Source organism: Clostridium sp. 19966 (assembly GCF_032335695.1).
GTDB lineage: Bacteria > Bacillota > Clostridia > Clostridiales > Clostridiaceae > JACTOJ01.
In genome coordinates this window covers 115,343-209,327 of record NZ_JACTOJ010000008.1, presented here as the reverse complement: position 1 = coordinate 209,327, position 93,985 = coordinate 115,343, and the positions used below count along the sequence as shown (strand labels likewise).

Annotated in this window: 88 protein-coding genes, 4 pseudogenes and 1 other annotated feature (1 of these 93 only partly in view); of the genes and pseudogenes, 76 read left to right on the top strand and 16 right to left on the bottom strand. The window is 32.8% G+C overall.

The genetic code is table 11. The annotated features are described in order from the left end of the window. Positions 1-755: 755 nt before the first annotated feature. Positions 756-2,348, bottom strand: a complete 1,593-nt coding sequence (locus tag IAI10_RS10855; protein ID WP_396334369.1) for a xylulokinase — start codon at positions 2,346-2,348, stop codon at positions 756-758. Between the two features lie 338 nt (positions 2,349-2,686). Here IAI10_RS10855 and IAI10_RS10850 point away from each other — a divergent pair, with 338 nt between their 5' ends. Then, a complete protein-coding gene (locus IAI10_RS10850; protein ID WP_315673275.1) occupies positions 2,687-3,187 on the top strand; it encodes a hypothetical protein in 501 nt (166 codons plus the stop codon). A gap of 42 nt (positions 3,188-3,229) precedes the next feature. Here IAI10_RS10850 and IAI10_RS10845 read toward each other — a convergent pair whose 3' ends face one another. From IAI10_RS10845 to IAI10_RS10835, 3 genes are all read right to left on the bottom strand, one after another. Then, a complete protein-coding gene (locus tag IAI10_RS10845) occupies positions 3,230-3,937 on the bottom strand; it encodes an MBL fold metallo-hydrolase (RefSeq protein ID WP_315673274.1) in 708 nt (235 codons plus the stop codon). A 386-nt stretch (positions 3,938-4,323) separates the two neighbouring features. Continuing rightward, a complete protein-coding gene (locus IAI10_RS10840; RefSeq protein WP_315673273.1) occupies positions 4,324-4,923 on the bottom strand; it encodes a TetR/AcrR family transcriptional regulator in 600 nt (199 codons plus the stop codon). 225 nt (positions 4,924-5,148) lie between these two features. Continuing rightward, the gene (locus IAI10_RS10835) at positions 5,149-5,631 is read right to left on the bottom strand and encodes a DUF2127 domain-containing protein (RefSeq protein WP_315673272.1); all 483 of its coding nucleotides are present in this window, start codon (positions 5,629-5,631) and stop codon (positions 5,149-5,151) included. Between the two features lie 423 nt (positions 5,632-6,054). Between IAI10_RS10835 and murC the strand changes: the two genes are divergently transcribed. From murC to IAI10_RS10755, 16 genes and pseudogenes are all read left to right on the top strand, one after another. Beyond that, complete coding sequence (gene murC / locus IAI10_RS10830; protein ID WP_315673271.1) at positions 6,055-7,473, top strand: UDP-N-acetylmuramate--L-alanine ligase; 1,419 nt, start codon at positions 6,055-6,057, stop codon at positions 7,471-7,473. A gap of 217 nt (positions 7,474-7,690) precedes the next feature. Then, positions 7,691-8,236 carry a GNAT family N-acetyltransferase gene (locus tag IAI10_RS10825; RefSeq protein ID WP_315673270.1) on the top strand — a complete coding sequence of 182 codons (546 nt, stop codon included), beginning with the start codon at positions 7,691-7,693 and terminating at the stop codon, positions 8,234-8,236. A 57-nt stretch (positions 8,237-8,293) separates the two neighbouring features. Further along, a complete protein-coding gene (locus tag IAI10_RS10820) occupies positions 8,294-8,689 on the top strand; it encodes a hypothetical protein (RefSeq protein WP_315673269.1) in 396 nt (131 codons plus the stop codon). Positions 8,690-8,738: 49 nt separating this feature from the next. Next, on the top strand, positions 8,739-8,927 hold the full coding sequence (locus IAI10_RS10815) for a hypothetical protein (RefSeq protein ID WP_315673268.1): 189 nt from the start codon (positions 8,739-8,741) through the stop codon (positions 8,925-8,927). A 38-nt stretch (positions 8,928-8,965) separates the two neighbouring features. Then, on the top strand, positions 8,966-10,006 hold the full coding sequence (locus tag IAI10_RS10810; RefSeq protein ID WP_315673267.1) for a DUF5700 domain-containing putative Zn-dependent protease: 1,041 nt from the start codon (positions 8,966-8,968) through the stop codon (positions 10,004-10,006). 167 nt (positions 10,007-10,173) lie between these two features. Further along, complete coding sequence (gene ftsH / locus IAI10_RS10805; protein ID WP_315673266.1) at positions 10,174-11,994, top strand: ATP-dependent zinc metalloprotease FtsH; 1,821 nt, start codon at positions 10,174-10,176, stop codon at positions 11,992-11,994. Between the two features lie 215 nt (positions 11,995-12,209). Then, positions 12,210-12,506: a transposase zinc-binding domain-containing protein gene (locus tag IAI10_RS10800; protein ID WP_315673265.1), complete on the top strand. Its 297-nt coding sequence runs from the start codon at positions 12,210-12,212 to the stop codon at positions 12,504-12,506. Next, entirely contained in the window at positions 12,485-13,465 is a 981-nt protein-coding gene (locus tag IAI10_RS10795) for a transposase (protein WP_315673281.1), read from the top strand. The genes IAI10_RS10800 and IAI10_RS10795 overlap by 22 nt, the downstream gene beginning before the upstream one ends. Then, positions 13,440-13,727 (top strand): hypothetical protein, encoded by a 288-nt coding sequence (locus IAI10_RS10790; RefSeq protein ID WP_315673264.1) that lies wholly within the window; start codon positions 13,440-13,442, stop codon positions 13,725-13,727. The genes IAI10_RS10795 and IAI10_RS10790 overlap by 26 nt, the downstream gene beginning before the upstream one ends. A 350-nt stretch (positions 13,728-14,077) precedes the next feature. Continuing rightward, positions 14,078-14,628, top strand: a pseudogene (locus IAI10_RS10785) (sialate O-acetylesterase); the annotation flags it as partial. A gap of 51 nt (positions 14,629-14,679) precedes the next feature. Continuing rightward, on the top strand, positions 14,680-15,210 hold the full coding sequence (locus tag IAI10_RS10780) for a helix-turn-helix transcriptional regulator (RefSeq protein ID WP_315673263.1): 531 nt from the start codon (positions 14,680-14,682) through the stop codon (positions 15,208-15,210). A gap of 188 nt (positions 15,211-15,398) precedes the next feature. Further along, positions 15,399-15,575 (top strand): hypothetical protein, encoded by a 177-nt coding sequence (locus tag IAI10_RS10775; protein ID WP_315673262.1) that lies wholly within the window; start codon positions 15,399-15,401, stop codon positions 15,573-15,575. Then, positions 15,544-16,227: a response regulator transcription factor gene (locus IAI10_RS10770; protein ID WP_315673261.1), complete on the top strand. Its 684-nt coding sequence runs from the start codon at positions 15,544-15,546 to the stop codon at positions 16,225-16,227. Before IAI10_RS10775 ends, IAI10_RS10770 begins: the two co-directional genes overlap by 32 nt. A gap of 4 nt (positions 16,228-16,231) precedes the next feature. Next, positions 16,232-17,680, top strand: coding sequence for a HAMP domain-containing sensor histidine kinase (locus IAI10_RS10765; RefSeq protein WP_315673260.1), 1,449 nt, complete (start codon positions 16,232-16,234; stop codon positions 17,678-17,680). A 61-nt stretch (positions 17,681-17,741) separates the two neighbouring features. Next, on the top strand, positions 17,742-18,785 hold the full coding sequence (locus IAI10_RS10760) for an Ig-like domain-containing protein (protein ID WP_315673259.1): 1,044 nt from the start codon (positions 17,742-17,744) through the stop codon (positions 18,783-18,785). Positions 18,786-18,885: 100 nt separating this feature from the next. Then, entirely contained in the window at positions 18,886-19,536 is a 651-nt protein-coding gene (locus IAI10_RS10755) for a hypothetical protein (protein WP_315673258.1), read from the top strand. 140 nt (positions 19,537-19,676) lie between these two features. Here IAI10_RS10755 and IAI10_RS10750 read toward each other — a convergent pair whose 3' ends face one another. Next, the gene (locus tag IAI10_RS10750; protein WP_396334365.1) at positions 19,677-20,012 is read right to left on the bottom strand and encodes a helix-turn-helix domain-containing protein; all 336 of its coding nucleotides are present in this window, start codon (positions 20,010-20,012) and stop codon (positions 19,677-19,679) included. Positions 20,013-20,482: 470 nt separating this feature from the next. On the opposite strand from IAI10_RS10750, the gene IAI10_RS10745 reads away from it, so the two are divergent. The 10 genes from IAI10_RS10745 to IAI10_RS10700 all read left to right on the top strand — a co-directional run bounded on the left by IAI10_RS10745 (position 20,483) and on the right by IAI10_RS10700 (position 31,597). Continuing rightward, entirely contained in the window at positions 20,483-22,240 is a 1,758-nt protein-coding gene (locus IAI10_RS10745; RefSeq protein ID WP_315673257.1) for an ABC transporter ATP-binding protein, read from the top strand. Continuing rightward, a complete protein-coding gene (locus IAI10_RS10740; protein ID WP_315673256.1) occupies positions 22,230-23,942 on the top strand; it encodes an ABC transporter ATP-binding protein in 1,713 nt (570 codons plus the stop codon). The genes IAI10_RS10745 and IAI10_RS10740 overlap by 11 nt, the downstream gene beginning before the upstream one ends. A gap of 53 nt (positions 23,943-23,995) precedes the next feature. Then, positions 23,996-24,628: a hypothetical protein gene (locus tag IAI10_RS10735; RefSeq protein WP_315673255.1), complete on the top strand. Its 633-nt coding sequence runs from the start codon at positions 23,996-23,998 to the stop codon at positions 24,626-24,628. A gap of 40 nt (positions 24,629-24,668) precedes the next feature. Further along, on the top strand, positions 24,669-25,223 hold the full coding sequence (locus tag IAI10_RS10730; protein ID WP_315673254.1) for a DUF1697 domain-containing protein: 555 nt from the start codon (positions 24,669-24,671) through the stop codon (positions 25,221-25,223). A gap of 88 nt (positions 25,224-25,311) precedes the next feature. Next, complete coding sequence (locus tag IAI10_RS10725) at positions 25,312-26,076, top strand: hypothetical protein (protein WP_315673253.1); 765 nt, start codon at positions 25,312-25,314, stop codon at positions 26,074-26,076. A 66-nt stretch (positions 26,077-26,142) separates the two neighbouring features. Further along, positions 26,143-26,718, top strand: coding sequence for an HD domain-containing protein (locus IAI10_RS10720; protein WP_315673252.1), 576 nt, complete (start codon positions 26,143-26,145; stop codon positions 26,716-26,718). 341 nt (positions 26,719-27,059) lie between these two features. Further along, the gene (locus tag IAI10_RS10715) at positions 27,060-28,205 is read left to right on the top strand and encodes an alanine--glyoxylate aminotransferase family protein (RefSeq protein WP_315673251.1); all 1,146 of its coding nucleotides are present in this window, start codon (positions 27,060-27,062) and stop codon (positions 28,203-28,205) included. A gap of 31 nt (positions 28,206-28,236) precedes the next feature. Then, positions 28,237-28,770, top strand: coding sequence for an ECF transporter S component (locus tag IAI10_RS10710; RefSeq protein ID WP_315673250.1), 534 nt, complete (start codon positions 28,237-28,239; stop codon positions 28,768-28,770). A gap of 227 nt (positions 28,771-28,997) precedes the next feature. Continuing rightward, positions 28,998-30,632, top strand: coding sequence for an NAD-dependent malic enzyme (locus IAI10_RS10705; RefSeq protein WP_315673249.1), 1,635 nt, complete (start codon positions 28,998-29,000; stop codon positions 30,630-30,632). 200 nt (positions 30,633-30,832) lie between these two features. Beyond that, positions 30,833-31,597, top strand: a complete 765-nt coding sequence (locus IAI10_RS10700) for a class III extradiol ring-cleavage dioxygenase (RefSeq protein WP_315673248.1) — start codon at positions 30,833-30,835, stop codon at positions 31,595-31,597. 63 nt (positions 31,598-31,660) lie between these two features. On the opposite strand, the gene IAI10_RS10695 is transcribed toward IAI10_RS10700, so the two are convergent. Beyond that, positions 31,661-32,116 (bottom strand): DUF3788 family protein, encoded by a 456-nt coding sequence (locus IAI10_RS10695; RefSeq protein WP_315673247.1) that lies wholly within the window; start codon positions 32,114-32,116, stop codon positions 31,661-31,663. A gap of 239 nt (positions 32,117-32,355) precedes the next feature. Between IAI10_RS10695 and IAI10_RS10690 the strand changes: the two genes are divergently transcribed. The 3 genes from IAI10_RS10690 to IAI10_RS10680 all read left to right on the top strand — a co-directional run bounded on the left by IAI10_RS10690 (position 32,356) and on the right by IAI10_RS10680 (position 33,935). Next, the gene (locus IAI10_RS10690; RefSeq protein WP_315673246.1) at positions 32,356-32,664 is read left to right on the top strand and encodes a 5-fold beta-flower protein; all 309 of its coding nucleotides are present in this window, start codon (positions 32,356-32,358) and stop codon (positions 32,662-32,664) included. Positions 32,665-32,879: 215 nt separating this feature from the next. Then, complete coding sequence (locus IAI10_RS10685) at positions 32,880-33,641, top strand: DUF2087 domain-containing protein (protein WP_315673245.1); 762 nt, start codon at positions 32,880-32,882, stop codon at positions 33,639-33,641. Between the two features lie 12 nt (positions 33,642-33,653). Further along, positions 33,654-33,935: a DUF2087 domain-containing protein gene (locus IAI10_RS10680; protein ID WP_315673244.1), complete on the top strand. Its 282-nt coding sequence runs from the start codon at positions 33,654-33,656 to the stop codon at positions 33,933-33,935. A 52-nt stretch (positions 33,936-33,987) separates the two neighbouring features. On the opposite strand, the gene IAI10_RS10675 is transcribed toward IAI10_RS10680, so the two are convergent. After that, positions 33,988-34,428 (bottom strand): ferritin family protein, encoded by a 441-nt coding sequence (locus IAI10_RS10675; RefSeq protein WP_315673243.1) that lies wholly within the window; start codon positions 34,426-34,428, stop codon positions 33,988-33,990. Positions 34,429-34,578: 150 nt separating this feature from the next. Here IAI10_RS10675 and fucO point away from each other — a divergent pair, with 150 nt between their 5' ends. Beyond that, positions 34,579-35,727, top strand: coding sequence for a lactaldehyde reductase (fucO, locus tag IAI10_RS10670; protein WP_315673242.1), 1,149 nt, complete (start codon positions 34,579-34,581; stop codon positions 35,725-35,727). A gap of 80 nt (positions 35,728-35,807) precedes the next feature. Here the strand turns inward: fucO and IAI10_RS10665 are convergent, their stop codons facing one another. Beyond that, positions 35,808-36,719 carry an AraC family transcriptional regulator gene (locus IAI10_RS10665; protein WP_315673241.1) on the bottom strand — a complete coding sequence of 304 codons (912 nt, stop codon included), beginning with the start codon at positions 36,717-36,719 and terminating at the stop codon, positions 35,808-35,810. A gap of 75 nt (positions 36,720-36,794) precedes the next feature. Here IAI10_RS10665 and IAI10_RS10660 point away from each other — a divergent pair. The 9 genes and pseudogenes from IAI10_RS10660 to IAI10_RS10625 form a co-directional block, all read left to right on the top strand. Beyond that, positions 36,795-39,191 (top strand): annotated as a pseudogene (locus IAI10_RS10660) (glycoside hydrolase family 3 protein); the annotation flags it as partial. 212 nt (positions 39,192-39,403) lie between these two features. After that, the gene (locus IAI10_RS24670) at positions 39,404-39,493 is read left to right on the top strand and encodes a hypothetical protein (protein WP_396334368.1); all 90 of its coding nucleotides are present in this window, start codon (positions 39,404-39,406) and stop codon (positions 39,491-39,493) included. Between the two features lie 203 nt (positions 39,494-39,696). Next, positions 39,697-40,467: a DUF4886 domain-containing protein gene (locus IAI10_RS10655; RefSeq protein WP_315673239.1), complete on the top strand. Its 771-nt coding sequence runs from the start codon at positions 39,697-39,699 to the stop codon at positions 40,465-40,467. A gap of 144 nt (positions 40,468-40,611) precedes the next feature. Continuing rightward, complete coding sequence (gene hcp / locus IAI10_RS10650; RefSeq protein ID WP_315673238.1) at positions 40,612-42,252, top strand: hydroxylamine reductase; 1,641 nt, start codon at positions 40,612-40,614, stop codon at positions 42,250-42,252. 134 nt (positions 42,253-42,386) lie between these two features. Further along, positions 42,387-42,995, top strand: a complete 609-nt coding sequence (locus tag IAI10_RS10645) for a hypothetical protein (protein ID WP_315673237.1) — start codon at positions 42,387-42,389, stop codon at positions 42,993-42,995. A 4-nt stretch (positions 42,996-42,999) separates the two neighbouring features. Then, positions 43,000-43,557, top strand: coding sequence for a hemerythrin domain-containing protein (locus IAI10_RS10640; protein WP_315673236.1), 558 nt, complete (start codon positions 43,000-43,002; stop codon positions 43,555-43,557). Between the two features lie 154 nt (positions 43,558-43,711). Further along, positions 43,712-43,963: a hypothetical protein gene (locus IAI10_RS10635; protein WP_315673235.1), complete on the top strand. Its 252-nt coding sequence runs from the start codon at positions 43,712-43,714 to the stop codon at positions 43,961-43,963. A 197-nt stretch (positions 43,964-44,160) separates the two neighbouring features. Then, complete coding sequence (locus tag IAI10_RS10630; RefSeq protein ID WP_315673234.1) at positions 44,161-44,331, top strand: hypothetical protein; 171 nt, start codon at positions 44,161-44,163, stop codon at positions 44,329-44,331. A gap of 53 nt (positions 44,332-44,384) precedes the next feature. After that, entirely contained in the window at positions 44,385-44,540 is a 156-nt protein-coding gene (locus IAI10_RS10625) for a hypothetical protein (protein WP_315673233.1), read from the top strand. A 255-nt stretch (positions 44,541-44,795) separates the two neighbouring features. On the opposite strand, the gene IAI10_RS10620 is transcribed toward IAI10_RS10625, so the two are convergent. Both IAI10_RS10620 and IAI10_RS10615 read right to left on the bottom strand, forming a co-directional pair. Next, the gene (locus tag IAI10_RS10620; RefSeq protein ID WP_315673232.1) at positions 44,796-45,077 is read right to left on the bottom strand and encodes a hypothetical protein; all 282 of its coding nucleotides are present in this window, start codon (positions 45,075-45,077) and stop codon (positions 44,796-44,798) included. A 72-nt stretch (positions 45,078-45,149) separates the two neighbouring features. Continuing rightward, entirely contained in the window at positions 45,150-45,419 is a 270-nt protein-coding gene (locus IAI10_RS10615) for a hypothetical protein (RefSeq protein WP_315673231.1), read from the bottom strand. A gap of 196 nt (positions 45,420-45,615) precedes the next feature. Here IAI10_RS10615 and IAI10_RS10610 point away from each other — a divergent pair, with 196 nt between their 5' ends. The 7 genes and pseudogenes from IAI10_RS10610 (at position 45,616) to IAI10_RS10580 (ending at position 50,849) form a co-directional block, all read left to right on the top strand. Then, a complete protein-coding gene (locus IAI10_RS10610; RefSeq protein WP_315673230.1) occupies positions 45,616-46,302 on the top strand; it encodes a DUF421 domain-containing protein in 687 nt (228 codons plus the stop codon). 223 nt (positions 46,303-46,525) lie between these two features. Further along, entirely contained in the window at positions 46,526-46,684 is a 159-nt protein-coding gene (locus IAI10_RS10605; RefSeq protein WP_315673229.1) for a hypothetical protein, read from the top strand. Between the two features lie 57 nt (positions 46,685-46,741). Continuing rightward, positions 46,742-46,894: a hypothetical protein gene (locus tag IAI10_RS10600; protein WP_315673228.1), complete on the top strand. Its 153-nt coding sequence runs from the start codon at positions 46,742-46,744 to the stop codon at positions 46,892-46,894. 70 nt (positions 46,895-46,964) lie between these two features. Continuing rightward, positions 46,965-47,369: a 4-fold beta flower protein gene (locus IAI10_RS10595; RefSeq protein WP_315673227.1), complete on the top strand. Its 405-nt coding sequence runs from the start codon at positions 46,965-46,967 to the stop codon at positions 47,367-47,369. Between the two features lie 195 nt (positions 47,370-47,564). Beyond that, positions 47,565-47,735 (top strand): annotated as a pseudogene (locus tag IAI10_RS10590) (zinc ribbon domain-containing protein); the annotation flags it as partial. Positions 47,736-47,915: 180 nt separating this feature from the next. Beyond that, positions 47,916-49,450 (top strand): annotated as a pseudogene (locus tag IAI10_RS10585) (glycine betaine ABC transporter substrate-binding protein). A 331-nt stretch (positions 49,451-49,781) separates the two neighbouring features. Next, a complete protein-coding gene (locus IAI10_RS10580; protein ID WP_315673226.1) occupies positions 49,782-50,849 on the top strand; it encodes a PTS sugar transporter subunit IIC in 1,068 nt (355 codons plus the stop codon). Positions 50,850-50,961: 112 nt separating this feature from the next. On the opposite strand, the gene IAI10_RS10575 is transcribed toward IAI10_RS10580, so the two are convergent. Then, positions 50,962-51,543: a hypothetical protein gene (locus IAI10_RS10575; RefSeq protein ID WP_315673225.1), complete on the bottom strand. Its 582-nt coding sequence runs from the start codon at positions 51,541-51,543 to the stop codon at positions 50,962-50,964. A 241-nt stretch (positions 51,544-51,784) separates the two neighbouring features. Beyond that, positions 51,785-52,083 (top strand) — a binding site (T-box leader). 68 nt (positions 52,084-52,151) lie between these two features. Here IAI10_RS10575 and trpE point away from each other — a divergent pair. The 13 genes from trpE (at position 52,152) to IAI10_RS10510 (ending at position 66,078) form a co-directional block, all read left to right on the top strand. After that, positions 52,152-53,579 carry an anthranilate synthase component I gene (gene trpE / locus IAI10_RS10570; RefSeq protein ID WP_315673224.1) on the top strand — a complete coding sequence of 476 codons (1,428 nt, stop codon included), beginning with the start codon at positions 52,152-52,154 and terminating at the stop codon, positions 53,577-53,579. Next, the gene (locus IAI10_RS10565) at positions 53,580-54,152 is read left to right on the top strand and encodes an aminodeoxychorismate/anthranilate synthase component II (protein ID WP_315673223.1); all 573 of its coding nucleotides are present in this window, start codon (positions 53,580-53,582) and stop codon (positions 54,150-54,152) included. Further along, positions 54,145-55,161, top strand: coding sequence for an anthranilate phosphoribosyltransferase (trpD, locus tag IAI10_RS10560; protein WP_315673222.1), 1,017 nt, complete (start codon positions 54,145-54,147; stop codon positions 55,159-55,161). Before IAI10_RS10565 ends, trpD begins: the two co-directional genes overlap by 8 nt. Continuing rightward, positions 55,158-55,937: an indole-3-glycerol phosphate synthase TrpC gene (gene trpC, locus IAI10_RS10555; protein ID WP_315673221.1), complete on the top strand. Its 780-nt coding sequence runs from the start codon at positions 55,158-55,160 to the stop codon at positions 55,935-55,937. Before trpD ends, trpC begins: the two co-directional genes overlap by 4 nt. Before the next feature lie 9 nt (positions 55,938-55,946). Beyond that, positions 55,947-56,555, top strand: a complete 609-nt coding sequence (locus tag IAI10_RS10550) for a phosphoribosylanthranilate isomerase (RefSeq protein ID WP_315673220.1) — start codon at positions 55,947-55,949, stop codon at positions 56,553-56,555. After that, positions 56,552-57,727, top strand: a complete 1,176-nt coding sequence (gene trpB / locus IAI10_RS10545) for a tryptophan synthase subunit beta (RefSeq protein ID WP_315673219.1) — start codon at positions 56,552-56,554, stop codon at positions 57,725-57,727. Before IAI10_RS10550 ends, trpB begins: the two co-directional genes overlap by 4 nt. Next, entirely contained in the window at positions 57,727-58,512 is a 786-nt protein-coding gene (gene trpA, locus IAI10_RS10540; RefSeq protein ID WP_315673218.1) for a tryptophan synthase subunit alpha, read from the top strand. Before trpB ends, trpA begins: the two co-directional genes overlap by 1 nt. A 207-nt stretch (positions 58,513-58,719) precedes the next feature. Continuing rightward, positions 58,720-59,268, top strand: a complete 549-nt coding sequence (locus tag IAI10_RS10535) for a TetR/AcrR family transcriptional regulator (RefSeq protein ID WP_315673217.1) — start codon at positions 58,720-58,722, stop codon at positions 59,266-59,268. A 61-nt stretch (positions 59,269-59,329) separates the two neighbouring features. Then, entirely contained in the window at positions 59,330-60,976 is a 1,647-nt protein-coding gene (locus IAI10_RS10530; RefSeq protein ID WP_396334364.1) for an MFS transporter, read from the top strand. Between the two features lie 233 nt (positions 60,977-61,209). Next, positions 61,210-62,427 carry a maltose ABC transporter substrate-binding protein gene (locus IAI10_RS10525; protein WP_315673215.1) on the top strand — a complete coding sequence of 406 codons (1,218 nt, stop codon included), beginning with the start codon at positions 61,210-61,212 and terminating at the stop codon, positions 62,425-62,427. 66 nt (positions 62,428-62,493) lie between these two features. After that, entirely contained in the window at positions 62,494-63,426 is a 933-nt protein-coding gene (locus IAI10_RS10520; protein WP_315673214.1) for a sugar ABC transporter permease, read from the top strand. A 55-nt stretch (positions 63,427-63,481) separates the two neighbouring features. Beyond that, positions 63,482-64,333 carry a sugar ABC transporter permease gene (locus IAI10_RS10515; protein ID WP_396334367.1) on the top strand — a complete coding sequence of 284 codons (852 nt, stop codon included), beginning with the start codon at positions 63,482-63,484 and terminating at the stop codon, positions 64,331-64,333. Between the two features lie 11 nt (positions 64,334-64,344). After that, the gene (locus IAI10_RS10510) at positions 64,345-66,078 is read left to right on the top strand and encodes a glycoside hydrolase family 13 protein (RefSeq protein ID WP_315673212.1); all 1,734 of its coding nucleotides are present in this window, start codon (positions 64,345-64,347) and stop codon (positions 66,076-66,078) included. Positions 66,079-66,197: 119 nt separating this feature from the next. Here the strand turns inward: IAI10_RS10510 and IAI10_RS10505 are convergent, their stop codons facing one another. Then, positions 66,198-67,724 (bottom strand): alpha-amylase family glycosyl hydrolase, encoded by a 1,527-nt coding sequence (locus IAI10_RS10505; RefSeq protein WP_315673211.1) that lies wholly within the window; start codon positions 67,722-67,724, stop codon positions 66,198-66,200. 53 nt (positions 67,725-67,777) lie between these two features. Then, on the bottom strand, positions 67,778-68,419 hold the full coding sequence (gene pgmB / locus IAI10_RS10500) for a beta-phosphoglucomutase (RefSeq protein WP_315673210.1): 642 nt from the start codon (positions 68,417-68,419) through the stop codon (positions 67,778-67,780). Between the two features lie 186 nt (positions 68,420-68,605). On the opposite strand from pgmB, the gene IAI10_RS10495 reads away from it, so the two are divergent. Next, the gene (locus tag IAI10_RS10495) at positions 68,606-69,616 is read left to right on the top strand and encodes a LacI family DNA-binding transcriptional regulator (protein ID WP_315673209.1); all 1,011 of its coding nucleotides are present in this window, start codon (positions 68,606-68,608) and stop codon (positions 69,614-69,616) included. Between the two features lie 112 nt (positions 69,617-69,728). Here the strand turns inward: IAI10_RS10495 and glgP are convergent, their stop codons facing one another. Then, complete coding sequence (glgP, locus tag IAI10_RS10490) at positions 69,729-71,366, bottom strand: alpha-glucan family phosphorylase (RefSeq protein WP_315673208.1); 1,638 nt, start codon at positions 71,364-71,366, stop codon at positions 69,729-69,731. A gap of 17 nt (positions 71,367-71,383) precedes the next feature. Further along, the gene (locus IAI10_RS10485) at positions 71,384-73,690 is read right to left on the bottom strand and encodes a family 65 glycosyl hydrolase domain-containing protein (protein ID WP_315673207.1); all 2,307 of its coding nucleotides are present in this window, start codon (positions 73,688-73,690) and stop codon (positions 71,384-71,386) included. Positions 73,691-74,157: 467 nt separating this feature from the next. Between IAI10_RS10485 and IAI10_RS10480 the strand changes: the two genes are divergently transcribed. From IAI10_RS10480 to rlmD, 3 genes are all read left to right on the top strand, one after another. Beyond that, a complete protein-coding gene (locus IAI10_RS10480) occupies positions 74,158-74,850 on the top strand; it encodes an MgtC/SapB family protein (protein WP_315673206.1) in 693 nt (230 codons plus the stop codon). Positions 74,851-74,996: 146 nt separating this feature from the next. Then, entirely contained in the window at positions 74,997-75,818 is an 822-nt protein-coding gene (locus tag IAI10_RS10475) for a methyl-accepting chemotaxis protein (RefSeq protein WP_315673205.1), read from the top strand. 691 nt (positions 75,819-76,509) lie between these two features. Then, positions 76,510-77,874 carry a 23S rRNA (uracil(1939)-C(5))-methyltransferase RlmD gene (gene rlmD, locus IAI10_RS10470; protein ID WP_315673204.1) on the top strand — a complete coding sequence of 455 codons (1,365 nt, stop codon included), beginning with the start codon at positions 76,510-76,512 and terminating at the stop codon, positions 77,872-77,874. 223 nt (positions 77,875-78,097) lie between these two features. Here rlmD and IAI10_RS10465 read toward each other — a convergent pair whose 3' ends face one another. Beyond that, on the bottom strand, positions 78,098-78,313 hold the full coding sequence (locus tag IAI10_RS10465; protein WP_315673203.1) for a helix-turn-helix transcriptional regulator: 216 nt from the start codon (positions 78,311-78,313) through the stop codon (positions 78,098-78,100). A gap of 181 nt (positions 78,314-78,494) precedes the next feature. On the opposite strand from IAI10_RS10465, the gene IAI10_RS10460 reads away from it, so the two are divergent. From IAI10_RS10460 to IAI10_RS10410, 12 genes are all read left to right on the top strand, one after another. Then, the gene (locus tag IAI10_RS10460) at positions 78,495-79,280 is read left to right on the top strand and encodes an AAA family ATPase (protein WP_315673202.1); all 786 of its coding nucleotides are present in this window, start codon (positions 78,495-78,497) and stop codon (positions 79,278-79,280) included. Next, on the top strand, positions 79,277-80,266 hold the full coding sequence (locus tag IAI10_RS10455) for a ParB N-terminal domain-containing protein (RefSeq protein WP_315673201.1): 990 nt from the start codon (positions 79,277-79,279) through the stop codon (positions 80,264-80,266). Before IAI10_RS10460 ends, IAI10_RS10455 begins: the two co-directional genes overlap by 4 nt. 752 nt (positions 80,267-81,018) lie before the next feature. Continuing rightward, entirely contained in the window at positions 81,019-81,387 is a 369-nt protein-coding gene (locus IAI10_RS24665) for a TnpV protein (RefSeq protein ID WP_396334363.1), read from the top strand. Between the two features lie 44 nt (positions 81,388-81,431). After that, on the top strand, positions 81,432-86,411 hold the full coding sequence (locus IAI10_RS10450) for a helicase-related protein (RefSeq protein ID WP_396334362.1): 4,980 nt from the start codon (positions 81,432-81,434) through the stop codon (positions 86,409-86,411). Between the two features lie 31 nt (positions 86,412-86,442). Next, positions 86,443-86,673: a hypothetical protein gene (locus IAI10_RS10445; RefSeq protein ID WP_315673199.1), complete on the top strand. Its 231-nt coding sequence runs from the start codon at positions 86,443-86,445 to the stop codon at positions 86,671-86,673. After that, positions 86,674-87,390: a JAB domain-containing protein gene (locus IAI10_RS10440; protein ID WP_315673198.1), complete on the top strand. Its 717-nt coding sequence runs from the start codon at positions 86,674-86,676 to the stop codon at positions 87,388-87,390. 24 nt (positions 87,391-87,414) lie between these two features. Continuing rightward, positions 87,415-88,401: a DUF3991 domain-containing protein gene (locus IAI10_RS10435; RefSeq protein WP_315673197.1), complete on the top strand. Its 987-nt coding sequence runs from the start codon at positions 87,415-87,417 to the stop codon at positions 88,399-88,401. A 21-nt stretch (positions 88,402-88,422) separates the two neighbouring features. Next, positions 88,423-88,839 carry a DUF6075 family protein gene (locus IAI10_RS10430; RefSeq protein WP_315673196.1) on the top strand — a complete coding sequence of 139 codons (417 nt, stop codon included), beginning with the start codon at positions 88,423-88,425 and terminating at the stop codon, positions 88,837-88,839. A gap of 147 nt (positions 88,840-88,986) precedes the next feature. Further along, positions 88,987-89,298, top strand: a complete 312-nt coding sequence (locus IAI10_RS10425; protein ID WP_156736240.1) for a plasmid mobilization protein — start codon at positions 88,987-88,989, stop codon at positions 89,296-89,298. Between the two features lie 9 nt (positions 89,299-89,307). After that, on the top strand, positions 89,308-90,258 hold the full coding sequence (locus IAI10_RS10420) for a relaxase/mobilization nuclease domain-containing protein (RefSeq protein ID WP_156736241.1): 951 nt from the start codon (positions 89,308-89,310) through the stop codon (positions 90,256-90,258). Positions 90,259-90,423: 165 nt separating this feature from the next. Beyond that, positions 90,424-92,751 (top strand): hypothetical protein, encoded by a 2,328-nt coding sequence (locus IAI10_RS10415; RefSeq protein ID WP_156736243.1) that lies wholly within the window; start codon positions 90,424-90,426, stop codon positions 92,749-92,751. 85 nt (positions 92,752-92,836) lie between these two features. Then, positions 92,837-93,985: the 5' portion of a VirD4-like conjugal transfer protein, CD1115 family gene (locus IAI10_RS10410; protein ID WP_156736244.1), read on the top strand. 1,011 nt of this gene lie beyond the right edge of the window; 1,149 of the gene's 2,160 nt are visible here — the first part of the coding sequence; the start codon lies at positions 92,837-92,839; the stop codon falls past the right edge of the window.

The window sequence follows — 93,985 nt, the reverse complement described above, 5'->3', positions numbered from 1 at the left end:
GCTCCTAACATAGCTATAAGTTTTAAACACTATAGAAAAAGGGAAGAGCACGAAATATTTTACTAAATCGTGAAATGCTTCGTGCTCTATTTAGCATTTAGCTAAATTCTTCATGAAAAAGCGAAGCTTTTTCAGTGGCCTCAGTTCGGGAGGCTATGTTTTAAAATGTTGATATTATCGTTTGAGTTCTAGGAACTCTTAGGGATTGCGACTTATAATTGGCGTAATTTTCCCAAGGACGGGCAAAGCAATTTTAGCGCCATGGACGGCGCATCAAAATTGGTAGCCAATTATAACAAAGTAGCCCTTAGAGTTCATTTGCGAAAAACGCCTTTATCAACATCCTTTTAAAACATAGCCTAAACTAAAATTTCTTTGTCCAGCACAGCTTGGGGTAAAGTAGTTAATGCTTCCTTGAGAAGAGAGGTTTTAACGCCTTTAGCTGGTGTTGAAATCAATCTTTTCCACTGAGAGCTTCCTGTGCTAAATCTCCTTAATGTTTTATATTGAATAAAAGCTATGAATTAACCATAGTTTATGTTTTATGCAATATTATGTTTCTAATGATATCTGTACTCAATTAACAATCATTATATATTAGAATCATCCATTGAACAATAGATAACTGTTTATAAATTTGCTGACGTTTACTTATAATAGAGAAATTGTGTGGTATGCAAATTATTTGGGAAGAGGATATATAGAACCCCTGCCAAAAGTTAAAAGCTATGGCAGGGGTTGATTTGTTTTCTTATCTATTTTAGTTTATCTACAGCAGCCCTTTCAATGGCAAGTCCATCGGTGTAACGCTTCATGAATTCGTCAAAGCCTGCTACATCTTTAGCATCTGGAGCTATCTTTGTACCAGCTTTTCCTGCAAATATATTCTTGGCTAAATAATCTTCCAAGGAATCATCACCCTTGTTAAGCATATAAGATGCAAGTATAGCAATTCCCCAAGCTCCCCCTTCAGCAGCTGTTTCCATAACTGAAACAGGAGCATCTATAGCTGCAGCCATAATCTGTTGACCTACGCCTTTTGTTTTAAATAAGCCGCCATGACCTAACATTTCATCCACTTTAACATCTTCCTCTTTAAGAAGAATATCCAAACCGGTTTTTAGTGCACCTAAGGATGTAAATAAATGTACACGCATAAAATTAGCTAGATTAAACCTACTTTCTGGAGTACGAACAAATAATGGACGTCCTTCTTCAAAACCAGTTATATGTTCACCTGAGAAATAATTATAAGCCAATAATCCGCCGCAATCTGGATCACCTTCAAGTGCCTTATTGTATAAAGTGGCAAATAGTTTATCCATGTTAACTTCCATACCCATTGCTTCAGAGAATTCTTTAAATAAGCCTACCCAAGCATTAAGATCAGAAGTGCAGTTATTGCAGTGAACCATAGCCACTAGATTTCCAGTAGGGGTTGTAACTAGGTCTATTTCTTCATGTACCTTTGATAATTCCTTTTCCAAAACAATCATTGCAAAGACTGAAGTTCCAGCGGAAACATTTCCTGTACGCTTTGCAATACTATTAGTTGCAACCATACCAGTTCCTGCATCACCTTCTGGAGGACAAAGAGGAATACCAGGTTTAAGCTGTCCACTGATATCTAAAAGTCTTGCTCCCTCTGCTGTAAGAACACCAGCATTTTCACCAGCTAGTAAAATCTTAGGGAAAATATTTTCAAGCTTCCAAGAGAAATTTTTGGAAGCAATTAGTTCGTCAAACTGATTAATCATTTTTTCATTATAGTTCTTAGTATTTATATCAATAGGGAACATTCCAGAAGCCTCCCCAATACCTATAACTCTTTCTCCTGTGAGCTTCCAATGCACATAACCTTCCAAGGTTGTCTGGAAGCTAATGTCGGACACATGAGCTTCATCATTTAAAATAGCTTGGTAAAGGTGAGCGATGCTCCATCTTTGAGGAATATGATAGTTGAAAAGCTTAGTTAATTCTTCTGAAGCTTTTTCAGTAATAGTGTTACGCCAAGTACGGAAGGGTACTAAAAGTTCTCCCTCTTTGTTGAAAGCCATGTAACCATGCATCATGGCACTTAAGCCTATGGCACCAATGGTTTCAATATTTACTCCATATTTCTCTTTTACATTCTTAGCCATGTGCTGATAGCTTTGCTGGATACCTGTCCAAATATCTTCTAGACTATATGTCCAAATATTGTTTATATAACTGTTTTCCCAGTCATGGCTTCCAGAGGCGATAGGGGTATTATCTTCGTCAATAAGCACCGCCTTAATTCTGGTGGAACCAAGCTCAATACCAAGCACTGTTTTTCCATTAATAATAGAATTTTTGATATCATTCATTTCGATACTCAATTTTTATTCCTCCATATAATATAAATTGATAACGTTTTAGAGTAACTGTAAAATTTTTTGAATATATATTTTAAATTTTATGAACAATGTACGTACAAATTACTAAAGAATCATTATGACAAGACTTAATTTATAAGCATTAAAGTTTCTGCAAAACCATTGTTTGTCCGATAATAAAACAACATTCATACAAAATAGAAGAGATATACGTACAACTTATAATTTTATTGTATTATTAAAATAAAATTTAATCAATATAGTTTTGCTTTAAAATTAAAAATTATATTTATGAATAAGTTGATTTTTTCCTTTAAATGAAATTATTCTTGCAAACAAGAATTTACTTTTTCATTTTAGGTTCTAATCTATTTGTTTCTCCAATGGAGGAAAATCCAGGAATTCCACTTGATTATTTTGATATTGTTTATTCTGTTTATGCACTCGGATGGACTGTGGATATAGGAAAGACTATAAATTTAATTTCAACTTATTTGAAAAGTGGAGGTATATTTGTTTTTAGTTGGGATCATCCTCTGATGCAATGTGTTTCACCAGAAGATGAGCAGATAACTTTCAAAAGGTCATACCATGATGAAGAGTTTTTACATATGAAAGTACGTAAAAAACAGCCTATGGTTTTACGTAACTGGAAGATGTCTTCCTATATAAATGCATTAGCAGCTTGCGGAATGAAAATAGAGTGTTTATGCGAAGATGTAAAGATTGATCCTAGTGAAAACAGTGAAGAATTTACTGATAAATATTATTCAGCTTATAAGGGAAGTCTAATGCCGATTTCATTTATAATAAAGGCAGTTAAACTATAAAGTTAGTATTTTTTTATAAACATTTCTGCTGAAGAACCATCATCAAATAAATTCCTTCATTTCAAAAGGTGTACCATGCCCTGGATATACAGTGTTTATATCAATAGTTCTTAATTTATCTACACTCTTAGCAAGCGCTTTGAAATCAGTTGCATTTGGTGCAGGTGCAGGCTTTTTTACATTGGTTAGTGTGTCACCTATGATGATGTCATTATTTGCAGTTAATATACCAATTGATCCAGAAGTATGTCCAGGTAGATGCAGAACCTTAGCAGAAAAACCGTATTCTGATAAACTGTAATTTTCATCAATGGTTATATCAGGTTTAAATGATTCAAAATCTTCAAGTGTTTTTTGTGAGAGTTTCTTTATTTGGTTTTTAATTAATTTAAATATAATTTTATAGATGAGACTGTTATAATGACAATTTCCAAGTATTTTTTCTAATGATGGATTATCAACTAACTCTACATCGGATAAATGCATTGCTATTTTAGTATTGTACTTATTTCTGAGAAAAGCAGCATTTGCGACATGGTCATTGTCACCATGTGTTAATACGATAAGGTTTAGGTTTCCAGCATGGCAGCCATAGTTTTCAAGCTCTTTTTCAAGCAGTTCTCGTCTATTTGAGAAATTTTTGTCCACAAACAAATGTCCTCCAGTGTCAAATAAAATGAAGTTAGCTCCTTCTTTTCCAAGATAGCAATTTACTCCATTTAAATCAATTCTAATGATTTCTTGTTTCATAATACACCTCTTACAAATTATTTGTTTTTACATTAAAAATTAATAGCTAAATAATAATTTTAAAACTTCATTCAGTTCGATGGGGCTATGTTTTAAAATGTTGATATTATCGTTTGAGTTTTAGGAACTCTTAGGGATTGCGACTTATAATTGGCGTAATTTTGCCCAGGACGGGCAAAGCAATTTTAGCGCCATGGAGGGCGCATTAAAATTGGTAGCCAATTATAATAAAGCGACCCTTAGAGTTACTTACATGGGTTCTGAAAGAAACCATGCTAGACGAAAAACGCCTTTATCAACATTCTTTTAAAACATAGCCATTTTAAAAAACGAATGGTGCAATTTTTAGCATAAGAAAATCTTGTTGATAAATTTTTTAAAAAGTATTACTTATGATTCTTGTGATAGGCTCCATGAGTTTCTTCGTATACCTTTAAGTATAATTTATCAAATTGGTTTTTATCTATACTGAAATACTTTGTCCAAGACTCGTAAAAACAAATGTATGCATAATTAGGAATAAAGCTTGTAAAAAACTCTGCAATTCTTCTTTCTTGCACATCATATTCTAACTCTGTATTTGCAGTTTTTTCAGCTTCTTTGTTAATTAGAGCCTCTACCATTTTAAAAATTATAGGTTGTTCTTTTGTTTTTTTTAAAGATTCTATAAAGATTATTCTCACTAAGTCTTCATTTCTTTTTCCGAATTCGTAATATACGTCTTTCATACGAGAAGGAAGTTGCTGGGATTTTTCTTCATGAGTTTCTTTTTCGTTGATAGAGGTAATGTTTGTATATTCATTGATAAAATTTTCTGTTAGAACTTCTAAAATCTCATCTTTGTTCTTGAAATGATAATAAATAAGGGATTTAGGTACATTAGCTTCTCTGGCAATTTCTTCAATACGTGATCCCTCAAAGCTTTTTTCAGCAAATATTTTAACTGCTGCTTTTAAAATTCTTTCACGTGCGTTTGGAAGATTCATTTGTTTTCTCCTCTGATTTAGTACTGAATGTTCAGTCTTAATTTTAGCATATTAGATATTATTGTCAATAATTTTTGTAATTATAATGGATAAATAGATAAATATTTCAAATTCTAATTTAATTGCCATAATCAATTAGCCAGAAAAACTAAAAACGCCGCAGAATTCATTGATGAATATCGCAGCGTTTGCTATTTTCTATTGATAAAGAATAAAATCATGTTTCTAACTAAGACTATATTTTATTCTTTTATATTCTACAAAAGTTAATATTATCATTAAAATATCGAAAATTGTTAATATTATTAAACCACTTGAAGGATAAAGTGTATATCTATAAATCTGATAAATTATAAATAGAATCAAGGATATTATAGTAAGTGGATAAGCCCAAGGCTTTCTTTTCCATAGAAAAACTATAAGAATTACTTTAACTATTCCATGAGAAATAAGATAAAATACTCCAAAATATTGTGTGCTTATAGTGAATTTGGAACTCAAGTTTATCATAAAGTTTGCAATGACATCTCTTGGATCTTCTGACAGTTCATGCTGCGTTAACAAAACAACTAGACTGCTTAATCTATTTGGATTTAAAAAAATTAATAAAATTCCACCTATAATTTCTAAAATTCCATCAATAGCTTTTATTAATATTCCAATTTCAAAACTTTTATGAAATATACTGCTTTTCTTAAAGTTTGACATAATATACACCAACTTTCACTATCGTTTAAATAAATGGCTATGTTTTAAAAGAATAAGGAAGTTTTAAATAAGTGTAAAAATCAACTATTTAAAACAGAGCCAAATGAATAAAATATTAACTATAGATGTTTAAATACCTGCTCCAAGGTACAAAAGTTGAGCCATAGTTATTTGCAAATAGGCTACTAAAGGTATAATGCTAAGAATAGCACAATACGAATTATATTACAACAAACGCCGCGGGATTTATTGTTGAATATAACTGAGCTTATGTGCATTTTAGTATTTATGTTTTGAATGCTTTTCTAAGGAAATCTTTTATTGTGTCAGTAACTCTCAATTAGACAGTATTCGTAACAACTCTCATATAATGTGGTATAATAACAGTAGGCAATAGATTATAAATTCTAAAGGAGTAAGAGCATGGATAGAAAGTTGCATGTACATTTTATGGGTATAGGCGGAAGCGGAATGGCGCCTATTGCAGTAATAGCAAAAAAATCAGGATTTGAAGTTTCTGGATGTGATTGTAATGAAGCAAGTTATTATAGTGAGGCATTAAGAGAAAGTGGAATTGAAATAAAAAAAGGACATAGTAGTGATCATCTTGAGGGAGTAGACATTCTAGCAGTTACGCCTGCTGTTTTCGATATCAATCCTAACCATCCTGAAATCATGGAGGCAAGAAAGAGAAATATATTAATGACCTGGCAGGAATTTATGGGTAAATACCTGCATAAGGATAAGTTTCTTGTGGCAGTGGCAGGCACTCATGGAAAATCTACCACTACTGTATTAGCAGGGTTGACCTTAGAGGCAGGTGGCTTAGATCCTATAGTAGAGGCAGGAACTATATATAAACCTTGGGGAGGCGGCTTTAGGATAGCTGATTCTAAGTATTTTGTCTGTGAAGCAGATGAATTTAATTGTAATTTTTTAAATTATTCACCATCCTTAATTATCCTTAATAATATTGAGATGGATCATCCGGAATTTTTTAAGGATTTTACAGAATTTAAGGCTGCCTTCAAGAACTTTATTATAAATATTAAGCATCCAGGTACTCTTGTAGTAAATGAAGAAAGCCAAGGAGTAAGGGATGTATTGCTGGATATGAAAAATTGGCTTCAAGAGAATAAGGTTAAAGTTATTGGATATTACTTGAAGGACAAATTTGATTTTCCTTTTAGCGATGAATATAAAGGGGAAATCTTAAGTTTCGCTGAAGACGGCGTAAGCTTTGATGTTCAGGGAACAAATTTTAAGGATAGCTTTAAGCTTGGTCTTTTAGGAGCTCATAATGTTTCAAATTCCTTAGGAGTACTTAGTGCTGCTATTGAATTAGGAGTAAATTTAGAAGCTGTCAAAGATGCCTTTGAAAAATACAAGGGTATTGGAAGAAGAACTGAACTTGCTGGTGAAGAAAAAGGTATAAAGGTATTCGATGATTATGGTCATCATCCTACTGCAATAGCTGCAGTTTTGGATACATTTAAAACTACTTATCCAAACCAAAAAATATATGCTATAGTTGAACCACATCAAATATCAAGACTTAAATTATTTCCAAATGAATTTGTGGGAGCTTTGAATAAAGCTGATGAAGCTATAGTAACAAAAACCTATGTGGGCAGAGAAATAAATAAAAATCTAGAGCCTGTTGATATGAATTCTATTATAAGCAAAGTTGATGACGGTAAGGCAGCTTACATTGAAGAATTTGATAAGGTTGCGGATAGGATTTCTTTGAAAGCCAAACAGGGTGATATAATAATAGTTTTTGGAGCTGGAAATTCCTATAAGCTTACCAAGCTAATAATTGAACGTTTAAAGAATAGATAAAAATATTGGCTATGTTTTAAAAGAATGTTGATAAATGCTTTAATCTTGAATTTATTGAGATTAAGGCTTTTATTTTTTTACTTTTAAGTTTTTTATTAAGCATTTGAAGTAAGCATATTGTAAAGGTATATACATAAAGTTTCACTTAATGCTATAATTAAGGGGTATAAAGCTTTTTAATACATATTTGTCATAAAATAACTTGGAGGCTGAAGCCATGGAAGAGGAGCTTAAAAAAGAATTTGAAGAATTAAAAATTGATACAAAACGTTTAATGATACGTCGCATTAAAGAGAAAGATAAATTAGATTTATTTGAAATAATGAGTGATAAAGAAACTGCTTATGATGATGGATTTACTCCATATGCTGAAATGAATGAGAAATACGAAACTGACTTTCTATATTTGCTATTGGATGAGATGCACTATGCCATTGAATTGAGAGAGTGCCATAAAGCCATAGGAATAATGCATTTAACTGAAAAAGTAGAAAAAGATGTACTTTGCTATGAAATCGGGTATGATGTTAATCCTGCATATAGAAGGAAAGGTTATGCTTCAGAGGCAATTGAAGCAATTATTGATTATTGCTTTAATGTTGTAAACGCTGAGGTATTGACAGCCTGTGTATATGACTGGAATGCAAAATCATCAAATCTGTTAAAAAAACTTGGATTTAAAAAATATGGAAATAGCAATGAAACAGGAAAACATGTACAACTTGGAAAGGTCAATATATTGAACTTTTATAAAGAAAGATAATTGGAGTATAAAAGTATTTCTATATTTATAATTATTTCGATGATGAGGAGAGAGAAAATGAGACTAATAATTACTACATTATTATTTGGACTTTTGGGAACATATGGTGGTTTAGCTTTGGGAGGATCGCAATTAGGTATTTTAATGGGTTTATTAGGTATAGTTAGTCCAGCCCTATTTGTATTAGACAAGCTATATAAAAACAGCAATGACAAAACTGAAATTGATTTGTTATTATCTCTTGATAACTTAAAGGCTAGCGAGATATTAACTGATGAGGAATATGATAATTTCTATAGTACATTAATCAAAAAGAAGGAAGCTAAAGATAATAAAAGCAAATATGATGTAGGCGTTGATGTTCTTTATGAATTGGCACAAGCAAATGCTATTTCTGAAGAGGAATATAGAAAGAAAATACAAGCGTTAAAAACCTTATATAATCATAATTAATTTATTTTCTTAAGCTGCTATAGTGAAACTTTTATATAGGAGGAGAAATGTGAGAAAACGCCCTATACCTTATTTAATAGTAATCTTAGGTGTTATAGCTGCACTTATCTTTATAAAAATTTATAAAGATAACTATATGAATGTTGAAAGTACCGATTTGAGTATGGAAAATGTTAATGGTATTTCGCTAATGGAGAAGTATAGTAACGGAAAACTTTCAAGCATTGGGCATTGCTAAGTATTAGCGTATATGTAATATAAAGGAGCTGCTGATTCATGAAAATAAATAAAAGTACTATTTCAAAAATGTTAGATATTATGGATAGATTTAATACTGGCGAGGACATTCGAAAAGATTTATGTGAAATCTTAGATCACGAGGATTATAAGGTACAGTTTGAGTTCTTTCAAAAGCATGAAGCAAATATCGGTTTCACCAAGGAAGAATATATAGATTTTTTTATAAATATAAGAAATATAGATCCAAGCAAGATAGCTTCAAAAGCATTAAGATATAGAATCAATGATTTACTTCATATATTGGACAACATAGATTATTATAGAACAATTTTAAAAAAGCTTGATAAGATTAATGATGCCGCTATTTCTGATGCAATTAATAAGGCTAAATATGGACTTCCAAGTAATATAGATTTGGGTGATGTTAAATTAATTTTTGCGATAGGAGTAGGAGTAACAGGAGGTTTTAGCTATAAAAACTATACATATTACGATCTTAAGGTCACCGTTGCAGACAAAACAATTCAAGGTATAATAAATACAATAGCACATGAACTTCATCATAGAGGCTATAAAATTATGTTTAATAATCTTGAAAATAGAGAATTAGCAAAAATGATGGATTCTGCACTGGTCTATTTTCTGAGTGGAGAAGGCTGCGCAGTTAAGTATGGTAATAATGTAGAAGGTATATTAACTAAAAAGATATATGAAAAACAGGAAATGACCATTAATCGAGAATCATATGAATATTATATTTCAAATTTTAATATGATTTATGATGTTTTCAAATCTGATATAAAGAAAATAAGAGACGGTGAAATTAAAAATATAGAAGAATTAGAAAAATTGTATATGGACAATTACTATTATAGAGATGTAATAATTAACGGTAAAATGCATAAGTTTTATTTGAAAAACCCAATAGCCTATTATTTTGGAGCGGATATATGGGGATTGATACATGATGTTTATGGTAGAGAAACAGTTTTTGAACTGCTAAAACATCCTAAGCATTTCTTTGAATACTATAATAAAGCACTTATTAGTAAAAATAGAAAAGATTTGTGTATTTAAAGAGTAAAAGTATAATAAGTAAACTGTTTGATGGTGAAGGTATAGAAAGCAATTTCTTATTAGCTGTGATTATATTGACCCAAAGGAAGCATTGTGCTAAAATGTATCAAATGAGAATAATTATTGGTATATAGGGTATCAAGTAATTAAAATTGAGGAGGTTAATTATGATACGAAAGAATAAGATGTTAGCAAGTTACATTGTGGTTACGTTGATTATTACTTTAATAATAAATGTAGCTGTAACTTTGATTTCAAAATCTAAATCTCAGGAAATTGATTATAGTAATTTTCTTACAATGATTCAAAATAAACAGGTAGAATCAGTAAAAATTGAAAGTGACAGAATTTTAATAACTCCAAAGGATAATAACAAATCTTCTGATAGCGATAAGAAGCTTTACTATACGGGAACATTAAATGATTCTGAATTGGTAGATAGGCTGCATAATGCAGGAGTAAAATTTTCAACACCAGTTAAAGATGTACAGTCACCTATTTTAACTTTTATACTTTCTTGGATATTACCTTTTGCTATGTTCTATTTTCTAGGGGCTTTTATTATGCAGTCTGTAGGAAAGAAGATGGGCGGAGGGGCTATGGCTTTTGGAAAAAGCAATGCCAAGGTATATATTGAGAAAAAAACTGGTGTTACCTTTAATGATGTGGCTGGACAGGAAGAGGCCAAGGAATCACTTAATGAAATAGTTGATTTTCTTCATAAACCAGAAAAATATACACAGATTGGGGCAAAACTTCCTAAGGGAGCATTGCTAGTAGGACCTCCAGGTACAGGTAAAACTTTACTTGCTAAAGCAGTAGCAGGAGAAGCAAATGTACCTTTCTTTTCTTTATCCGGTTCCAATTTTGTGGAGATGTTTGTAGGTGTAGGTGCTTCTAGAGTCAGAGATTTATTTCAGCAGGCAGAAAAGAGTGCACCTTGCATAGTTTTCATAGATGAAATCGACGCAATAGGAAAAAGTCGAGATAGTCAGATGGGTGGAAATGATGAGCGTGAGCAGACCTTGAATCAGCTTCTGGCAGAAATGGATGGCTTTGATTCTTCCAAGGGAGTAGTGATACTTGCAGCAACCAACAGACCAGAAATATTGGACAAGGCCCTTTTACGACCTGGAAGATTTGATAGAAGAGTTATTGTGGATAAGCCTGATCTTAAGGGCAGAGAAGATATACTTAAGGTTCATGGAAAAAATGTTAAACTTGACAGCAGAGTTAACCTAGGAGAAATAGCATTAGCTACTGCAGGTGCTGTGGGAGCTGACCTTGCTAATATGGTAAATGAAGCAGCCTTAAGAGCTGTAAGGCTGGGAAGAGATACCGTTAGGCAGGATGATTTATTTGAAGCTGTAGAAACTGTCATAGCAGGTAAGGAAAAAAAGGACAGAATCATGACAGAGGAAGAAAAAAGGTTAGTTGCTTTTCATGAAGTAGGACATGCTCTTGCAGCTGCACTTCAAAAGCAAACTCAGCCAGTGCATAAGATTACTATTATTCCAAGAACCATGGGAGCACTAGGCTATACAATGCAAATGCCAGAGAAAGAAAAATTTCTTATATCTAAGGATGAATTAGTGGAACAAATAATAGTTCTATTAGCTGGTAGAGCAGCAGAAGAAGTTATCTTTCAAAAAGCAACTACGGGAGCTTCAAATGACATAGAAAGAGCTACTGAAATTGCAAGACAGATGGTAACCATATATGGTATGTCGGATAAATTTGGCATGATGGGTCTAGAATCGATACAAAACCGATATTTAGATGGACGTCCAGTTCAGACTTGTTCTACTGAAACTTCTGCAGAAGTGGACAGGCAGGTTCTTGAAATTATAAATAACTGTTATGAAGAAGCCTTGAAGCTTTTGAAGGATAATGAGGAAGCTCTTTGCAAAATTGCAGCTCAGCTTCTTCAGAAGGAAACTATAATGGGTGATGAGTTTATGGAAATACTAAATTCAGTTAGCCAATAAGTTTATCTTTAGTACCTATTAAAAATAGAAACTATTGTGATTTTATGAATTAGCTTCAATTTGTGTATGTGAGAAAATAAAAATTTTAATTGAGAAGAGCAGTTATAGATATAATATAAAAAGTCTATAGCTGCTTTTTTTAAAGTATAGGAAAGTACATCGATGAGGAGCCCGGGATGGCTCTTTTTTCCTAGGTTTAAGAGCGGTGTCAAATAATGTTAGTGATTAAAATTAAGAGCTATATTATAATATTTGATTGGGTGTTGAAAGTGAAAAGTGGAATAATAAAGAAAATATTTAAAGAGAACTGGTATGACTTTATTAAGTTGTATGGACATCAAATAAGAGATGTAGTATTTAAAGAAGTTAATAAAATGATGTATTGCGGCGACATAAGCAGAGGCTACATAGAATTTGAATGCCCTAACTGTAAAGAAAGCATAAAAAAGGTTTTACCTGCAAAAGCAGATTTTGTACTTCCTGCGGAAAAATATATGTTGATAATAGAGTAGAGGAATTACTAGTTAAGCTTATAAAAACAAAGCATAGACACATGGTGTTTACAATACCAGAGCAACTAAGAGTATACTTTAGAAAAGATAGAAAACTATTATCAATACTTCCAGAGTGTGGAGCAAAGGCAATAAAATCATGGATGGAAAGCTTAAATAAAAGCGAGAGCTTTACTCCAGGAATAATAGCAGTGATTCATACCTTTGGTAGAGATCTTAAATGGAATCCACATGTACATATTTTAGTTACAGAAGGAGGAGCAGGAAAAAACACTAAATGGAGACCAATAAATTATTTTCATTATGAAGCTTTAAGAAAAAGATGGCAAAAGCTTATATTAGACGAGATAAAAACTAAAGTAAAAGAAAATAAAAATGTGCTAAAAAATCTTATAGACAATATATATAGAACTTATAATAATGGCTTTTATGTTTATGCAAAAGGAGAAGTTACAACGCAAAAAGCCATAGCAAAATATGTAGCTAGATATACAGGAAGACCAGCGATAGCGGAATCAAAAATTCTAGATTATGATGGAGAAACCGTAACCCTTTGTTATATAAGGCATGGAGATAATAAGAAAGTAATAGAAAAAGTAAGCGTCTATGAATTTATAAAAAATTTAATAATACACATACCTGAAAAACAATTTAAGATGGTAAGATATTATGGTATATATTCTAGAAGAAATAGACATAAAAATAAGTTTTTTATGCTTATTAATGAAAAATTAAAACAAGAATACAGAAAGCTTAGAAAATGGGAATATAGAATAATGAAGGCTTTCGGAGTAGATCCGTTAAGGTGTAAATGCGGAGCATTAATGACATTTAAGGATATAGTCTATCCTAAGTATGGTAGTATCAGAGAAATTCTCTATGAGAGAATTAAAGAACAGGTAGAAAAAAACATTGACGAGATAATAAATACATATGCTTCGGTTAAAGGCTCAAAATAAGAAAGAAAAAGAAGCAGTATTGTTAAACGAAAATACATCCGAAGGGATACTATATATATGTCAAGAATGTGGAAATGAAGAAATTATTCCTGAAGAAGTTGTAGAGTATTTTGACATAATGGATGATGGAGATATAAACGAACCTCCTACATTCAGCTGTGAAAATTGTGGAGCAATAATGCGACCTAAGAAATATCATGGAGTTCATGGAATAACATATAGATTTAAAAAAAAGAGAGTGACATTCCCTGGCTCTCATTAAGCTTGATTGAAAACGTTGTGCTTAATTTAATCCCCGAAGGGGACGTGCCCAAGGGAGGCATAAATAAGCAAAAATAGCGTGGATTAAATGAGTGTACAAGGTTTTTTGCGTAAGAGCATAAATGCCAAGAAATAAATTAAGCTATATGGTGCTAAAAATTTATGCTGTCTGGAATGGAGTAAAAGTATTCATCTTAGTCGGCGATTTTTGTTATTAATTAGCTCCTAAGGCAGTTGGAAGGCTTGGATGTAAAATCAATCAATTAATATAGATAAGGAAAAATATTCTTGTGAGTAAATTAATGAATATTTATCGGCATCGTTTAAATTGTATTTTGGCTTACTTCTGAAACTGAAGCTAAGTTTGCTATGCAAAGCAGTGAGCTAACAGGAATTCTATGGCATCAGGGTGAAAGTGATGGTATGAATGGTAATTACAAAGTCTATTACAAAAAATTACTTTTAATTATTGAGGCTCTTAGAAAGGAGTTGAATGCTCCAGATATTCCTCTCATTATTGGGGGTTAGGAGATTTTTTAGGCAAAGAAGGCTTTGGAAAAAGCTGCATTGAATATAATTTCATTAATCAAGAGTTACAAAAATTTGCTTTTGAACAAGATAATTGTTACTTTGTCACAGCTTCAGGTTTAACAGCCAATCCTGATGGTATTCATATTAATGCAATTTCTCAAAGAAAATTTGGCTTAAGGTATTTTGAGGCTTTTTGTAATAGGAAGCATGTATTGAAGCCATTAATTAATGAAAATGAGTTGATAAATTTTAATGCTTCCAGAGTATATACAAAGGCTGAAAAGATGTATATAAAAAGTATGGATTTGGCGTTAGGAAAAATATCGTATGAAGAATTTGAAGCTCAACTCATGCAAATCAACGAGGGCTAGATTTGAAAATTACGGAGTAATTTTTATTAAGAATATGAAGAAGGTGTTTTTTTGATACCATTACTAATTTTAGGTTTATTAAAACAAAACCCAGGTTCTTACGGATACGAATTATTAGCCTTAATGGAAGAGAGACACTACAAATATATAGTGAATTTCACTAAAGGGTCCTTCTATTACAATCTTCAACAATTAGAAGAAAAGCAATATATTAAAAAAGTTGACCAATTAGATAATACCAGAGAGACTAATAATTATATCATCACTGAACTAGGAAACAAAGAATTTGAAAAACTGATGTGCAAGTATGGAGCTAAGACTGAATATGTAAATTTATCTTTTTATGCAGCAATGCTATTTGCCAATGAATACAAAAGCGAGGATCTAAAGAAGCTAATAGAAATACAAATCCAGCAAACTAAAGAAAAAATTTCTTTAATAGAACTCTCTCTTGAGCATAATGAAACTAATCCTCCTTATTTTAGAAAAATGCTTGAAAATTCACGTTCTCATCATTTAGTAAATGCTCAATGGTTTGAAGACCTTCTAAAAGATATAATTGCTGCTAAACCAACTTTTTAGATTATTCTGAAACGTGTCTAAATGCTTTTTAGGCACGTTTCTTATTTGTTGTGAAAGCATTTTTTATATATTGTGGCAGAGCTTCTTATAAAAGCGTTTTATGTATTGAATCCAAAATCTTGCTTGACATTTCTTGATAGAAAACTATCTCCTTCTATTGTGGAAGCATATGGGTATGATATAATGGGGTGGAAGAACTACCAGTTACTTGGGTGCTTTTAGAAAGTGAACTTCAAACATTGCTAGAGGAAAATAACTGGTCGATTATTTTTCAATATAAGAAATCAATTAACGAAAATAGTATAAACTTAATTTATAGAGATGGGGATGGAAATGGGAGTAAAAGTTTTAGTAGTAGAAGATGAAATTTCAATTAATGATATTCTATCATCAGCATTAAAAGTACAAGGATATGATGTAAGGAGTGCCTTTTCGTCTGCTGAAGCAAAGACCTTTCTATCAAGCTTTCAGCCCAATTTAGCTATGCTTGATATAAACCTTCCAGATGAAGATGGCTTTGAGCTATGCAAATTTATTAATGCAAATTATTCTATACCCATAATTATGCTGACGGCGAGAAATGATGTTGTTGATAAAATTCTTGGCTTGGAATTAGGTGCCGATGACTATATAACTAAGCCTTTTCACATAAAGGAAGTCTTGACCAGAGTAAAAGTAGCTGTAAGAAGAGTGGAAAAATATAGCTCTTCCCATGAAGAAAATATTTTACAACTGAATAAATCTATCAAGATAAATACTGAAAGTCGCGTTGTCTTAAAAGAGGAGGAAGAAATCAGGCTTAAGCCTAAGGAATATGATTTGCTGGAGTTTCTTGCAAAGAACAGAAACAGGGTATTTTCAAGAGAGGAGCTTTTGGATAAGGTTTGGGATATGGATTATGATGGCGAACTGCGAACTGTGGATGTTCATATAAGGAGATTGAGAAGTAAGCTAGATAATGATGAGACAAATTCCATTATAGAGACTGTTTTTGGCGTTGGATACGTTATGAGGTAGAATAATGAAGATAAAAGTAAAATTCATGTTAGGGCTTACTATAATATTGGTGATTTTTTCTCTGCTTTTAAATATTTTGATAAGACAGGTGCTAATATCAAATATGGAAAGCAGCATTAAAACATCTCTTGAAGAAATAATGAGAAGCACTCGAGAGTATGTAAAATATAGATTGGCAATCAGCTCTTCCTTTTCAGATACAGATGGCTTTAAACATGATGCTTCATATATAGCTAAATATGTAGTATTAAATAACGACTGTAAATGTGTGCTTTTAGATATGAAAGGCACCCTTATTTATAGTGAAAAAAATAGTTCTTTAGAAGAAATAACCTCAAATAATATAAAAAAGGCGGAGAAAGGGCAAGCAGTTGTAGATTTAAAATATGGAGTAAGTGAAGTTCATGGTATATTGGCTTTCCCAATATACATAAACAGTAATTATGTGGGAATTATTGCTTTAGATAAAAGTTATAGTGCTTCATATATTACCTATAAGAAAACAATTCAGTTTATTACTTTAGGGGAGTTTTTGCTTTTCCTTTTTATTTTTGTTTTAACCCTTTTTATGACTTCCAAAATAACTAGGCCTATAACTATTCTTACCAAAGCAGTTAAGGAAGTTGGACAAGGTAATTATGAGGTTAAGATGAGGGTAAAAGGCAAAGATGAAATAGGAATATTATCGCAAGAATTTATTAATATGAAGGATAAAATCAATGAGCAGATTCAAACTATCAAGCTTGAGAAGGAGAAGGTTGAAAAGCTTGAAAAAGGAAGAAGGGACTTTTTTAATAATGTTACCCATGAACTCAAAACTCCTCTTACTGCAATTTCCGGCTATGCTGAAATGATGCTGGAAGGTATTGTAGAGGACGAGGAATTTAGAAAAAGGGCTAATGAAAGAATATACCTGGAAAGTGAAAGATTGCATAAACTTGTCCTAGAGCTTATTAGTGTAGCCAAAGGAAGCTCTTCACTGGAAGAGGAAAAAAAGCCCATTGATATGTATAAGCTGTTGAATGAAATATGCGACGATATGAATATTAAGGCGAGAAAGTATTACATGGCAATTAATAGAAAGATTGAAGCCGGGTATATTTTTGGGCAAACTGATAGAATAAGACAGGTAATTATTAATATTATAGATAATGCTATAAAGTACTCGGTTAAAGGAGAATTTATTTTTGTTAAAGCTTATATCTCAGAAGGTAATTATAACATTGAAGTTGAAAATAAGTCCGAACCTATACCGGATGAAATTTTTAAAAATATTTTTGATCCCTTCGTAAAGAAGGCAGGAGGCAATGAGGAACAAAGCAGGGGACTTGGCCTTTATATTTGCAGCGAAATAATAAAGGAGCATGATGGAGTGATAAATTTGGAGAATGGAGAAATAATTAAGACAAGGGTAAAAATACCTTTCTTTAGTAACAACTTGGCAACAAATTGATGAAGCTTGATAACAAATGCATGTTATTATTTGAGCATAAGATATGAAGGGAGACAATTTTATGAGAAGTTCTTATTTTAAAAAGATCATGTTAATAGCCTTGTCATTACTTTTATGCACTTCTGTCTTTACTGCTTGTAAGGCAAAGGACAAACAAATTGTGCTCACAAATAATATAAGTCAGCAGGCAAAAGCTGAAGAAGATGAAATTAGTGAAAAGGTAAAAGCAGGTAACAAGTATTTATCGGAGGGTAAATATGCGGAAGCTAGAACCATTTATGAAAATGCAATTTCAATGGATAAAGGTAATAAAAATACCTACCTTGAAATAAAGGACAGCTATATTGAAGCAGGAAGATTGGACGACGCTTTTTATATTATTAAATTGGCTATTGAAAATAAAGTTGATACTGATAGTATGAAGGAGCAGTTAGAAGCTATAAAGCAAAAGTTTCAGGTTGTGAACCTTACAGGTTCTGTTAATCAAAATGAATACTTTAAGCTTCCGGAGACTGCAAACTTTAAAATTAATAATGTGGATACTGAAGTTGATATTAATTGGAATATTTCTTCTATAGATACCTCTAATACAGGAACTTATACTTTTGAAGGCACCGCTCAGGAGTACGAAAGACCGGTAAAGTTTGTTCTGACAGTGAAAAAGCCAGCTAACAATCAGCCTAGCAAAGCAACAACTCAAAGCCCTGAAAGTAATCCCAAAACAGAAGTTTCGGAACAAAATATTTCTGAAAAAGTTAAGGATTATATTATTAACGGCCAAGGTAATAAACCGGAAGCAGGAAAACTTCAATGGAGTAAGACCTTCCTTAATAGTGTTGATATCGTGAGTTTATACAAGAAATATAAAGCTGCTGGAGGCAACGGACAGGATTTGGAGAGTTTTGCCAAATATATGACGACGAATGCACCTATTCCCAGTAATTGGAAAGAAATGTTTGAAAAAGATTTGTATGACACCTATGGTCAAAAAGTTACTAGATTAGAATATTTAGGTGGCGATATATATGAGGCATATATTGACAATAATGGTTCTGAGGTACCCTATGTTGCAGTTTCCTCAAGAACTGGGTATTTTCATGGATAGAGAAGAAATACTGTAGAGCAGCAGGAAATTATCACTCATTAAGACGCTATCTTGCTGCTGATAAATTTAGAACCTAGACTAAAATTAAGGTGGTTAAATTATGAAAAAAAATTTAGTTTTGATATTATGTTTAAGCTTAATTTTCATCTTAGCTGGTTGCAGTAGTGATAGAAAAGTGGCTAATGAAAAACAAACTTTAGAAAGTGCTTCACAGGATGCTAGTAACCAAGTACAAACTAGTAACCAGCAAAGTAGCGGTGATGAAAAAAAAGAAGCAGCTCCAAATGCTGCAAGTTCTTCACAACCTGCTGAAATAAATCAAAGTAAGCAGGCTGTAAAAGATGATAATGATGCTTCTGAAAAAACAACTAAAGTGAATGGCAAAGTTAAATTGTATGCAGGCACTTATTTTGATAGCGGTGTTTACGGAGGGAAGATTAAAAATGATTATTGTGAAATTGCAATTTCTAATATAACAAATACTTCATTTGATTTTACTGTTTATGAAGTAAAAGTAAATGTGTCAAATGGGAAAAAAGCCAGAAAGGTCATCTTTCTTAAAAATACAGCAGTTTTTATAGGAGATGGAACAAAGGCTTCTTTCTATGGGAAAAATTACAATTTAAACTTTACGTTTCCCAACTATCATAACGCGTATCCTATTGTAACAGATATGGAGGTATTCGGGTTCCAGCCTCTGGAAGGCAAGGATTATGTTAATAACGGCATACCGGGACATGAATTCGGTTAAAAATAGATGTTGATATATTTAAAACTGCTTATTATAGAAAAACTTTTTGATAGTGGTGTTGAAAATAAGGGAAACTGAAAAATTGTAAGATAAACAAAGACGTAGTATGCATTCTCCTTTGAGCTTTACATGCTACGTTTTTAAAAAGCTTTTAAAAAAGGTTTGCTATATAATTTTCTGCATTTTGTAGGTGTAATATCATAATGTTTTCTAAATAAACGGCTAAAATAGTTAATATCATCAAACCCACACTTCATTGCAATTTCTGTAATGTTTAAATTCCCTTGTTTTAAGTAACGAGTCGCTTTATCCAGTCTTACTGTATTTATATAATCCGTAGTAGTTTTTCTAGTGATTTGCTTAAAGGTCCTGCAAAAATGATGCGGAGAGAAGCTGACACAATTTGCAAGTTCATACCCAATTTCTTTGTTAGAATATTCTTTCAGTATGGTTTTAATACATTCTAATATTTGCAAATCATTTTGAATTAGATTTTTAAAGGTAATACGATTTAATGCTAAGGGGGCAAGATATTTAGCTTGTAGTAAATCTTCTTGATTGCTAAATAGAAATATAGGTTCAATGCGAATTGCATAAAATTTTAGATTGTCCGAATAGCTTTCTATATAGTGAAGTGGCCTATAGATTTAATTGAAACAATTAGAAAAGAAAATACTACAATTATGAAGGCTATAATTATATTAATAGGAACTATTGAAAACATTAATGCTGATTGCATATGTTACCTTCATATGGAATTTTATACATTAATTGTATTATAAATAGTTGCAAAATTCAATCTGTTTATGATTTTTATTAAATTAATAATTGATGGACTTTCTTTAGTTAAATTCACACTGGTTAAAATGGAAATTTGAAAAATATATTCATATTTTGTATAATTAAGTAATCAAATAGCATGAAGTAAGTTGTTAGGGGGAAGGCAATGAAAAAACAGCTAGAAAAGAGAGAAATGCTTAAGCTATACTTTTGGACATTAAGCTACTTCAAACCGTTTATATTACCAACTTTCTTATATGTGCTATGCGGTGGGGGTATGATTTGGGGAGAATTAATGATTCCTCGCCGTATGGGATATTTAATTGATAATGTTATTCCATTAAAAAGCATGCAGCTACTAGTAAATCAAATTTTACTTTTGTGCGGAATCGTTATCTTGATTTTGATCGTAAAAGCCATATTCAACCTATTAGAACAAATCATATCTAACAAAATTATTAAGAATCAGCAAACGGATTTAATGGTGAAGCTACAAAAGTTAGGCTTTTCCTATTATGAAAAAGTGCCTACAGGAGAGATTTTAGCTCTATTTGAGAATGCTGTGAGTCAGACGCAGCAAACCTATACCTTTCTATTTCCGCAATTTATCTACTGCCTAGCACAGTTTGCAGTGCCATCCATTATTCTAATTTCCAGTGAACCAATATTTTTTTGGGCTGCGATGATTGGTAATATTATATATGTATTTCTTAATCGAACAGCAAATAAAAGAATACAGTATTATCTAGGCATTGAAACAAAAGCTGCACAAGCATCACAAAAGTCTCTATATGATGCAATTGAGGCTAGAACGGAATTAAAAGCAATAGGAAGCAAAGACTGGTTTATAAATAGAACTATTGAAGACTTCAATCAATTTAGAATCGCTAGAATGTGGTCAGTGTTTTGGAGACATTTTCGTTATACAACTGTGGGCTTTACGTTAACGATTTCTATTGTTTTATTTTACTTTTATGGCTTGAAACTAATACAAAGAGGTGCTTTATCTGTTGGAGATTTAGTTGGATACAGCTTTCTCATGGGACTTATTTCAAGAGGCTTTTCAGTGTTTTTTTATATTATTCCTGCTCAGTATAATGCACTAAATTACGCAAAGCATTTATATGAGTTTTTAAAGTTGAAGCCAGACGTAGTAGAAGAGGATAAAAGTTTAGAAGCAAAAATTGATGAATTTAATATTGAATTTAAAAAGGTTTCTTTTTCCTATAAGGAGAATCAACCCATCTTAAAAGATATATCATTTACCATTCCAGCTGGGAAAAAAACTGCTATTGTTGGAGGAAGTGGCAGCGGAAAGTCAACAATATTAAAGCTTATTGGCCGATTTTATGACGTTACAGCCGGAGAAGTTTCAATGGGTGGATATGATATTCGAAACTTAAAGCTTAAGGAGCTGAGACAAAATTTTGGATATGTGTTTCAGGATACATACTTATTCAATATGTCAATTAAAGACAATATTAAGTTCGGAAATCCTAGTGCCACTGAGGAAGAAATTGTACAAGCAGCAAAACATGCCAGTGCTCATGAGTTTATTATGGATACAGAAGAAGGCTATGACACAATTCTTGGTGAACGCGGTGTACGTTTGTCTGGCGGTCAAAAGCAGCGTATCTCCATAGCCAGAATGATGCTTAAGGAGCCTAAGATTATTCTATTAGATGAGGCCACCTCAGCACTGGATAACTTGACAGAGGCTGCTGTTAAGAAGTCTATTGAGGAATTATCAGCTGGTAAAACAGTGGTGACTGTAGCACATAGGCTTTCTACAATCAGAGAATATGATTCAATCATAGTTCTTGAAGAGGGTAAAATTGCAGAACAAGGAAACTATCAGTCGTTGATTGATAAAAAGGGACTATTTTATGAATTAGTAATGAGAGGTGCTAAAAATGAGGGCTAATATGGTGTTCATATTTAAATATATGAACATGAAACGTTTACTTTTACTAGGATATTTCGCGATTTTTTTAGAAAGCTTGACTCCCATTATTGCAACTTTACTACAAGGTGATTTGATTGATAAAGTCTTCACCCAAAAACAGTATCAGGAATTTCCTAAAATACTTGCACTATATGCAATTTTCTTTTTTGGACCAAGGCTATGGTTTACAGTTAGAAAGGTAGCCTTTTTCCATATAGGTTACCATCTTCAAATGTCTTTAACAAAGGAATTTTTATCAAAAGTTTATGATATGCTTACTGCAGTTTTTAATAAAGAACACGTAGGCAGCTTATTAAATAATATTAGAAACAATATAGCTGATGCCAGTGATTTATCTGTTAATCAAATTCTTTCAGAATCAGTGAAAAATATTCTTACCATCGTGTTTTTAGCATTTTCAATAGCAAATATTAATTTTATAATGCTGCTTATTGTAGTGACAGTAACAATTATTTATTATGTTTTGCTTCACAAATTTGGGGAGAGAATAAAACAGTTTTCACAGCGTGTAAAAGAAGAAAAGGCCAGTGTTTCGATTACTATTGAAGAGAGCATTTCATCAATCAGGGAAATCACAGCATATAATCGTCAGCAATGGCAGCTTCAGCAGTATGAGAATAAGTTTTCTGATTGCTTTAAGGCTATTATAAAGCAAGGTTTATTTAAAAATAAAATGTCATTTGTAAGTGACCCTTTTCTCTATGGCACCAGACTTGTTACAATTTTGTTTGGAGGTATGGGGGTCATATCAAATAGTATTTCAATGGGTGAATTTGTTATAAGCTATACTTTTGTTGATCAATTTGTAACGGAGCTTGGACAATTATTTGAACAAGGCTTAACCTTTAAAAGACTGGAGGCTTCTATTGAATGTATTCAGTCTGTAATGGGAAAAAAGAGTGCTGAGTTTGGCTCAGTTGATTTTAGTGGAAAGATCGAATCGATAAAATTTAAAGATGTAACATTTAGCTATTCAACGGATTCTGCTGCAGTCCTTAATAATTTATCAATGGATTTTCCAATTGGTAAGAAAATTGCAATTGTTGGTGCAAGTGGTAGTGGAAAGTCAACTATTACACAATTGCTACTTCGAGCGTATTTACCTGATGAAGGAGAGATTACTATTAACGATGTTTCAATCAATTGTTACGGAAAGCAATTTACAGATAAAATTTCAGTGGTTTTTCAGCAGCCCTATTTTATACCTTCCAGCATTAGAGAAAATCTTGTATTTGATAAAGAATATGATCAATTACATATTGAAAGTGTATGTAAAGAAATGCTTTGTCATGATTTTATTATGGGCTTTCAAAATGGATATGAAACGCAAGTTGGTGAGCGTGGAACTGTCTTATCGGGGGGACAAAAGCAGAGACTTGCGTTATCAAGAGCTATTTTAAAGAATACAGAAGTACTTATTTTAGATGAAGCAACATCAGCATTAGACACTGAAACTGAATTTTACGTTCAAATGAATCTCGATAGATTAAGAAAGGGAAAGACCACAATCATAATAGCTCATAGATTATCAACTATTCAAAATGCAGATATTATATACGTTTTAGATAAAGGCAATGTTGTTGCTCAAGGCACGCATGAAAAGTTGATGACTGAAAGTGATGCATATAAGGAACTATATACTTTTCAGCAAATAAGATGAAGGCTTTTTTAGATTATATCTTATAATGAAAATATTCAGAAGGTGGAATTTGTATGAAAAAATCAAAAATAATAGTTCTTATTTTATCTTTATTGCTTACGCTAATATTGCCAGCATGCGATAGTCCAGGAGGTGAGAAAAATGCGAAGCCGGTAATCTATTTATATCCAGCTTCAGAACAGACAGTGAGTGTAAAGTTAGACTACAAGGGCAAGCTTACTTGCAGTTACCCTGAATATAAGGATGGCTGGACAGTAGAAGTAAAGCCAGACGGTAGTTTAATTAATCTTTCTGACAATAAGGAATACTCATATTTATTTTGGGAAGGAATTTCAAAAAATAAATGGGACATGACCAAAGGCTTTGTGGTAAAAGGCAGCGATACGGAAAAGTTTCTTCAAGAAAAACTTGCCTATCTTGGACTGACTACAAAAGAATATAATGAGTTTATAGTGTACTGGCTTCCTATTTTACAGGAAAATAAGTACAATCTCATAAGCTTCGCAGGTGAGGATTATGAGAATATTGCAAAGCTTGATATAACGCCAAAGCCGGATTCAATGCTAAGAGTAATGATGCTCTATAAGCCTTTAGATAATCCTGTGAAAGTAGAGGAGCAGAAGCTTAGGCCTTTTAGCAGAAAGGGGTTTACAGTGGTTGAATGGGGCGGAACAAAGGTGAATTAATTAAAAATTATAAGTAATATAGTAAGGAGAGATGAAACAAATGAAGGTTTTTATAGCATTTTTAAGAGGCATTAATGTAGGTGGAAAGAATATAATTAAGATGGCTGAGTTAAAAAAAGTATTTGAATCTCTTGGGTTTAGTGAGGTAAAAACATATATACAAAGCGGGAATGTACTGTTCAAATCAAGTGAACCAGAAGATTATCTTCAAAATAAAATCCAAGATGAGATTGAGTCAGCTTTCGGTTTTCCAGTTAAAGTTGTATTAAGAACCTCTGAAGAGTTGGAGAGCATTATTTTGAATTGCCCATTCTCCAGAGAGAAAATATTAGAAGCTGAGTCATCATCCAAAGTTGAGAGTTTATATGTTGCTTTTTTGGAAAAAGCTCCGTTAAAAGAAAAAATTGAGGTTCTTAATGCTTATAAAAATGAAAATGATGAATATTTTATTTTAGGGAGAGATGTATTTCTTTTATTCTTTAACAGTATTCGAAATTCAAAACTTGCCAGCAATCTTCAGAAATTAGATGCATCAGCAACTGTGCGCAATTGGAAAACAATCAATAAGCTTTCTATGCTAGCAAAAGAGATGTAAAAATTGCTTTAATATGGATTAATTAGATTGACTTTAGTGTCAAATTTCGTAATAATATCATTGAATATAATTTCTTAGGGGGATTGCCATGGGAGAATTTGGAGTGTCTGAAGGATTGATCAATAAAAAGAATGTTAATGAAAAAGGGTTGTGGAATCCTAAGTATTTTTTGGTAATAAGCATAATTTTTTCTTTTGTTCCAGCTGGAGTTTTGTATGCTCTTAATTATGGACGAATGGGAGACAAGAAGAAAAAGAATTATACTCTTTTTTCAGTGATTGCAGGCTTTTTATTGCTTTTAGTAGTATCGGTTTTCATTCCTGGGAATGATAGTAAATATATTGGCTATGCTGTAAATATTTTTGTTGCTTCTTACTTTTCAAGGAATCAAAAAGAGTTATATGCCTCTCACATTCTAGGTGGAGGTAAAAAAGCTTCCTTTGCTTTACCAATATTCTTGAGTATTATTATTTGTGCTATAATTGTAGTACCTCTAATTGCATTAACAGTTTATTATGGAGATATCCCAGATAATAAAATTCAGATACATGGAAGTGAGCTATATTATACAGAAAATATTAAACAAGATGATGCTAAAAAATTTGGAGAGTATCTATATAATTCTCAAATCATTGGCGATAATGATAAAGCTTCACTGAAAATTGATAAAATAGATAATGAATATATCTTTTCGGTTATAATTGATCAAAAATATTTAAATGACAAGGATGTTGCAGATCAATATCAAGATTTAGCTAATTTACTTTCCACAGATTATTTTAAAAATTCCAAAGTAAAAATACAGTTTTGCAACGAAAGATTTAAAGAATTAAAATCTTTTAGCTCAAACTAGTGAAAAGAAAGCTTAAGATAAGAATATGTAAAAGATAAAGTAATGTATTGGGTGGTGCAAAATAAAATGAACACAAGACAATTTATTGATATAATGTCCATAGCAGAAAAGTTAAAAAATAATACTCGTCATTCATGGACCTCATCGAATCGGCATGAAAGTGTAGCAGAGCATAGCTGGCGATTGTCTTTAATGGCATATCTAGTGAAAGATGAGTTTCCTGATGCAGATATAAACAAAGTGATTTTAATGTGTATATGGCATGATATAGGTGAAGCTATTACTGGTGATATTCCAGCCTTTGTAAAAACAGAAAGCGATGAAACCGTAGAGAATGATGCAGTTTCAGATCTACTTTGGAGTTTGCCACAGCCATATAAAACAGAATTGCTAGAACTATTTTTAGAAATGAATAAACAAGAAACTGTAGAAGCTAAAATTTATAAGGCACTAGATAAGATGGAAGCATTAATTCAACATAATGAAGCAGACTTGTCAACCTGGATACCACTTGAATATGAAGCAAACCTCTGGTATGGAAAGAAAGAAGTGGAATTTTCTGATTACATGAAAGAATTAAAGCAAACGATATATGAAGATTCCATTGAGAAAATTAATGGTGGAAAAAAAGATATAGTATAATCAGGTGATTGAAATGAAAATATTCATTAAAATTATTTATATTCTTTTAATATTTTCTATAGTTTTTATATCTGCCTGCTCTAAAGGAGACAAAACTTTCAAATGGTTCAAAAGAAATATCTCAACTTGACATCCCAAATGAAATAATCATTAGCATTAATTCAAGCATAGAGCCTTTTAGAGTCTGGGCTCCGCAAATAAAGAACTTAATTGATATTGAGTATAAGAATATTTTTAAATAGATAACATGAAAAAAAGTGGATTGTATCGGTACAATTCACTTTTTCTGCTTTATGTGCTATTTTATTAATATTACAAACTAAAAAAAGGGGGTATTTCTAATGAATAATAAATTTGTATATGCGCCGGGGCCTACCAGCGTAAGGGAAAATGTGAGACTAGAGAGGGCTAAAACTACCACTAATCCAGATGTAGATGAAGAATTTGTTGAATTTTATAAAAATACCTGTGAGAAAATAGGAAAAATAATTAATACTGAAAATCCAGTATACATATTGAGTGGCGAAGGAATTTTAGGATTAGAAGCGGCCTGCGCATCTCTTACTGAACCAGGAGATAGAGTTCTTGTACTAGATAATGGAATTTACGGAAGAGGCTTTAAGGATTTTGTTGAAATGTATGGAGGAGAAGGAGTATATTTTTCAGATAATTATAGCAAAGCTATCGATGTGAAGAAATTAAGCGAATTTTTAGAAGTGGATCATAGCTTTAAGTATGCTACAGTAGTTCATTGTGATACACCAACAGGTGTTTTAAATGATTTATCCAAGATATGCCCATTGCTTAATAAGTATGGAATATTAACTGTGGTTGATTCGGTTTCAGCTATGGCGGGGGAAGCTATAAAAGTTGATGAGTGGAAAATAGATATTGCTTTAGGCGGGTCCCAGAAAGCTTTTTCAGCTCCAGCTGGATTAACTATGGTCAGTATTAGTGAAAAAGCTAAAGCATCAATGAAGAATAGAAAGACTCCTATAACAGGTTTTTATTGCAATTTAACTATTTGGGAAAATTATTATAAAGATAAGTGGTTTCCGTATACAATGCCTATAAGTGACATTATGGGATTAAGCAAGGCAGCTGATAATATTTTAGAGGAGGGAATTGAAAATGTACTTAATAGACATGAAAAGATTGCAGCGGCCACAAGAAAAGCTGTTAAGGAATATGGACTTGAACTATTTTTAACTGAGGGCTATTCCAATACAGTAACTGCTGTTAAGATACCGCAAAGTATAGGAGCATTAAAGCTTAAGGCTCACATGCTAAAGAAATATGACACTTTAATAATTACATCCTTAAAGCCTTATGATGATGAGATTTTAAGAATAGGACATATGGGAGAAAATGCTCGTGAGGATAAAATGGTTTATGCATTAAATGTAATAGGCAAAGGATTAAAGGATCTAGGTTTCAATAGTGAAAAAGAGTTGGTGGAATTGTTTAATAAATATTTATACAAATAATAATTTTATAAATAAAAATGGGGGAAAGACGATGGAAATAAATAAAGTAAAAAGTAAATTTACAATTAAGGACATGGTGGTAACAGCACTATTAATAGCGTTAGTGTTTGTAGCAACTTCATTCATTAATATTAGATTACCTTTCTTATCTAACGGAGGATTGGTTCACTTAGGAAATGTAATGCTATTTACAGCAGCCATTGTTTTCGGAAAAGAAAAGGGAGCCATAGCTGGAGCTGTTGGTATGGCAATCTTTGATTTATCCTCAGGCTGGGCACTTTGGGCACCTTTTACTTTTGTGATAAGAGGAATTATGGGATATATGATTGGAGCTATTACCTGGAGCAAAAATAGAAATGGAAATAGTCTTTTGTTAAATATATTTGCAATGCTTTTATCTGGAGTTTGGATGATAATTGGATATTACATAACAGAAGGGATACTTTATGGCAATTGGATAACGCCAGCAGCATCAATACCAGGAAATTTGATGCAAATTGTTGTTGGATTAATATTAGGGTTACCTCTTGCTAAGGTTCTTAAAAAATATGTAAAATATATATAAAGTCCGAGAAATAATAGTATTAATTTTGAGTTATAAGCAATACTTATAACATTATAAATAAACAATATTGCTTATATTAGCTAGTTGGAAGTATAATAAGGCTGAAATGAAAAGAAAGGAAAACTTACGCATATTTATGAAACTCTTATGGCTTTAAGTGAACTTTCTTTTTACTTATTTTTATGTGATTGATTTGAATATACTAGAATTAGGAGGAATGCAAAATAATGACTAAGTTAGCAGGACAAGATTTATTAAGAAATCCATTTTTAAATAAGGGAACAGCCTTCACAGAAGAAGAAAGAGAAAAATATGCTCTTACAGGTTTGCTTCCAAATGAAGTGAGAACCATAGAACAGCAGGAGCAAATCATATATGAAAGAACAAAAGCTTTTTCAGATAATCTTGAAAAACATAATTATCTTATGAATTTATTTGATACAAATAGAACCCTTTTCTACTATGTTATAGGAAAGCATGTTACTGAATTTCTTCCAATAATCTATACTCCAACCATTGGAGATGCAGTTATAAATTACTCTAAAAACTATGAGACTCCAAAGGATGCAGTTTTCTTATCCGTTAATCATCCGGAAAACATAAAAAAATCCATAGAAGCAGGAATAAAAGGCCTTGAGGAAATAAAATTAATTGTAGTTACGGACGGTGAAGGAGTTCTAGGAATAGGTGACTGGGGAGTTCAAGGAGTTGATATTTCTATAGGAAAGCTTGCAGTTTACACAGTAGCTGCGGGTATTAATCCTAGAAATGTTCTTCCTGTGGTAATAGATGCTGGAACAAATAATGATAAACTTTTAAATGACCCATTATACTTGGGAAACAAGAATAAAAGAATAACGGGTGAAAAATATGATAGCTTCATAGATGAATTTGTAAAAATTTCCACTGAGCTTTTTCCAGAAGTGCTTCTTCACTGGGAAGATTTCGGACGTGGAAATGCCAGCAGGATACTTGAAAAATACAGATCTAAAATCTGTACCTTTAATGATGATATTCAAGGTACAGGAGTAATGATGGTATCTGCTATGAATGCTATTGGAGAGGTTACAAAGATTCCTGTAAAGGATCATAAAATATTGGTATTTGGAGGAGGAACTGCAGGAATTGGTATATCCGACCAAATACTCCTTGAAAAGGTTAGATCTGGGGCTGATGAAAAGAAAGCAATAAAGGATTTTTATATTATAGACAGACAAGGTCTTATTACTGAAGATATGGATGGATTAACAGATGGACAAAAAAAATATGCTAGGTCAAAAGGAGAGTTTGAAAAGCCTTTAACTGACATTGCTGAAATCGTAGCAGCAGTTAAACCATCAGTTCTTATTGGATGTTCTGGAGTTCACGGCGCTTTTTCTGAAGCAGCAGTAAGAAAAATGGCAGAAATAAATGAAAGACCGGCTATTATGCCTATTTCAAACCCTACTAGACTTGCAGAAGCAACTGCCAAGGATATTATAGAGTGGACTGATGGTAGAGCTCTTGTGGTAACAGGAAGTCCTTCTGATCCTGTAGCATATAAGGGAGTTACATATAAAATAGGGCAGGCAAATAATGCTCTACTATATCCTGGGCTTGGACTTGGAATAATAGTAGCAAAAGCTAAAACTGTTTCAGATGCGATGCTTTCAGCAGCTGCCCATGGAATTGCAGAGCTTCAGGATCTTTCAAAGCCAGGTGCATCTATATTGCCTCCTGTTGCGAGACTTAAGGAAGCTTCAAAGCTGGTTGCCACAGCAGTTGTGGAAGCAGCAGTTAAGGATGGACTGAATCGAGCTGAGATAATTGATGCAAAAGCAGCTGTTGAAAAAGAAATCTGGAAGGCGAAATACGAAATTTAATTTAGAGGTGCAAATCTAAAAAAATGTTTTTTGCACAAAAAGGTATGCTAATTTAATTTTTTAGCATGCCTTTTTTAATAATCATTACTTTAAAATATATAGTTGACAAAAGTAAGTAAGTTATTATAATATAGTAGTATAATATAATAAATAATACAAAATATTATATATATACATGTTGTAGTAAAGGAGTGTAAATTATGATTAAACCATTATTTTTATGTCATGGTGGTCCAACTCTTGCAGTGGAAAAGAATGAATATACAGATTTTTTAAAGGAATTAGGAAAGAAAGAAAAGCCGAAGGCTATTGTTATATTTACAGCGCATTGGGAAAATCAAACCACAACCATATCAGCTATAGATTCAAAATATGATATGATTTATGATTTTTATGGCTTTCCAAGAGAGTTATATTCTTTACAGTATGGAGCTAAGGGCTCAACTGAAGTAGCTTTAAAGGTTCAAAATTTACTTAAAAGCAGCAATATAGACAGTTATCTCGACACAAAGAGAGGCTTGGATCATGGAGCTTGGGATGTACTTTATCTTATGTATCCAGAAGCAGATATACCAGTTGTACAGGTTTCGGTTAATCCATTTCTTTCTATGGAGGAAGAATATAAAATAGGGGAAGCTATAAAAAGCTTGGGAGAAGAAGACATTCTAGTAATCGGAAGCGGATCAACGGTTCACAATTTGAGAACATTGACAGATGAAGGAGATAATCCTGTATCCTGGGCGGCACAGTTTGATAATTGGCTTATAGAAAAATTAGAAAGTAACGATAAGAAAGCTTTATTCTCTTATAGGAATTTAGCACCCTATGCAAAGAATGCAGTACCTCGCGAAGAGCATATTGTACCGCTATTTATAGCTATGGGAAGCGGCTTAAGCGACTCACCTAAGCTTCTTCATAAGAGCTATGAGCTTGGAACCTTAAGTCTTATTTGTATTCAATTTTAATTAATTATTACCTGATTTCATTTTAGATTTAAGCTGATAGTACAAAATGTGCTGCCTACTTATTTAGGAAGCACATTTTGGTTTAGGTTTTTTCTTAATAAATATAAGTTTTTCCATGTCTAATAGTTCATCATCATTTTCTATGCGGTAATGAATCCATCCGCCATCGCCGCAAGGGTAACGATTTTTCCACATTTCTTTTGTTTTTGGAAGCATAGTATCTAACATTTTATACAGTTCTTTTAGCTCACTTTTACCTATTGATATTGTAATGGTAAAGAGGCCTTTTTCAAAAAATAAGTAAAATAAATGCTTGCTTTTGCAGCTGTATTTGTATCCCCAGCCGTAGTTATTTCCGAATGGAAATTTTAATTCTCGAATTAAATCATAGTTTTCGGTTAGAAAATTTTCCAATTTGTTTATTCTTCCAGCAGCTTCGATGCCTAAAAGATTAGATATTTCTGAAGCTGAGGGCACCTTCGTTTTGTCCATAAATCGCTCTATTGTACTTGTGTACATTTATATCATCTCCTAAAATTTTCTACATACTTATGATAATCCGTAAAAAATGACAGCTGTATGTCATATTAAATATAAAAAATTTCTTATATTATTGTTATATATTGACAGACATATTTTGTCAATGGTTCATATAATGAAAACAGAAGGATATATTTCTTCTGAATATAAGAATAAGCAGCGTGAGATGAATTATATTTTATATATAAACGATAATAGGATGAAAAGGTGGAAAGCATATGGAAAGAGTATATGATTATAATCGTAGTGTTCATGGGTATGTAAAGAATAACAAAATATATGATAACAGACATCATGTTATGGGATATACTGATGGTTCAATGGTTTATGATGCAAGTCATACACCAGTAGCTTACTTTTCAAATGGGATGGTTTACCACCCGGCTACTGGAGTACCTGTAGGATATTATAATGGATATAATCTTTATAATATGAGCGGCAGGTACTTAGGCTATGGAAATCAAGGATGGTTGGGATTACTAGGTGCCGGCCTTCTCTTAGGATCTCTAGGAGGCTGGTGGTGGTAATTCCTTACTTTTAAAACTGTTCAATTTTTTCGGGGCTACAAAATGCCCCGAATTTAATTTAAGATTGTTGATTAATACATAAAAATTTTAGGTTTATATACACTCACTTATGTGGGTGTTTTTTCATTTAATGCCTTTTTAGTAATTGACATTATACAAACAAATATTTATAATGTTTATTATAAATATAAACATTATAAAGTAAGGTGTAAAAAATGAGCGATAAATTGTTTTTGGAAGCGGATATTAATGAAATTAAAAGAGGATATTCCTTTGATGAGGATAATGGCACATATAAATGTTTGATTTGTGAGGAGAAATTTGAAAATGGAGAAATTTATCCTATTGAAGGAAGATTTTTTGAAGCGGGCAGGGCAGTGGAATCCCATGTGGAAGAAAAACATGGAAATATGCTGAAGTTCTTATTGGAATTTGATAAGAAGTATACAGGTATCACGGATAATCAAAAAAATTTGCTTAAAGACTTTTATGAGGGCATGTCTGATAATGACATAGCTAAAAAGAATGGTGTATCACCAGCTACAATACGCCATCAGAGATTTGCGTTCAGAGAGAAGGCAAAGCAGGCGAAGGCCTATCTTGCTATTTTTGAATTGGTTGAAAGTAAAGCTGGAAGAGATATAAAAGAGGATTTAGTTACATTGCATAGTGGGGCTACTATGGTAGATGAAAGATATGAGGTTACTAATTCTGAACAGGATCAAATAATAAGAACATATTTTGATTCGTTAGAGCCTCTAAGGTTAAAAGCTTTTCCAACAAAAGAAAAGAGAAAAATAGTTGTACTGAGAAAGATATCAGCATTGTTTGAGCCTGGAAATAAGTATTCAGAAATACAGGTTAATGCAATACTTAAACCAATTCATGAAGATATAGCAACTATAAGAAGATATCTTATAGAATACGGATTTCTAGAAAGAACAAGGGATTGCAAAGAGTATTGGCTAAAGAGATAAGGAGTGATAAAAATGAACAGTGTTAATAATTATTTAGATAAGGAAGGAAAAATAAAGGTTTGGCCTTCTAAGCATGATTCCAGACTTTTGGTTTTAGAGTATTTGGCTGATAAATTTCAGTATAATCATTTTTACAGCGAAAAAGAAGTAAATAATATTATTGAGAACTATCATACTTTTGAAGATTATTTCTTGTTAAGAAGGGAGCTTATAGAAAGCAAACTTCTATCTCGCACAAGGAATGGGGCTAAATATTGGAGAACAGAAGAATCCGTTACGGAAGAAAAAATCTGATAATATACAATATAAACAAGCTCCTATGTCTATGTAGGGGCTTGTAAATTTATTAGCAAAGGCTAGCCAAATCTTCCTGAAACATGTTTGCATGTCTTTTTTCATCGGCTATAATTTTTTGAAGAAGCTTTTGTATATATGGATCTTGTATCATAGCTGCGTGGAGTTCATATTGATATATGGCATCTAATTCTCCTTTTATAGCTAGTTGAAGCCTATCAGCTATATTGCAGCCATAAGGCACAAAGGAGCTGTTCCAGTACTCACCGTATTCATTTATAAAAATAGGATTACCTCCAAGTTTTATTATAGTATCTCCTAAAAGATGCAGGTGAGTCATTTCATCTCTGGCTGCTTTCATAAAATCATTGGCAATCTTTTTATTATCTGTAACCATATTATAATATACGTATTGAGAAATTGCAGTGTATTCACTGCTTATTCCAGAATAGTCCTTCATCAGCAATTCTGAATAACATAGGTTTTGTTCCATTTTTCCACCTCCTGGTATAGGATATGAGTGGTAAAATAGTAAGGTGTTATTTTTATCAGCTTATCTAAAAGTTAATTTGAATTTTTATATGAAAAATTATAAAAAATGGAGTATAATAGGAATATAAATTGATTTTAGGAGGGAGATAAAATGGCAAATAGATTTGTTCTAAATGAAACTTCTTATCATGGAGCAGGTGCAATTAAAAATATTCCAGAAGAGGTAAAAATCAGAGGTTTCAAAAAGTCTTTTGTATGTTCAGACCCTGACTTAATTAAATTTGGTGTAACTAAGAAAGTTTTAGATGTACTTAATGAAAACGATTTGAATTATGAACTTTATTCAAACATAAAGCCTAATCCAACCATAGAAAATGTACAAACAGGTGTGGAAGCCTTCAAAAAATCTGGCGCAGATTATATAATAGCAATTGGCGGAGGTTCTTCCATGGACACTGCTAAGGCTATTGGAATAATAATAAACAATTCAGAATTTGCAGATGTACGAAGCCTTGAAGGTGTGGCTCCTACTAAAAATAAATGCGTACCAATAATAGCAGTTCCAACTACAGCAGGTACTGCAGCAGAGGTTACTATAAACTATGTTATAACAGATGTAGAAAAGAATCGTAAGATGGTATGCGTAGATCCTCATGACATTCCAGTAGTAGCAGTAATTGATCCAGATATGATGTCAAGCATGCCAAAAGGCTTAACTGCAGCTACAGGTATGGATGCTTTAACTCATGCTATAGAAGGATATATCACTGCAGGAGCTTGGGAATTGTCAGACATGTTTCATCTAAAAGCTATTGAAATTATCTCACGATCACTTAGAGATGCAGTAGCTAATACTCCAGAAGGAAGAGAAGGCATGGCTCTTGGACAATATGTTGCAGGAATGGGCTTTTCAAATGTAGGACTTGGAATTGTTCACTCCATGGCTCATCCTCTTGGAGCGCTTTACGATACACCACATGGTATTGCAAATGCAATAATACTTCCCACAGTAATGGAATATAATGCAGAAGCAACTGGTGATAAATACAAGTACATAGCACAGGCTATGGGAGTTAGTAGAACAGAAAATATGACTGTAGAAGAATACAGAAAAGCTGCTGTAGCTGCTGTAAGAAAACTATCACAGGATGTAGGAATCCCAGAAGACCTGAAGGCTATTGTTAAGAAGGAAGACATTCCTTTTCTTGCACAATCCGCTTATGATGATGCTTGCAGACCAGGAAATCCAAAAGAAACAAGCGTTCAGGATATAACTAAGTTATATGAGTCTCTAATATAAAGTAATTAAAATTGCTGTAAAGCTGAGAATAAACTAGCTTTGCAGCAGTTTTTATCAGCATAGTTTTTATATAACAAATTCTAACTCTGCTTCTTCAGCACATAAACTTCCGAAAATTCTTTCCTAAATTGCTTTGGAGAAATATTTTTATACTTTTTAAAAAGTTTTATAAAATAGCTGGTGGTGCTGAAGCCCACAGTATTTGCAATTTCTGTAATGTTCATATCCGTAGAAACTAAAAGCTTTTCAGCTTCCATTACTCTTGTGTAATTTACATATTCATTGAAATTCATACCCATATGCTCATTAAAAATTCTAGAAAAATAGCTTGGACTCATATTGCAGAGAAAGGCCATATGAGAAAGCTTAAGTTCCTCATCAAAATTCTCCAAAACATAATCAAGGCAAGGCTGAAGCCTTTGGATAAAATTTATATCTGAAAGAGGTGAATTTATAAAGTCGGTGCTGGTTTCATGAAAATATCTTAGAATCCAAAGAAAGATTCTGCAAATATGATTTTTTATGGCAAGCTCATAGCCGTAAGCCTCTTTCTGAAATTCGTTCAGTATGTCATATAGCAAAGCTGGTATAAAGGTAGTATCTATAATTGATTTTTCTATAACTTTCTGATGCTTTGAATTCTGCAAAATGAAGGGAAGTACATATTTTAGCTGCATATGGTTATGCAGCATTCCATTGTAAATAACCTCGGGCTCAAATCTTAATACAATATATTTTCCGCCGTCTGGAAGGTAGGCATTGATTTTATGCACCTCTTTTGAATTTATTAATACTAAATCTCCTTCGCTGAAATTGTGTGACTTTCCATTTAGTATTACCTCAAACACCCCAGTGACTCCATATAATATTTCTATATAGCTATGATAATGGGCGGGGAAACAATTTCCTGCCTGGTAAGCTTCTTGAAAGTGGCACAAATAATTGTAAGATACACCATTAATAACTTCTTTTTTTTGCTCTAAATTGTTCATATTATCACCTGTATGACAAAATATTTATATTTTTTCATATAAAAATTATATCTAAGTAAAATTCTATAATCTATAATGATGTTATCACAGCAGTTGGAGGTAAGCAATATGAATGTACAGAAAATCGGCGTTCCATTAAAAGGATTCCCTGAGTTTAGCAGAAAAGTAGCTGCGGAGGGAGCTGTTTTATTAAAAAATCAAGAGCAAAATCTTCCTATTAAAGAAGAAAAAATTTCTATTTTTGGAAGAATTCAAGTTAATTACTATAGAAGCGGAACAGGATCTGGAGGAAGTGTGAATGTTGAATATACAACTAATCTCTTAGATAGTCTTCGCAGTAAGAAAAAAATAGAAGTAAATGAAGAATTGGCAGCAATTTATGAAAAATGGATTGAAGAAAATCCCTTTGACAATGGTGGAGGCGGCTGGGCAGCTGAGCCGTGGCATCAAAAGGAAATGCCTTTGTCAGATGAAATTGTATCACAGGCTAGAAAAAAATCAGAAAAAGCCATAGTTGTTATTGGTCGTACTGCAGGAGAAGATCAGGATAATGCAGATGCGCCAGGAAGCTATCAATTAACTGAAGAAGAAAAAGATATGCTTAAAATAGTATGTAAGTATTTTGATAAAGTGGCAGTGGTACTAAATGTATCAAACATTATTGATATGGCATGGCTAGAAGAAAAATGCTATGCAGAAAATATAAAGAGTGTCATATATACCTGGCAGGGAGGCATGATAGGTGGAAATGCAGCAGCAGATGTGCTTGTAGGAGAGGTGACACCTAGCGGCAAGCTGGCAGATACCATCGCATATTCCATTAAAGATTATCCTTCTACCCAAAATTATGGCAGCAAGGTTAAAAACTATTATCAGGAAGATATTTATGTAGGTTACAGATATTTTGAAACTTTCTCCCCAGAAAAGGTTCAATTCGAATTTGGTTATGGATTGTCTTATACAGAATTTAATATAGAAGCTAATGATGCAAAAATTGTTACCAAGGGTGGAGAAAAATATTTTGAAATAGAGGTCAGAGTTAAAAATATAGGGTGTGACTTTGAAGGAAAAGAAGTGGTGCAAGTTTACTATGAGGCACCGCAAGGTGAGCTGGGAAAACCTTCAAGAGTTCTCGCAGCTTTCACCAAAACTAAAACTCTAAAACCTGGCGAAGCAGAGTACATTACTATCAGTTTCCCTATTAGTAGAATGGCATCCTATGATGATGGCGGCTTTACAGGAAATGACTATAGCTATGTATTGGAAAGCGGTGAATATAAGCTTTATGTTGGAAATAGCGTAAGGAAGGCTTCTAGGATTGGAGTAGAAGGAAAAGAAAGTTATAATATAGATAAGCTTCAGGTAATTGAAAAACTTGAGCAGGCTTTAGCTCCAACAGAAAGCTTTACAAGGATGAAGCCAGGAACTAGAAAAGCTGATGGAAGCTATGAAATAATTTATGAAGATGTGCCTAGACAGAATATTTCTTTAGAAGAACGCATAAAAAATAATCTTCCTAAAACTTTTGATTACACTGGAAATCTTGGCTATAAACTAAAAGATGTATATGATAAGAAAGTGAGTATGGAAGAATTTATTGCTCAGCTAACAGACGAGGAGCTAGCTGCTATTGTTAGAGGCGAAGGAATGAGCAGCCCTTGGGTTACTCCAGGAACTGCTTCTGCTTTTGGCGGAGTCACCGATACACTGTTTTCTTATGGAATCCCTATTGCATGTACAGCAGATGGTCCTTCAGGGATTCGTATGGAAGGCGGACTTAAGGCAACACAGCTTCCAATAGGAACTCTGCTTTCTGCTACTTGGAATGTAGAACTAGTAGAAGAGCTTTATAAAATGGAAGGTCAGGAGCTGGTATCTAACAATGTAGACACTTTGCTTGGACCAGGTATGAATCTTAGAAGAAGTCCATTAAATGGACGTAATTTTGAGTATTATTCAGAGGATCCCCTTGTTACAGGATATTTTGCTGCAGCAGCAACCCGCGGTATTAAAAAAGGCGGTTCCAATGCTACTCTTAAGCATTTTGCTTGTAATAACCAAGAAATAGCTAGAAGCAGGGTTGATGCGGTGGTTTCTGAGCGTGCTATTAGAGAGCTTTATTTAAAAGGCTTTGAAATAGCAGTTAAAGAAGGAAAGGCTAGGTCAATCATGACCTCTTATAATCCTCTTAACGGTCATTGGACAGCGTCCAGCTATGACTTAAATACTACTGTTCTTCGTAAAGAATGGGGATTTGATGGAATAGTAATGACGGACTGGTGGGCAATGATGAATGATGTTGTAAAGGGCGGAGAGCCTAGCAGCAAGAACACAAACTCCATGGTTAGAGCTCAGAATGATCTTTTCATGGTAATAAGCAATTATGGTGCAGAAATTAATTCTTCTGATGACAATACTATGGAATCCCTTAAAAATGGTTCGTTAACTAGAGGAGAATTACAGCGCTCAGCTATGAATATATGCAGTTTCATAATGGATTCACCAGTATTTTTCAGAAAGCAGGAATTAATAGAAAAGATAGAAATAGTTGAAGCAAGTAACGCAGTTTCACCAAATGCTTTACATGAATTAGCTGAGAATGCTGAATTTAAGCCTAATGTTAAAGAAGCAGCTTATATGAAGGTTAAAGAAGCCGGAATATACAGAATAGTAGCTAAGGTTAAGTGTCCAGGAAATTACTTGGCACAAACAGCTTGCAATATCGTATTAAATGGAAAGAATGTAGCTACAGTACAAACCAATGGAACAGATAATAACTGGGTAAGATACAAGTTAGGTAAGGTTGAACTTCAAGAAGGTTTATATGAAGTAAAACTTGATTTCATAAAACCAGGAATGGAATTTGACTGGATAGAATTTAAACAAGTTTAAAACTGAAAGAAAAATTATTGCATACCCTCTGCATATTAATTTATGCTGAGGGTATTAGCCTTTGCTTATATTGGGAGGAATTTAAATGGAAAAGAAAATCAAAATTTTAGCTATAGGTAACAGTTTCTCAGAAGATGCCACTCACTATCTTCATAAGATAGCCCAGGCAGGAGGGATAGATACAAAGATAGTGAATTTGTACATAGGTGGATGTCCATTAGAAACTCACTGGAAAAATATACAAGAAAATGCCAGGTTATATATGTATCAAATAAATGGAACGGCTACAGACAATTATGTGTCCATTAAGGATGCGCTTCAAGAAGAGGAATGGGATTTTGTTATAATTCAGCAGGCAAGCCATGACAGCGGCTTAGAGGAAACCTATTATCCTTATATTGAGCAATTATTTCAATATATAAAAGAGAACACTTCCCATGCGGAGATTTTGATTCACCAAACCTGGGCCTATGAAATAGACAGCACTCATGATTGTTTTGGACGATACCATAAGAATCAGCAGGAAATGTATGAGATGCTAAAGAAGGCTTATGCTAAAGCTGCAGATAAATTAGAAATTAGAATTATCCCCTGCGGTGATGTGATTCAAGAAGCAAGAAAAAAAGAACCTTTCATATATGAAAAAGGCGGTATTTCTCTTTGCAGAGATGGTTTCCATATGCACTACATATATGGCAGATATCTAACGGCTGCTACTTGGTATGAAGTCATACTAGGAAAAAATATTTTAGAAAATACCTATGTGCCTGAAACTATTTTTTCACCTGATGCAAATGTGGATTTAAAAGCCTTAAGTGTAATCAAAGACACCGTTCACAGCGTTATAAAGGGTTAAAATTTAAATTTATTTGGCTATGTAAAAACATAGCTTTTTTTTATTCCTGTAACAAATGTTACCGAAACATATAGTAATCCATAGTATTATTAACTCATGAAGAAAATAAAAAATAAATCTTAAAGATTTCAGGAGGATATACATATGGAAAATATGATGTTTTGTTATCAATGTCAGGAAACAGCAAGCTGCAGCGGCTGCACTAAAGTAGGTGTATGCGGGAAGAAACCAGAAGTAGCTAATATGCAGGATTTATTAATATATGTAACAAAGGGAATTTCAGAAATAACTACAAGACTTAGAAAAGAAGGAAAAGTAATCAGCAAAGATTTAAATCATATGATTACATTAAATTTATTCACAACTATAACAAATGCAAACTTTGATGAAGAGATATTCTATGAAAGAATAGTAATGACCTTAAATGCTAAAAAAGCTTTATTAGAAGAATTAACAAATAAGGACAACCTTTCTAAGGCTGCTTTATGGGAAAACTTTGATAAGGATGAAATGGCTAAAAAGGCAAAGACCGTAGGTGTACTAGCTACTGAAAATGAAGATATAAGAAGCTTACGTGAACTTATTATATATGGATTAAAAGGTTTATCTGCTTATTCAAAGCATGCAAATGCTCTTGGCTTTGATAACGAAGAAGTGGATGCTTTCCTTCAGGAAGCACTAGCAAAAACTTTAGATGATACGCTAACTGTTAATGAGCTTATAGAGCTTACTATGGCTACTGGTAAGAGTGGTGTTGATGGAATGGCACTTCTTGATGGTGCTAACACAGGAACTTATGGCAATCCTGAAATTACAAAGGTTAATATTGGTGTTGGAAATAAACCGGGAATACTTATATCTGGACATGATTTAAAAGATTTAGAAATGCTGCTTAAGCAGACAGAAGGAACTGGAGTTGACGTATATACTCACTCAGAAATGCTTCCAGCTCACTACTATCCAGCTTTTAAGAAATATAAGCATTTCATAGGAAACTACGGAAACGCATGGTGGAAGCAAAAAGAAGAATTTGAAAGCTTTAACGGACCAATTCTCATGACTACTAACTGTATAGTACCTCCTAAAGACAGCTATAAAGATAGAGTTTATACTACAGGAGCTGCAGGCTTCCCAGGCTGCAAGCATATTCCGGGCACGGTAGGAGTAGAGAAAGATTTCAGTGAAATAATTGAACATGCTAAGAAATGTGCAGCACCTACAGAAATTGAAAGAGGAGAAATTATCGGAGGCTTTGCTCATAATCAGGTTCTAGCATTAGCAGACAAGATAGTAGATGCAGTAAAATCAGGAGCTATAAAGAAATTTGTGGTTATGGCAGGCTGTGATGGAAGAGCTAAGTCAAGAAATTACTATACAGATTTTGCAAAAGCACTTCCAAAGGATGCGGTTATTTTAACAGCAGGATGCGCAAAATACAAATACAATAAGCTGGAATTAGGAGATATAGGAGGAATTCCAAGAGTTCTTGATGCAGGTCAGTGTAACGACTCTTATTCCTTAGCATTAATAGCTCTAAAACTTAAAGAAGTATTCGGTCTTGAAGACATAAATGAACTTCCAATAGTATTCAATATAGCATGGTATGAGCAGAAAGCTGTAATAGTACTTTTATCCCTATTATATCTTGGAGTTAAAAATATTCACTTAGGACCTACACTTCCAGCCTTCCTATCACAAAATGTAGCAAAAGTTTTGGTGGAAAATTTCGGTATAGCAGGAATCGGAACAGTAGAGGATGATATTGAATTATTCTTCGGCAAATAATACAGATCCGTTGGTTGAAAAGATAAATGTCTATTTAGCAGGGAAATAATAATAAAGGGTATGTGTTTGTGCATACCCTTTAATACTAAAGAAAAGATTAAAGCAGAGACAAAATAGAAAATGAGGAGAATTTTATGAGTAAATACTTAGGACCTATTCATTATAGGTTATATAATAAAATAAAGTTTCAGAATGCTGTAGTTAACCAGGTTATAGAGTTTTCAGAAGAAAATCAGATAGTGTCTGATTTAAAACAGGATATTGAAGAGAAGTTTGGAAGCTTAAGTGATAAGCCTTTAGAAGATATAATTGATGAAAGCAATATACACGGATGGCTTCAAAAGCAAGTTTCTGTGGTGGAATACAGATTTGCTTATGCAGTTACGAGTATTTTAAATAAAGACAAAAGTCATATAGAAGAAATAAAAACAATATTTTTTAACTATAGTAAAAATAATGCGGAAATAGGAGAGGAAGAGCCTTCTTATGCATTTAAATATTTAAATGATAAGCTTTTAGATGGTATGCCTTGCGATAGGGCTAATGCGATTGTTTCACAAGAGGAAAATGAAGTGATATGGAAAAGAAATGTTTGCTTACATAAATCCTATTGGGATGCAGTAGGCGGAGATATAAATGTATATTATACTTTAAGAGAAGCATTAATAAAAGGAATGCTTCATAATTCTAATTTGTATTACGAAAGAGTAGATGAAGTTACAAATAAGATAGCAAGGAGGTAATTTTATGTACAGCATTAACATTATGGTATCAGAGCATGATAATATAATGAAATTTAATAAGGCGGTTAGAAATGCATGCCTTGAAATACTTCAGGGCATGGAACCTTGTCCTGAGGATTTCCATAAGATGATAAGCTTCATTAGAAATTACGCAGATAAGCATCATCATGGTAAAGAGGAGCATATATTGTTTAAAGAAATGCAGCAGCATCTTGGCAATATTGGTACTAATTTAATCACACATGGCATGCTGGTGGAGCATGATTTGGGAAGACTCTACACCTCTGAATTGGAAGCGGCTGTTAATGAATATAGTAAAAGCAAAAGTTTAGACAGCAAGCTTGATATTGTGACTAATGCTGTTGGTTATACCAAGCTTTTGGAAAGGCATATAGATAAGGAAAATAAATTAGTTTATACCTATGCTGAAAAAAATCTTTCACAGGATATTTTAAAGGATGTGGATGTTAGAGTGGAAGAATTTGAAAAGCAAGCAGATGCCAATAATATATCGAAAACTTATTTGACCATATTAGATGAACTATCTAAAAAATATAAGTAAATATAGATTTGTAAAGAAGAAGGCTGTGTTTTATAAACATGGTCTTCTTCTTTAGGTTATGTTTTAAAAATTAAATACTGTAACTAAATCAATAACATAAAAATATTATATAGTATGAATGAAAAATAATCTTATTGATATAAGATATAAAGCAATGATAGAAAGGATACTAATGATGAGCAAACATTCTTCTAATAAAAAAGTGGAATATCAAACAGTATATGTGCCTATACAGCAGAATGACTGCCTTTGTAATCTTAGGTATTTAACTATCTTAATTCTTATAATCTTACAGTTTTCTAACCATCATAAAAAATATAGGGATAAAAATAGATGCTGCGGCGAAGGGACTATAGATAACGGTATACTTTTTATAATAGCCTTGTACTTTTTAACCTGCTGTTAGATATAAAGCAGGTTAAAAAATGAAGATAAGAATTAGTATGCATTGAAGCTTTCCAAAAATGTATCAATATGAATAAACTTGTCATATTCTATATTGTAATAAAAAATAATGTTATACAGAAATTAATGAAGTTTATTCGATAAAGAATAGAGTAACCTAAGATTATCCTACTTTTTAAAGAAAGGAGGTTAGTTTATATGGGATGTTGCTGCTGTTGTAGGAAACAAGTAGTATATCAGCCAGTTATGGTACCTCAGCCTGCTAATAACTGCATATGCAGTTTACCTACTTTGGTAATACTAATTCTTATTATTCTTCAATTTAGCAAGCCTTGCTGCCATCATAGACATGAAGATTGTGATGAATAGAATAGATTCATCTTTATAATAGATAAATATAACTAAAGAAAGGAGGCAGAAAAATGAGCAGTTGCTGTAGAGGTGGAAATCAGCAAATTGGTAATGGAATATTATTTATTATTGCATTGTTTTTCCTAGCTTGTGCTGGATGCGGAACAGGTGGTTGCGGTGGATTAGGAACTGGATGCGGATGCGGTTCTAGTTATGGATTTTATTAATATAAAATAAAAAAGTATAAAGAAGTTAGAGAAAATAAAAACTTCTTTGTACTTTTTTTTATTGACTTCTGCCAAAGAATTATGTAAGCGGTCTTTTAAAGCATGACCTAAAATGTAAGACTGTTAAAGAAAAAAATTTCTTCAACAGTCTTACAATTTAAATTAAATTCGGAGAGGTTATTCAAATTAATCATGAAATAGATGTTGATAATAATATTCTTCATGAAATTTTGGAAGTTCAAGTATGAACTTGTTTTAGTATGCTCCTCTTCCACAGCCAGAGCAGGATAAGAAGAACAATGCGATTATGAAGAGTATACCGTTACCTACTGGAGCATCTTTTGTGCAGCATCTGCTTTCGTCATCATCGTCATGACATCCATGAGATCTTCTTGAAAATTGGAGAACTATAAGAATCAATATTACTAGTGTTGGTAAACTGCATATGCAGTTTCCGCTTTGTCCATAACCAGCTCCGAGACCAGTTAATCCGGGATTAAATCCAGTGCCTATTCCGGGAGTTACAACAGCTGCCATATATTTTTCCTCCTTACTTTTCTATAGTATTTTTACTAAATTTATAAAAGCTTATTTTGTAAATAATTATGCTTAGTATGCTCCTCTTCCGCAGCCAGAGCAGGATAAGAAGAATAATGCTATTATGAAGAGAATGCCATTACCTATTGGAGCATCTTTTGTGCAGCATCTGCTCTCATCATCATCTTCATGGCATCCATGAGAGCCTCTTGAGAATTGAAGAACTATAAGAATCAATATTATTAGTGTTGGAAGACTGCAAATGCAGTTATTTCCTTTTGGTGGTACAGGTACGGGTACAGGTTTGTATTCTATTTGTTTTTTACAACAGCATCTGCTCATTTTTTTAATCCTTTCATGTTAGATTTTTTCATCTATTATTTTTATCTTTAGTTATAGTACACTATATGATAAAAAGCTATAATTTGTTACATTTTTCTCCACCAGTTTTTAGTATAGAAGGATACATACTTATTAGTTATTAACAAAAACTATGATAAGCATTAAGCTGTTATTTTTTAGAGTTTGGAGGGTATGAATGTGGCATATAATCGTTAGTACAGTGATAAAATCACTTTTCGCATATTTGTATTTGATGTTTCTTTCAAGAATTTTAGGAAGAAAATTAATTTCTCAGATGACTTTTTTTAATTTTATAGTAGGCATAACTATGGGATCTTTAGGAGCAGATTTAGCTATAAATGGATGGGATGAATCTATGTCTTCTGGGGTTGCTATGGCTGTTTTGGTAATATTAGCCTTATTAACGGATTTTATAAGCATTAAAAGTATGAGGTTTAGAAAATTTGTTCAGTCTCATCCTGTTACGGTAATAGATAAAGGAGTTTTTATAGAAAATAATATGAGAAGCATAAGGCTTTCAATAGATGAATTAAATATGAAGCTGAGAGAAAAAAATATATTTAATTTTATCGAGGTAGAATTGGCCGTTATGGAAACTGATGGGCAATTATCAGTTCTATCAAAATTCAATAAAAGCCCTGTCCCATCTTCAGAGCTTAGAATGAATAAAGCATCTTCTGGACTTATGAAAGATATAATTATGGATAGTGAGATAATGGAAGAAAATCTTTATAGTGGTGGACTAGATAAAGAATGGCTTATGCATCAGCTAAATAGTATTGGAATTAAATCTATATCAGAGATATTCTATGCAGGTATAGATAATGATAAAAAGCTTTACTTTTCTAAAAGAACAAAATAGAAAACTTAATATTTTTATTAGAAAATTTTGCAATTACTGATTCGTCAATGTAACGCACCACTCATGTAGTACATACTATGTAATATGTGGTTAGATGGGACAGCCTATATATAATGCTACCTAAAAATGCTTGCGTTTAGATTTTAATCTAACTGCTGTATGTGTAAAACTTTAGATTAAAAATATATGAAGTTATTTTTATAAACTGCGAGGAGGTTTTAATGTGGTTAACAATTTAGGTTATGGTGGAGGCTACTATCCAGGATGTGTAGGACAAAGTTCAAATTGTATATGCAGTTTGCCTACTCTTATCATATTGATTCTTATTATATTACAATTCTCTAAGGGGCATGGATGCTGTCATAAACATTATGATGATTAATTAAAAATTAAAATTTATAGCTTTATGTAAAAAACAGTGTAAACGGAGGGATTAAAGATGAGTAGTTATAGAGGATCTAATGACATTATTGGATCAGGAATATTATTTATAATAGCGTTATTTTTCTTAAGCTGTTCTGGATGCGGAAATAATACAGGATATTATGGGGGATCAGGCTGCGGATGCGGCGGAGGATTCGGCATATATTAATATCTTATAGCTGAATTAAATTGTCAGCCGGTTTCATAAATAGATTACGGATGAGAAAGGAGTGAACTCTATGAAAAAGATATATGATGGCAACGAAAGATTAGTTGGATACACAGATGAAAGAGCTGTTTATGATAGGAATTATAATGTAATGGGATATATTAGTGATCCGTATCTATTGGATATTAATGGAAATCCTGTTGCTTACGTATCAGGGACAGGAGTATATGGCATGGATGGCAGACCTATAGGATATTTTAATGGATGGCATGTACACGATAATACAGGAAAAAACCTAGGTCGTGTAGATAGTTCCTGGGGAGGACTTCTAGCAGCAGGACTATTGTTAGGCTTGGCATTTGGTGGCTGGGGCGGAGGCTTCGGCTGGGGACCTGGCCTAGGTTTTGGTTGGGGACCTGGACTAGGTGGCTGGGGTATTGGGCGAGGAATCGGAGGCTTCGGAGGCTTTTGGTGATAATAAATTTATTAAATAGGGGAAAAAAACCCCTATTTTTTTAGTATATATGATGTTAATAAAAATTACATTACTTAAATAATTGTGATAGTATTATCACGAAAACAAACCTGGAATAAATAGCATATTTATATAGTTAAAATGGAGGTTAAATAACAGTCATTGAAATCTTATAGAAGTTTGTATAATATTGTTGAATTTGTTGAAGCTGATAAATGGTATCCATCATCAAAAACCTGTAGTGAGTGTGGTCATGTAAAAACTAAATTATCACTATCAGAAAGAACTTATATCTGCGAAGAATGTGGAGCAGTAATAGATAGAGATTTTAATGCTTCAATTAATTTAAGCAGATATTCAGCATAACTACATGAACAGTTATGTTTGAGGTGTAGGATTCGTTGTATCTGAAGTTAAGCCCTTGGAGTGTTATATCAAACGAAAGTAGTATAATCTTTTAGAATTACAAAATCGGACACATTGAACAGGGAATTAAACAAGCTTTATAGAGTTCTATAAGGTTTTGGCAACGGTATAATGGATGGTATTCAAAGCTTTTACAATTTTATTGTAGATAGAAAAACAGATATAATTAAATTGTTTTTTCAGCACATACAGTTAACCCTAGTGGCAGTATGTATAGCTATTATTGGAGTACCTCTTGGAATAATTGTATCTAAGTCAAGGAAGCTCTCTTCTCCGATTATAGGGATTGCCAATGTTGTGCAGGCTATTCCGAGCTTAGCCTTACTTGGTTTTTTAATTCCGGTGGTGGGCATAGGAAGTAAGCCAGCCATTATAATGACATTGCTTTACTCCTTGCTGCCAATAATAAAAAACACCTATACGGGACTTTCTAATATCAACAAAGATACCATAGAAGCAGCTGAAGGTATAGGAATGACTAAAACTCAGATACTAACCATGGTTCAGATTCCTTTAGACATGCCTGTTATTATGGCAGGCATTAGAATCTCAGCGGTGACTGCCGTAGGACTTACCACAATAGCGGCTTTTGTAGGAGCTGGAGGCCTAGGATATATGGTCTTCTCTGGAGTACAGACCGTGGATAATAACATGATTTTAGCTGGGGCTATACCAGCCTTCATATTAGCATTAGCCATAGACTTTGTAATAGGAAAAATAGATCAAATGGCAAAAGGAAAAAAAGCCAAAGGAATAAGCTTAAAGTATGGCAGAAGTCTATAATATTAGCACTATGCGTGATATTGGTATTAGCAAGCTTTGGTGTATTTAATAAGAAGGATCAGAAGGTTATTACAATAGGTTCTAAGAACTTTAATGAACAATTGATACTTGGCAATATGCTAGCTACATTAATTCAAAAAAATACAGATATAAAGGTAGAGAGAAAATTAAATCTTGGTTGTACAAGCATTGCTTTTAATGCTTTGAAGGCTGGACAGATAGATATGTATGTAGAATACACAGGTACAGGACTAGTGGATATAATGAAGCAAAAAAGTATAAGCGATCCGGATAAAACCTATGATACAGTAAAAGAATATTTTAATAAAAATTATGGTTTAACCTGGCTGAAACCACTTGGCTTTAACAATACCTATACACTAGCTGTCACAAAAGAATTAGCTGGCAAATACAAGCTGGAAACATTTTCGGATTTAGCTAAACTTAGCAATCAGCTTACACTTGGCTGCACTATAGAGTTTAGTAATCGTCAAGATGGGTATTTGGGACTTAAGGATGTATACAAAATGGATTTTAAAGACATGAAGGCTGTAGACGGAGGTTTAAGATATACTGCGTTAAAAAATGGAATCTCTGATGTGATAGACGCTTTTTCCACGGATGGACTATTAGAAGCCTTTGATTTAAAAGTGCTTAAGGATGATAAAAACTTTTTTCCTCCATATTACGTCGTGTCGCTTATAAAAAATGATACATTAAAAAAATATCCTGAATTAGAGCCTATAATAAATAAATTAACGGGTATTATAAATGATGAAGTTATGAGAGGGTTGAATTATAAAGTAGATAAATTGGGTATGCAGCCAAGCAAGGTGGCGGAAGAGTTTTTAAAGGAAAAAGGTATTATATAGCAAATAAAGTTTTATGCCATATTCTGATTTTTAATATCAGGTACGGCTTTTTATTTTAGGCTGAATTTAAAATAATAATGCTGTTTATTTTAATGAAAACAAATGTAAAGGTTTAGAGGCTTAGCTTTTTAAGTTTTCATACTTTACAAGCTAAGCCAATGTGTGTATAATTTATAATCAAAGCAGAATTCACAAAGTATTAATATTTATGTGGAAAAATTAATAAATTCCTTTTATAATAAGGAAAATAAAAATGATAATTGATAATATGGGGCTGATTTTTATTATGTTATCAATTTCAGATATTTATAATATATGGGGGTGTATTTACGTGGAAAATGTAAAGACTGCAGCTGATGCAGCAGAAAACTATGATGAAAAAAATGAAAAACAATCTATATTGGAACTAGCTTATAAGGCGGCGGCGGGTATTGCTAATGCGGTGCTTGTAATGCTTGGAATAGGACTTTTATGTGAAACTATTGGAAAGTTTGTTCATTGGCAGGCATTCATAGGTATAGGAACTATAGCAAAATCTATGCTGTCACCTGCAATAGGGGCTGGAATCGCATATCAATTGGGTGGAAATACTCTTATCATATTTAGTGCTATGATAACAGCCGCGGTTGGAGCTAATGCAGTACATATCACTAATGCAGGACTTATATTTGTATCTGGACAACCAATTAGTGCGGTATTGGCTGCATTAATAGCTGTAGTAGTAGGAAAGGCTGTTGCTGGAAAGACAAAACTAGATATGATGGCTATACCTTTTGCAGCAGTAGTAGTGGGTGGAATAGCTGGTTTAGGCTTAGCTGCGGTAACCACACCATTGCTCAATTGGCTTAGTGCTCAGATAGCCTACTCAATAAATATATCTCCTTTTATTGGATCTGCACTTATATCTCTTGCATGGAGCATTTTGTTAATGACTCCAGCATCCTCTGCAGCTATTGCCATAGCTCTTAAGCTGGATCCGGTATCCAGTGCTGCAGCGCTTATAGGGTGTACAGTTCAATTTGTTGGCTTTACCATTATGTCCTTTAAAGAAAATGATGCTGGGGCTAATATTGCTCAGGGATTAGTAACTCCAAAGGTTCAATTCCCAAATATAATAAAGAATCCGAGAATAGTTATACCTACTTTTATTGCGGCTTTCGTATCAGCTCCTATAGCTACAGCTTTGTTTAAATTTAGGTCTAGCTATGAATTAGCAGGACTTGGACTTAATTCTTTGATAGCACCTTTAAATATTATTGCTAATCAAGGACTAAAAGGAATCTTAATATTTATTCTTACAGGAATAATAATTCCATCTGCCATAATATTACCAATTTATTTTGCCTTTAAGAAATCCGGAATCATAAAATCTGGTGATATGCATATGGATATTCAATAAAAAAATAGTATATTGAATAAAAGGATTTTAAAAGCATATAGCTTATAAAATCCTTTTATTTTTAACATTATTAGCTTATAAAATAGATGTTTTTTAATACTTTACAAAATAATTATGAAAGTTCTTTAAAGGATTTTACTGCATTTTCAAGTTCTGATTTATTTTTGTCAAAACTTGAAGTAAGAGTCCAAGAATTAACTTGATTAAAAGCCTTTGGTGAATCTATTATAGCATTAATGTAAGTTATTTTAACATTATTTACTGTACCTTTTAACTGGAAAATTTTAGCCTTACTACCACTGATAGTGATATCGGTAACGTTAGAAATTTCTGCATCGGTAATTTGAGTTTTTAGTTGAGAAGTTATAGCATCGTAGTATTTGTCTAGAGTCATTCCATCAAAATTATCTTTAGATTCAGATATGACACCTAAGTACTTTTCCTTACTTAAGTCTCCTATACCAATCTTATATAAAGGATTCATACTTTTGATTTGACTTACTTCTTTCCATGAAGTAGGAGCTGATACTTGAAGTTTTCCGTCATCACTTTTAAAATCTTTTGTTTTTATTGTCTCAGTAGCAGCTGGCTTGCTGCTAGTCGTTTTATCGTTACTTTTACTACAACCTGCTGCAGGAATTAAAAGCAAAACGAATAAAAGAATATAAGTTACTTTTTTAAAATTTTTTTTCATTTTTTTACCCCCATTAAAATAAAATACCATAAAATCATACCATATTGTGGATTTACTTTCAATAATAAATTTAAAAATATTATAATAAATTTAAAACAAATGTATTATAAAAATATAAATGTAAAGCTTTAGAACGAATTGTAGAACTATATTTTGAGAAGCATAAAAATTTTCATAAATTTAGTTATAAAAGAGCATAAAAATTTATTTGACAATTCATAAAAATTAATATATTATAATTTTAAAGTCGGTGATCAGAAAGAGTAACTAGAGAAATTTAGTTTAAGCGAATCTGGGGTGGTGTGAGCCAGATACTGTAGTCTTTAGCGAATGGTTCTGTTAGATGAGTTGTGAAATCTTTTGAGAGTAGCATTTTCCGGTAGTCTACCGTTAAAAAGACAGGGTATCGATTTTTCTGTACCTGACAAAGAAAATCTTTAGGTGGCATACACACTTCGTCCTATGGTGAGGTGTTTTTTATTTTATGCGGCTTTGTTAAAGATTAACATGGGTGGCACAACGAGTCACTTCGTCCCATTAGCGGGATGAAGTGGCTTTTTTGTTTTGATTAATGTTTTAGAAATTTATTTAAAGGAGGACTTTAAATTATGATAAATATGTCAAAAGAGAATTTTAATAAGAAAGTAAAGGAGGGAAAGGTTTTTAATCTATATTTGCAGTTTTATGGAGATGAGATAACACCTATAAGCATTTTTTACAATCTGGAAGGAAAAAATAAATTTCTTTTGGAAAGTGCATTTTTTAATGAAAACAAAGGAAGGTTTTCCTATATGGGATCTAATCCATATAAGAAGATATTTAGCAGGAGAGATGAAGTAACTACCATAGATGAAACAGAAAATAGGTTTTCTTTCAATGGAAATGTGATGAAAGAGCTTAAAAGTAACATAAAACTTCCTTATGATGGAGAATTAGATGCATTTGCAGGAGGGGCAATTGGATACCTAGGATATGATGCTGTAAGGCTATTTGAAAAAATTCCAGACAATAACGAAGATGAACTCAATGTACCAGATAGCTTTTTCAACTTATATAAGACCATCATAGTTTATGATCATTTAAAGCATAGCATCAAAATTTTGTACAATGTATTTCCTGAAGAGGAAAAAAGCTATGAGAGTATAGCAGAAGAGCTTAATAGTTTAAAGGATAAGATAAAGGAAATTAAAAGCCTTCACTCAATAGATGAAAAACATGTTAAAAAAGAATTTAAGGCTAGTGTCACCAAGGAACATTACGAGAGCATGGTAGAAAAGGCGAAGGAATATATAAAGGCGGGAGATATATTTCAAGTGGTACCTTCCCAAAGATTTACTGCAGAAACTGATGAGGCTCCCTTTGAAGTTTACAGAAGATTAAGAATAGTGAATCCTTCTCCTTATCTATTTTATATAGAATTCGATGGTTTTACTGTGGTAGGAGCTTCCCCAGAAAGTCTTGTAAAGTGCAGCAGAGGTATAGTAGAAACTAATCCTATAGCAGGTACTAGAAGACGAGGAGAGACAGAAGAAGAAGATAAAAGGCTGAAAGAAGAACTTTTGACTGATGAAAAAGAAAGAGCAGAGCATCTAATGCTGGTGGATCTAGGAAGAAATGATATTGGTAGAATAAGCAAATTTGGCACGGTGGAGGTAAAAAGGTTTATGGAAATAGATTTTTACTCCCATGTGATGCACATGGTATCTACCGTATCTGGAAGCTTAAAAGAAGATAAAGACTGCTTTGATGCCTTATCTGCCTGCTTTCCTGCCGGTACGGTATCAGGAGCACCTAAGATAAGAGCTATGGAAATCATCGAGGAGCTTGAAAATGTAAGGCGAGGAATATATGCGGGTTCAGTAGGCTTCTTTTCCTTCAATGGAGATATGGATAATTGCATAGCTATAAGAACTATAGTGTTTAAGGATAACAAAGCGTATATACAAGCTGGAGGCGGAGTAGTTTACGATTCAGAGGGAAGCTTTGAATATGAAGAAAGTTTAAATAAGCTGAGGGCCTTAAAGGAGGTAATATAAATGATTGCTATAATAGACAATTATGATTCTTTCGTATATAATCTCTACCAATATTTTGGGGAGTTTACGGAAGAAATAGAGGTGTTTAGAAATGATGAGATAACAGTGGAAGAGCTTAAAAAGCTTAAACCAAGGGGAATAGTACTTTCACCAGGACCAGGAAGACCAGAAAGAGCTGGAATATGCATTGATGTGATAAATAGCTTTAAAGGAGAAGTGCCCATTCTTGGTATATGCTTAGGACATCAAGCTATAGGCTGTGCCTTTGGAGGTAATATAGTAAGCTGCAGCAAGATATTTCATGGAAAAACCTCAGTAATAAATGTATATGGCAGCAAAGTTTTTGAAGGAATACCTAATAAGCTTGAGGTTATGAGATATCACTCATTGATAATAGACAGGCAAGAGCTTCCTGGAGAACTTCAAATAATAGCAGATACGGATGGCATAGTAATGGGAGTAAAGCACAGAAATTATGATATTTATGGACTTCAATTTCATCCTGAGTCCATTAAAACCAGCAATGGAAAAGCAATAATAAAAAATTTTGTAAGGAGTGTTTGCAATGTTTAAGGATTATTTAAATAAACTTGTAGCTTTAGAAAACATTTCTGAGGAGGGAGCAGAGGAGTGCATGAATGAAATTATGAGCGGAAATTGCACTCAGAGCCAAATCTCTGCATTCTTAGTGGCTCTTAAAATTAAGGGAGAAACTATAGAAGAAATCACTGGATGTGCAAGAGCTATGAAAAATAAAGCTGAGGAATTTGAACTGGATGGTGATTATTACATTGACACCTGCGGAACTGGCGGGGACGGAGGAAAAACCTTTAATATATCCACTTGCGCTTCAATTATAGCTGCTTCAGGCGGAGTGAAGATAGCCAAGCATGGAAATAGAGCAGTATCCAGCAAAAGCGGCAGCAGTGATGTGCTTTCAAAGCTTGGAGTTCCAATAAGCTTAGATACAGAAGCTTCAAAACTCTGCCTAAAAGAAAATAATATGACCTTTTTATTTGCTCCAGACTACCATAAGGCTATGAAATATGCGGCTCCAGTCAGAGGAGAACTAGGTATGCGGACTATATTTAACATACTAGGGCCTCTCACAAACCCAGCACCTATAAAAGGACAAGTAATGGGAGTATATTCAGAAAAGCTTACAGAAAGTATGGCTAAGGTTTTATTGAAGCTTGGAAGAGAGAGAGCTCTTGTGGTAAATGGAGATGGTCTTGATGAGATAACTATAGCAGGGAAAACTAAGGTCAGTGAACTTAAAAATGGCAAGATATTAAACTACTACATAGATCCGAGAGAATTTGGTTTGATTATGGCAAGCGTGGAGGAAATGGCCGGGGGAAATTCTGAGGAAAATGCAGCAATAATAGTTGATATATTAAAGGGAAAAAAGGGACCTAAGAGAGATGTGGTACTTATTAATGCAGCAGCGGCTTTATATGTAGGGAAAAAAGTAGAGAATTTAAGTGATGGAATTGAATATGCAAGGACACTTATAGATTCAGGTATTGCGTTAGATAAGCTCAACCAGCTATGCGGCTTTGAAAGGAGTGCAGTGCATTGATTCTAGATACTATAGTTGAAAATAGATTACTGAAATTAAAAAATATAAAAAATACAGAATATTACAAAAATATTATGAAAGGAGACTTTAAAAAGGAAGTAAGGAACTTTAAAGCGGCCTTCGCAAAAGGAAATATAGGAGTCATAGGAGAGATAAAAAAGGCATCACCTTCTAAGGGAGTAATTGTGGAGGACTTTAATGTAGAAGAGATATCAAAACTCTACGAGAAAATAAATATTGATGCCATATCAGTGCTGACAGAAGAAAGCTTTTTCATGGGAAGCCTAGAAAATATAAAAATTGCTAATAAGAACACCTCAAAGCCCATATTGAGAAAAGATTTTATAGTGGATAAATTTCAGCTTTATGAAACTAGGTATTATGGTGCGGATGCGGTACTTTTAATAGCAGCAGTACTGAAAAAGGATTTGAAAAATTATTTCGAAGAAGCAAAAAATCTTGGACTTAATTCTCTTATAGAGGTACACAATGAAGAAGAGCTTTACGAAGCTTTAAACTGCCAAGGAGAAATAATTGGCATAAATAATAGAGATTTAAAGACCTTTAAGGTTGATATGAGCATAACAGAAAAAATCATGCTGAAAATGCCAAAGGAAAAGCTTGTAATATCCGAAAGCGGAGTCATGGATGCCGCTGGTATAGGATATCTAAAGGCTATGGGAGTAAAGGGACTTCTTATCGGAGAAGGTTTCATGAGAAGATTATATGACTATGAGAAAATGAAAGAATTTTTAGAAGCAATAAAAAATTCATAGGTGGACAATATGGTTAAAGTTAAAATCTGCGGTATTAGAAGAATTGAAGATGTTTATATGATGAATGAATTAAAACCGGATTATGTGGGCTTCGTATTTGCAGAAAGCAAAAGAAAAGTTTCTATTGAAGAGGCGGAACGATTGTCTAGGGAACTTGATAAAGATATAAAAAAGGTAGGAGTGTTCCTAGAGCAAGACTTAAATTTTATAAAAGCCGCCTTTGAAAAAGCTAGGCTTGACATAATCCAGCTTCATGGTGAAAACCAGGAAGTTTATTGCAAAAGTATAGATTTTGGGGAAGTATGGAGAGCAGTTAGAATTTCAAGCGTTGAAGATATTGAAAACATAAAACGGGAAGCTGCAGCAGGTATACTTTTAGACAGCAAAATAGAAGGAAGCTACGGAGGCAGCGGAAAAAGCTTTGAATGGAAGGTGGCTGAGGATATAGGCAAAAGTCAAAAAATTATACTAGCTGGGGGGTTAAATGAAAGCAATGTAAAAGAAGGAATTAGAATAGTAAAACCCTATGCAGTGGATGTGTCCAGCGGAGTGGAAGTGAATGGTTTTAAGGATTACGAGAAATGTAAAAGTTTTATAAGGAAGGTGAAGGAAGCATGAAGGGTAGCTTTGGAAAATTTGGAGGGCAATATGTGCCTGAAACTGTTATGAATGCTATAAATGAACTGGAAAAAGAGTTTTATAAAGCAATGGAGGATGAAAGCTTTATTAAGGAGTATAGATATTATCTTAAGGATTACTGCGGAAGAGAGACCCCGCTTTACTTTGCAGAAAATCTTACCGAAAAATTAGGAGGAGCTAAGATTTATCTAAAGCGTGAAGATTTAAATCATACAGGAGCCCATAAGATAAATAATGTAATTGGACAAATACTTCTTGCTAAGAGAATGGGTAAAAAAAAGGTTATTGCAGAGACTGGAGCAGGGCAGCATGGAGTAGCTACAGCTACAGTAGCTGCTATGTTTAACCTGGACTGCGATATATATATGGGAGAAGAAGATGTGCAGAGGCAAAAGCTTAATGTTTTCAAAATGAAGCTTTTAGGAGCTAAAGTAAACTCTGTGAAAAGCGGCAGTGCGGTACTTAAGGATGCTGTTAATGAAGCTATGAGAAATTGGGTTACGAATATAGAAGATACTTTTTATGTGATTGGTACAGTAATGGGACCTCATCCATATCCAACTATGGTAAGAGAATTTCAGAAAATAATTGGGCAGGAAGCAAGAAGGCAGATACTTGAGAAGGAAGGAAGACTTCCAGATGCGGTTATAGCCTGCATTGGAGGAGGCAGCAATGCCATGGGAATTTTCTATCCATTTATTGAAGATAAAGAGGTTAAGCTTATAGGGGTGGAAGCTGCAGGCTTAGGAATTGAAACTGGTATGCATGCGGCCAGCTTAAATGGAGGCTCTCAAGGTGTAATACATGGAATGATGACCTATGTGCTTCAGGATGAAGATGGACAAGTACTGCCAGCCTACTCCATATCAGCAGGCTTAGATTATCCAGGAATAGGACCTGAACACGCTTATCTTCATGATATAAAAAGAGCGGAATATACTTCAGTGAAAGATTCTGAAGCCTTGGAAGCTTTCAATATACTTACCAAGGAGGAAGGCATAATTCCAGCCTTGGAAAGCTCTCATGCAGTAGCTTATGCTTTAAAGCTGGTACCTGCTATGAGCAAAGATAAAATTGTTATAGTTAATATTTCAGGAAGAGGGGATAAGGACATAAATACTGTGGCAGCAAGAATGGGGGTAGAAGTTTAATGAATAGAATTGATAAAGCTTTTGAAAGATTAAGAGAAGAAAATAAAAAAGCGCTTATAACCTTTATTACAGCAGGGTATCCATCCTTGGATTATACGGAAAGGCTTGTTTATACTTTAGAGAAAAATGGTGCGGATATAATTGAAATTGGTATTCCCTATTCGGATCCTATGGCTGATGGACCACTTATACAAATGTCTTCTCAGCAAGCCTTAAAAAATGGACTTAAAATTAAAGACGTAATGAATACCGTAAAAAACATAAGAAAAAATTCTCAGGCAGCCATAGTGTATATGCTATATTACAATAACATATATAAATATGGTATGGAGAAATTCATTAAAGATTGCAGTGAAGCTCAAATTGATGGACTTATAGTGCCTGATTTGCCACTAGAAGAAAGGGAAGGCTTAGAAAGACTTTCAAACTTAAAGGGAATTCATTTAATTCCGCTTGTGGCCCCTACCTCTCAAAGCAGAATAGAAGAGATTGCCAAAAACGCTAGAGGCTTTGTTTACTGCGTGTCGGTATCAGGAGTCACAGGAGTTAGAAACAATATTAGCACAGATATAGAAAATTACATGAAAGAAGTGGAAAGATCCACAAAAACCCCTAAGGCCATAGGCTTTGGCATATCCAATAAGGAAATGGCTGAAAAATATAAGACTTATTGTGATGGAGTAATAATAGGAAGTGCCATAATAAAAATAATATCAGAGAATACTGGTGAAGATATTTTAAATAAAGTAGGAGAATTTGCCTGGGAAATAAAAGAAGTACTTTGAGGAATCAGGCTATGTTTTAAAAGAATGTTGATATAGATTTATGATCCTAAGAGTTTTTAGAACTCCAAAGATAATATCAACATTTTAAAACGTAGCCTTTCCAACTAAAGGAATGCTTTAAAGCAGCGTAAAAATTTATATTGAGATATATTGACAGTGGTTATCATTTGAATTATAATGAACATAGTTCATAAAGGAGAAAGCAATATGCCAAAGATATTAGATAATCCACGACAAATTATATTAAGCTGTGCAAAAGAAATACTTCTTAACCAGGGCTATAAAGGACTTAACATGAGGGCTATATCTCAAAAGTCAGGGATAGCTGTAGGTACCCTATATAATTATTTCCCTGATAAAAGGGACATAACCATTCAGCTTTTAGAGGATTATTGGCTTGGGTTCCTTAATGTTCTAGAACGGGTTCAATTAGAAGATACAAGCATATATGAAAAACTTAGAGAAATTTATGAAGAACTCTGTTTATTTGTAAAAACCTTCAAGGAGGTTTGGCTGAAAAACTATACTGAAGGATATACTACGGATCAAATGATTAGAAAAAAGAGTGTCACAGAAAGATTTAATAGCAAATTAGAAGAGATACTTGTGAAAGCTAAGGAAAAGGAAAATATAAATCTTTTTATGGAGCCTTACTTGATTTCTAAATTTATAATTCAAAATTTTATAATGATGTCACAGATGAACGACTTTGATTATAATGATTTTGAGAAAGTGGTAAAAAAACTTCTGCAGTGATGCAGAAGATATTTTATGAACTTAAATGAACAATGTTCATTTAAAAGATAGGAGGGTTATGATGAAAAATAAAAAATCTGCATTAATATTAGTGCTATTTCTACTTGGAATTTTTATGGGAGCAATAGATACAGGAATAGTTTCTCCTGCTAGAGAAATTATTCAAAACAGCTTTGGTGTGGATAAAAGCTCTGGAACTTGGATAATAACTCTTTATACTCTTGTTTATGCCATATCAATGCCTATAGTAAGTAAAATGAGTGATAGATATGGGCATAAAAAAGGATATGTATTTGGAATAGCTACCTTTGGATTAGGCTCATTTTTGTGCGGAATCTCAAATTTTTATGGAAACTTTACCTTTATGCTTATTGCAAGGGGAATTCAAGCTTTGGGGGCAGGCGGAATAATGCCTATAGCTAATGCAGTAATAGGAAATAGTTTTCCTGAAGAAAAGAGAGGAACTGCTTTAGGACTTGTAGGTATGATATATGGAGTAGGAAATATTCTGGGGCCTACCTTAGGCAGCAGCATTATCGATATTGCAGGCTCAAGCCATTGGGGTTGGATATTCTTCATAAATGTGCCTATAAGCATAATAATATTATTTTTAAGCAGAAAGATGGAAGAATCCAATGCAAAAATGAGTAAACCAATAGATTTGATAGGTGCATTTACTCTTGCCATCTTAATTGGAAGCCTCATGTATGCTCTTACAAACACGGATTTTTTTAATTTACTTACCAGCATTAAATCTAAGGATGTTTATCCATTTTTAATAATATTCATAGTAATGTTACCTATAGTTATATATATAGAAGGAAAAGCGAAGGATCCTATATTAAACCTAAAGTATTTTAAGGATTTTCAAATACTCATGATACTTATAACAGCTTTTATAGTAGGTATAGGGATGATGGGTATGGTATTTGTACCTCAATTTTCTGAGAATGTGCTTAAGCTAAAGGCTGGCAGCGGAGGATATCTAATAACACTATTAGCTTTGTTTTCTGGAATTGCAGCACCTGTGAGCGGAAAATTGATAGATAAGAAAGGAGCTAAGTTTGTTCTTATACTTGGTTTCTTATTTAATATTTCAGGCAGCCTGTTCTTAGCTTTTGTTACCACAAAGCTGCTTTCCTTCTTCAGCGTGATGGTAGGATTAGCTCTTATGGGTATAGGCGTAGGTTTTACCATGGGGGCACCACTTAATTATCTGGTACTTCAGACAGTGCCTAAAGAAGAGAGCGCAGCAGGTCTTGCTACTATGTCTTTACTTAGATCTATTGGTCTTGCCATATCACCAAGCATATTAATAGGCTTTGTAATTAATTCCTCTAAAAATCTTCAAGGAAAGCTTATGGAAGTGCTTGCACCAATAATGAGGCAGGGAGTAATGACCTCCGCCTCAGGCAATTCCAATGCAGCAGCTTCCTTTAAAAGCTTGCAAAATGCAGATGTAACTACAATAGTACCTATGCTTAAAAAAGCCTTGGGAGAAGTTGTCCCAAAGAATGTAGAGCCAATGATTTCAAAAGCTATAGATTCTTTCAGCTCAAAGCTTGTAGATACTTTTCAAACTACTATTAATACAGGATATTGCCACATGTATGTAGCAGCAGCAGTAATAGCTCTTATAGGACTTATTGCTACACTTTTGCTAAGAAATAAAGAATCTGCTTCAAATCAGAGTAAGGATAAACACTGATTTGAAACAGAGTGAAAATAAAAAATAGAATAAAATTTTTAGCTGCTTTCCTTTAAATATTTTGAAGGAAAGCAGCTATTTTTTTGTTTATTGCTTTGTATAAAGTACCAATGCAGCAAATAAAAATGTGTTAATTTTTACATAAAAGGTATTGACTAAATTGCAGTAAAGGATTACAATATAATTAATCAATGCAACCGATTGCATGTATTTAAATTATAGGGGGAATAAGAATGAATAAGCATATTAAAACTTTTCTATGTGTTTTGACTACTGCAGTTATGACTTTTACTGTTGTAGGTTGTTCTAAGAGTAATGGTACAAGCGGAAAAACCGGAAAAACATTAACTGTATGGTCACATTTTAATCAGTCTGAAGTTACCGAAATAGACAAGCTAGCTCAGGAATGGGCAAAGAAAACTGGAAACAAGGTTAAGGTTCTAGTAGATAACAGTGATTTCCAAGCTTTTAAGACTGCAGCACAAAGCTCAAAGGGACCAGATGTAATGTTTGGTATTGCTCATGATAATTTAGCCACATTTCAGCAGGCAGGACTTTTAGATGAAGTTCCTTCAGGAGTGCTAGATGAATCAAAATACGCTAATAAACAGGTTTTGGATGCATTAACTTGGGACGGAAAGAAATACGGATTTCCTATAGCTATGGAAACTTATGCTTTATTCTATAATAAAGATAAAGTAAAAGAAGCACCAAAAACAACGGACGAACTTATAGACATGGCAAAACAAAACGGCGGCTTCCAGTATGATATAAATAATTTTTACTACTCCTATGCATGGATATCAGGTGAAGGCGGATACGTATTTAAAAAGACTAACGGAAGCTATGATAAAAATGATACAGGCCTTGGCAGTGCATCAGCTGTAAAAGCTTATGATTTCATACAGTCATTAACTCAAAAAGATAAATTTATGAATGGAGATATAAAGGGCGATGATGCAAAGGCATCCTTCATAAATAAAAAGACAGCCTTCTATATTTCTGGAGCTTGGGATGTTGAAGCTATACAGAAAGCAGGAATAAACTTTGGAGTAGCTAATTTACCAACTATAGATGGGAATACAGCTAAACCTTTCATGGGGGTTCAGGCAGGATTTGTAAATGCTAAGTCCAAGTCAAAGACAGAGGCTTGGGATCTTGTTAAATATTTAATTGAAAATTCAGCAGAACCATTAATAAAAACAGGACATAGAATTCCAGTTTTAACAGATGCACTAAATAGTGATGCTGCTAAGAATGATGTGACTGTAAGCGCATTTTCTGCTCAGACTAAGGATGCTGAAATCATGCCTAATATATCTGCTATGGCAGCAATTTGGACACCTGTAGGAAACAATCTTCAGCTTTTAACTCAAGGAAAACAGACTCCACAGCAAACAGCTGATAATATTGCAAAACAGGTTAAAGAAGGTATAGCTCAGCAAAAATAAAATATATATACAAGGGGGAGAAAAATTTAATCCCCCTTGGTTTATATTAATTAAGGAGGTCTATTTATGGAACGTATAAGAAGAAAAAAGTTTTTGAAGGGTGTTAGTCCATACTTGTTTTTAGCACCAGCACTTATAACAATATTTATATTTGTACTGCTTCCTATATTATATACAATATACATTTCCTTTACGGACTACAGCTTAAAAAATATGGATAGTTTTAAGCTCATAGGTCTGCAAAACTTTAAGAATATAATACATGGACCATTTACGAACAGTTTCTTACCAATATTTTTGTGGACAATGGTATTTGCTGTATTATCCACTGCCGGATGCTTTTTTACAGGTCTTATATTAGCAATTGTATTATCAAATAAAAACATGAAGGAAGCTTTTATATATAAAGCTATACTTATAATTCCTTGGGCACTTCCAGCAGTAATAGCAATAGTATCCTGGAGAGGACTCTTCAATACAAACTATGGAGCTATAAATTTATTTTTGCTAAAGTTTCATATGATAAAAGAGCCTATAATGTGGCTGGCTAACAAAGACTTTGCCAGAGCTGCTGTAATAATAGTAAATATTTGGCTAGGATTTCCTTATATGATGAATGTCTGCATAGGTGCAATCTCTGCTATACCTGAAGATTACTATGAATCTGCTGAATTAGATGGAGCTAACAGATGGGTAAAATTTAAGAGCATAACTTTGCCAACACTAACTCAGACTGCCTATCCACTATTAATATCAAGCTTTGCATTTAACTTTAATAACTTTAATTCTGCCTACCTTTTAACGGGAGGAGGACCAGCAAATCCTAATAATCAATATGCAGGATATACAGATATACTTACATCTACTGCATATAATTTAACAACTACAAACAACCAGTATGCTATTGCTGCAGCTTTAAGTATTCTTATATTCTTTGTAGTAGGAACTATATCCTTTATTCAAATGAAAGCATCTGGTCAGTTTAAGGAGGTTAACTAATATGGATATTTCAATATCAAAAAGAAATAACAAACCGGCTGAAGCTAATGCGGTTATGTATAAAAAAAAGAGGCTCAGATTTGGGGAGCTGAGGGATCTATGGCTTTCTAGAATATTCATATGGATTTTCATAGCTGTTGTGTTAATTCCTATATTCTTCATAGTAGGAGCATCGCTAGCGCCTGGAGATACATTTTCGCAATCAGGCAAGATGTTCCCAAGCAAAATAACCTTTGATAATTATATTAATGTTATACAGCAAACTGATTTTTTAACTGTTTGGGTTAAAAATTCTATGATAATATGTTTATCTGTTTCTTTTATTCAATTGTGTCTTACAGTTCCAGCTGCATTTGCATTTTCCAGATTAAAGTTCTGGGGAAGAAGAAACGGGTTAATGTCACTTCTTCTGCTTCAGATGTTCCCAGGAACAATGGCCATATCAGCTATACTTGCTATTGCTTTTAAAATTGGTTTTATGGACAATATAGCTGGTCTTGTTATTCTTATGTGCGGAGGAAGCGCATATAATATATGGCTTATGAAAGGCTACATGGATGGTATTCCAAGGGAGCTGGATGAGGCAGCTTATGTGGATGGAGCCAATACTTTTCAAGCTTTTATAAAGATTATAGTTCCTATGTGCAAATCCATGATGGTAGTTATATTCATATTTGTATTTATAGGAACCTACAGTGAATTTATGTACACTAGCGCACTTATGAAAGACCCAGAAAATCAGACCATTGCTACAGGTTTATACCAATTCGTTAAGGATAAATATTCTACAAATTGGACTCAATTTGCAGCAGCTTCTGTTATGGCAACCTTGCCAATTGTAATAGTATTTTCACTATCACAGAAGTTTATTGCAAAAGGTTTAGTAGCAGGAGCTGTTAAAGGCTAAGGAGGAGAACAATGAACAAATATGCTATATATCATCAACTAGAAGCACCATATGTTTATGGGATAGATGAAGACACTTTGGTAATAAGACTAAGAACAGCTAAAGGAGATTTAAGACGCTGCAGGATATATTATAAGGATAGATATGATTGGGAAAAGCCCTATGATGTAAAAGCTATGAATATAGCTGATACCAGCGATTTATTTGACTACTATGAAGCTAAAATAACAATAAAAGAAAAAAGATTCAGATATATATTTGAGCTTGAAGATAATTTAGGAGACACACTTTTCTTAAATGAAAGAGGCCTGGTTAAGGAACTTGCAGAACCTGTAGAGCAAAATGGATTTCAATTTCCGTATCTTAATTCTGCAGATTTATATGAAAGCCCAACCTGGATGAAAGAAGGCATAGTTTATCAAATTATGCCGGATAGATTTTGTAACGGAGATAAAAGCAATGATCCCAAGGATGTTATGCCCTGGGGAGCAGAAGTAACTCAGAAATCCATGTTTGGAGGAGATTTGCAGGGCATAATAGATAAGCTGGATTACCTAAAAGAATTAGGAGTGAATATAATATATCTTACTCCTGTCTTTGAATCTTCTACTAATCACAAATATAATACTAAGGATTATTATGCTATAGATAAGACTTTTGGAGATGTAAATAAGGCAAAGGAATTAGTTGAAAAATGTCACGAAAAGGGCATGAAAATACTATTTGATGCTGTGTTCAATCACTCAGGTGATGATTTCTTCGCCTTTGAAGATGTAGTTCAGAAGGGTGAAAAATCAAAATATAAGGATTGGTTCTTTGTAGAAAGTTTCCCTGTGGACAAGAAGAAGGTAAACTATGCCACTTTTGCTAATGATGTAGTAACTATGCCAAAGCTTAATTCTGCCAATATTGAAGTAAAGTCATATCTTTTAGAAGTAGCCAAGTATTGGATTAAAGATGTGGGAATAGATGGATGGAGACTGGATGTATGCGATGAAGTAGACCATGTATTTTGGAGAGATTTTAGAAAAGCTATAAAGAGTGTGAAAAGTGACGCTGTAGCTGTAGGAGAGATAATGCATGAGTCCTTAGCTTGGTTAAAGGGAGATCAGCTTGACAGCATAATGAATTATCCAGTAAAAAATTTATGTGTGGACTTCTTCGCTAAAAGAATCATATCCTTAGAGGAATTTGATAATGGACTTGCTGTTAATAGAAATCTTTATATGGACAGCATAAACAGAAGTTTATTTAATCTTGTGGGAAGCCATGATACTTCAAGGTTTTTAACGGAGGCTGGAGAGCAGGTTGAAAGATTAAAGCTGGCAGCTGCTTTTCAATTTACTTATATAGGTGTTCCATATATATATTATGGAGATGAAATAGGACTTACAGGTGGACATGATCCCCAATGCAGAAAATGCATGATATGGGAAGAAGATAAACAGAATAGAGAACTGCTAGAATTTTTCAAGAAGTTAACAGCTATTAGAAAAGAAGAAAAAACATTAACCTATGGAGACTTTAAAACTTTATTTAGTGAAAATCAAGTGTATTCTTATTTAAGAAGTTTTAATGGAGAAGAGATAATAGTTGTTCTAAATAATAGCGACGAAAACAAGATAGTTCAAATAGATAGACTTAGCGGAATATATCTAGAACTTATGAAAAATAAAGAAGAAAACATAGACAAACAAGTGCTATTACTGCCTAATGAGGTAAAGATATTTAAAAATATAAGATAAAGATAGCTGCTGAAAAATTAGTTCATATTAATTTTTCGGCAGCTATTTTTTTATCAACATTTTTTTGGCTATGTTTTAAGTCAGTGTTGATTTTTACACTGACTTAAAACATAGCTTTATTATTTATGCTTTCTTCTTTTTAACACTATAATTCCAACTATTAAGGCAGCCAATACAAACAGGACAGCAATGGATGCTAGTACATATATTAATAAATTTGAGCTTTCTGGAGCTAATATTAGTGAGCCCAGAGGAGCAAGCTCAACAGTTAATTTTCCGTTACTTACACTATATTTTTTATTATCAATTAGATTTATAAGCTTTTTAGCAGCAGTATTATCCATAGGAATTTCTACATGCTTATCTTTAGCTGAAGTATTAAATACAGTAAATATTTGTTTATTGCCTGATTGCCTGCTAAAGCATAGTGCCTCATCGTCACAGTACAGAATATTTATATCTCCGCCTGTTAAAGCTTCATTACTTTTTCTTATAGAGGTAAGTTTTTTTACGTAATCTGTTATAGGAGAAGTTTTGCTCCAATCCATAAACCTTCTGTTATCAGGATCATCGCCGCCCCCCATTCCTATTTCAGTGCCGTAGTACATGGTAGGAATACCCGTATAAGTCATCATAAAGGTTAAAGAGGCCTTAAGTCTTTCTTCGGTATAATCAGATGTGGTGCTTACAAATCTTTTCACATCATGATTGTCAATAAAAGTAGCCATAAGGGATTTGTTAGAATAAGTATCGCTTTGCTGAATAATATTTTGTAGATTGTAGGCATTGCCTGTACCGTTGAAGGCGCTGTCTATGGCGTAATAGGCTGGATAATCTAATAAACCATCTATGCCTGTATCTTGATAAGAAGCCACATAGGGAGCACTGTTGTTTAATACCTCTCCCACAAAATAAAAGTCAGGATAATCTTTTTTTATTTCTTTAGTAAAGTCTGTCCAAAAACTTTTAGGAACGTGCTTTACCGTATCAAGTCTATATCCATCAATAGCAGTCTCTTTTATCCACCATTTGGCCATATCAATTAAATATTTTTTAACTTCAGGATTATCTTGATTTAAATCAGGAAGACCAGCTAGCCATCCATTTTCTATAGAATCTTGATTGGAATAATCTATAGGTTTATCAGCATGGAACCAGGAAGCTTTTGAAGGATCGGAAACCCAAGGATTGTCGGTACCAGTGTGATTTACTACAAGATCAAATAAAACCTTTATACCTTTTTTATGAGCTGTATTTACTAGTTCTTTTAGCTTATCCATTGTTCCAAAATGCTCATTAGTCTTATAAAAGTCAGTGGCCCAATAACCATGATAACCGCCTTCTTGGTTTTGCACCACGGGAGTAATCCATATAGCTGTAAAACCTAAGCTTTTTATATAATCAAGCTTGTCTATAATGCCTTGGAAGTCACCGCCTTCATAGGAAGAGGGATTGTTTATATCTGCACCAATATCATTGCTTTTATCACCGTCAAAGAATCTGTCAGTAACAATAAAATATATTAAATCATCCTTGGTTATTTTAGTTGATTTACTTTTAGCGTAGCTATTAATAGGAAGAAATAAAGAGAAAAACACTGAGAATGAAATTAAAAAAGAAATAATATTTTTTAATGCTTTACACACAGTATCACTCCATTACAATGTATTCAAACGGTTGCACAAAACAAAAAATTTTTTTAAAAGTTTAAAAAATCTATATTTAATTTTTCAAAGGAACTTATTATTCTATCAAAATCCTTTAAGTTATTAGAGGAACCTACAGCCACTGCCTTCATACCTGCCAATTTGGCGGCTTCGATACCTGCCTGAGAATCTTCAAATACAGCACATTCCCAAGGGGTCAAATTGATTTTTTCCGCAGCGATTAGAAATACCTCAGGATCAGGTTTTGCCTTACTTACCATATTGCCATCTACTATAGCATCAAAGTATTTTTCAAGCTCTAGATTTCTCATAATAAGCATTGAGTTTTTGCTGGCAGAGCCTAAAGCAACTTTTATATTCTTTGAATGGAGTTCCTTTAGAAAGTCCTCAACGCCAGGGAGTAGCTCGCTCTTGTCCATCTTTGATATATATTCTACATACCAAGAATTCTTCTTTTCTGCCATGAAAAGCTTTTCTTTATCACTAAAAGAAAGATTTCCTACACTAAGCAGTATATCTAAGGACTTCATCCTGCTTACTCCTTTAAGCCTTTCATTATCTTTTTCAGTAAATTCGAAGCCAAGCTCTTCGGCTAACCTTTTCCAAGCCTTATAATGGTATTTGGCAGTATCTACAATAACGCCATCTAAATCGAAAATACAACCTTTAATCATATATTACATCTCCTTAACAATAAATTATAAATTATTTGCATTATTACTTATATTTATATTATAATACAAATTGAGACCTTATGCAAATGGTTGCACAAACTTGATGAAAGCTTGACTAATGTCACTTTGCAAGGGTAATATTTAATTACGAATTAGAGTGGTTTTAAAGAACAGGAGTGGTGTAAAATGGCTGCTACTATAAAAGATGTAGCTAAAGAAGCTAATGTTTCTCCTTCTACGGTTTCTAGGGTCCTTACCAACAATCCTAAGATAAGTGATGAAACCAAGGAAAGGGTATATAAAGCAGTAGAAAAGTTAAAATATTATCCTAATGCTATGGCAAGAAGCCTAGCTCATAATTCTACTAAAATATTAGGGCTAATACTTCCTAGTGCGGCAGAGGATTTTCACAAAAATCTTTTTTTTATAGAGCTTATGACTGGAATAGGTGTGGCAGCAAAGGAAAGAGAATATAATATAATGTATTCCTTCGGAAGAAATGAAAAGGATGAGCTTAGCTGCATTAAAAAATTTACTAATAGCAAATTAGTAGACGGAGTGATACTTCTTACTTCAAGAAGTAACGATAAATGTATAAAGTATCTTAAGAGCATAGATTATCCTTTTGTGGTAGTTGGAAGACCAGAAGAGGTTAAAGATGTAATTTGGGTAGATAATGATAATTTTGAAGCTATGTACAGCGTGACAAGCACTTTTATTGAAAAAGGATTTAAGAATATCGCTTTTATCGGGGGACCTGAAGGTCTTAACGTTTCTATAGATAGAATGGACGGCTTTACTAGATCTATGAAAGCTCATTGCATGGAAATAAAAAAAGAGTTAGTAGTAAGCTCAGAAGAGTTTGAAGAAAAAGCGGGATATGAAGCTATGATGAAAATTTTGGACAAGGACATTCCGGATGCAGTAATCACTGCAGATGATCTTATCGCTATTGGAGCTATGAAAGCCATAAAGGAGAAAAATATAGAGGATAAAATTGCTGTGGTAGGCTTCAATAATATACCAATAGCGGTGTATCAAAATCCGCCTCTCTCCTCTGTGGAAATAAATACTTATGACCTTGGGTATAATGCTTCTAAGCTTCTTTTAGACAGGCTAAAGGAAGAAAATTATTCTAAGTATAATCATTTTATTGTAAAAACCACTCTTATTGAACGCGAGTCCTCAAATTTATAGCAGAATTACATAAAAAAATCAGCTTGAATAAATCACTATTCAAGCTGATTTTTTCTAACATACTTTAAATTGACCTCAATTGGGGGGACAATAAAGCATGAATTTTAAACTGTTATTTAATGTACATTTCTTCATAGTATTCTTTAAGCATTCTTTCTACTGAAAAATAATCTTTAGTAGAAAGTATACTGTTTTTCATCATTTCAACCCATTTATCTCTATCGGAGTAGTAGGTAGGTAAAACTTCCTTCAATAAAACTTTATAGAGACATCCAAGATCATGGGCGTCTAAAACTTCGAAGTCCTCACTTTCAAAGCCATCTCCAAACTGCCATCCGTTAACTCCATGCTTACAAGCTTCTGGCCACCAACCGTCAAGTATGCTTAAGTTAAGAACTCCATTCATAGCAGCCTTCATTCCAGAGGTACCGCTGGCTTCTAGCGGACGTCTAGGATTGTTAAGCCATATATCTGATCCATGGGTAAGCATTCTTCCTATAGTCATATCATAATTTTCAAGGAAAACTACTGCATTAGGATAACGCTTAGATATATCAACTATATTTTCAACAATTTTCTTACCTGTGTCATCTAGTGGATGAGCTTTTCCTGAAAATACGATCTGAATTTTTCCCTCTTTTAAGTAGGGTTCTATAACTTCAGGCTTTGTAAATATTAAATTGCTTCTTTTATAAGGAGCTGCTCTTCTGGAAAAGCCTATTAATAGGGCATCGCTGTCAAGCTTAACACCATTGCGTTCATATACAAAATCTATAAGTTCTTTTTTATTTTTCATATGCTGATTCCAAAGTCTATCTTTGCTTTCACTGCTTCTGTCATAGCTTTCAGCATAGGAAATCATATTTTCATCTACCCAAGTAGGCAAATGAATAGCATTTGTTATGCCGATTATTTCTGAACGCCCGTTTACTTCAGACCACATTTTATTGGCAGTTTCCTTATGAAGCTGAGCTACTGCGTTTGAAATTCTAGAAATTCTAAGAGCTGCCACAGTCATATTGAAAGGAGATCCTCCTATTTCTATCAGCTGCTCTAAGGTAAGACCAGAATTAGCTCCCATATATATTAATCTGTCTAAAGTGTGATATTCATTGCCTTGAATTATAGGAGTGTGAGTAGTAAAAACTATTTCTTCTCTGGAAGCCTTTAAAGCATCTTCAAAGAAAAAGCCTTTATCCATCTTTTCTTTTATAAGCTCAAAACCAGCAAATAGAGCATGACCCTCATTAAAATGATATACATCCACAGGAATGTTAAGGGCTCTTAACGCTCTTATACCACCTATGCCAAGCACCATTTCCTGAGCTATTCTTTCCTCGCCGAACCATCCGTAAAGCTGACCTGTTATCCAAGCATCTTCATTTTCAGGAAGATCCGTATCTAGAAGGTAAATTGGAGCATTATTGTATTTATCACAGAGCCACACCTTGCAGGTAACATCTCTTTGTCTTATTTTAACCTTAACTTTAACTCCTGTATCCTTTAAAAAATCATAGTCATAATTATGATAAGCATCAAAAGGCTTACCATCCTTATCAAGCATCTGATCTGAATATCCTTGTTTCCACTTTATGCCTATTCCTATCATAGGATAATCAAAATCTTTAGCTCCTTTGAGATAGTCTCCAGCAAGTATTCCAAGACCTCCAGCATAGGTCCTCAGCTCAGTATCCAGGGCATACTCCATACAAAAATAAGCTACTTTTGGCAAATCTTTTTTTATTGGCATTATATTTACCTACCTTTCTAAGAATTAATATTTTCTGAAATTGCAGTGGAATCCTTTTTTAGCAAAATGTTTTTTTGGTAAAGCTTTATTTCTAAAGGCTCACCTTCTTCTAAATTTAGAGTAATGAGCTCTCTATTTACAGAAACTTTAATAATTCTATTTCTAAATACTATATTAAATGAATATTCTTCCCAAGCCTTAGGTATGAATGGGCTCAAGGATAATTTATTATCACAGATTCTAAGCCCACCAAAACCATATACAATGGACATCCAAGTTCCTGCCATGCTAGTAATATGAAGGCCGTCGCAGGTGTCATTATTATAATTATCAAGATCCAGTCTTGAGGTTCTAAGATATAACTCATAGGCTCTTTCGTAGTAGCCAAGCTCTCCTGCAAGGATAGAGTGTATGCAAGGGGAGAGGGAAGACTCGTGAACAGTCTTAGGCTCGTAAAAATCAAAGTTTTGTTTAATAACTGCAGTATCAAATCTGTCATGCAGGAAAAATAAACCTTGAAGCACATCTGCCTGCTTAATGAAACAGGAACGAAGAATTCTATCCCAAGACCATTTTTGATTTAAAGGAAGATTTTCAGGAGCTAGATCTTTAACATTTACGAGCTCTTTATCTAAATATCCATCCTGCTGAAGGAATATACCTAAGGAGTCATCCTTTGGATAATACATTTTATTTACGATGTCCTGCCATTTGTAGAGTTCTTCCTGCTTTAAATTTAATTTTTCTATAAGCTCAGTACATCTGCTGCTGTACTTTTCTTTTAGCAGTTCTAAAGTGCTGAGGGCATATTCAATATTCCAAGCGGCCATAGTGTTTGTATACCAATTATTATTTACATTGTTCTCATATTCATTTGGACCAGTAACTCCAAGCATCATATATACGTCTTTTCTAGGATTGTAATTAACTCTGGATGCCCAAAATCTAGCAGTCTCAGCAATAACTTCGAAACCGTAATCTGCTAAGTACTGTTCATCTTCAGTATACCTTACATAGTTGAAAATAGCATAAGTGATGGCAGCGTTCCTATGAAGCTCTTCAAAGGTGATTTCCCATTCATTGTGACATTCTTCTCCGTTCATGGTAACCATAGGATAAAGAGCTCCTTTAAGTCCTAGTTTTTTTGCATTTTCCTTAGCTTTCTCTAAGTGCTTATACCTATAAATCAGAAGATTTTTAGATATGGAGGGTTCTCTGGTACTTAAATAAAAGGGAAGGCAATAAGCTTCTGTATCCCAGTAAGTGCTGCCGCCATATTTTTCGCCAGTGAAGCCTTTAGGCCCTATATTAAGTCTGGAATCTTCTCCTGTATAGGTGCAATTTAGCTGGAAGATATTAAACCTAATAGCTTGCTGTGCTTTTTTATCACCGGATATGCATATATCACCTTCCTGCCATATGTGCTTCCATTTTTCAGCATGTTCTATAAATAATTCTTCAAAACCTTTACTGTGAGCCAAATTAACTAGACCATAAGCTTTTTCTACTAAGGTATCAGCGTCATAATAACGATTATTTGTAACAGCCACATATTTTACTAATGTAGTAGCTTCCTTAGCCTTAGCTTGTACTACAATACGATTTGCTGCATATTTATGCTCTGATATAACCTGAGGGGTAATATCAATTTGCTCACCATTTTGGAATAAATCATAGGTGCAGGCAGCTGCAGCATGGAAATCAAGTCTTTTAGTTTTCTGAAGAATGTGGAATTTTCCCACAGAAGCATCTATCGAAACTTCCTCCCAAAATTTTTCATCGTAATTAGAATCTTCATTAGAAACATCTCCGTCTATATAAGGAGTAAATTCTAATTTAGCATCTGCCTTTAAAGGAGTTATACTGTAAGAGATAGCGGCAATTTCTTTGAAAGTCATGCTTAAGAATCTTTTTACGGAGAATTTAAACTCATTACCTTTATTGAGAAGAGTAAATTCTCTTAATAGATATCCCTGCTGCAGGTTTAAAGTCCTTTTAAAATCCTTTATTTCGCACTTTGCAAGATCTACAATTTCATCGTTAACCTTTACAGAAATACCAATAAAATTTGCGGAGTTTATAACCTTTGCAAAGTACTCTGGATAACCGTTTTTCCACCAGCCCACTCTAGTTTTATCAGGATAATATACGCCAGCAATATAGGTGCCGCTTAGGGTAGTCCCAGAGAAATCTTCTTCGAAATTTCCACGCATGCCCATATAACCGTTGCCAACACTCATTATACTTTCCAGAATTAAGTTGTTTTCTAGATTTAGTGAGTCTTGTATAACATTCCATTCATCTGTTTTAACATAGCTTACCACGGTAAAAACCTCCTACTTTTATTATGAAGGAAAAATTTTCAATATAAGTTAAATTAATGCGAAGTCTTATATCAAATGCAACCGATTGCACAAAAACTTAAAAAATATATTTCATATATTAATATATGAAATACTTTTGCATCAAATAATTAAGACTACACTTAAAATATATCATTTATTTACCATTAATGCAATATTATTAAGTGAAAATTTTATGAAATTTTATGAATTATTAAATGAAATTTTTTTTATTTAGAAATTTATATTATAATTATTCTATGTTCCCAAATTATTCATATGATATAAATATTTCTAAGAACTTTTGAATCAGCATTATCACTGTGCTTGAAAAGAATGAGAATAGAAGTTTTACGTCCTGTTTTAAATCAGTGTTGATTTTAAGCACTTATTTAAAACAAAAACATATATTAATATTATTTTATTGGGATAATGACAGGAGGGTCTATATGGGACAATTAGAAATTGCATTAAGATTATTATTAGCTGCTGTTGTAGGCGGAATAATAGGGTATGAAAGGGAGAGAAATAATAGAACTGCTGGCTTTAGGACACATATATTGGTATGTGTAGGAGCAGCAGTGACTTCCATGATACAGCTTCAGATAGTTAGCGATATACAGCATTTGGCCGGAGCAGGTACGGGCAAATCTGTGTTCAGCGCTGATTATGGAAGATTAGCCGCTCAGGTAATTTCAGGAGTGGGCTTTTTAGGTGCTGGTACCATACTGCACGAAAAAGGCTCTGTAAAAGGGCTTACCACTGCAGCAAGTCTTTGGACAGTAGCCTGCATAGGCATAGCTGCTGGCTTTGGATATTACAGCATAACCATATTATCTACTCTATGCGTATATGTGGTTTTAGTTATTTTAAAGAAATTTGAAGACAAATTCATAGAGAGAAGCCAAACACTTAAATTAGAAATAAGTTTTTCAAAAGGAAACATATCTTTAATGAGAGTGGAAAAATATTTTGCGGACAGAGTAATTAAGATTAAAAATATCGAATTCATATCTGAAGGTGAAGAAAATTATAGTTTATGCTATTTTACTATATTAGTGCCAAGAGATTCCAATGAACATATTATTATAAATGAAATCAGAGAGCTTGAATATGTATCTGGAGTAAGAAAAATGTCTTAAATTCTATATTATTGATGCAAAAGTTAAAAATAATATAAAAATTAAAATTAAATTAAAAATATATTTAAAAACCTTGAGAAAAGTGGTATAATAGAGGATATATTAAGACTTTTTAGAATATATTTACTTATGAAGGAGATAAAAAGATGGAAAATAGTATTTTTGATTCCTTTAATCAGGTATTGCCTCTATTACCTGAAATGCTTCAGGAAGATATAGCTGTATGTATAACTGATAGAGAAAAGTGCATTGCATTATATGAAAATAATAAACTTCCTATTGAATTCAAAGAAGGAGATATAGTGCCGAAGGATAATCCACTAGCTATAGCCATGGAAAAAGGAGAAACTGTGTCGGCAGTTGTTCCAAAAGAAGCCTTTAGTATCGCTTTTAAAGCTATAGCATACCCTGTCAAAAACAGCAGCGGTGAGATTATAGGAGCAGTTGGAATAGCTAAGAGCATGGAAACTCAATCCAATATTGAAACAATAGCAGAAGATTTATTTTCCTCATTAAATGAGACAAGCTCTGCTATAAATTCCATAGCAGATGGTTCTCAGAAGATGGCCAATTCCATAGCTGATGCCATGACAGCTGTAAATGGTACCAGCAAAAAAATCGCAGAGACAGATTTAATAATAGGAGCTATACAAGGAGTTGCCTCTCAGTCAAATTTATTAGCATTAAATGCGGCTATTGAAGCGGCTAGAGCAGGAGAGGCAGGAAGAGGCTTCTCTGTGGTAGCTCAAGAAATGAGAAAATTGTCTCAAAACAGCGAAGACTCCGTTAAAAAAGTTCTAAGTGTTTTAAATGAAATGAAGGAATCCATTGAGATTATAATAAAGCAGATGAATGAAGTAAACTCTGTATCAGAAGGTCATGCAGCAGCTACAGAAGAAATAACCGCTATTTTAGATGAAATAACCAGCTCTTCAAAGGAACTGGTGGAGAAAACTAAAAAAATATAGAGCTACTTATATAAAGGGTCTGGTGCAAAGAGATTAGTTATATTAGACCTTAAAATAAGATTAGTAAGTCATAAATTTTAATTAAGAAGCAAGAGGTTAAAATTAATAGTTATTGAGGAAATCGTCTCTTTTTGTGAGCCGATTTCTTTTTTTCTTCTTGCAGTAGTTTTCTGCAAGGAAAATAATAATAAAAATTTGTAAAGAATTCAGTGAGGATGAATTTTTACTCATTAACAATTAAAAACAGAGGCTTTGATATTAAAATATGCTGTAAAGCTCATGGAGACTAGCTTTTAAAGCTTCGCAGGAACTTCCCAATAATTATATAACTATATAACTAGTTATCCCGATATCTTCTTATCTATATGGCTTAAGAAATATCAAAGGATAGCTAGAACTATTAAGGCTTTATGCTGAGATATATAGGTAAGGCCGAAAGGAAGTTAAGCCTAGCATAATCAAATTCGTATTTACTTGAAGGCTCTTATATAGTATATTATATAAGTCGAAGGCTATGCTTTGTTATAATTGACACTTCCTAAGAGTTTCTAGAACTCCAAAGATGATATCAACATTTTAAAACATAGCCTACACCGTACTAAAGGAATGTTTTAAATCAGTATAAAAATCAACACTGATTTAAAACAGAGCTAAGTCGAAAAATAATTTCATGCGAAAGTGGTTGATATATATGAAAAAAGGAAATTCCTATGCGCTTAATATAGAAGATATGAAATTTGGAGGCTACGGCATAGCTTCTCTAGAAGGCTATAAGATAAATGTGAAAAATGCGGTGCCAGGACAAAAGGTATTAGCTAGAATATCTAAAAAAAGAGGAGACAATGTGGAGGGGAAGGTAGTAGAAGTGCTAGAAAAAGCTCCCTATGAAATAGAAGCTCCTTGTCCACATTTTAGTGAATGCGGAGGCTGCACACAGGAATTTGTGCCCTATGAAAAGCAGCTGCAACTAAAGGAAGCACAGGTGCTTAAGCTATTTAAGCAGGCAGGGCTTGAAGATATCAATTATGAAGGCATAGAAGGAAGCCCGCTGGAATATGAATACAGAAATAAAATGGAGTTTACCTTTGGTGACTACGAAAAAGATGGTGAGCTTACCCTAGGTATGCACATGAGCGGAAAGAGCTTTGGAATAGTTAATGTAGATAGGTGCCAGCTAGTAGATGAAGATGTAAGAAAGCTAGTAGAGGCTGCTGTTAAATTCTTCAGAGAAAAAAAGCTTCCTTATTATAGAGTTATGAGGCATGAAGGATATTTAAGAAATCTAGTGGTAAGAAAAACAAAGAATACTGAAGAGATAATTATAAATATAATAACAACCACCCAGATAGATTTCAACATGGAAGAATTCAAAGACTTGATAATGAGTATGGAATTTGAAGGCAAATTAAGCGGCATACTTCATACCTTCAACGATTCCTGGTCAGAGGTAGTGGCAGCAGATAAAGTTAATATTTTATATGGCAAAGACTTTATAACAGAGAAACTTCTAGGGCTAAGCTTTAAAATATCACCTTTTTCTTTCTTCCAAACAAATTCTTTAGGAGCTGAGAAGCTTTACTCCATGGTAAGAGACTTCATGGGCAAGGCTGATGACCAGGTAGTATTTGATCTATACTGCGGCACAGGCACCATAGGACAGATAGCTGCAGGCAAGGCAAAAAAAGTTGTAGGTCTAGAGCTTATAGAAGAGGCAGTAGAAAGCGCTAGAGAAAACTCCAAGCTAAACGGCCTTGAAAATTGCAGCTTCATAGCTGGAGATGTAGCCAAAACCATACAGGAGGTTACTGATAAACCAGACATAATAATATTAGATCCTCCAAGAAGCGGAGTACATCCAAAGGCAATGGAATACGTAACTAAATTTGATGCTCCTACCATAATATATGTATCCTGCAACCCTAAGACCTTGATGAATGATCTTAAGGTGCTTACAGGAAGAGGGTATGAGATAGAGAAAGTGAAGATAATGGATATGTTCCCGCAGACGTGGCACGTGGAGTGCGTAGTGGGAATACGTCGCAAGGATTCCTTATAATCATTGAATTTACTCACTTTGCAAGCTTTTATAACTTTAACACAAATGGTGATGATTTTAGAAATAAAGAGGTTATTCAGGGTGTTAAGGTTAGAGTGGGAATTTGAGGTGGAGTAAGTAGATATGGTAGTGTTAATTTAGTATAAAACATAAAAAGACTATGAAAAAAGCTATGCAAGCTTAAAACTTCATAGTCTTTTTATGTTTTATAAATACAAAAATATTAAATTTTATCCCCATCCTGAAAAACAAAATATCCTTCAAACCTGCATCCAAGAGCTTCAGCAATTTGCTGGAGTTCTTTTTCTGAGAAATTATCACGAGAAAGTTTATTTGATAAATTTTGATTAGTAGTGCCTATTAACCTTGCAAGCTCCGATATAGTAATATTTTTTCTTTTTATTAAAATACGAATTTTTTCACCCATAGTTAATTGCATGTGATTCACCATCCTTGAATTTAAATATACACTTTTTAATGTGAATTTTCAATAATAAGAAAAATAATTGATAAAAACAAAAGATTCTTCTTGAATAAGTACATTTAATAGTGTAATATTAAATTAAATAGTGTGAAACAGAAAAACAGGAAAAATAAATTTATAAAGGTGGAGGGTAAAAATGTGTAAAAGTAAAGTAATTTCTATCGTGAATCAGAAAGGGGGCGTTGCTAAAACCGTAACAACTTTAAATTTAGGATATGCATTAGCAGAAATGGGAAAGAAGGTATTACTTATAGACTTTGATCCTCAGAGCAGCTTAACAGTATGCTTTGGATATGATAATACAGACAGTATAAAAACAACAATATATAATTTGATGTCGCTGGGTATTGAGGAAAAAAGCTTACCTAAGAAGGAAGAGTATATTATTACATCAGGAAACATTGATATTATTCCATGCAGCTTAGAGCTATCAGCAATTGAAATAGCACTTGTTAATGTTATGAGCAGAGAACTTGTTTTAAAATCTATTGTTGATGAAATAAAAGATGATTATGACTATGTAATTATTGATTGCTCTCCATCACTAGGGATGCTTACTATAAATGCACTTGCGGCTTGTGATAGTGTTATTATTCCTGTTACTCCTCAATATCTTTCAGCTAAAGGATTGGAGTTGCTTCTTAGGAATATTATAAGAGTTAAAAAGAGAATAAATCCTAATATTGAGGTTGATGGGATACTTCTTACTATGTATGCCGACAGGATGAAGCTTTCAAAAGAGGTATTAGCAATTATTCAGGATGCCTATGGTAGTAAAATCAACATATTTGAAAATAAAATTCCAACTTCTGTTAAGGTTGGAGAAGCTAATATGAGAAGTAAGAGTACCATAGAATATGATTCTAAAAATAAAGTATCCATTGCTTATAGAGAATTTGCTAAGGAGGTGGCTGCACTATGAGTGAGAGAAAGTTAATGAGCTTAGATGATATGTTTGGAGATAATGAAGTTAAAGGTGATACTAATTCTGGAGTTATAGAAGTTGAAATAGATAGGCTTATACCTTTTTCAAATCATCCTTTTAAATTATATGAGGGCGAAAGATTTGATAATATGGTTAGAAGCATCAAAGAATTAGGAATAATTGTGCCTGTTATAGTAAGACAAAAGGGAGACAATTATGAGATATTGTCTGGACATAATAGGGTTAATGCTGCAAAGGTTGCGGGACTTAACAAAGTTCCTGTAGCTATAAAAGAAAATATTGATGATGAAGAAGCTATTCTTATAGTAACTGAAACCAATCTTATGCAAAGATCTTTTAGTGATATGTTATTTTCAGAAAGAGCTGCTGCTTTATCAGAACATCATAAAGCATTAACATCTCAAGGCAAAAGAACAGACCTTTTAAAAGAGATTGAAACTATGCTAAAAGCTGATGAAATGAAGGTTGAAGAAACTTCTCGACTATTAGGCGAGAAGTTAACAAGTGCAGATGAAACTGGAAGAAGTTTTAATTTGTCAGGAAGAACAGTATCAAGGTATTTAAGAATTTGCCATCTTATAAAAGAATTAAAGGATAGGCTTGATATAGAAGAAATACCATTCTTTGCAGCAGTAGAACTTTCATATTTGAAGGAAAATGAACAAAATATTATCGAATCTATAGTTTCAGAAAATAAATTTAAGATTGACTTGAAGAAATCACAAGCCTTAAGGGATTACTCAGAGAAAGAAAAACTAAACGAAGATACAGCTTATTCAATTCTTTCAGGAGAACTTAACAAAAAAACAAAATCAAATAAACCTGCATCTATAAAATTAAAGCCAAAACTAATAAGCAAATATTTTGCACCAGAAGTTAAACAGCCAGAGATTGAAGATATTATTGATAAGGCTTTAAAACTATATTTTGAAACACAGGGGAAGGAGGTACTTGATGAGTAGATTAACAGAGGTAAGAGAAATCTACGAAAAAGTAACAGGAATAGTTACAAGCAATAAAAAGGAATGGAAAGAATTCTTAGACTTTGCAGCGAAAATTTATAAATATAACTTTGATAATTCGGTTTTAATCTATGCTCAAAGGCCTGATGCAACAATGGTTGCTACTATGGAAATATGGAATAAAAAAATAGGAAGGTATGTAAACAGGGGAACAAGAAGCATAGCGGTTTTTGATACTTCTATGCCAACTCTTAGATTAACATATTTATTTGATGTTAAAGACACTAACGGAGAACCTCATACCATTCCTAAGCTATGGAAGTTAAGTGATGCTATTAGTGAAAAACTTTTAGAAAGTATAAATGAAAAATATGGGTTAAATTGTAGTTCTATTGAAGAATTGATATTACAGCTTACAGATATTAAGATTAATGAAAACTTTGATAATATTTTAGAAGGCTATGAACAGGATATTAAAGAAACATGGCTTGAAAGTTTACCAGAAGAAGGGTTTATAAGTTATTTTACTCAAACTGTTCTTGAAAGTATAAGTTACATGGTGGCAAAAAGATGTGGAATAGAAGCTTCAAACTTTTATAATGAAAATAGCTTTAGAGTAATAAGTCATTTTAATACGCTGCCATTAACCTTTAGACTTGGAAATTCTGTGTGCAATATATCTCAGAAAATTCTTAGGGAATTTGAAAGCGAAATAGTAAAAATAATAAAAGAGCAAAGGAGCGAAAAAAATTATGAAAGAGAACTTAAACTTAAGTTACAAAGAGATAGACGGAATATTTTATCCAGAGATACAAATATCCAGGAACAAGGAAGTAGATCAGAAACCTTTAGGAAAGTACGGTCAGATGGCATTAAATTATCTAAAGAACAATCATCAGAGCAGATACAGCTTACTTTTAGCACAAGGGGAGCTAATGGAGAAAATGCATCAGGTGAACGAGGAAGCATATCAGAGGCTGGAAGTATTAATGGAGCAAATGCTGAAAACAGATCCAATAATGAATCCAGAGAATACAATGGAGAGCTTCAAGCACAGGGTGAGAATAAAGGAAACAGCAGAGGAGATAGTTCTTCACGAAATGGTATACAAAATGAGATAAAGCAAATAGATATTTTTGAGTCACAACAAAGTGGCTCTTTTTTAATGTCTGAAAATAAAAATTCAACTTGGGAAGATTATAAAAATAAAGCTATAGAAAATTATGAAACTAATATTTTAGGGTGGCTAAATAATAACGAAGTTAATAAAAAATCTCAAACTAAAGAAAAAACAAATGCAAAAGAAAAAGATGAGAAAATAAACTACAGCTATAGTCCAGAAGATGAAATTGGAGTTGGAGGACTTAAAACTAAATTCAGAAACAATATAGAAGCTATTAAAATTTTAAAGGTTATTGAAGAAGAAAATAGATTGGCAACATCAGAAGAACAAAAAATACTTGCTAAATATGTAGGCTGGGGAGGTATGGCTCAAGCCTTTGATATTAATAGTACAGGATGGAATAGCGAATATACAGAATTAAAGGCACTACTTACTCCTGAAGAATATGTATCTTCTAGGGCGTCAACACCTAATGCTCATTACACTTCACCTACAGTAATTGAAGGAATATATAAAGCATTTGAGAGCTTTGGATTTAAAACAGGTAATATATTAGAACCTTCCATGGGAGTTGGAAATTTCTTTTCTATGCTTCCATACAGTATGAAAGATTCTAAGTTATATGGAGTAGAACTTGATGATATTTCAGGAAGAATAGCAAAACAGCTCTATCAAAAGGCAGATATTAAAATACAAGGCTTTGAAGAGAATAACTATTCAGATAATTTCTTTGATGTTGCTATAGGTAATGTTCCTTTTGGAGATTATAAGCTCCATGATCCTAAATATGATAAACATAATTTTTTAATACATGATTACTTTTTTGCTAAGGCTTTAGATAAAGTAAGACCAGGTGGAATTATAGCTTTTATAACTTCTAAAGGTACTATGGATAAAGAAAATAACAGTGTAAGAAAGTATATTGCAGAGCGTGCAGAATTAATAGGAGCAATAAGACTTCCTAATACTGCCTTTAAATCAAATGCTAATACAGATGTTACTGCGGATATTATATTTCTTCAAAAGAGAGAAAGGGTACAGGTTGCAGAAGAAAATTGGCTTCATGTAGCAAAAACAGAAGATGGAGTGCCCATAAATGAATACTTTCTTGATAATCCAGAAATGCTTCTTGGAAAGATGGTTTTTGAACAGAGAATGTTTGGTGAAGGCAGTAAATACACAGCATTAGTTAATGATGATGAGAATTTTGATTTAAGTGAAGCTTTAGCTAAAGCAGTTGAAAATCTAAATGCTAACATAACAAGTTTTGAAAGAGAAGAATCTGCTGCGGAAGATTTTATTCCTGCTGATCCTAATGTGAGAAACTACACTTACACCTTTATAGATAATAAGCTTTTTTATAGAGAAAATGCTGTAATGAGAAAGATTGAAGTTACAGGGAAGACTTTAGAAAGGATAAAAGGGCTTCATGCTATAAGGGAAATCACTAGAGAAATAATAGATATCCAAACAAATGGCTGTACCCATGAAGAGTTAAAAGAAAAGCAGGAAATATTGAATAAAAGATATGATGCTTTTGTTAAAAGTTATGGATATATAACAGCAAGAACCAATAATACAGCTTTTAGAGATGATAATGATTATCCTCTCTTATGTTCTCTTGAGGTGGTAGATGAAAACAAAAATGTTACTAAAGCTGATATGTTCACTAAACAAACTATACGGCCTCTTGAAAAGATAACAGAAGTAGATACTGCCATTGAAGCTCTTACAGTAAGTCTAAATGAAAAAGGTATAGTAGATTTGTCTCTAATGTTAGAAATTTATGATAGCACAAGAGAAAACATTATAAATGAACTTCAGGGTTTAATATTTTTAAATCCTGAAAAATATAATAAAGATGATTTACTTCAAGGATGGGAAACTCAAGATGAATATTTAAGCGGTAATGTGAGACAGAAATTAAAATTAGCAAGGCTTTATGCTGAAACTAATCCAGAGCTTTTTATTCAAAATGTAGAAGCCTTAGAAAAAGTACAGCCAGTAAATTTAGAAGCAAGTGAAATTGATATAAGGCTTGGAACAACATGGATTGAAGAAGGAGATATAGAAAAATTTATTTATGAAACCTTAGGAACTCCAAAGTATGCTCAAAACTCAGGCTCTCGTTATAGCAGCAACGAAGTAAAAGCTCATTATAATAATTTTAATGCATCTTGGGTTATTGAAAACAAAGGTATAGATGGTTATTCCGTTGCAGCAACAGAAACCTTTGGAACTAAAAGGCTTAATGCCTATTATATTGTTGAAGAAACTTTAAACCTTAGAACTGTTACTGTAAAAGACAGAATAGAAGATGGAGATACTGTAAGATATGTACTTAATCAAAAGGAAACCATGCTGGCAAGAGAAAAGCAAAATCAACTTAAAGAAGAATTTAAAAATTGGATATTTAGAGATCCTGACAGAAGAAAGAAGTATGTTGAATTTTATAATGAAAACTTTAATAACATAAGGCTTAGGGAATATGATGGGAGACATTTAACCTTCCCTGGAATGAATCCAGATATTAGGCTTAGGCAGCATCAAGTAAATGCTATAGCTAGAATTTTATATGGTGGAAGTACACTTCTTGCTCATTGTGTTGGTGCTGGAAAGAGCTTTGAAATGATAGCAAGTGCTATGGAGCTTAAAAGATTAGGACTTTCTAAGAAAAGCATATTTGTAGTGCCTAATCATTTAACAGAGCAGATGGGAGCAGAGTTTTTAAGATTATATCCTTCAGCTAATATTTTAGTTACTACAAAGAAAGATTTTGAAAAACAAAATAGAAGAAGGTTCGTAAGCAGAATTGCTACAGGGGCTTATGATGCAATAATTATAGGTCATACTCAGTTTGAAAAAATACCAATTTCAAAGGAAAGACAAGAAAGAATGTTAAACTATCAAATTGACCAAATGACCTATGCTATTGATGCTACCAAAAGGGAAAGAGGAGAAAACTGGTCCATAAAACAGATGGAGAAATTTAAAAAGAACTTGGAAAGTGAACTTAAAAGGCTTCTTGATGAATCAAGAAAAGATGATGTTATAAACTTTGAAGAGCTTGGTATTGACACTATGTTTGTAGATGAAGCACATTATTATAAAAACTGTGCAGTATTTTCTAAAATGAGAAATGTGGCTGGAATATCAAATACAAGAGCTAAAAAAGCTTCTGATATGCTTATGAAATGCCAATATATCCATGAAATTAATGAAGGCAGGGGAGTAATATTTGCTACAGGAACTCCTATTTCAAATTCTATGACAGAAATGTATGTAATGCAAAGGTATCTTCAAAACCATGAACTTGAAAGGCGAGGAATACAGCATTTTGACGCTTGGGCTGCAAGCTTCGGTGAAGTAGTCTCTTCACTTGAATTAGCTCCAGAAGGAACAGGCTATAGGTTTAGAAGCAGGTTTTCAAAGTTTACAAACCTTCCAGAGCTTATGACCTTATTTAAAAATATAGCAGATGTTCAAACCTCAGATATGTTAAAGCTGCCAGTGCCAAAACTTAAAGATGATAAATATATTTTAGTATCTTCAGAGCCAAGTGAGTTTATAAAACATGAAATGGAAAACTATGTTGAGAGAGCTGAAAGAATTAGAAATGGCATGGTTGATCCTTCTGTAGATAATATGCTTAAGATAACCAATGAAGCAAGACTTTTAGGTACAGATCCAAGGCTTATCAATAAGGAAGCAATAAATGAGCCAGATTCAAAGGTTAATAGATGTATTGAAAATATTTATGAAGAATATAAAAAATCAGAAATTATAAAAGGAACTCAAATAGTATTTTGTGATGTGGGAACGCCTAACTCAGATGGGCGTTTTTCTGTTTATGATTCAATTAAAGCAGAACTAATAAATAAAGGAATTCCTGAAAATGAAATATGCTTTATCCACGATGCTAAAAATGAAATACAACGTGAAGAAATATTTTCTGATATGAGATCCGGAAATAAAAGAATAATCATAGGAAGTACACCTAAAATGGGAACTGGAACTAATATTCAAGATAAATTAATAGCACTTCATCATTTAGATTGTCCCTATAGACCAAGTGATATTGAGCAGCGTGAAGGAAGAATTTTAAGGCAGGGGAATATAAACCCAGAGGTAAATATCTATAGGTATGTAACTAAAGATACCTTTGATTCATACCTTTGGCAGATTGTAGAGCAAAAACAAAAATTCATATCGCAGATAATGACTTCCAAATCTGTTGCAAGAAACTGTGAAGATGTAGATGAAACAGTACTATCCTATGCAGAAGTTAAAGCTTTAGCTACAGGGAATCCATTAATAAAAGAAAAGATGGATGTTGATAATGAGGTATCAAGACTTAGAGTTTTAAAAGCTGCTTATGATAATCAAAAATATACCCTGCAGGATAATTTCACCTTTAAGTATCCAAAACTTATTAGTGAAGCTAATGGCCAGCTTGAATGTGTTATTAAGGATATTGATAAAAGAAATATGGAAGATGGTAAGGATTTTTCAATTACTATAAACGGCAAGTTATTTGATGAAAGAGAAAAGGCAGGAACAATGCTTCAAAGTCTTTATAACAAGATACCTAAAGGTGAGGAGCTCCATGTAGGAAGTTATAAAGGTTTTGAACTAAAACTTAGAAAAAATCTCTTTTATGAAAAGCATGAACTCTTAATTCATGGTAATTTAAAATACACGGTAGACCTTGGAGATAGTGCTCATGGGAATATGTTAAGAATTGAAAATTTGCTAAATAACCTTGAAAGTAAAATGGAAAATATAGAAACAAAAATTGAAGAGTACAAAAGAAACCTAGAACAGTCAAAGATAGAATATGAAAAACCATTTCCTTATGAAGAAGCTTTAAAAGAAAAGTTATCACGACAATTTGAGCTAAACTCAGTACTGGATCTTAATAAAAAAGACAATGAAGTTATATTAGATGAAGATGCATTAAATAAGGAATGTGAGGAAAATGAAGGCTTTAAAGAACAGGTATATGATGAAATGGCAATGTAAAAAAGATTTCTAAAAAGATGAGGTGAGGTAAGTGAACAAAAATAAAGGAATAAACAGAGATAATTATAAATATATAAGTTCTTTAATAGCACAACTTTTAGAACTTGATATAGACACCGAAGAAAAAATAACAGGTTATATTGAAAACTATGGAGTAGATAATTTTCTAAAAGACTATGATAAAATGGAGCTTCCCTATGAGACTTATGAAAAATTAGAAAGCTTAGGAATTATTATAGAAAATATGGGAGGTGCAGTGTAAATGGATAAGAATATGCCATATACTAATAACTTTTTAAAAGGGTTAACTAGTTTGACAGGTATTCCTATAAAGAAAATTCAAGAATATGCAAAAGAAAATAATCCTTTTAATATATTAGAGCATCCAAAAGTTATAGAACCAAATGAAAAGCAGCTTCAAAAAATAGGACTGCTTAATGAGTTTATATCTTCTTACAACTTACTTAAAGTACATGAAAGTGAAAATAAAATTAAGTTTTCATCTCCCAAAGAAGCAGCAGATTACTTTGTTCCATTATTAAGCGGTATAAAGGATAAAGAAAAATTTATGGTGGCATTTTTAGATAATGGAAACAACATAATTCAGACAAAAATAATGTCAGAAGGGAATATTGCTCAGGCAGTAATTTATCCAAGAGACATTTTAAAAGAAGCTCTAGCTTGTGACTGCAAAGCAATGATATTAGCACATAATCATCCAGGAGGTTCTAATTCTCCATCCAATGAGGATAAAGCATTAACACAAAAGCTTGTAAATATATTTCATCCATTAGATATTAAAATACATGATCATATTATAGTTGCAGGGGTAAATTATTGTTCAATGGCTGAAAAAGGTTATGTTCCAGCTTCAGTAAATGGAATGGCAACATATGAACCTATAAAGGTAGATGACAAAAGTATTATAGAAGAAAAACAAAGCTTCAATTCTCAATTAGATGAGGAATTGGAGCTTTAACTTTATTTATGGGAGGAATAGTCCATGGCAATGGAAAAGCTAAGATTTACTGATGAGGAAATATCTAAAGCTGATAGTGTAAATATAATAAACTATGCATTAAGTGCAGGATATCCGGTAGAGCAAGTTACTTCTCGCTCCTTTAAAATATATGGTTATGGAGGCTTATATATTCATAGTGATGGTCGTAAATGGAATTGGTTTTCTCAGAACAAAGGTGGTGGAGCTATTCAGTTTGTAATGGAAATGGAGAATAAGTCTTGGGTAGATGCAGTAAAAACTCTAATAGGAAAAACAGATGAAATTGTACGATATAAACCTTTAGAAGTTATTGAAGAAGCAAGAGGAGAATTTATTCTTCCAGAAAAAAATATTACTTTTAAACATATCTTTGCATATCTTATAAATTCAAGGGGCATTGATAGTGAAATTGTAAGAGATTTTGTTAAAGAACATAAGCTATATGAAAATACACATAGAAGCTGCGTATTTGTAGGCTTTGATAAGGAAAACAACCCTAAATATGCAAGTGTAAGAAGTACTAATACTACTGGCAAGTCCTTTAGATGTGATGTAAAAAACTCAGATAAAACCTATCCATTTTGTAAGGAAGGAAAGAATAATACAGTATGTATATTTGAAGCCCCTATAGATTTAATGAGCTATCTTACATTGATAAAAAAACATAATATACGAAACTTTGATAACCACTGCATTTCTCTTGGAGGAGTTGCAGATAAAGCTCTTGAATACTATTTAAAAGAAAATCCTGATATAAATAAAATAATGCTCTGCCTTGATAATGATGAGGCAGGGCATTTTGCCTGTAATCAGATTTTCAATAAATATAAAGATAGATATGAAGTTTTAAGGCATAAATCTAAAGGAAAGGATTTTAATGAGGATTTAATAGCTTTAATTAAGGAGTCAAAGGTGACAAAAATAAGTGAAAATGAAGCTATGTATGGAAGTAGTGATTACTCAAATGAGTTTGACGATATGAGTATTTAGAAAGGTAAAGGAGGAGTTAAAATGCAATTTTTAAGTAAGGAACATGCAGTAAATTTTAATGAGCTGATACAGAAAGACAATACACATCCGAGGGATACTGAAAGATACTCTTTATTTTATATTATTGCAGGCAATGAAGATTTATATAGAAAGAGAAACTTTATATACGATTTTGAAAGTAATGGTATTAAAGCTAACTGTCTTGATGATGGTACTGTTGATCTTTCTAGCAGTGCAAAAGCTCTTATAAGATTAGCTTTTAATTTGTACAACAGCTATGAAGATAAATATACAACGCCTATTGATATTTTTTATAGTTTGGATGATAAAAATTATAATCTGGCAATGAATTCAATAGCTATAAGGTTTGGAAGGGGTGTTGAAAGTGAAAAAATTTGTGACATGGAACAGGAAAATGATGAGGAATTGGAAGTTTAGCTCTTTTTTCAATATCCAAGAGGACTGAGCGAAAGCCATAGGCTTGAGGTGAAGGCAAGCTTCCTATTGGTATAGCCAATAGCTTGTAAATAGTGGGGAATCCCCACGCCCCTTTTTAGAAAATTCTATGCAGCAAGGAGGGAATGGATGAGAAAAAGAAACTTACAGACCAATATTAGGATGTCAGAAAAAGAAATGGAACAGATAAAGAGAAAGGCTAAAAGTGCAAATATGACTTTTAGTAATTATGTTATAACTTCAGCACTAAATAATGAAATTATAGTTATTGATGGAATAAAAGATTTTACTCACCAGCTTTCAAAGGTAGGTACAAATCTTAACCAACTTACAATACTTTGTCATCAGGGGAAAATAAATTGTGCAGATATAACATCAGTAAACAAAGTGTTAAGTGATTTATGGGGGTATTTAGTTTCTATAAGGAAACGTAAAAAGTAAGGTGATAAAATGGCTGTAATAGAGTTTATTAATGCTTCAAATAACACCTATAAAGGAATGAAAAGAGCCATTAATTATATAAAGAATCCTATTAAAACTGAACCGCATTTAGTTGGTGGAAAAGATTGTAGTCCAGATACTGCGTTTAATGAGTTTGTAATGACTAAGCAAAACTTTAAAAAGGAAACTGGAAGGCAATTTATACATTTTGTACAATCTTTTTCACCACATGATAAAGCTATTCCAGAAGTAATAAATGAAATTGGGAAAAGAATTTTAGAACATGAAGCCTTTAAAGAATTTCAAGTTGTATATGCTACCCATACAGATAAAGAACATTTGCATAATCATTTTATTATTAATTCTGTAAGATTTACTACAGGACGAAAATGGCAGCTATCAAAAGAGCAATTAGAAAGCTTAAAGGAATATTCTGATGAGTTATGTAGAGATTATGGACTTATCATTGTTGATGGAGCTAAAGAAAACCATAAAGACAGAGGAGAATATAGGGCTAAAGATAAAGAACAAAGTTGGAAGTATGAACTCTTCTTAGCAGTAAGGCAATGTAAATGGTGTAGCAGAAGTAAAGAAGAATTTATTGTTAATATGGAGAAGTTAGGTTATAAAGTGGATTGGAGTGATGAAAGAAAATATATTACTTTTACTACTCCTAACGGTAAGAAATGTAGAAATAGAAAGCTGTATCCACCAGAACAATTTACTAAAGAAGCACTTAATAAAGCTTTTGAATTAAATGAGCAGCAAGCAACTAAAAAACAGCTTCAAGCAAAAATGGAACTTTTGTTATCTGCTATTCAAATGTTAGCTAATGATAATACACACTATAATCAAGGACATTATCCTTTAACAGCTCTTGAAGGTCAGGCTAGAAAGGAAAGGGCTATTGAGGAAGCTAAGGGAAGGGGATTTGATTGGGATAAAGGAAATGGATATTAAAATTATTAGAATAACGGAAAAATAGTAAATACACATTAAAAATTAAAATTCCAAAAAATAAAATTAAATATTGGAATTTTTGATTGACAAAGAATGGATTTAAACATATAATTAAAATATAAATTCCAGAAATTGATTTTGAAAATTGGAATAAGGGGGAGTTTGATGAGTAGGTTATTTAAAGAATCTTTAAACAATATTAATGTTCAAGAACAGGACGGTAGTTTGATAATAAGATATAGGAGTCTTATTTCAGATACAGATAAGAAATATAAAGTTGATATAGTTGAGGAGTTTGGGTGTCTAGATGAATCTAATGCAAAATTACAATTGTATTTAACTTATATAGATAATTTTTTAGGAACACAAGAGGCAAAAGATAGTGAGAGTTTTGAGATTGCATTAATTAAACTTAGTAACAATAAGACTCTTATGTCACAAGAAATTTACTGGGGTTTAAATGAATTTATGAAGTACTACTATATTTCAGATAGAAAAATAGTTAGAACGTTAAAACAGATATTTAAACCTAGTAATAGTATACAAATTACATCGTTAGGTTCTTCAGGTAAAGGTAAATCTACATTTTTAACAATGATAATGTATGAAAAATACTCAAAAGTATTCACTAAAATAGCTTCTAAATTTGGTAATAAAACATCATTTCCTATTTCATTAATGTTGAACCAGGAAACTGCAAAACTACATGTTAGACTAAAATCTATGGAATCACTAGCAGAACAATTACTAAATACGATTGCACAAATAGCTAGATATATTATCGAAAATAATATTGATATTTCAAAACTGTCTTTTAAGGAGAAATTTGAAATCTTAAAAAGTAGCTATAAAAGTGTAGATATAAATGATCAATTTAGAATTATACTATTATTTATAAGGCAAGAAGAGGCTTTAGAAGGATTGTTTGAAATTGTTTCTGATTTTATTTCACAACTAGGAGAAGTACCTACAGAGAAAGAAGAAATAGAAAAATGCGTTGTTATGTATAGAACTAAGGTGGTAAATAATCATTTTGAGGTATATAAAAAAGTAGAAGAACTTGCTATAAAAATAGTAAAGGATACTTTAGGTAAGTTACTAATAAAATGTAGTATAGAATCTCCTATTATCAGTAAAGATTCTATTGAAGAGGTTATGGGGAAAATAATATCAATTGAGTTAGATAAAAATATAGATAATGAAGGGTTTAGAGAATTTCTTGATTCTGCGTTGGCATCAAGAGAGATTCTAAAAAAAGAAGAAGCACCTGCAATATCACCTTTAATTACTGAAATGCTTATAGTATCGCCAATGAGAAAAGAAGTGCTTTGTAATTTGAGTTTTTATAAAGATACATGTTTATGGATACAAGATTCGGTAGGACATTCATCTGAAGCACAGAAGAATATGTTATATAATAATTTAGATTCAGACTATTATGTATTTTTCACAAAGTTAACAGATAGTGGTTCGATAATAACTACTGAAACTATGAGTATGATGAAAACAGCGTTCCAACTCCAAATACAAAAGAAAATGATATTTCTTTATACATGTTCAGATGTAAAACTTCAAAGCATTGCTGATGATGATGGGTATTCTATAGATGATGTAAGATATATTATTGATACTTTATATATAAATGATGAAATCCAGAGTGTAGAACCTAAATTAAAAGAAATAACTTCTTATAATGTAGATTTTGAGGAAGCAAAAAAAATATTATGTGAATCATCATTCTTCATTAACTTGCTTGAATCTGATAAAGTTAGTAGTTTTACTTGTACAGATGTTGAATTAATAAGTAAATATGATTGTATTTCGAAAGCATTAAATGTTTTATATAAAAGGATGCCAGTTTATAGATCTAAAAACATCATTTTAAAACCACACAATGCGGATAATAATTATTTTAATCCACTAATTCGACCTATGATTGAGACTATATTAAATTCAATAAGAAATTCAAATTTAATAACAAGATTAAAGCAAGACATTGATATTGCTAGATGGAATACAATAGAAGCAGGATGCGATAGAGCATACAGAAAAAAAGATGATTTTGTTGGAGTATCAGTTCCTATAAACCCCAAAGAATGTATTTTAGATATATTGTTTACACAAAATCCAAAATTTATAGATGCATTACATGTTGATATGAATAGATTTGTAAAAGAAAATTATACGCTAGAACATAATACTGAAATATCAGATCAAAAATGTTATAGCTACATTAGTAATGCGGTGTTAAATACTTTAAAAAATAATTTAGTAGAATCTGTTGTAACAGTAATATTTGGCTTTAATAATAAAATGTTTAATGAAGCCTTGTATCCATCACAACTAGATTATTATCAAACAGTTACATCTTATCGTAGAGTTAAATATAAAGAGGCGATTATAAGTACTTTGAATGATACAGAGGGATTTGTGACTGTATGGGAACATTTTATTTATAAATCTATACAGGATGTAGTTAAATATTATCAATAATAATTGAAAGCTAGAGGCATAAATTTAGAAATGCTTCTAGTTTTTTTATACGTATTTTTAAATATAAATTGATAGGAGTGATACCTTGAAATCCAAAAAGAAAAAATTACTTATTTCTTTACTGATAATAGTTGGAGGTCTATTATTTAATGCTTATTTTTCAACAACCGTACATTTGTTACTTACAAAGAAAATAACAACTTTAGCAATACCAAATTTAAAATATTGTTTAGCAAGCATGGCGTCAAGTAAAGAACACTTGATGCTTTTTTTATGCCTAAATGGATTTGCAGTTTTATTTTCAATATTTTTCTTTGTAGCAAATAACAAGCCTTATCAAAGTGAATTAAAACAAATAACTCCTAAAATTTCTACACCAGTATCAGCAGGGCAAAAGCAGTTTGGTTCAGCAGAATGGCTAAGTGAAAAAGAGAAGGATTCAGCTTTTGAAAGCTTTATTCTAAATACCAATGACAGCACAGTTAAAGCATTAATCAAGCAAGGCTATGATGACTTGCGTGAAATTACGAAGGGAAGTGAATGTAAAAATGAAAGAGAAGAAGGTAAAGAAAAACAAGAAGAAGTTCAAGAAAAATCAACATTGGGAAAACAAGAAGGAAATGATGAAAACTCAAATGAAAACACCAAAAGTATTTGTAAGTGTTCCGAAGCTCTTTTACCGCAGGGTGGTGTAGTACTTGGTTGTAGAAAGGAAGGTGGTAAAGAAAAAATATTTTTTATCGGTGAAGATGTTCACAGTTTATGCATTGGTGCAACACGTTCAGGAAAAACAAGAACAGTGGTACTTCAAAGTATAGGAACTATAGCACTTGCAGGTGAAAGTATGATTCTAAGTGATCCTAAGGGAGAGTTATATCAATATACCTATCCTTTTTTAGAAAGGTTAGGATATGAAGTTATTGCTATAGATTTTAAAAATCCCTTAAAGAGTGATAGATATAATTTCTTAGAGCCTGTAATTGAAGCAGTTGATAACAATGATATAGCAAAAGCTATTGATGCTACATGGGATTTAACTTCTCAACTTGTAGGTGAACCTAAAGGTGAAAGAATATGGACAGATGGTGAAGCAAGTATTATTGCCAGTGCCATTATGAGTGTTGTTTATGACAATAGAGAAGGGAAAAATCGAAAGTATCAAAATATGACTAATGTCTATTATTTTATTAGTGAAATGTGTAAAGTTGTAGGAAACTCAATGCCTATTGTTGAG

Excerpts from the sequence above, each read along its gene's own strand:
- IAI10_RS10855 (WP_396334369.1), bottom strand. The coding sequence starts at position 2,348 with ATGAATGATATCAAAAATTCTATTATTAATGGAAAAACAGTGCTTGGT.
- fucO (WP_315673242.1), top strand. The coding sequence starts at position 34,579 with ATGGCAAATAGATTTGTTCTAAATGAAACTTCTTATCATGGAGCAGGT.
- trpA (WP_315673218.1), top strand. The coding sequence starts at position 57,727 with ATGAATAGAATTGATAAAGCTTTTGAAAGATTAAGAGAAGAAAATAAA.
- IAI10_RS10575 (WP_315673225.1), bottom strand. The coding sequence starts at position 51,543 with ATGAAAAAAAATTTTAAAAAAGTAACTTATATTCTTTTATTCGTTTTG.
- IAI10_RS10715 (WP_315673251.1), top strand. The coding sequence starts at position 27,060 with ATGAATAATAAATTTGTATATGCGCCGGGGCCTACCAGCGTAAGGGAA.
- IAI10_RS10790 (WP_315673264.1), top strand. The coding sequence starts at position 13,440 with ATGCTTCGGTTAAAGGCTCAAAATAAGAAAGAAAAAGAAGCAGTATTG.
- IAI10_RS10550 (WP_315673220.1), top strand. The coding sequence starts at position 55,947 with ATGGTTAAAGTTAAAATCTGCGGTATTAGAAGAATTGAAGATGTTTAT.
- IAI10_RS10515 (WP_396334367.1), top strand. The coding sequence starts at position 63,482 with ATGTATAAAAAAAAGAGGCTCAGATTTGGGGAGCTGAGGGATCTATGG.
- glgP (WP_315673208.1), bottom strand. The coding sequence starts at position 71,366 with ATGCCAATAAAAAAAGATTTGCCAAAAGTAGCTTATTTTTGTATGGAG.
- IAI10_RS10525 (WP_315673215.1), top strand. The coding sequence starts at position 61,210 with ATGAATAAGCATATTAAAACTTTTCTATGTGTTTTGACTACTGCAGTT.
- IAI10_RS10450 (WP_396334362.1), top strand. The coding sequence starts at position 81,432 with ATGTCTGAAAATAAAAATTCAACTTGGGAAGATTATAAAAATAAAGCT.
- IAI10_RS10745 (WP_315673257.1), top strand. The coding sequence starts at position 20,483 with ATGAAAAAACAGCTAGAAAAGAGAGAAATGCTTAAGCTATACTTTTGG.
- IAI10_RS10800 (WP_315673265.1), top strand. The coding sequence starts at position 12,210 with ATGTTAGTGATTAAAATTAAGAGCTATATTATAATATTTGATTGGGTG.
- IAI10_RS10620 (WP_315673232.1), bottom strand. The coding sequence starts at position 45,077 with ATGGCAGCTGTTGTAACTCCCGGAATAGGCACTGGATTTAATCCCGGA.
- IAI10_RS10740 (WP_315673256.1), top strand. The coding sequence starts at position 22,230 with ATGAGGGCTAATATGGTGTTCATATTTAAATATATGAACATGAAACGT.
- IAI10_RS10770 (WP_315673261.1), top strand. The coding sequence starts at position 15,544 with ATGGGAGTAAAAGTTTTAGTAGTAGAAGATGAAATTTCAATTAATGAT.
- IAI10_RS10565 (WP_315673223.1), top strand. The coding sequence starts at position 53,580 with ATGATTGCTATAATAGACAATTATGATTCTTTCGTATATAATCTCTAC.
- rlmD (WP_315673204.1), top strand. The coding sequence starts at position 76,510 with ATGAAAAAAGGAAATTCCTATGCGCTTAATATAGAAGATATGAAATTT.
- IAI10_RS10710 (WP_315673250.1), top strand. The coding sequence starts at position 28,237 with ATGGAAATAAATAAAGTAAAAAGTAAATTTACAATTAAGGACATGGTG.
- IAI10_RS10735 (WP_315673255.1), top strand. The coding sequence starts at position 23,996 with ATGAAAAAATCAAAAATAATAGTTCTTATTTTATCTTTATTGCTTACG.
- IAI10_RS10625 (WP_315673233.1), top strand. The coding sequence starts at position 44,385 with ATGAGCAGTTGCTGTAGAGGTGGAAATCAGCAAATTGGTAATGGAATA.
- trpD (WP_315673222.1), top strand. The coding sequence starts at position 54,145 with ATGTTTAAGGATTATTTAAATAAACTTGTAGCTTTAGAAAACATTTCT.
- IAI10_RS10810 (WP_315673267.1), top strand. The coding sequence starts at position 8,966 with ATGAAAATAAATAAAAGTACTATTTCAAAAATGTTAGATATTATGGAT.
- pgmB (WP_315673210.1), bottom strand. The coding sequence starts at position 68,419 with ATGATTAAAGGTTGTATTTTCGATTTAGATGGCGTTATTGTAGATACT.
- IAI10_RS10700 (WP_315673248.1), top strand. The coding sequence starts at position 30,833 with ATGATTAAACCATTATTTTTATGTCATGGTGGTCCAACTCTTGCAGTG.
- IAI10_RS10845 (WP_315673274.1), bottom strand. The coding sequence starts at position 3,937 with ATGAAACAAGAAATCATTAGAATTGATTTAAATGGAGTAAATTGCTAT.
- IAI10_RS10495 (WP_315673209.1), top strand. The coding sequence starts at position 68,606 with ATGGCTGCTACTATAAAAGATGTAGCTAAAGAAGCTAATGTTTCTCCT.
- IAI10_RS10425 (WP_156736240.1), top strand. The coding sequence starts at position 88,987 with ATGAGAAAAAGAAACTTACAGACCAATATTAGGATGTCAGAAAAAGAA.
- IAI10_RS24665 (WP_396334363.1), top strand. The coding sequence starts at position 81,019 with ATGAAAGAGAACTTAAACTTAAGTTACAAAGAGATAGACGGAATATTT.
- IAI10_RS10415 (WP_156736243.1), top strand. The coding sequence starts at position 90,424 with ATGAGTAGGTTATTTAAAGAATCTTTAAACAATATTAATGTTCAAGAA.
- ftsH (WP_315673266.1), top strand. The coding sequence starts at position 10,174 with ATGATACGAAAGAATAAGATGTTAGCAAGTTACATTGTGGTTACGTTG.
- IAI10_RS10435 (WP_315673197.1), top strand. The coding sequence starts at position 87,415 with ATGGCAATGGAAAAGCTAAGATTTACTGATGAGGAAATATCTAAAGCT.
- IAI10_RS10835 (WP_315673272.1), bottom strand. The coding sequence starts at position 5,631 with ATGTCAAACTTTAAGAAAAGCAGTATATTTCATAAAAGTTTTGAAATT.
- IAI10_RS10680 (WP_315673244.1), top strand. The coding sequence starts at position 33,654 with ATGAACAGTGTTAATAATTATTTAGATAAGGAAGGAAAAATAAAGGTT.
- IAI10_RS10535 (WP_315673217.1), top strand. The coding sequence starts at position 58,720 with ATGCCAAAGATATTAGATAATCCACGACAAATTATATTAAGCTGTGCA.
- trpE (WP_315673224.1), top strand. The coding sequence starts at position 52,152 with ATGATAAATATGTCAAAAGAGAATTTTAATAAGAAAGTAAAGGAGGGA.
- IAI10_RS10600 (WP_315673228.1), top strand. The coding sequence starts at position 46,742 with ATGAGTAGTTATAGAGGATCTAATGACATTATTGGATCAGGAATATTA.
- IAI10_RS10465 (WP_315673203.1), bottom strand. The coding sequence starts at position 78,313 with ATGCAATTAACTATGGGTGAAAAAATTCGTATTTTAATAAAAAGAAAA.
- IAI10_RS10635 (WP_315673235.1), top strand. The coding sequence starts at position 43,712 with ATGATAGAAAGGATACTAATGATGAGCAAACATTCTTCTAATAAAAAA.
- IAI10_RS10460 (WP_315673202.1), top strand. The coding sequence starts at position 78,495 with ATGTGTAAAAGTAAAGTAATTTCTATCGTGAATCAGAAAGGGGGCGTT.
- IAI10_RS10440 (WP_315673198.1), top strand. The coding sequence starts at position 86,674 with ATGGATAAGAATATGCCATATACTAATAACTTTTTAAAAGGGTTAACT.
- IAI10_RS10455 (WP_315673201.1), top strand. The coding sequence starts at position 79,277 with ATGAGTGAGAGAAAGTTAATGAGCTTAGATGATATGTTTGGAGATAAT.
- IAI10_RS10705 (WP_315673249.1), top strand. The coding sequence starts at position 28,998 with ATGACTAAGTTAGCAGGACAAGATTTATTAAGAAATCCATTTTTAAAT.
- IAI10_RS10720 (WP_315673252.1), top strand. The coding sequence starts at position 26,143 with ATGAACACAAGACAATTTATTGATATAATGTCCATAGCAGAAAAGTTA.
- IAI10_RS10520 (WP_315673214.1), top strand. The coding sequence starts at position 62,494 with ATGGAACGTATAAGAAGAAAAAAGTTTTTGAAGGGTGTTAGTCCATAC.
- IAI10_RS10610 (WP_315673230.1), top strand. The coding sequence starts at position 45,616 with ATGTGGCATATAATCGTTAGTACAGTGATAAAATCACTTTTCGCATAT.
- IAI10_RS10430 (WP_315673196.1), top strand. The coding sequence starts at position 88,423 with ATGCAATTTTTAAGTAAGGAACATGCAGTAAATTTTAATGAGCTGATA.
- IAI10_RS10480 (WP_315673206.1), top strand. The coding sequence starts at position 74,158 with ATGGGACAATTAGAAATTGCATTAAGATTATTATTAGCTGCTGTTGTA.
- trpB (WP_315673219.1), top strand. The coding sequence starts at position 56,552 with ATGAAGGGTAGCTTTGGAAAATTTGGAGGGCAATATGTGCCTGAAACT.
- IAI10_RS10595 (WP_315673227.1), top strand. The coding sequence starts at position 46,965 with ATGAAAAAGATATATGATGGCAACGAAAGATTAGTTGGATACACAGAT.
- IAI10_RS10630 (WP_315673234.1), top strand. The coding sequence starts at position 44,161 with ATGGGATGTTGCTGCTGTTGTAGGAAACAAGTAGTATATCAGCCAGTT.
- IAI10_RS10730 (WP_315673254.1), top strand. The coding sequence starts at position 24,669 with ATGAAGGTTTTTATAGCATTTTTAAGAGGCATTAATGTAGGTGGAAAG.
- IAI10_RS10665 (WP_315673241.1), bottom strand. The coding sequence starts at position 36,719 with ATGAACAATTTAGAGCAAAAAAAAGAAGTTATTAATGGTGTATCTTAC.
- IAI10_RS10420 (WP_156736241.1), top strand. The coding sequence starts at position 89,308 with ATGGCTGTAATAGAGTTTATTAATGCTTCAAATAACACCTATAAAGGA.
- IAI10_RS10530 (WP_396334364.1), top strand. The coding sequence starts at position 59,330 with ATGAAAAATAAAAAATCTGCATTAATATTAGTGCTATTTCTACTTGGA.
- murC (WP_315673271.1), top strand. The coding sequence starts at position 6,055 with ATGGATAGAAAGTTGCATGTACATTTTATGGGTATAGGCGGAAGCGGA.
- IAI10_RS10655 (WP_315673239.1), top strand. The coding sequence starts at position 39,697 with ATGGAAAAGAAAATCAAAATTTTAGCTATAGGTAACAGTTTCTCAGAA.
- IAI10_RS10695 (WP_315673247.1), bottom strand. The coding sequence starts at position 32,116 with ATGTACACAAGTACAATAGAGCGATTTATGGACAAAACGAAGGTGCCC.
- IAI10_RS10645 (WP_315673237.1), top strand. The coding sequence starts at position 42,387 with ATGAGTAAATACTTAGGACCTATTCATTATAGGTTATATAATAAAATA.
- IAI10_RS10475 (WP_315673205.1), top strand. The coding sequence starts at position 74,997 with ATGGAAAATAGTATTTTTGATTCCTTTAATCAGGTATTGCCTCTATTA.
- IAI10_RS10840 (WP_315673273.1), bottom strand. The coding sequence starts at position 4,923 with ATGAATCTTCCAAACGCACGTGAAAGAATTTTAAAAGCAGCAGTTAAA.
- IAI10_RS10755 (WP_315673258.1), top strand. The coding sequence starts at position 18,886 with ATGAAAAAAAATTTAGTTTTGATATTATGTTTAAGCTTAATTTTCATC.
- IAI10_RS10510 (WP_315673212.1), top strand. The coding sequence starts at position 64,345 with ATGAACAAATATGCTATATATCATCAACTAGAAGCACCATATGTTTAT.
- IAI10_RS10615 (WP_315673231.1), bottom strand. The coding sequence starts at position 45,419 with ATGAGCAGATGCTGTTGTAAAAAACAAATAGAATACAAACCTGTACCC.
- IAI10_RS10825 (WP_315673270.1), top strand. The coding sequence starts at position 7,691 with ATGGAAGAGGAGCTTAAAAAAGAATTTGAAGAATTAAAAATTGATACA.
- IAI10_RS10685 (WP_315673245.1), top strand. The coding sequence starts at position 32,880 with ATGAGCGATAAATTGTTTTTGGAAGCGGATATTAATGAAATTAAAAGA.
- IAI10_RS10675 (WP_315673243.1), bottom strand. The coding sequence starts at position 34,428 with ATGGAACAAAACCTATGTTATTCAGAATTGCTGATGAAGGACTATTCT.
- IAI10_RS10765 (WP_315673260.1), top strand. The coding sequence starts at position 16,232 with ATGAAGATAAAAGTAAAATTCATGTTAGGGCTTACTATAATATTGGTG.
- IAI10_RS10820 (WP_315673269.1), top strand. The coding sequence starts at position 8,294 with ATGAGACTAATAATTACTACATTATTATTTGGACTTTTGGGAACATAT.
- IAI10_RS10640 (WP_315673236.1), top strand. The coding sequence starts at position 43,000 with ATGTACAGCATTAACATTATGGTATCAGAGCATGATAATATAATGAAA.
- hcp (WP_315673238.1), top strand. The coding sequence starts at position 40,612 with ATGGAAAATATGATGTTTTGTTATCAATGTCAGGAAACAGCAAGCTGC.
- IAI10_RS10690 (WP_315673246.1), top strand. The coding sequence starts at position 32,356 with ATGGAAAGAGTATATGATTATAATCGTAGTGTTCATGGGTATGTAAAG.
- IAI10_RS10725 (WP_315673253.1), top strand. The coding sequence starts at position 25,312 with ATGGGAGAATTTGGAGTGTCTGAAGGATTGATCAATAAAAAGAATGTT.
- IAI10_RS10760 (WP_315673259.1), top strand. The coding sequence starts at position 17,742 with ATGAGAAGTTCTTATTTTAAAAAGATCATGTTAATAGCCTTGTCATTA.